The organism is Kitasatospora brasiliensis (genome assembly GCF_032654805.1).
In the GTDB taxonomy this organism is placed as follows: Bacteria; Actinomycetota; Actinomycetes; order Streptomycetales; family Streptomycetaceae; genus Kitasatospora; species Kitasatospora brasiliensis.
Genome location: NZ_JAUOOW010000007.1, coordinates 568,455 through 668,679, shown reverse-complemented (window position 1 = coordinate 668,679; position 100,225 = coordinate 568,455). Strand labels below are relative to the sequence as shown.

At 73.1% G+C, this 100,225-nt stretch carries 57 protein-coding genes (1 of these 57 running past the window's edge); 12 read left to right on the top strand and 45 right to left on the bottom strand.

The window, feature by feature from the left end:
- The 14 genes from QWJ13_RS28590 to QWJ13_RS28525 all read right to left on the bottom strand — a co-directional run.
- The coding region (locus QWJ13_RS28590) for a DUF7507 domain-containing protein (protein WP_432277618.1) at window positions 1–4,131 on the bottom strand (4,131 nt) is incomplete at its 3' end.
- 401 nt (window positions 4,132–4,532) lie between these two features.
- The gene (locus QWJ13_RS28585) at window positions 4,533–5,627 is read right to left on the bottom strand and encodes an MAB_1171c family putative transporter (protein WP_316528048.1); all 1,095 of its coding nucleotides are present in this window, start codon (window positions 5,625–5,627) and stop codon (window positions 4,533–4,535) included.
- Window positions 5,620–6,150: a ParH-like protein gene (locus QWJ13_RS28580; RefSeq protein WP_316528047.1), complete on the bottom strand. Its 531-nt coding sequence runs from the start codon at window positions 6,148–6,150 to the stop codon at window positions 5,620–5,622. Before QWJ13_RS28580 ends, QWJ13_RS28585 begins: the two co-directional genes overlap by 8 nt.
- 51 nt (window positions 6,151–6,201) lie before the next feature.
- Window positions 6,202–6,624 (bottom strand): helix-turn-helix domain-containing protein, encoded by a 423-nt coding sequence (locus QWJ13_RS28575; RefSeq protein WP_316528046.1) that lies wholly within the window; start codon window positions 6,622–6,624, stop codon window positions 6,202–6,204.
- A 184-nt stretch (window positions 6,625–6,808) separates the two neighbouring features.
- Window positions 6,809–7,003 carry a hypothetical protein gene (locus tag QWJ13_RS28570; protein WP_316528045.1) on the bottom strand — a complete coding sequence of 65 codons (195 nt, stop codon included), beginning with the start codon at window positions 7,001–7,003 and terminating at the stop codon, window positions 6,809–6,811.
- A 23-nt stretch (window positions 7,004–7,026) separates the two neighbouring features.
- Window positions 7,027–7,218: a hypothetical protein gene (locus QWJ13_RS28565; protein WP_316528044.1), complete on the bottom strand. Its 192-nt coding sequence runs from the start codon at window positions 7,216–7,218 to the stop codon at window positions 7,027–7,029.
- Window positions 7,219–7,241: 23 nt separating this feature from the next.
- Window positions 7,242–7,430 carry a hypothetical protein gene (locus QWJ13_RS28560; RefSeq protein WP_316528043.1) on the bottom strand — a complete coding sequence of 63 codons (189 nt, stop codon included), beginning with the start codon at window positions 7,428–7,430 and terminating at the stop codon, window positions 7,242–7,244.
- Window positions 7,431–7,452: 22 nt separating this feature from the next.
- A complete protein-coding gene (locus tag QWJ13_RS28555; protein ID WP_316528042.1) occupies window positions 7,453–7,644 on the bottom strand; it encodes a hypothetical protein in 192 nt (63 codons plus the stop codon).
- Between the two features lie 98 nt (window positions 7,645–7,742).
- Window positions 7,743–9,944 (bottom strand): peptidase domain-containing ABC transporter, encoded by a 2,202-nt coding sequence (locus QWJ13_RS28550; RefSeq protein WP_316528041.1) that lies wholly within the window; start codon window positions 9,942–9,944, stop codon window positions 7,743–7,745.
- The gene (locus QWJ13_RS28545; protein ID WP_316528040.1) at window positions 9,941–13,228 is read right to left on the bottom strand and encodes a type 2 lanthipeptide synthetase LanM family protein; all 3,288 of its coding nucleotides are present in this window, start codon (window positions 13,226–13,228) and stop codon (window positions 9,941–9,943) included. The genes QWJ13_RS28550 and QWJ13_RS28545 overlap by 4 nt, the downstream gene beginning before the upstream one ends.
- Before the next feature lie 302 nt (window positions 13,229–13,530).
- Window positions 13,531–13,914, bottom strand: coding sequence for a nuclear transport factor 2 family protein (locus QWJ13_RS28540; RefSeq protein WP_316528039.1), 384 nt, complete (start codon window positions 13,912–13,914; stop codon window positions 13,531–13,533).
- A 12-nt stretch (window positions 13,915–13,926) separates the two neighbouring features.
- Window positions 13,927–17,313 carry a carboxylic acid reductase gene (car, locus tag QWJ13_RS28535; RefSeq protein WP_316528038.1) on the bottom strand — a complete coding sequence of 1,129 codons (3,387 nt, stop codon included), beginning with the start codon at window positions 17,311–17,313 and terminating at the stop codon, window positions 13,927–13,929.
- Window positions 17,310–18,506 carry a cytochrome P450 gene (locus QWJ13_RS28530; RefSeq protein ID WP_316528037.1) on the bottom strand — a complete coding sequence of 399 codons (1,197 nt, stop codon included), beginning with the start codon at window positions 18,504–18,506 and terminating at the stop codon, window positions 17,310–17,312. Before QWJ13_RS28530 ends, car begins: the two co-directional genes overlap by 4 nt.
- A 32-nt stretch (window positions 18,507–18,538) precedes the next feature.
- Window positions 18,539–19,276 carry an SDR family oxidoreductase gene (locus QWJ13_RS28525; protein ID WP_316528036.1) on the bottom strand — a complete coding sequence of 246 codons (738 nt, stop codon included), beginning with the start codon at window positions 19,274–19,276 and terminating at the stop codon, window positions 18,539–18,541.
- Window positions 19,277–19,556: 280 nt separating this feature from the next.
- Between QWJ13_RS28525 and QWJ13_RS28520 the strand changes: the two genes are divergently transcribed.
- Entirely contained in the window at window positions 19,557–20,645 is a 1,089-nt protein-coding gene (locus QWJ13_RS28520) for an NADH:flavin oxidoreductase (RefSeq protein ID WP_316528035.1), read from the top strand.
- 60 nt (window positions 20,646–20,705) lie between these two features.
- On the opposite strand, the gene QWJ13_RS28515 is transcribed toward QWJ13_RS28520, so the two are convergent.
- From QWJ13_RS28515 to QWJ13_RS28495, 5 genes are read right to left on the bottom strand one after another with little or no spacing between them, the layout of a single operon-like run.
- On the bottom strand, window positions 20,706–39,815 hold the full coding sequence (locus QWJ13_RS28515; RefSeq protein ID WP_316528034.1) for an SDR family NAD(P)-dependent oxidoreductase: 19,110 nt from the start codon (window positions 39,813–39,815) through the stop codon (window positions 20,706–20,708).
- Window positions 39,812–41,812, bottom strand: coding sequence for an asparagine synthase (glutamine-hydrolyzing) (gene asnB, locus QWJ13_RS28510; RefSeq protein ID WP_316528033.1), 2,001 nt, complete (start codon window positions 41,810–41,812; stop codon window positions 39,812–39,814). Before asnB ends, QWJ13_RS28515 begins: the two co-directional genes overlap by 4 nt.
- An 11-nt stretch (window positions 41,813–41,823) precedes the next feature.
- Window positions 41,824–42,075 (bottom strand): phosphopantetheine-binding protein, encoded by a 252-nt coding sequence (locus QWJ13_RS28505; RefSeq protein ID WP_316528032.1) that lies wholly within the window; start codon window positions 42,073–42,075, stop codon window positions 41,824–41,826.
- A gap of 3 nt (window positions 42,076–42,078) precedes the next feature.
- The gene (locus tag QWJ13_RS28500) at window positions 42,079–42,915 is read right to left on the bottom strand and encodes an ACP S-malonyltransferase (RefSeq protein WP_316528067.1); all 837 of its coding nucleotides are present in this window, start codon (window positions 42,913–42,915) and stop codon (window positions 42,079–42,081) included.
- Between the two features lie 53 nt (window positions 42,916–42,968).
- Entirely contained in the window at window positions 42,969–43,886 is a 918-nt protein-coding gene (locus QWJ13_RS28495; protein ID WP_316528031.1) for a LysR family transcriptional regulator, read from the bottom strand.
- A 368-nt stretch (window positions 43,887–44,254) separates the two neighbouring features.
- On the opposite strand from QWJ13_RS28495, the gene QWJ13_RS28490 reads away from it, so the two are divergent.
- Window positions 44,255–44,830, top strand: coding sequence for a MarR family winged helix-turn-helix transcriptional regulator (locus QWJ13_RS28490; RefSeq protein ID WP_316528030.1), 576 nt, complete (start codon window positions 44,255–44,257; stop codon window positions 44,828–44,830).
- Between the two features lie 4 nt (window positions 44,831–44,834).
- On the opposite strand, the gene QWJ13_RS28485 is transcribed toward QWJ13_RS28490, so the two are convergent.
- The 10 genes from QWJ13_RS28485 to QWJ13_RS28440 all read right to left on the bottom strand — a co-directional run bounded on the left by QWJ13_RS28485 (window position 44,835) and on the right by QWJ13_RS28440 (window position 54,879).
- On the bottom strand, window positions 44,835–45,551 hold the full coding sequence (locus tag QWJ13_RS28485; RefSeq protein ID WP_316528028.1) for a gamma-glutamyl-gamma-aminobutyrate hydrolase family protein: 717 nt from the start codon (window positions 45,549–45,551) through the stop codon (window positions 44,835–44,837).
- Window positions 45,548–47,038, bottom strand: a complete 1,491-nt coding sequence (locus tag QWJ13_RS28480) for an aldehyde dehydrogenase (protein WP_316528027.1) — start codon at window positions 47,036–47,038, stop codon at window positions 45,548–45,550. Before QWJ13_RS28480 ends, QWJ13_RS28485 begins: the two co-directional genes overlap by 4 nt.
- Window positions 47,039–47,099: 61 nt before the next feature.
- Window positions 47,100–48,548, bottom strand: coding sequence for an APC family permease (locus QWJ13_RS28475; protein WP_316528026.1), 1,449 nt, complete (start codon window positions 48,546–48,548; stop codon window positions 47,100–47,102).
- Between the two features lie 121 nt (window positions 48,549–48,669).
- Window positions 48,670–49,329, bottom strand: a complete 660-nt coding sequence (locus tag QWJ13_RS28470) for a TetR/AcrR family transcriptional regulator (protein ID WP_316528025.1) — start codon at window positions 49,327–49,329, stop codon at window positions 48,670–48,672.
- Window positions 49,330–49,356: 27 nt separating this feature from the next.
- On the bottom strand, window positions 49,357–50,202 hold the full coding sequence (locus QWJ13_RS28465) for a fumarylacetoacetate hydrolase family protein (protein ID WP_316528024.1): 846 nt from the start codon (window positions 50,200–50,202) through the stop codon (window positions 49,357–49,359).
- Window positions 50,203–50,215: 13 nt separating this feature from the next.
- A complete protein-coding gene (locus tag QWJ13_RS28460) occupies window positions 50,216–51,154 on the bottom strand; it encodes a 3,4-dihydroxyphenylacetate 2,3-dioxygenase (protein WP_316528023.1) in 939 nt (312 codons plus the stop codon).
- The gene (locus tag QWJ13_RS28455; protein WP_316528022.1) at window positions 51,147–52,610 is read right to left on the bottom strand and encodes an aldehyde dehydrogenase; all 1,464 of its coding nucleotides are present in this window, start codon (window positions 52,608–52,610) and stop codon (window positions 51,147–51,149) included. Before QWJ13_RS28455 ends, QWJ13_RS28460 begins: the two co-directional genes overlap by 8 nt.
- A gap of 34 nt (window positions 52,611–52,644) precedes the next feature.
- A complete protein-coding gene (locus QWJ13_RS28450) occupies window positions 52,645–53,451 on the bottom strand; it encodes an acetoacetate decarboxylase family protein (RefSeq protein WP_316528021.1) in 807 nt (268 codons plus the stop codon).
- 10 nt (window positions 53,452–53,461) lie between these two features.
- Complete coding sequence (locus QWJ13_RS28445; RefSeq protein ID WP_316528020.1) at window positions 53,462–54,685, bottom strand: NAD(P)/FAD-dependent oxidoreductase; 1,224 nt, start codon at window positions 54,683–54,685, stop codon at window positions 53,462–53,464.
- 5 nt (window positions 54,686–54,690) lie between these two features.
- On the bottom strand, window positions 54,691–54,879 hold the full coding sequence (locus QWJ13_RS28440) for a ferredoxin (protein WP_316528019.1): 189 nt from the start codon (window positions 54,877–54,879) through the stop codon (window positions 54,691–54,693).
- A 349-nt stretch (window positions 54,880–55,228) separates the two neighbouring features.
- Between QWJ13_RS28440 and QWJ13_RS28435 the strand changes: the two genes are divergently transcribed.
- Together QWJ13_RS28435 and QWJ13_RS28430 are read left to right on the top strand one after the other, a co-directional pair.
- Complete coding sequence (locus QWJ13_RS28435) at window positions 55,229–56,584, top strand: glutamine synthetase family protein (RefSeq protein WP_316528018.1); 1,356 nt, start codon at window positions 55,229–55,231, stop codon at window positions 56,582–56,584.
- 16 nt (window positions 56,585–56,600) lie between these two features.
- Window positions 56,601–57,893: a cytochrome P450 gene (locus QWJ13_RS28430; protein WP_316528016.1), complete on the top strand. Its 1,293-nt coding sequence runs from the start codon at window positions 56,601–56,603 to the stop codon at window positions 57,891–57,893.
- 67 nt (window positions 57,894–57,960) lie between these two features.
- On the opposite strand, the gene QWJ13_RS28425 is transcribed toward QWJ13_RS28430, so the two are convergent.
- The 5 genes from QWJ13_RS28425 to QWJ13_RS28405 are packed head-to-tail and all read right to left on the bottom strand — an operon-like array spanning window position 57,961 to window position 69,496.
- Entirely contained in the window at window positions 57,961–58,656 is a 696-nt protein-coding gene (locus tag QWJ13_RS28425; protein ID WP_316528015.1) for a formyltransferase family protein, read from the bottom strand.
- Window positions 58,653–59,906 carry a cytochrome P450 gene (locus QWJ13_RS28420; RefSeq protein ID WP_316528014.1) on the bottom strand — a complete coding sequence of 418 codons (1,254 nt, stop codon included), beginning with the start codon at window positions 59,904–59,906 and terminating at the stop codon, window positions 58,653–58,655. The genes QWJ13_RS28425 and QWJ13_RS28420 overlap by 4 nt, the downstream gene beginning before the upstream one ends.
- Complete coding sequence (locus QWJ13_RS28415) at window positions 59,903–61,699, bottom strand: beta-ketoacyl synthase N-terminal-like domain-containing protein (protein WP_316528013.1); 1,797 nt, start codon at window positions 61,697–61,699, stop codon at window positions 59,903–59,905. Before QWJ13_RS28415 ends, QWJ13_RS28420 begins: the two co-directional genes overlap by 4 nt.
- A gap of 34 nt (window positions 61,700–61,733) precedes the next feature.
- The gene (locus tag QWJ13_RS28410; protein WP_316528012.1) at window positions 61,734–63,560 is read right to left on the bottom strand and encodes a non-ribosomal peptide synthetase; all 1,827 of its coding nucleotides are present in this window, start codon (window positions 63,558–63,560) and stop codon (window positions 61,734–61,736) included.
- The gene (locus QWJ13_RS28405) at window positions 63,557–69,496 is read right to left on the bottom strand and encodes a polyketide synthase (protein WP_316528011.1); all 5,940 of its coding nucleotides are present in this window, start codon (window positions 69,494–69,496) and stop codon (window positions 63,557–63,559) included. The genes QWJ13_RS28410 and QWJ13_RS28405 overlap by 4 nt, the downstream gene beginning before the upstream one ends.
- Window positions 69,497–69,883: 387 nt before the next feature.
- Here QWJ13_RS28405 and QWJ13_RS28400 point away from each other — a divergent pair, with 387 nt between their 5' ends.
- Window positions 69,884–71,272 carry an MFS transporter gene (locus QWJ13_RS28400; protein WP_316528010.1) on the top strand — a complete coding sequence of 463 codons (1,389 nt, stop codon included), beginning with the start codon at window positions 69,884–69,886 and terminating at the stop codon, window positions 71,270–71,272.
- Between the two features lie 81 nt (window positions 71,273–71,353).
- Here QWJ13_RS28400 and QWJ13_RS28395 read toward each other — a convergent pair whose 3' ends face one another.
- Window positions 71,354–71,947, bottom strand: coding sequence for a TetR/AcrR family transcriptional regulator (locus QWJ13_RS28395; RefSeq protein WP_316528009.1), 594 nt, complete (start codon window positions 71,945–71,947; stop codon window positions 71,354–71,356).
- Window positions 71,948–72,073: 126 nt separating this feature from the next.
- On the opposite strand from QWJ13_RS28395, the gene QWJ13_RS28390 reads away from it, so the two are divergent.
- Window positions 72,074–73,303 carry an MFS transporter gene (locus tag QWJ13_RS28390; RefSeq protein WP_316528008.1) on the top strand — a complete coding sequence of 410 codons (1,230 nt, stop codon included), beginning with the start codon at window positions 72,074–72,076 and terminating at the stop codon, window positions 73,301–73,303.
- 92 nt (window positions 73,304–73,395) lie between these two features.
- Window positions 73,396–73,773, top strand: a complete 378-nt coding sequence (locus QWJ13_RS28385; protein WP_316528007.1) for a nuclear transport factor 2 family protein — start codon at window positions 73,396–73,398, stop codon at window positions 73,771–73,773.
- A 48-nt stretch (window positions 73,774–73,821) separates the two neighbouring features.
- Here the strand turns inward: QWJ13_RS28385 and QWJ13_RS28380 are convergent, their stop codons facing one another.
- The 4 genes from QWJ13_RS28380 to QWJ13_RS28365 form a co-directional block, all read right to left on the bottom strand.
- Window positions 73,822–75,972, bottom strand: a complete 2,151-nt coding sequence (locus QWJ13_RS28380) for an SAM-dependent methyltransferase (protein WP_316528006.1) — start codon at window positions 75,970–75,972, stop codon at window positions 73,822–73,824.
- Window positions 75,973–76,040: 68 nt separating this feature from the next.
- Window positions 76,041–77,315 (bottom strand): sensor histidine kinase, encoded by a 1,275-nt coding sequence (locus QWJ13_RS28375; protein WP_316528005.1) that lies wholly within the window; start codon window positions 77,313–77,315, stop codon window positions 76,041–76,043.
- A 133-nt stretch (window positions 77,316–77,448) separates the two neighbouring features.
- Entirely contained in the window at window positions 77,449–78,474 is a 1,026-nt protein-coding gene (locus QWJ13_RS28370) for a sensor histidine kinase (RefSeq protein ID WP_316528004.1), read from the bottom strand.
- The gene (locus QWJ13_RS28365) at window positions 78,464–79,129 is read right to left on the bottom strand and encodes a response regulator transcription factor (protein WP_316528003.1); all 666 of its coding nucleotides are present in this window, start codon (window positions 79,127–79,129) and stop codon (window positions 78,464–78,466) included. Before QWJ13_RS28365 ends, QWJ13_RS28370 begins: the two co-directional genes overlap by 11 nt.
- Before the next feature lie 235 nt (window positions 79,130–79,364).
- Here QWJ13_RS28365 and QWJ13_RS28360 point away from each other — a divergent pair, with 235 nt between their 5' ends.
- The 4 genes from QWJ13_RS28360 to QWJ13_RS28345 all read left to right on the top strand — a co-directional run bounded on the left by QWJ13_RS28360 (window position 79,365) and on the right by QWJ13_RS28345 (window position 93,923).
- Window positions 79,365–84,053 (top strand): multicopper oxidase domain-containing protein, encoded by a 4,689-nt coding sequence (locus tag QWJ13_RS28360; RefSeq protein WP_316528002.1) that lies wholly within the window; start codon window positions 79,365–79,367, stop codon window positions 84,051–84,053.
- 117 nt (window positions 84,054–84,170) lie between these two features.
- Window positions 84,171–89,735, top strand: coding sequence for a beta-ketoacyl synthase N-terminal-like domain-containing protein (locus tag QWJ13_RS28355; RefSeq protein ID WP_316528001.1), 5,565 nt, complete (start codon window positions 84,171–84,173; stop codon window positions 89,733–89,735).
- A 42-nt stretch (window positions 89,736–89,777) separates the two neighbouring features.
- The gene (locus QWJ13_RS28350; RefSeq protein WP_316528000.1) at window positions 89,778–91,613 is read left to right on the top strand and encodes a glycoside hydrolase family 15 protein; all 1,836 of its coding nucleotides are present in this window, start codon (window positions 89,778–89,780) and stop codon (window positions 91,611–91,613) included.
- Window positions 91,614–92,078: 465 nt separating this feature from the next.
- Window positions 92,079–93,923, top strand: a complete 1,845-nt coding sequence (locus QWJ13_RS28345) for an FAD-dependent oxidoreductase (RefSeq protein ID WP_316527999.1) — start codon at window positions 92,079–92,081, stop codon at window positions 93,921–93,923.
- A 115-nt stretch (window positions 93,924–94,038) separates the two neighbouring features.
- Here the strand turns inward: QWJ13_RS28345 and QWJ13_RS28340 are convergent, their stop codons facing one another.
- Window positions 94,039–94,182, bottom strand: coding sequence for a hypothetical protein (locus QWJ13_RS28340; protein WP_316527998.1), 144 nt, complete (start codon window positions 94,180–94,182; stop codon window positions 94,039–94,041).
- 265 nt (window positions 94,183–94,447) lie between these two features.
- Between QWJ13_RS28340 and QWJ13_RS28335 the strand changes: the two genes are divergently transcribed.
- On the top strand, window positions 94,448–94,849 hold the full coding sequence (locus tag QWJ13_RS28335; protein WP_316527997.1) for an ACT domain-containing protein: 402 nt from the start codon (window positions 94,448–94,450) through the stop codon (window positions 94,847–94,849).
- Between the two features lie 63 nt (window positions 94,850–94,912).
- On the opposite strand, the gene QWJ13_RS28330 is transcribed toward QWJ13_RS28335, so the two are convergent.
- The 5 genes from QWJ13_RS28330 to QWJ13_RS28310 all read right to left on the bottom strand — a co-directional run.
- Window positions 94,913–95,971: a hypothetical protein gene (locus tag QWJ13_RS28330; protein ID WP_316527996.1), complete on the bottom strand. Its 1,059-nt coding sequence runs from the start codon at window positions 95,969–95,971 to the stop codon at window positions 94,913–94,915.
- 221 nt (window positions 95,972–96,192) lie between these two features.
- Window positions 96,193–97,353 carry an epoxide hydrolase family protein gene (locus QWJ13_RS28325; protein WP_316527995.1) on the bottom strand — a complete coding sequence of 387 codons (1,161 nt, stop codon included), beginning with the start codon at window positions 97,351–97,353 and terminating at the stop codon, window positions 96,193–96,195.
- An 85-nt stretch (window positions 97,354–97,438) separates the two neighbouring features.
- Window positions 97,439–98,200, bottom strand: a complete 762-nt coding sequence (locus QWJ13_RS28320; RefSeq protein WP_316527993.1) for a thioesterase II family protein — start codon at window positions 98,198–98,200, stop codon at window positions 97,439–97,441.
- A 34-nt stretch (window positions 98,201–98,234) separates the two neighbouring features.
- A complete protein-coding gene (locus tag QWJ13_RS28315; protein WP_316527992.1) occupies window positions 98,235–99,521 on the bottom strand; it encodes a cytochrome P450 in 1,287 nt (428 codons plus the stop codon).
- On the bottom strand, window positions 99,518–100,225 hold the final stretch of the coding sequence (locus QWJ13_RS28310) for an amino acid adenylation domain-containing protein (RefSeq protein ID WP_316527991.1). The gene runs 1,656 nt beyond the window's last position; the window shows 708 of its 2,364 coding nt (coding positions 1,657–2,364); its start codon lies beyond the right edge, outside the window; it ends in the stop codon at window positions 99,518–99,520. Before QWJ13_RS28310 ends, QWJ13_RS28315 begins: the two co-directional genes overlap by 4 nt.

Here is a 100,225-nt window from a genome sequence, read left to right as displayed (position 1 = left end):
CCCGGCCGTGACGTCAGCAGCGGTGATGACGTAGCTGCCGTGGCACGTCGTGCTCTGGCCGGGGGCCAGAGACGTGGCAGCGCAGGTCACCGAGGTGACGTGGTCGTCGGTCACGGTGATGTTGTTGACAGCGGCGGTACCGGTGTTGGTGACGGTGTAGGTGTAGGCGACGGTGTCACCGAGGTGGAACGGGCCCGCGCTGTCGGCGACCTTCTCGATCGCCAGCATGGCCTCGCCGACAACCGGGACGGTGACGTCGGCGGGCGGGCTCTGCACCGGCTGACCCTGCGGGTCAGTGCCGTTCGCGTGAGCCGTGTTGGTTACGTGACCAGCGGCGACGTCAGCCGCCGTGATGACGTATGTCCCGTGGCAGAGCGTGCTCTGACCGGGAGCCAGAGAGGTCGCGTCGCAGGTCACCGAGGTGACGTGGTCGTCCATCACCGACACATTCGTGACAGCGGCAGTGCCGGTGTTGGTGACGGTGTAGGTGTAAGCGACGGTGTCACCGAGGTGGAACGGACCCGCGCTGTCGGCAACCTTCTCGATCGCCAGCGCGGCCTCGCCGACGACCGGGATCGTCACCGAAGCCGGCGGGCTCTGCACCGGCTGGCCCTGCGGGTCGGTGCCATCCGCGTGAGCCGTGTTGGTCACCTGCCCGGCCGTGACGTCAGCCGCCGTGATCACGTACGTCCCGTGGCAGAGCGTGCTCGCGCCGGGGGCCAGAGTCGTGGCATCGCACGTCACCGACGCGACGTGGTCGTCCGTCACCGTCAGATTGCTCACAGCGGCGGTACCGGTGTTGGTGACCGCGTAGGTGTAGGTGACGGTCTGGCCGACGTGGACGGGGCCGGTGGTGTCGGCGGTCTTGGTGAGGCTGAGGGAGGCCACGCCGATGACCGGAACGGTCACCTGAGCCGGCGGGCTTTGGACCGGCTGACCCTGCGGGTCGGTGCCGTTCGCGACAGCCGTATTGGTCACCTGCCCGGCCGTGACATCAGCAGCCGTGATGACGTACGTCCCGTGGCACGTCGTGCTCGCGCCGGGGGCCAGGGACGTGGCGCCGCACGTGACCGAGGTGACGTGGTCGTCGGTCACGGTGATGTTGTTGACGGCGGCGGTGCCGGTGTTGGTGACGGTGTAGGTGTAAGCGACCGTGTCACCGACGTGGAACGGACCCGCGCTGTCGGCGGTCTTGGTGAGGCCGAGGGAGGCCACGCCGATGACCGGAACCGTCGCCTGAGCGGGCGGGCTCTGGACCGGCTGACCCGCCGGATCGGTGCCGTCGGCGACAGCCGTGTTGGTCACCTGCCCGGCCGTGACGTCAGCCGCCGTGATGACGTAGCTGCCGTGGCAGAGCGTGCTCGCGCCCGGGGCCAGAGTCGTGGCGTCACACGTCACCGGGGTGACGTGGTCGTCCGTGACGGTGATGTTGTTGACCTGGGTTCCGCCGGTGTTGGTGACGGTGTAGGTGTAGGGGACGGTGTCACCGACGTGGAACGGACCCGCGCTGTCGGCGGTCTTGGTGAGGCCGAGGCTGGCCGGCTCCACGGTGGGGATGACCTGGTCGACGACCCACGGGGCCTCGGTGGGAAGGAGCTCGGTGAGCACGCCCGACACGTCACTGGCCGCCTGTGCGGCGATCTTGTTCCAGGTCCGCTCGCCGCCGACGAACGCGGTGCCGTCAGCGGTGGTGGTGGGGACGTTCATGGTCCACGTGTAGGTGAAGCTCGTACCGGGCGCGACGACCGTGCTGCCGTAGTCGAAGCGGACCGCCCGCACCGCCGCCCAGTTGGTCACCCCGGCCGCCGTGGTCCAGTCGCCGTGGGCGTTGTACGCACCGCCGCAGTAGAACGGCTCGCTGGTGGTGGAGTCCATCTCCGGCCGGCAGGGGTCGGGGTTGGTGGAGTAGTAGACGGTCACCGGGTCGCTACCGGTGTTGATCGGCCCGGTCAGCGTCGGCACCCATTGGTTGATGTCGCTGCGGTCGTTGTACCGGGGCGCCGTCACACCGGTGTTGTTGGGGTACGGGAGCAGGTCGTAGGCGACGAAGTTGGTCATGGGCTCGTTGCCCTCGTCCGCGAGGGACACGCGGTAGGTGACCGTGCCGCCCACGGAGGAGGTTCCCACCTGGGTGGGGTCCTTTTCCGCGGAGCCGAGGAAGTTGGTGTCCTTGTCGCCCATGACCTCCTTGGTGACGCCCAGAGCCGCCGACCGCGCGACGGCGAAGTCAGCGGTGGTCGCCGAGACGCCTTCGGTGATGTTGCCGTTGCGGTTCACATCGGCGGCGTCCTGGGTCTTGCCGAAGTCGGCGGGAAGCAGGTAGCCGCGGGTGTCGAACAGGTAGGCGACGTTGCCCTGGTAGGTCGGCAGGACGGGGTAGGTGGGGTCTGTCGGCGGCGCGCCGCCGGCGTCGCCGCCGTAGGTGCCGGCCGGCGTCCCCGGATTGACGGTCGTGGTGAACACGTAGATGCAGGTGGCTTGCATCGGCACGGTGGCACCGGAGCCGGCAGTGGTCGCGATCAACGCGGTGCGGCCGTTGAGATAGTTCGGCACCAGCGACACGGCGAAGTCGGACGCGACCGGGCAGTCCGCCGGCTGGTTGGTGCCGAGGGCGAAGGAACCCTGCTGGTAGGTCAGCTGGGGCGGGATCAGATCGATGATCTCGGGCTGGAGCGGCGTGGTTGCCAGGCTCGGGTCGTAGTTGATGCTCAAGCCCCAGGTCAACTCGGCTTCCGGCGCGACCGGGCTGGGAGTGGCCAGGTACTTTCTGAGGAACGCGTCGCTGATGAACGCCCGGATGTCCATCGTCGCGCACGCGGTGGAGGTGTCGTCGGCGACGCCGGGTGCCGAGAGCGTCGTGACCTGGCAGTTCTGCAGGGTGGATCCGGGCGTCGCATCGGGGGCGATCGAGCCGTTGATGATGATGCCGTATCTGGTCGACGGCCCGACGTCGGGGATGGTGACGGTGATGTTGGTGATGCGCAGGCTGTCCTTGCCCAGGCCGAGCCGTACGCCCGTCCAGGTGAACGTCTGCTGTGATCCGTCGCTGTAGGTCACCAGGATCGTCGTGGGGCTGGGCGGCTGGGCGTTCGTGTCGGCGTTGGCGATCGAGGCGATGTCCGTCGCGACGTACCCCACGGGCATGTCGTCGCTCATGACGAGCGTCGCGTCGACGGTGCCGTCGTTGCCCGACGTGAGGTTCCAGACGGCCTGGCCGCCGACGGCCGCGATGCCGTAGCCGCCGTCCTTCCGGGTGGTGGCCGTGACCACCGGCGGGCCGGTCGGGATCGTCGTGGTTGCCTGGGCGGAGACCGTCATGGGCGTGGTCGAGCCCAGCGGCGTGCCCTCCATCGACACCGTGTCAGTGAAGCTGGTGCCCGGAGCCGCCCCGGCCGGCAGCGTGTACTCGATCCCGTGGACGGTGGGCTGCTGGCCTCCCATCGACGCGATGGTCGGCCAGGTCGCGGTGTTGGTGCCGGCATCGTACGAACAGCCGTCACAGCTCACGAACGTGACCCCGGTCGGCAGGTGGTCGGAGATGACCACGTTCTCCAGGGCGAGCCCGCCCTGCGCCGTCGTCGGGTTCGTCTGCACGTTCGAAGCCGTGATGAGGTAGGAGACCGTGCTACCGGCCGTCGCAGCGCTGGGCCCGTTCTTGTAGATCTGCGGGACGGGCACCGCGTTGAGGTCGACGGTGGCGCTCGCGGGCGCGGACGTGTCGCCGGCGGTGTCGCTGGCGTTCGCGGTGACCGTCTGCGGGCCGGGGGTCGTGAGGTAGTCGAGGGTCGGCCAGTTGACCTGGATCTGCTGGGAGTTACCGGCGGCCGCGTTGGGCCAGGTCAGCGTGAGTGTCCCGGTCGGCCCGGCGGTGGCGGAGATCCCTACCGCGGTCTGGGCGGGGCTGAGCGATGCCGTGGGCGTGCCGGCGGCACTGCTCCAGCCGGGCGGCGCGGGGATCGTGGCGGTGATGGTTCCGCACCCGGTCGGGTTCGAGCACTGCACGTTGAGCAGGTAGCTCACCACGTCGCCGGAGTTCACCGGAGTCGTCACCGGTGAGAGCGCCACCGTGAGCAGCGTGGCGGCGTGCACGACGGCGGCCGGCAGGCTGACGCACGCCACGACCGCGGCCACCACGGCGATCCACCAGCGGTGCAGCCAGGTCGGCGGTCTCGGCGGGCACCCGGCTGAGCTCCCGGGGTCGCGCCACCTCCGCCACTTCCACGACCGACCGCCCGGCGCCTTGCCGCCGGTGCGATCCACACCTGCCTTGCCCATGCTTTACCTCCGGAGCTTCCCATGATCGATGGGATGAAGAGTCCGCCTCGTTGTTCGAAAAACCCATGGCGGTTCGCACGAATGCTAAGAGGCTCCGGCTCATATGTTTGTCATTTAAATGACAGCATTCGAGTGATTTTCGATTTCTGTGATTCAGGCCGGAAGCCGGGCCTTGACAACCCGATAGGCGAAGTCCCGAAAGTCCGCAAGACGGCGGTCCACCTGGCCTATGCGTGTTCGCGGCCAGGGTGACGAATTCAGTTCTCCATCGTCCGCAGGGCTTGGGCGACCTGGGCCAGCCAGCGGGTTTCGGCCTCGATGTCGCCGGTGTGCGGGACGTGGGGCTCGGCTGAGGGCGGGTTGTTGTCGGGGGCCTGGGCGCGGGTGAGGGCGTCGGCGATGTGGGCGGCCTCGGTCCGCGCGGCGTCGGCGGACTCCGGGGGAGTTTCGGCGGCGACGCGATATCGGCGGAGGATCAGCAGGCCGTCCCGGATCTCGATCACCCGTCGGTACAGGGCGAATTCGGCGTCGGCGGGGGGCATCCGTCCAGCGGTGAGCGCAATCTGCGGGAAGGCCGTGTGCAGAGCACTCCACAGGGGGCGAAGCGCCCGGTAACTCCGGTAGGCCGAACGCCATTGCCGAACGGCCTGGCCGGCGCGGGCCCACAGCAGGGTCGTGGCGCCGGCGAGCAACAGCACCGCGCACAGGCGGCCGAGGGCCAGGGAGATGACGTCCTCGGCGGTTTGTTGGCGGCCGGAGTGCAACGTCCCGATCACATCGTCCAGTCCCCACACCACCCAGAGCAGGCCGAAGGCGGTCGTCAGGGAGATCAACCGCAACGCCGTCCGTAGCGCCACCGTGTCCGCCTGGCGCGTCCAGTGCAAGGTCTGCCGCAACAGGGTGACCAGGCAGTAGCCCGCGTAGCCCGTGATGACCAGGTCGAAGCCCGCCAGGGCCACCCGGCCGCCGACGCCGGTCGGCACCATCTGGGTGCCGTCGTCCTGGATTCCGGCGAGGAAGTACAGCCCCGCCGCCGCCACCATCGCCAGCGCCATCCCGATGCTTCGGCGGCGCAGCGTCCGAGGCGTGGCCTCGGGTCGCCGCATGGCGACGGCGGCCAGCGCCAGATATCCGGCCGAGCTCATCTTGAGGAGGTCGGCGAGCAGCCCGAACACTCCCTCCGACCCGGCCTGCCCCGAGGCCATCAGCGCCAGGAACGCCCCGAAGCACCAGCTGAAGCAGCAGGTGTACCGACGCGCGGGCGAGGCGTCGCGGCGCCGGTCGGCAAGAAACCGGTACGTGCTCAGCACCACCAACAGGCCTGCCGCGCAGGCGAGGACGGGGTCAGTCATGCGGGCCGTTGGCGCGGCGCGATCCCAACAGCGGGGACAGCCGGTGGGCCCACTCGTCGCCGCGCGTCCGGCCGCCCGGTAACAGGGCCCGCTTCAGGATCAGCGAGGCGAGCAACTCGGCTTCCTGCTCCTGGGGTTCGAGGTACACCGTCCGTCCGAGCACCTTCTTCACCAGATCCGGCGACAGGTTCGGCAACAGACCACCGGTGAGGCCGGGATCCGGCGAAGGCTCGGACGTGTGCCCCAGCAACAGATGGGCGTACTCGTGCACCAGGATGTGCTGGCGGTGCAGCGCGCTGGTGTCCTCGGCGTACACGATGTAGTCGGCCTGCCCGGTCGTGACCAACAGCCCGCACGGCGCTCCGGGCCGCGCCGCCACGGCGATCAGGTCGATCGGGCGGCCACGGCTGGTGGCGAGACGGGCGATGAGCTCGGCGGCGTCGAACGGTTCGGGCAGTTCGAGGGATTCGCTGATCGCGCGACATCGCCGCATCAGCCCGCCATGCCGTCGGATCCACCGCAATGCACGCCTCCCCGGTACGCCGGGGCCAGCGCTGCCGGTCCAACTGTGCGCTCAGCGGGAGGGCTTGTCCCTGGCAGCCTCCCGGCGAGCGATAGTCTCGATCACATCCGAGACCGTGTCCAGTGCCTCGGGCGACAGTTCCACCGCCCGCAGCGCCATGTTTCGGACACCGGCGTCCCGCAGGGCCTCCAGGAGGGCGAGTTCGGCGACGATCTCCTGTGAGCGGTCGTCGAAGAAGTACGCGGGCGAGACGTTGAAGAACTGCGCCAGCGCCTCCAGGTGCCGCTTGGTGGGGTTGTCGCGCTTGCCGGTGCGCAGCTGCCACAGGTACGTGGCCGAGAACGTCTCTCCCGTCGCCTCGCGACAGGCGCGCGCCACGTCCTCGTTGCTGTACTGCTCACGGTTGGGGCGCCGGACCGTGCGGAACAGCGCCTCGATCTTCTGAGCGAGCGTACTCGTCTCGACTCCCGCCATCTCCGCCTCCTGCGCCGCCACTGCCGGTTCCGGCGGCGCTGGGGGTACTCGGGTCGGCCGCCGGGGGACCATCGTAGCTTTCGGGCGTCGCGTCGGGTCCGGCGGTGGACGACCGAGGAACGAACGCGGGCCCGGCCCCGGGGGAGGGCCGGACCCGACGTCCGGTGCGGTGTCGTGCGGCGGGTCAGCAGCAGCCGTAGCTGAAGCTGCCGCAAGTACCGCACCAGCTCTGGTCGGTGGTGCTACAGATGTCGTTGTTGGTCCAGGCCTCCTCGCCGCCGCTGAGGGCGGTGAGGTCCAGCTCGCCGATCGGGTGGCCGGGGGCGGTGTGCGCCGCCTCGGGGTCCTTCCAGGACCGGACGGTCTCCTCGTTGCTCATGGCGTGCCTTCCGCTGGAGGGGATCAGCAGCAGCCGAAGCTGAAGCTGCCGCAGGTGCCGCACCCGGTGATGTTGGTGGTGCAGATGTCGTACACGGTGATCTGCTCCTCGCCGCCGCTGAGGGCGGTGAGGTCGACCTCGCCCAGCGGGTGGCCGGGCAGCGTGTGGGCCGTCTCGGGGTCCTTCCAGGACCGGGCGATCTGCTCGTTGCTCATGGTGTGCCTTTCCGGTGAGGGGTTCAGCAGCAGCCGAAGCTGAAGCCGCCGCAGGTGCCGCAGGCGGTCTGGCCGGTGCACATCTCGAAGATGGTCATCTCCTGCTCGCCGCCGCTGAGGGCGGTGAGGTCGACCTCGCCCAGCGGGTGGCCGGGCAGCGTGTGGGCCGTCTCGGGGTCCTTCCAGGACCGGACGGTCTCCTCGTTGCTCATGGTGCGCCTTTCCGGTGGGGGTTCAGCAGTGGGTGCCGGTGGCCCAGGTGGGGCAGCAGCCGGCCGAGCCGAGGGCCTCGCTGCCGTCCTCCTCGTCGGCCAGGCCGCCGACCAGGAAGCCGAGGTCGATCTCGCCGGCCGGGTGGACGGGGGCGGTGGCGCGGGCGGTGGACTCGGGGTCCTTCCAGGCGCGGGCGGTGCTGTCGTCGCTCATGGCGGTCCTGCCTTCCGATGGCGATGGTGCCGTGGCCGGGCGGCCGGGTGGCCGACCGGGGCTGGTGGGACGGGCGGCGGCGGGGCGGCCCGTCGGATTCAGTGGCTGGCGGCCGGGCGTACGGAGGTGTCGCCGAACAGCCGTCGGTAGACGCCGTCCTGCTCGATCAGCTCGTCGTGGCGGCCGCGTTGGACGATCCGGCCGTGCTCCAGGACGAGGATCAGGTCGGCGTTGCGCACGGCGTTGAGCCGGTGGGAGACGACGATCCGGGTGACGGCCAACTCGGCGAGTGCGCCGTCGACATGGCGCTCGGTCTGCGGATCGAGGTGGCTGGTCGCCTCGTCGAGCAGCAGCAGCCGGGGTCGGTGCACCAACGCCCGTGCCAGGGCTACCCGTTGGCGCTGCCCGGCCGACAGTGCGGAGCCGCTCTCGCCGACCGGGGTGTCGTACCCCATCGGCAGGGCCAGCACGTCCTCGTGGAGCCCGGCGATGCGCGCGGCCCGGATCACCTCGGCGTCCTCGGCGTCGGGTCGGCCGAGGGTGAGGTTGTCCCGGATGCTGCCGCCGAAGAGGCTCAACTCCTGGAGTACGGCGCCGCAGTGGGCTCGTAGGTCGGAGAGGTCGAGCTGGTCGATCGGCACGCCGTCGTGGTGCACCGCGCCCTCCTCGGGGCGGAGCAGCCCGAGCAGCAGCAGGGCGAGGGTGCTCTTGCCGGAGCCGGTCCGGCCGACGATGCCGAGCTTGCCTCCGGCGGCGACGGAGAGATCGATGCCGCTGAGGGCCGGCGGGCCGGACGGCTGGTAGCGGAAGGTGAGTTCGCGCACGTCCACGGCGGTGGCCCGGTCGGCGGCGAGCCGTAGCTGTCCGCCGGTCTCGGTCGGTGCGTCCAGGACGTCGAAGAGGCGTTCCACCTGGGCGTTGACGGTGAGGTAGAGCTGGCCGGTGGTGGAGAGGGTCTCCAGCGGTGCCAGCAGGGACAGCACGAGGCTGTTGGCGGCCAGCATGGTGCCCAGGGTCGAGCGGCCGGTCATCACCAGCCAGGCGCCGACGCCCAGCATCAGCAGCGGGCCGAGCGCCGTCATCGACCTTTGCAGGCCGGATAGTCGGGCGGTGGCCCGGCCGCGCCGCAGCATCGCCCGCTGGTAGCGGGTGAAGAGCCCCTGCCAGTGCTCCACCGCCCGGCTCTCCACGCCGTTCGCCTTGAGCGGCAGGATCGCCTCCAGCGCCTCCACCAGGTAGCTCTGCTCCTCCGCCCGTGCGACCAGCTCCAGTTGGGCGAGGTTGCGCAAACGGCGGTGGGCGCGGACCACCAGCAGCAGTTGCAGCAGGAACAGCGGGGCGACGGCGAACAGGTACAGCGGTTGCAGCACCACCACGGCGGCCAGGTAGCCGACCAGCAGGACGCCGTCCAGGGCGACGGTCATCAGCTGTTGGGTCAGCGTCTCCCGGGTGCTGGAGACGCTGGACATGCGCATCAGCAGGTCGCCGCGGCCCCGGTCGAGGAAGAACTGGAGTGGCAGCCGGAAGAGGTGCTCGACGAAGGAGCGGGTGAGCACCAGGTCGCCGCGTCGGCGCAGTCCGAGCAGGGCCAGGGCGCGCAGGGCCGTCAACAGGCCGGTGAGCAGGGCGATGGCGACGGCGGACAGGGCGAGCAGGGCGGCCAGGTCGGTGCGGTGCTGCGGCAGGAACGAGTCCACCACCGTACGGGTGAGCAACGGCAGGGCCAGGCCCAGGAGTTGGAGCGCTCCGGTGACCAGTGCCGTCATGGCGAGCAGTGAGCGGCCGCCTGGGGCGGCGAGGAAGCGCCGCAGGTAGCGGACCATCGGGCGGTCGCGCAGCCGGGTGTGCCGGGGCTCGAAGTGCTCGTTCGGCTCCAGGGCGACGGCCACGCCGCCGAAGAGCTGGTCGAAGTCCTGCCGGGAGATCTGGCGGCGTCCGGCGGTCGGGTCGACCAGTCGGACGGTCCGGCCGTCGAACCTTTCCAGGACCACGAAGTGATGGCTCGTCAGGTAGGCGATGACGGGGCCGTTCGACGGCTGTGCCAGCGCGTCCGGTCCGCGCAGGACGCGGGTGGTCAGGCCGGCCCGGTGCGCGGCGTCGATGAGGACGGCCACCGAGGCGCCGTCGCGGCCCGCGCCGAGCAGCGGGCGGCAGTCGGCCACCGTGGAGTCCCGCCCGTAGTGGCTGAGCACCATGGCCAGGCAGGCGGCGGCGCATTCGGTGCGGGTGAACTGGAGGCGCTGTGGCACCCGGTGGGAGCGGCGCCGACGGCGCTCGGGGGCGTCGGCGGGGGCGGTCACCGGGCCTCCTGCGGCGCGAGCAGCAGTACGGGGGCGATGAGCTCGGGCGCGGCGATCCGTAGCAGGCCGTGGCCGATGCCGGCCAGGCCGGTCATCAGGCCGGGCGTGGGGATGCCGCCCGGGGTGCCGCAGAGCGGCCCACGGCGCTCGATCGCGGCCAGCACGGCGTCCCGGGCCCGCGGGTAGTGCTCGCGGGCCTCGGCGACCCCGGCGCGGGCCGCCACCGCGAACAGCTCCAGATTGCCCAGGCGGCCGTGGCAGAGGCTGTCGCCGTCCGTCCGGGCGGCGGCAGTCGAGCGTACGGCGCGCAGCAGCGCCTGCTCGCTCGCCCGGGTGCGGGTGGTGGCGGGCAGATCGGCCCGGAGCAGGCCGACGCCGGGGGCGCCGTGGCACCAGGCGTGCACATGGGCGGTGGTGCCCGGCGGCGGTGCGGCCTGCCAGGGGCGGGGGGACAGCTCGCGGAAGTCCGGCCAGTTGTCGATGGCGGGGTCGAAGCCGGCGTCCTCGTGGGCCAGCGCGGCCTGCCCGGTGCGCAGCGCGGCCGCGTCCCCGGTGCGGGCGGCGTGGCGCAGCAGGGCCCAGCCGATCCCGCCGGTGCCGTGGGACATGCCCAGCAGCGGCCGTTCGGCGGTCATCGCGGTGCGCCAGACGGCGGTGCCGTCGGGCTGTGACTCGGCCTTGCCGATCAGCAGTCGCGCGCAGTGCCGGGCGCAGGCGTGGGCGACGGCGCCGTGCCGGTGCGCCAGCGCCTCGGCGACGGCGAGGCAGCCGGCGGAGCCGCCGATCAGGTCGAGCTGCCGGTCGTCCTCGTCCAGGTCGCGGGCCGCCGCTTCGAGCAGGTCCGGTACGGGCGCGGCCAGGGCGGGATCGTCCAGCAGGACGGCGGCGCAGTCCAGCGCGTACGCGGTGCCGGACAGGCCGCCGAACGCGCCCCAGGGGCGCTTCGCGGCGCGCAGCCGGTGGGCGGCCAGGTGCTCGGGGAAGGGGGCGAGGATGCGGCGGGCCCACTGGGCGTAGCGCTCCTCCCGGGTGATGGCGGCGAGTTGGGCGAAGAACAGGGCCAGCCCGGCGTAGCCGCCGTACAGGTCGTCGCGCAGGGCGGTGACCCGCCACTGGTCGCGGTTGAGGTCGAGCCCGAGCCAGCCGGCCCGTCCGTCGGTGCGGTGGGCGTCGGCCGTCAGCTGGTCGGCGACGGAGCGGGCGAGGGCCAGGGCGCGTTCGGCGGGGGAGCGGTCGGAGTCGGTGGAGGTCGGCTCGGCGGTCTGCGGGGTGCCGGACGGGGAGTTGGAGGCGCGCGCCGCGAAGGCCGCCCGGATGATCCAGTCCTGGGTGGCGAGGTCCTGCTCGCCCATCGCGGCGATGATCCGCCGGGAGCGGTCGAGCCCCGATTCGGGCAGCGCCTGCGGCAACAAACGGCCGCTGTGGGTGCGCAGTTCGCGGGATCCGACGACGGAGCGGAACAGCGGTACGTCGCCGCTCCACAGGCTCTCGGCCTCAAGCGTCAGCAGCGGCTGGATCGCGGGGTTCTCGGCGGACTGGGCGAAGATCAGCCCGAGCACCCGGTCGCGGTCGAGCGCGTCGCGGGTGACGTCGGGGTGGGTGCTCTCGCTCAGCAGGTGGGCGTAGACGCGGGTGGCGCGCACGATGGTGCGGCTGGTGTCCTCCCGGAAGCGCGACAGCGGACCGTCGGGCGCGAGCAGTTCCTCGCGGTGGGCGGCGATCGCCCGGTAGCCGGCCGCGAACCCGGCCCGCAGCGAGGCCAGATGGTCGGCCGGGTCGACGTCCCGGCCGTCCAGGCGCGGCCGGTTGGCGCTGCCCTCGAAGGCGAGCCGCACCCTGGTCAGGCGCATCTCGTCGGTGCCGTCGCCCTCCCAGGCGGGGGACTTGAACGGCATCGCGGCGCCCTTGTCCGCGCCCATCCCGCCGACGTCCAGCACGGCGCCGCCGTCGCCGACCAGCACCGAGGGCAGCAGGCCGACCCGCTGCACCGAGTGGGCGAGCAGGTGCTGGGCCGGGTCCTCGTCGACCAGCGGGCTGCCGGTCAGCAGGGGAACGCCGACGTGGAACAGGGACTCCAGGTCGACCGCGATCGGCTGCTCGCCCGCGGCGATGACGTTCTCGAAGTGGAAGTCGGTGGCGGCGAGCGCGTAGAGCAGGGCGAGCAGCGCCCCGAGGCGGTGGTAGAACCGCTCGGCCGCCGCGTGGTCGGCGCACGGCGCCGGCTCCACGAACTGTGTCCAGCCGTACTCGCCCCGGTCCCAGGCCGTCACGGTGCCCAGGTCGAGGCCCGGCAGCGCGGTGTCGTACCAGTCGACCACCGCGTTGAAGTGCTCGTGGACGGCCAGCGGGCGCGGCTTGTAGACCAGTCGGGCGCCGGAGGAGAAGGTCAGCAGCGCGACCGAGCGGCCCGCCTCGTGGCCGTCGCCGCCGCCCATCCGGACGGCGGTCAGCTCGCCCGGGTCACGTCCGCCGAAGATCCGCTCGACCAGTAACGGCCGGTCGGCGGTGAAGCGTCGGAGGAACTCGCGGTGGGCGTGGGCGGCGTTCTCGGTGGCGTACGCGACCAGCCGGGCCAGGACGGCGTACTCGTCCAGCAGGGCGGCCAGCTGCTCGGGCCGGCGTTGCCGGGCGATGAAGGCGTGGAAGCGCTCGCTCGGGGTGTCGCCGGCCAACTGGCCGGACAGTCTTGCCACATGGAGTTCCAGCACCAGGGCGCGGCCGAGCAGGGCGACCAGCTGTTCACGCAGGCTGCTGTCGAGTGAGCGCTGTACCGCCTCGTGGGTGTCGGTGCCCAGCAGGCGGCGGGCCTCGGCGAGGAAGGGCTCGACGATCACCGCGAAGTCGGTGAACCAGTGCCGGTGAGCCCCGGCCTGCGGCTCGCGCTCGGGTGCCGCCGGGGGCAGTTCGGGCGCCCGGGCCATGACGCCTTCGACGAACCGCGCCCAGGCCGGTTTGGCGCTGCGCGCGGCCAGCTGGTCGGGGTGCTCGGCGATCAGTCGGCGCAACCGCTCCGGATCGAGACCGAGCGCGTGGGCCTGGGCGGAGGCCGTGTCCGGGGTGTGGTCCGGGTACGCGGTGCGCCAGCGGGCCAACCGCCGGTCGGCGCGCCAGCCGAGGCTGCCCTCCGCCGGGCTGTCCGGCACCGGGCCGGGCTCGCCCCCGGCGGCCAGGCGCTCGGCCAGCCATAGGCCACGTGCCCACCAACTCCCCGTCAGCGGTGCGCGGTTGACGCACGACCAGGGGAGGACGGGGTCCGCGACTTCGGGTGGGGTCTTCGAGGGCATGCTGAACTCCTGAGACGCGGAGGGCGGGCGGTCCGCGGACCAGCCGGGCTGACGCTTGCGGGGAGGAGCGAGCAGGGCTGAAGAACTGCGGTGAACGCGATGATCTCAAGCGATTCACATCAGCTAACACTGTGAGGGCGAGTCTGCTCGGTCCGTGACGGTGCGTCAAGTGGCGTGAATGGAAGTGCCTGCGCCATTCATATCAGCTAATGCCCCTGGCCTGCGGGAACGCCGTCCGCCCGCGGCGCGAAGAGGCCGGCCGACCCTGGACGGGTCGGCCGGCCTCTGGCGCGGTAGGCGGGTCAGCTCAGCGGCGACTCGGGCACCTCGTAGAGGTACTCCTCGATGGCGGCGATCAGCTCACCCTCGAAGCGGAAGTGCGTGCTGCCGTGGACCCGGCTCAGGGAGCCGTCCCGTGCCACCCGGTGCAGGACGTTTTGCTGGAACACCTCGTCGGGCTTGTGGAACCGGCGCACCACCTCGAACCGCACCGATTCCGCGTCGGTGAAGAACTCGCCGATCCGCTTCAGCCGGTCCTCGATCGACTGGGTGCCCAGGCCGTCGTTCTGCCACACCGTCGCGCCGGGGGTGCACAGGGCGCGGAAGCCGGCGAGGTCGCCCGCCTCCAGGCGCCGCAGGCCGGCGGACACCAGCTCGTCGAGGTTCTGGTTCTGGTCCTGGTTCAAGGGAATCTCCATTCAGAGCAGGCCGAGGCCGCGCAGGTCGGCGACGTACTTGGCGACCAGGGCGGGGGCGAGCCGCGGCACGTCCCGGTCGGGTCCGAGGCCGGCCGCGCGGACGGCGGCCCGGAAGCGGGGGGCCGGGGCGGGGCGGCCCTCGGCGGGCCGCTCGAAGGCGTGCAGCAACGGCAGTACCGAGTGGGCGCGTTGGCGTTCCGGCAGGGCGCGGACGGCCGTCGTGAAGCGGCCGAACCAGTCCTGGTAGTCGTCGATCCGCCGGATCGGGTGGCCCGCCTCGATCAGCCAGTCCACGAAGGTGTCCAGCGAGGCGCCGTCCTCGTGCGGGTTGGACGCGTTGAAGGTGCGGTAGTCGCCCGGGGCCGCGGTGCCCAGCGCGGTGACCGCCTCGGCGAGGAAGTCGACCGGCAGGCCGTCGTAGTGGGCGGGCGCGCCGCCGCGGTGGAAGGAGCGCGGGGCGAGCCCGGTGGCCACCAGGCTGAGCAGCAGCCGGGTGAGCACATCGGGCACGTTCAGCTGCCCCGGGTACCGGCTGTGCGCGAGGATCATGCCCGAGCGGAAGGTGGTGACCGGCAGGCCGTACCGTTCGTGCGCCTCCCGCAGCAGCACCTCGCCGGCCCACTTGGCGGCCGCGTACCCGTCGGCGTAGCCGGTGCCCAGGCGCCGGCGCGGGAGCGTCTCGCGGATGTCGGCGTCCTCGTCCATGGCGGCCGGATCGGCCGCGCCGCGCACCGCCACGGTGGACAGATAGCTGACGGGCTTGAGCCGTTCGGCCAGCGCCAGCCGGACGAGTTCGGCGGTGCCCGCGACATTGGGGCCGAACAGCTCGCCGTACGGCAGCACATGGTTGACCAGGGCGGCCGGGTGGACGACGAGGTCCACCGACTCGGCCAGGCCGTGCCACACCGCCCGGTCCAAGCCCAGGCGCGGTTCGGCGAGGTCGCCGGCCAGGACGGTGAGCGTCCCGTCGGACAACTCCCGGTAGAACGAGGCGAGTTCGGTATCGGAGCCGAAGGATCGGGCGAGCCGCTCGGCCGCCTCCGCCGGGGTGGCGCCCCGGACCAGGCAGATCAGCCGGCCGCCGGACGGGCCCAGGCGGCGGAGCCACTCCAGGCAGAGGAAGCGGCCGAGGAAGCCGTTGGCGCCGGTGAGCAGCACCGTCCGCGGAGGCAGCGCGGGGCCCGCGGCCAGGGCCGGGGCGTCGATGAACCGATCCAAGGTGAGGTCGCGGGCCCGCAGTTCGGTCGCGCCGACGCCGTGCACGGAGGCGGCCGTGGGCCGGGTGGCCGTGGCGGCCCGCCGGGCCTCGATGTACGCCGCCACCCCGGCCAGGTCGGTGGCCGGAGCGATGACGACGCCGACCGGCACCTCGACGTCCAGGACCTCCTTGAGCAGGGAGGTGAAGGTCAGCGCGGAGAGCGAGTCGCCGCCCAGGTCGGTGAAGCGGGCGCCGCCGTCCGCGCCGGTGTCGACCCGGCCCAGGACGGCCCGTACCGCCCGGTCCACCGTCTCGCGGACCGGCCGGTCCGCGCCGGCGCTCCGCAACTCCCTCAGCTGGTCGGCCTGTTCCTCGGCCAGCTCGGCGTAGCGGCGCTCCAGGGCCGGGCCGTAGCGCTCCACCAGCTTGGGGCGCAGCGGCTTGTGGCTGTCGGAGAGCAGGCCGTTCGCCGGGCTGAACGGCTCGGTCTCGATCAGGACGTCGCGCGGCACCTCGTACGGGTGCAGCCCGTTCTCCCGTGCCGTGCGCCGCAGTTCGCCGTCGACCAGCCGCCGCAGCGCCTCCGGCTCGCCGTCGCAGCGGGCCAGCGCGTCCGGCGTCGGCACCACCACGGCGAGCAGATGGGAGCGTTCGCTGTTGCCGTACACGAAGACCTGCCGGACCAGCGGGCTGCCCAGGAAGACGCCCTCCAGCCGGGAGACGGTGACGAACTCGCCCTGGGAGAGCTTGAGTACGTCCTTGGTGCGGCCCACGTAGACCAGCCGGTCCGGGGCGACCTCGGCCATGATGTCGCCGGTGCGGTAGTAGCCGTCCTCGTCGAAGACGGACGCGGTGAGTTCCGGGCGGCGGTAGTAGCCGGGGATCGCGGCGCTGGTGCGCAGTAGCAACTCGCCGCGCGGGTAGGGCCGGTCGGTGCGGTAGCAGCCCGACTCCGGGACGTCGGCGAGCTTGTAGTCGAGCACCGGGGGGCGCTGCACCACGGTGTCGAGCAGCACCCCGCCGGCCTCGGTCGAGCCGTAGCCGGTGTACAGGTGCAGGCCCAGGCAGGACTCGACGAACTCCGCCACCTCGGCGGAGAGCGGGGCCGTGCCGCAGAAGGCCTTCGCCACCCGCCCGCCGAGGAAGGTCTCCCGCAGGTGCTTCTTCACCGCTGTGTCCGCGTCGCCGGGCTCGCCGCCCCAGCGGCCGAGTTCGATCCGGTACTGCTGGAAGAGCATGTCCGCCACCCGCGGGACCATGGTCAGCTCGGTGGGCCGGACCAGCCCGATGTCCTCGAACAGGCAGGACAGGTCGCTGCGGGCGGTGAAGCAGCCCAGGCCGCCCCGGGCCAGCGTGCCCAGCACCGACATCCGGCCGGCCTGGTGGCTCTGCGGCATGTAGTGGACGACGACCGAGGGGATGTCGGCGGGCCCGTAGACGAACCCCCACCAGGCGTTGCGGGCCAGGCGCTGCGGGTACATCGCGCCCTTCGGCGCCCCGGTGCTGCCGGAGGTGTAGAGGAGCAGGGCGAGCGGGTCCTCGCCCGGGGCGGGGACGTGCAGCGGGGGCGGCGGCAGCAGGGCACCGCGCCCGACCGCCTCGCCGAGGGGGTCGAGAACGGTGGAGGTTGCGGCCAGCTGTCGTTCGGCGGCCGCGAACGCCTCGCGGTGGTCCGGGAGTTCGGGGTGGTAGTCGAAGACCACGAGCCGGCGGACCGAGGGCTGCCCGAGCACCGCGGCGACGGCGGTGTCCAGCCGTTCGCAGCTGGTGGCGAGCACCAGCGGCTCGGTCTCGGCGACGATCGGCGCCAGCTGGGCGAGCGGCGCGCTGGCGTGCAGCGGCACCGAGACCAGGCCCAGGTGGACGCAGGCGAGTTCGAGGACGGCGTAGTCGGTGCTGCTGAAGCCGAGCGTGCAGACCCGGTCGCCGGCGGCCAGCCGGTACCCGGGCTCGTGCGCCCAGGCGCCGGCCAGCGCCCGCACCCGGGTCCACAACTCCCGGTAGCTGATGGTGTCGAAGCTCGGCAGCAGCCGCCCCGTCGCCCGGTCGCGGGCGCGTTCGCCCAGCGCCGGGCGGTCCCCGTACGCCGCCATGACGGTCGCCATGATCTCGGCCGGACCGGTCGCCGGATCGGCGAGCGCGGCGCGCACGGCCTCGGACTGGCCCGACCCGGCGGGGGCGGGCGTCACCAGGCGACCGGCAGGGCTTCGGCCCCGCGGATGAGGCGCTCCGTCCGCCAGTTGATCCGCTCGGGCTCGACGGCCAGGCGCAGGTTCGGCAGTCGGCGGACCAGGGAGTCGATCGCGGTGCGCAGCTCCATCCTGGCCAGTTGCGCCCCCAGGCAGTGGTGGATGCCGTGCCCGAAGGTGACGTGCGGGGCGGAGGGGCGGTGGAAGTCGATCAGGTCGGGCTCCTTGAACACCTCCGGATCCCGGTTGGCCAGCCCGAGTTCGGCGACCACCGCGTCGCCCGCGCGGATCGTCTGCCCGCTGAGCTCGACGTCCTCCAGGGCGATCCGGGTGAATCCGGCGGTGGCGCTGATCGGGATGAAGCGGGAGAGCTCCTCGACCGCGTCCGGGATCAGCCCGGGGTCGGCCACCAGCTCGCGCCACAGCTCCGGCTGGGACAGCAGGGTGTAGACGAAGTTGCCGATCTGGTTGGCGGTGGCCTCCTGGCCGGCGGACAGCAGGCTGACCCCGAGGCCGACCAGCTCCTCCTCGGTGAGCCGGCTCTCCTCGTCCTCGACGGCGGCGAGTTCGCCGAGCAGGTCGGGGGTGGGGTTCTCGCGGCGCTCGGCGACCAGGCCGGCCAGATAGTCGTTCAGGTGGCCGCGGTCGCGGGCGGACAGCTCGGGGTCGGAGAGCGTCAGCAGGCCGTCCACCCAGGAGTTGAACCGGTCGCGGTCGGCGACCGGGACACCGAGCAGCTCGCAGATCATGGTGACCGGGAGCGGCCAGGTCAGCGCCTTGGTGAGGTCGGCCGGCGAGCCCGTGTCGATCATCGCGTCCAGCAGGTCGTCGACGATCTCCTGGGCCCGCGGGCGCAGCGCCTCGACCCGGCGGACGGTGAACGGGTTGGCCACCCGGCGCCGCAGCCGGGTGTGCTCGGGCGGGTCCATGCTCAGCATCGAGGTGCGGGGCAGACCGGCCGAGACGGTGCGCGGCACGTGGTCGCCGACCGCCTCGGCCCGGCTGAACCGGGGGTCGGCCAGCACGGTGCGGACGTCGGCGTGGCGGGTGACCAGCCAGCCGTCCCCGCCGAAGGGCAGCCGGACCCTCAGTACGGGCTGCCGGCCGCAGACCGCGGCCAGCTCGGGGTCGATGTCCAGCCGGTGGGTCGGGCCGAACGGATAGGCCCGGGGCCCGTCGTTCGTGGCGGTCATGGTGTCAGTCCTTCCGTTCCCGGGGCGGGCGGTCACAGCGCCGCGATCCGCCCGCCGTCGATGACGAGGTTGCTGCCGGTGATCCAGGAGGCGCGCGGGGAGACCAGGAAGCCGACGGCCTCGGCGATGTCCTCGGTGCGTCCGATCCGGCCGAGCGGGATGCCCTCGGCCCAGTCCGCCGTCTCCGTCGTCCCGAGGTAGTCGGCGATCAGGTCCCTGGCCTCGTCCGCGCCCGGCGTCATGACGTTCCCGGGGGAGAGCGCGACGACCCGGATTCCGTCCGGTGCCAGTTCCGTCGCCAGCCCCTTCTGGTAGACCTCCAGAGCGGCCTTCGCGGCGGCGTAGTGGAGGATCATCGGATAGGACGAGACGGTGGCGATCGAGGACATGTGGACGATGACGCCGCCACCGCCGGAACGCATCGCGGGCACCAGTGCGGAATTGAGCCGGACGGCGGACAGGAAATTGATGTCCATGGTGTACTGCCAGTCCTTCTCGATGTCGAGCGCGCTCTGGAAGGACCGGCAGCCGCCGGCGTTGTTGACCACGATGTCCACGCCGCCGAGCAGCTCCAGCGCGGTGTCGGCGAATTCGCGGACGCCGGCCGGAGTGCTGAGGTCGGACGGCACGAAGGTGCTCTCCGGCGGGGTGTCCTCGGTCGGTTTGCGCGCCGTGGTGACGACGGTGGCGCCGGACGTCAGCAGCTTCCGGGCGATGGCGGCACCGATGCCGCGGCTTCCGCCGGTGACCACCGCGCGCTTTCCGGCCAATTCCTGATCCAATTCGCTTCCGCCGCCTTCCGTCGGGTCGGAGAATCTGTCCGCGACGCTCTCCGGCGCATTCTCGCGAAATCGAACGGGCGGCGCGGAGCCACTGCGGACCACTATCCTGGAGGGCCTTCCGCAGGGTCAAGACGATTGTGTCGATGCAGTGCATCGCCTCGGGCGGTCCATCGGTGGCGCCGGGGTGTGTGCTGGACGGCGGGAACGGCGGAACGGATAATCCTCGATATTCGACGGTCGGAATTGACGGACGAAATCGGGAGGAACAATGGCGGGTTTGGCGGAGCCGTTCACCGTGGGCGGCCTGACGGTCCCGAACCGGATCGTGATGGCGCCGATGACCAGGATGCAGTCCCCGGGCGGGGTGCCGGGCCCGGACGTCGCGGAGTACTACGCCCGGCGCGCGGCCCACCGAGTGGGGCTGATCGTCACCGAGGGGACCTACATCGACCGCGCCGCCGCCGTGGCTTACGACGGGGTGCCGCACTTCCACGGGGAGGTGGCCCTGGAGGGCTGGGCCCGGGTGGTGGCGCGGGTGCACGCGGCCGGCGGCCGGATCATCCCGCAGCTGTGGCACACCGGGGTCCAGCGCCCGGGCACCGAGCCGCCCGCCGAGGGGCCGTCCGGGATCGGACTGGACGGCGGCCCGGCGGGCCGGGCGATGAGCCGGCAGGACATCGACGACACCGTGGCGAGCTTCGCCCGCGGCGCCGCGGACGCCAAGCGGCTCGGCTTCGACGGCGTCGAACTGCACGGCGCCCACGGCTACTTGATCGACGACTTCCTGTGGAGCGGCACCAACCGGCGCGCCGACCGCTACGGCGGCGACCCGGCCTCCCGGGCCCGGTTCGCGGTGGAGGTCGTCCAGGCCGTCCGCGCGGCCGTCGGCCCCCGGTTCCCGGTCTTCTTCCGGTTCTCCCAGTGGAAGGTCAACCAGTACGAGGCCCGGATCGCCGAGAGCCCGGACGAGTTGGAGCAGCTGCTGACCCCGCTGGCGGACGCGGGCGTCGACGTCTTCCACGCCTCCACCCGGCGCTACTGGCAACCGGAGTTCGAGGGCAGTGCGCTCAACCTGGCCGGCTGGGCGCGCAAGCTCACCGGGAAGCCGACGGTGACGGTCGGCTCGGTCGGGCTGGACCGGCAGTACGGCGAGGGCGAGTTCGCCCAGGGCTTCACCCGGGCGTCCGGGGTGACCGGCATCGAGGACCTCGTCGAGCGCCTGGAGCGCGACGAGTTCGACCTGGTCGCGGTCGGCCGGCCGCTGCTGGCCAACCCCGACTGGGCGGCGCGGGCGCTCGGCGGCGAGCTGGCGGGGGCGGTGCCGTACGACCCCGCGGTGCTGGCCAAGCTCGACTGATCGACCATCGGAAACGGGGCCGGGCCCGCAGCGAGTCGCTGCGGGCCCGGCCCCTCTGTGTCAGTCGGCGTCCACGACCTCGCGGACGGCCGCCAGCCAGCCGTCCGCCAGCCGCCGGGCGGTGGCCTCCTCGAAGAGCCGGGTGTCGTACTTGAGGAAGGCCTTGAACCCGTCGCCGTCCTGGTAGACCTCCAGGGCGAGGGGGTACTCGCCCGGGTAGGGCAGGTCGTCGAAGGTGCGGAGGTCCAACTCGCCGGGCCCGGTGGGGGATCCGTCGGTCAGCAGCCGGGCACCGTCGAAGTTCTGGAACAGGAAGTTGGTCCGCACCAGGGTGGCGGGGTCGCCGCCCCGGGCCCGGGTGATCTCGGCCAGCGGGTAGGCGCCGTGCTCGATCCCGGCCACCACCCGGCGGTGCAGCGACCGGAGTTGCCCGGCGATGTCCGCCATGGCGGTGGAGCGGATCGGCAGGCAGTTGGCGAACTGGCCGACCACGTCCTGGAACCGCTCCTCGTAGCGGGCGGCCGTGGTGACGCCCGTGATCAGCTCCTCCTGACCGGTCGTCCGGTGGAGCAGCCGGGTGTAGGCGGCGAGCAGCACGGTCGAGACGCTGACCCGGTGCCGCTTCGCGGCCGAGGCGACCTCGGTGGCGAGCTCGGCCGGCAGCCGCAGCGCGATCGCCTCCGCCCGGGGCAGCCGCCCCGCGACCGGCGGACGGTCGTAGGGCAGGTCAAGCGTCCCGTCCGCGCCGTCCAGCTCCGCGAGCCAGTGGTCGCGGTGGCGTCGGCCGCGCGGGCCGGACAGCAACTCCTGCTCCCAGGCGACGAATTCGCCGAACTCGGCGCCGCGCAGTCGACCCCGGCCGAGGTAGCAGTCCCGCAGGGTGCGGACCAGCACCGCCGTGGAGGTGCCGTCCAGCAGGATGTGGTGCGCGGTGAGCAGCAGCAGAAGCCGGCCGTCGGGGAGGGCGACCAGGTGGGCCCGGACCAGCGGTCCGGCGGCCAGGTCGAAGGGCACGCCGACCAGCTCGCGCAGCGCGGCCAGCCGGCCCGCCCGGCTGGTGGCGGTGAGCTCGACCCGGGTGAAGGACGGGCCCCGGGCCGGATCCACCGCCAGGTACGGGACGCCCGCCCGCTCGGTGATCACCGCGCCCAGCAGCGGGTGGATCCGGGACTGCTCCCGGACCGCGCGCTCCAGCGCCGCCTCGTCGAGCTCGCCGTGCACCTCGAAGAGGATCGGGAGGTGGTAGGCGATGGACTCCGGGCAGCGCAACTGGTCGCGGTACATCGTCAGTTGCCCGCTGGACAGCGGCCACTGGCGGCCGGTGGCGGCGCCGGTGAGGCGGGCGCAGAGGGCGTCGACGCTCTCGGCCTCGAACAGCAGGGTGGGGGAGACCTCCTCGCCGAAGTCCTCGCGCAGGGCGTTGGTGAGCTGGAGGACCAGGATCGAGTCCAGGCCGTAGTCGGTGAGCGGCGCGGAGGCGTCGATCCGCTCGGCCGGGATGCCGAGGACGGTCGCGGCCTTGGCCAGGATCAGCGCGGCCGCATCGGCCTGCGGCGTGGCGACGGGCGTGGCCACGGGCGTGGCCACGGGCGTGGCGGCGGGCGGGGCGGCGGGCACAGCCGCGGGTGGCGTCGCAGCAGGGGCTGCGGGCAGGGCCGTCGGCGGTTCAGCCACCGGCTGCCGGGACACCCCGTCGCTCTCCGCCGCGATGACCTGCTGCCCGAGCGGCAGCGCCCGGGACACCGGGAAGACGACGCTGCGGAAGCCCTCGCCGGCCAGCACGTCCCGCCAGCTCTCCGGCGACAGCGCCGGCGAGCCGGGAATCCGCAGAGACCGGTCGTCGAACAGCCACCAGCCCTCCAGCAGGCCGAAGGTCACATGGCTGAACAGGTCGAACGCCGACAGCTCGTTCAGCAGCAGCCAACCCCCGGGCCGCAGCGCCGCCTTGGCGTTGCGCAGGGTGGTGCGGGTGTCCCTGGTCGCGTGCAGCACGTTCGCCGCGACGACCAGGTCGAAGGCGCCCTCGTCGATCTCCTGCCCGGCCAGCGGCCGCTCGATGTCGAGCAACCGGCAGTCCAGGTACGGGACGTCCGGACCATAGGAGGCCCGAGCGTGGTTCAGGAAGGCCTTGGACACGTCCGTGTAGACGTAGCGCTCGATGCTCCCCTCGTACGGCTGGAGGGCCTTGAACATCCCCACGCTGGTGCCGCCGGTGCCCGCGCCGATCTCCAGGACGCGCAGCCGGGCGTCCGGCTCCCGGCGCAGCCGGTCGGCGACCAGGGCGGCGGCCGTCCTGGCCATGGCGCGGTTGAACAGGTCGGCGACCTGGTTGTTCCGGTAGCAGCCCTCCACCAGCTCCATGGAGCCGCGCGGGAACATCACGTCGGTGGGCCGGGTACGGCCGGTCAGGATGTCCGGCAGGGCCCGGAGCATCGCCGAGGCCAGCCGCAGCTCCGCCGCCCGGTCGGCGTCCACCGACCAGCGCTCGCACTGCCGGTCCCAGCGGGCCAGCACGACATCCACCGGATCGGCCGGCACCAGGGCCGGCTCCGAGTGCTCCCACCACTGCGCGTACTGCGGCAGGACGGATGCGCGGTCGACACCGGCCAGTTGGGCGGCGAGGACCTTGGCGATCCACGGGTCCCGCTCGGCCCGGCGCCAGCGGACGACCTCGTCCAGGTCGGCGCCGGCGTCGTCGAAGCCGGTCGGCAGCGCGCCGGGAAGCGGCAACGCGGCCGGGCCGGGCGCGGCGACCCGGGTGGCGCGGTCGAAGTTGGGCAGGGTGTTGCGCCGGTCGGTGCGGATGTAGGCGAGCTGGCGCTGCGCGCCGCCGAGCAGGGCGTCCAGCGCGGCGAGCCCCTCGGGCGGCTCGATCGACACCAGCCCGACCCTGGTCATCCGCTCCCGGTAGAACTCGGAGGTGACGCTGCCGAGCCCGCCCCACCAGCCCCAGTTCATGGTGCGCACCGGGGTGTCCCAGTGCCGGCCCAGGGCGTGGGCGTAGGCGTCGCTGAAGGTGCAGCCGGCCGCGTAGTTGCCCTGGCCGGCGGCGGTGGTGAAGGACTGCATCGAGGACAGCAGGACGGCGAAGTCCAGTGGCTCGCCGTCGAAGGCCTCGGCCATCGCGGTCGTCACGTCGACCTTGGCGCAGAGGGCGGCGCGCAGGTCGGCCTCGTCCATCCGGGCGAAGGTGCGGTCCCGCAGCACCAGGGCCGCCTGGACGACGCCGTGCACCCGGGGGTGCTCGCGCCGCACCTCGGCCAGGGCCCGGCGCAGCGCGGCCGGGTCGGCCGCGTCGGCCTGGAGGTAGCGGACGTGCTCGGGCCCGCCGGCGGTACGGATCCGCTCGGTGATCTCGGCGTCCCGCGCCCGGCGGCCGATCCAGGTGACGTGGGCGCCGTGCTGGTCGACCACCTGCCTGGTCCACGCCGAGCCCAGGCCGCCGGCGCCGCCGATGACGACGTACACGCCGCCCTCCCGGTAGACCGTGCGCTGCGGGGCCTCGCAGGGGGCCCAGCGGCGGGCGAGCCACTGGCCGGCCCGGCGGACCCAGGAGTCGTCGGGGCCGTCGGCGGGCAGTTCGGTGAGGTCGGCGGGCCAGCCGGAGCCGTCCAGGTCGACCCGGCGCACGGTCCAGTGGCCGTACTCGCGGCCCAGCGAGCCGAACAGGCCGTGCAGTCCGGCGTGTGCGGGCTGGACGGCATCGTCCGGGTGGGTGGCGAGCGAGCGGGTCGTCACCAGGGTGATGCCGAGCGGTTTGGCGTCGTAGCCCGCCGCGATCAGCGCCTTCACCAGGCGGAACGCCGCGACCACGCCGTCCTGTTGGGCGGCGGTGTAGCCGGCGGCGTCGGTGGGCGCCAGCTTGCTCTCGGGCGCGGCCCACACCAGGTGGTCGATCGGGCCGAGGCCGCGCAGCGCCGCCGTCGCCTCCTCGATCGTCGCCGAGGCCGGCAGCGGCCAGCCGAGGGCGCCTTCGAGCGGGGTCGGGCCGCCGACGACCAGGACGCGGTCGGAGGGGGAGGGGACGCGGGGGCCGGTGGCGGGGAACGGGTCCCAGACCGGGGCGTAGAGGGCGGGGTCGGCGGGCTCCTCGGCGCGCGGTTCGGCCTGCGGTCGGGCCAGGGGTTCGGCCTTCTCGGCCTTCCGCTCGGCCTTCGGTTCGGTCCGGCGGGAGCTGTAGCCCGTCAGCCGCACTCGGACCTCGCCGTCCTCGTCCACCAGGTCGATGTCGAGCCGGCCGAGCGGCCCGGCCCCGATGCCCCGCACCACGGCCGTCATGGCCGGGACGCAGGGGGCGAACAGGTCGAGCCGTTCCAGCGCGAACGGCACCGCGGTGTCGCTCAGTCGCGTCAGGTGCGCCGCCACGGTGGCCTGGATCGCCGAGTCCAGCAGGGCGGGGGCCAGCGCCCCCGGCTCGGCGGAATCGGGCAGGGCCAGTTCGGCGAGGACCGTGTCGGAGCCCACGTGCGCCCGTCGGATCGCCCGCAGGCTCGGGCCGTGCTCGATGCCCTTCGAGCGCAGCGCCCGGTGGATCTGTTCGCCGGTCACCGTCTCCGGGCAGTTCGCGCGCAGCGCGGCGAGGTCCACCCGGGCCGGGCGCGGCGCGTCCGAGTGCGCCACCGTGCCCTCGCAGCGGACGGTCCCGCCGGTCGAGACTTCGAACCGGTGGCCGCCACGGGCCGTCGGGCGCAGGTCGACCAGCACCTCGACGGGCTCCTCGCCGACCTCCAGCGGCTGGACCCAGGTCACATTGGTCATCCGGAGCCGGGTGCCGCCCAGGGCGCGGCGGGCCAGCTCCAGGTGGGCGACGGCGGGCAGCAGGTGCCGGCCCTGGACGACGTGGTCGCGCAGCAGGCCGTCCGTACGGGCGAGGGTGAGCCGGTCGCGGCCGGCGGCCGGCCCGTGCCGGTCCCGGGCGAACGGGTACGTCGGCAGCGGGACGAGGCGGGCCGCGGGCGGAGCCGGGGTGTCGGCGGCCGGGCGGGCGGGGGCGGTGCCGTCGAGGACCGCGAGCAGCTCGGCGGTGTCGGAGACCAGGCAGGCGAAGCGGTGCTCGAAGCGCTTGCGGCCGACCCAGAGGGTGTGGGCGAGGTCGCCCAGGCCCACCGAGGGGTGGGCGCGCAGGTGGGCGGCGAGGCGGCGCCGCTGCTCGGCGAGCTGGTCCGCCGTGCGCGCCGACAGCACCACCGGGAGGTCGGTGCGCGGCGCCGGCGGCCGCTCGACGGGCGGCGCCTCCTCGATCACGACATGGGCGTTGGTGCCGCTGGCGCCGAACGAGCTCACCACGCCGCAGCGCGGACCGCCGACTTCGGGCGAAGTCCAGTCGCGGGCCTGGGTGTTGACGTAGAACGGGCTGCCGGACAGCGGCACCGCCTCGTTGGCCGCCTCGAAGTTCAGCGAGGCGGGGATCCGCCGGTGCCGCAGTGCCAGCAGGACCTTGAGGACGCCCGCGATGCCGGCGGCGAACTGGGCGTGCCCGATGTTGGTCTTCACCGAGCCCAGCGCGCAGTACTCGGTGCGGTCGGTGCGGGCGCGGAACACCCGGTCCAGCGCCCGGAATTCGATCGGATCGCCCAGCGGGGTGCCGGTGCCGTGCGCCTCGACCAGGCCGATCCGCTCCACGTCGACGCCACAGCGCTCGTACAGGTCGCCGATCAGGCTCTCCTGGGACACCGAACTGGGGGCGGTGATCCCGTTGGTGGCGCCATCCTGGTTGACCCCGACGGCCCTGATCACGCCGTGCACGTGGTCGCCGTCCGCCAGGGCGTCGGCGAGCCTCTTGAGCACCACCACCCCGACGCCCTCACCGGGGACGAAGCCGTCCGCCCGGTGGTCGAAGCTGTGGCAGCGGCCGCTCGGGGAGAGCATCCCGGCGCGCCCGGCGAGCCCGTACAGCCGGGGTGTGGACTGGACGAACACCCCGCCGGCCAGAGCGATCTCGGTCTCGCCGGACCAGAGGTCCTTGCAGGCCAGGTCGAGCGCCACCAGCGAGCTGGAGCAGGAGGTGTCGACGGCGATCGCCGGGCCCTTGAGATCGAGGGCGTAGCTGACCCGGCTGGGGATCACCGAGGCCATGTTGCCCCACAGGGCCTGCGCGGGGGCGTCCTGGTCGAGCAGCTCCAGGTAGTCCCCGGCCCAGGCGCCGACGTACACGCCGCAGCGGCGGTGCTCCATCCGGCCCGCGTAGCCGGCGTCCTCCAGGGCCTTCCAGGACTCCTCCAGCAGCAGCCGCTGCTGGGGGTCCATCGCGGCGGCCTCGGTGCCGGAGATGGTGAAGAACATCGCGTCGAACTCGTCGATCCGGTCGAGGAAGCCGCCCCGGGTGCAGGGGCTGACGCCGTCGAGCCCGAAGCGGGTGGCGCCGGTCACCAGGTCGTCGCCGTGCTCCAGGCGGGTCCAGAGGTCGTCCAGCGAGTCGGCGCCGGGGAAGCGGCCGCTCATGCCGACGATCGCGATCGGGCCGCGCCCGGGGGCTGGGTTGGCAGGTGCGGGTGCGGGTGCGGGTACGGGTGCGGGGGCGGGTTCGACGGTACGGACGGGTTCCTCGGCACGGGCGGGTGCGAGCGCCTCGCGGTGCTCGGCGAGCAGGTGCGCGGCCAGCCGGTCGACCGTGCTGTGGTCGAACACCACCGTGGTCGAAAGGTCCAGCGAGAGCGCGGTGTTGAGCTCGTGGACGACCCGGACGGCGAGGATGGAGTCCAGGCCGAGGTCGGCGAAGGCCAGCCCGTCGAGCACCTCCGAGGCGTCCATCGCCAGGGCGGCGGCGACCTTCTCCCGCACCAGGGCGGGCACCAGCTCGTCCAGGTCGACCGGCTGGGGCTCCCTGACCGCTACCGGTGGTTCCGGTACGGGCGCGGCAGCGGGTACGGATACGGCCACGGGTGCGGCAGCGGATACGGGTACGGATACGGCCGCGGCAGCGGATACGGGTACGGATACGGCCGCGGGCGCGGCAGCCGGTTCGGCCCCGGCCGGGGGCAGGTCGCCGATCCAGAACCGCTCCGCGGCGAACGGGTACGTGGGCAGCGAGACCGTCCGCCGGGCCCGCGGGTACAGCCGCCGCCAGTCGATGTCGACGCCGGACGCCCAGAGCGCCGCGACCTTGGACAACTCCCCGGCGGCGCTCCACCGCTGGATGAGCAGCTCCTGCAACTCGCCGTCCGAGGCGAGCTCCGCGAGCAGCCCGTCGGAGGCCCCGGCGCTGCCGCGGTGGCCCCGGCCGTCGCGCAGCGCGGTTCGCAGCTCGGCGGTCGACGAGACCGCGACCGCGTACCGCTCGGCCATCGCCTCCCGGCCGGTCTGGAGCGTGTAGGCGACGTCGGCCAGTGGCGTCCGCGGCTCCCGGTCCAGGAACGCGGCCAACCGGTCGACGGAGGCGGTGAGTTGCTCGGGTGTCCGGGCGGACAGGACGACGACCTGCTCGGCGCCGTCCTCGGTGCCGTCTGCGGGTTGCACGGGATACTCCTCGACGATCACGTGCGCGTTGGAGCCGCCGGCACCGAAGGAGGACACCGCGGCGATCCGCGGCCCGTCACTGTGCCAGGGCGCCAGTTCGCGCTGGAGCCGGAAGGGGGAGGACTCGAAGTCGATGTTCGGGTTGGGCTGTTCGGCGTGCAGGGTGGGCACCAGCTCCCGGTGTCCGAGTTGGAGCAGCACCTTGGTGAGGCCCGCCACGCCGGCCGCGGCCTCCAGGTGTCCGATGCCGGACTTCACCGAGCCGAGCGCGCAGTACTGCCGGTCCGCGGTGTCCTGTCGGAACGCGCCCGTCAGCCCGGCGACCTCGATCGGGTCGCCCAGCTCGGTGCCGGTGCCATGGGCCTCCACGTAGCCGATCTGCCGGGCCGAGACGCCGGCCCGGTCGAGCACCTCGCGGATGAGCGCCGACTGGGCGGTCGGGCTCGGCACGGTGTAACCGGTGCTGCGCCCACCGTGGTTGACGCCGGTGGCGCGGATCAGTCCGAGCACCCGGTCCCCGTCGGCCAGCGCCCGGGACAGCGGCTTGAGCAGCACGCAGCCGGCTCCCTCGCCCGGGACGAACCCGTGGCCGCCGGAGCCGAAGCTGCGGCAGTACCGGTCCTCCGAGAGCATGCCGGAGCGGCACAGCTCGACGTAGTCCAGCGGGTGGGAGTAGACGTTGGCGCCACCAGCGATCGCCACCTCACAGGCACCGCTGCGCAGTTGCTCGCAGGCCTCGTGGATCGCGGTGAGCGAGGCCGAGCACATGGTGTCGACGGTCAGGCTCGGTCCGCGCAGGTCGAGCAGGTACGAGACCCGGGCGCTCAGCGAGGCGAACGACAGCCCGGGGACGACGAGTTCGCCCGAGGGCAGTCGGCCCGCGCCGTGCCGGGCGTGCCCGACCTTGGTGACGCCGGCGAACACCCCGACCCGGTGGTCGTGTTGCCGGGCGAGGCGCGCCCGGGTGTACCCGGCGTCCTCCAGCACCTCCCAGGCGGCCTGGACGAACAGCCTCTCCTGCGGGTCCATCGCGTAGGCGTCGCGCGGGGCGATGCCGAAGAACCGCGGGTCGAAGTCGGCGAATCCGTCCAGGAATCCGCCCCACTTGCTGTAGCTGCGACCGCCGGCCACCGCCGTGTTGCGGTCGGCCTCGAAGAAGCCGTCCAGCGGCCACCGGTCCAGCTCCCGGACGCAGTCACGGCCGGAGCGGAGGTTCGCCCAGAACGCCGTCAGGTCGCTGGCGCCCGGGTAGCGGCCGCTCAGCCCGATGACGGCGATGGGCTCGTCGGGGGCGGTGGAGCGCTGCGCCGGTGCGGGCCGGGGGGCGGGCTCCGGCTGTCGGTCGCCGCCGAGCTTGGCGGCGACCGCCCGCAGGGTGGGCTGCTCGTAGAAGAGGGTCGAGGAGACGCCGGGGTAGAACGGGGCGAGCGCGCGGTTGAGCTGGATCACCATCACCGAGTCGAGGCCGATGTCGACGAACGACCGGTCCGGATCCACCGCCTCGGGGGCGAGCTTGCTGACCTCGGCGAAGACCTGGCGCAGGTGGTCCAGCACGGCCGGGGACGCCGGCACGGGCCCCGGTGCGGGAGCGGACACGGGCGCCGGTACGGGGACGGGCGCGCCGTGGTGGACCCAGACCTGGTCCGCCCCGGTGTGCCAGGCGTCGACCAGGGCGGCGAGCCCGGTCTCCGTCGGCATCGGCAGCAGCCCCCGGTCCTCCCACAGATAGGCCCGGGTGCGGTCGTCCACGGCCATGCCGCCGTCCCGCCACAGCGGCCAGGCGACGGAGAGCGTCCGGCCGCGCCGCTCGCCCCGGGCGACCGAGGCGTTCCGGGTGGTGGCGAACTCGTCCAGGAAGGCGTTGGCGGCCGCGTAGTCGCACTGCCCCGGGTTGCCGGTGATCCCGGCGCCGGAGGAGTAGGCGATCAGGAACTCCAGCGGGCAGTGCTCGGTGGCCCGGTCGAGATGGACGAGGGCGTCCGCCTTCGAACCGAGCACCTCCTGCCACTGGGCCTCGGTCTTGTCCGTGAGCAGGGCGTCGCGGACCACACCGGCGGCGTGCACCACCCCGGTGACCTCGCCCGCCTCGGCGACGAGGTGGCGGACCTCCTCCCAGCGCGAGAGGTCGGCCCGCACGTAGCGCGCCACCGCGCCGGCCCGGCGCAGCTCGTCCAGCAGCGCCGTCACGCTCTCGTCGGCCGGTGAGCGGCCCGCGAGGACGAGGGTGGGCCGCCGGACGTCGGCGGCGATCCGGCGGGCCGTCGCGGCGCCGATGCCGCCGGCCCCACCGGTGACCAGGTAGACGCCGCCGTCGCGCCACGGCGGGGCGGAGTCGGTGGCGGAGGGGGCGACAGGGCTCCAGGTGCGGGTCTGCCGGACGCCGTCGAGATAGCGGACCAGGTCGTCCGCGCCGTCGGCGTTCTCCTCGACCGCCGCCGCCATCGCCGCCGGGCGGGCGGCCGTGGCGCGGTCCAGGACGATCGCCTGGCCGAGGAATCCGGGGTGCTCCTTGGCCACCGAGCGCAGCAGCCCGGCCAGGGCGGCGGTGTCGGTGACCACCTGGACCAGCGCCGTGCCGCCCTCGGCCGCCAGGGGCCGGACGGTCTCCAGCAGCTTCCAGGACAGATCGCGGAACCGGCTCTCGGGCCGCCGCTTGGCCGTGTCCAGCCGGATCGCCCCGGGGATGTCCCCGTCGACGCCGCACAGTACGACGATGCGGCGCTCGTGGCGGTCGCGGCGGTCGTGGCGGGGGCTCGACGCAGTGGCGGGCGCGGGAGCCCAGCGCGGGGTGGAGAGGGTCGTGACGGCCTCCTGCGCTTCGGTCGACGTGGCGGTTTCCGGCGCGGCGGCCGTCGGTTCGGGCCGCGGGTACCAGAACCGGTCCCGGGCGAAGGGGTAGCCGGGCAGCCGCAGCCGGGCGGGCGACGGGCCGCCGTCGGACCACTGCGCCAGGCCGACGTCCTCACCCGCGAGCCAGCGGGCCAGCCGGCCGGCGGCCGGGCCGCGCTCGCCGGTGGCCACGAACGCCCGCAAGCAGTGCGCGAGTTGGTCGACCGAAGAGACCGTCCAGCCGACCCGTTCGGCCATCTCCTCCCGGCCGGCCCGCAGGGTCCAGGCCAGCGAGCGCAGGGACACCCCGTCCGAGGCCTCCAGGAAGGCCAGCAGATCACGGGCCCGGTCGGTCAACTGCCCTGCGGTGCGCGCCGACAGCGGCACCAGGACCTCCCCGGCGGGCTCCTCCCCGCCCGGGTGGGCCGGGACGTACTCCTCGACCACGACATGGGCGTTGACGCCGCCGAAGCCGAAGCTGCTCACCCCGGCCCGGCGCGGCGCGTCCCGGCCGTCCCGGTCGCGGGGGCGCGGCCAGGGCTCGTTCTCCTGCACCAAGTGGAAGGGCCCGTCGGCGAGTTCGACGAACGGGTTGACTCGCCGCAGGTGCCTGGTCGCGGGCCGCACCCCGTGCCGGAGCGCGAGCAGCACCTTCAGCAGCCCGGCGATGCCCGCGGCGGCCTCCAGATGCCCGATGTTGGTCTTGACCGAGCCCAGCCCGCAGGCGCCGTCGTCGCTCCGGCCGAGCCGGCGGAACGCGGTGCGCAGCGCGCGGACCTCGACCGGGTCGCCGAGGGCCGTGCCGGTGCCGTGGGCCTCGATGTAGCCGATGGTGTCCGGGTCGAGCTCGCCGACCGCCGCCGTCACCAACTCGGCCTGGGCGTCGGCGTTCGGCGCGGTGAGCGAGTTGGCCCGTCCGCCGTGGTTGTAGGCGCTGCCCCGGAGGACTCCGAGGATCGGGTCGCCGTCCCGCTCGGCCGCTGCCAGCGACTTGAGGACCACGGCCCCGACGCCCTCGCCGCGCACGTAGCCGTTGGCGTCGGTGTCGAAGGTGCGGCACACGCCGTCCGGGCTGAGCATCCCCGCGCGGTGGGCGCTGACGAAGGTGCCGGCGTCCAGCAGGACGTTCACCCCGCCCGCGATCGCCAGCTCGCAGGCGCCGGAGCGGATGGCCTCCATGGCGCGGTGCACCGCCACCAGCGAGCTGGAGCAGGCGGTGTCGATCGGCTCGCTGGGGCCGCGCACGTCGAGCAGGTAGGAGATCCGGTTGGCCAGGATCGCGTGGGTGTTGCCGGTCGCGGTGAAGGCGTCCGGCCGAACCCCGTCGGCGGTCAGCAGGGTGGCGTAGTCGTTGCCGGTGACACCGATGAACACCCCGGTGTCGGCGGGCAGTTGGCCGGGCCGGAGGGCGCTGTCCTCCAGCGCCTGCCAGACCGTCTCCAGTACCAGGCGCTGCTGCGGGTCCATCAGTTCGGCCTCGCGCGGCAGGATGCGGAAGAACGCCGCGTCGAAGGCGTCGACCTCGCCGAGGACGCCCATCCGCCGGGGGAAGTCCAGGGCGGTGATGGCCCGGCGCCGCGCCTCGTCGTACCGGTCCAGCGGGAAGTCGGTGACGGAGTCCGCCCCGGCCAGCAGGTTCGCCCAGAACTCGGCGAGGTCGCGGGCGCCGGGGAAGCGGCCGGCCGCGCCGATCACGGCGATCGGCGCGCGCGGGTCCATGTCGGGACGGACCGGACGCGGCTGCGGCCGCGGCTCGACGGCGGGCGGCGGCGGTACGGCCGTCGCCACCGCTACCGCGGGTGCGGCCGTCGCCACCGGTACGGCGGGTGCGGCCGAGACGCCGTACTCCTCGGCCAGGTGGGTGCCCAGCGCCTCCAGGGTGTGGAGGTCGAAGAAGACGGCCGGGCTCACCTTGGCGCCGAACCGCTCCTCGATCTGCCGGGCGAAGGAGACCAGCGAGATGGAGTCGAAGCCGAACTCGTCCAGGCCGCTGCGGGGATCGAGCTCCGAGGGCTCGAACTTCAGCAGCCCGGCGGCGATCTCGCGCAGCGCGTCCACCACCCCGGAGGCCTTGGGCGGCTCAGGCTGAACTTGCTTGACGGAAGCGGCAGTCGGGGCGCTCGCCTCGCTGCCGCACCGCACGCCGTCCAGCACCCCGAGGACCTCGCCGGAGCCATCGGCCAGCACGATCCGCCCGCCGTCGAAGGCATCGAGGGCATCGAGGACGAGGTGGGCCACCGGCCCGCCGGCCCGGACGCTGACCGCCCCGATCCGCTGGGGTGCGACGCGCGGCCAGTCGGTCTCCCCGGCCCGGCGCGCCGTCCACTGCACGCCGAGGGCGATCGCGGCGAGCACGGACGGTTCGATGCTCACGTTCCGTCGGACGTGGTCCTGCTGGAACTCGGGGCGGGAAAGGTGCAGCACGGTCCGCCCGTCCGGGGTGGTGGACACCCCGTCGACGGCGCAGGAGGCGGGTCGGGGCACGACCCCGCCCTCGGCCAGTTCGGCGAGGAAGCCCGCCCGGTCCAGCAGCGGCCTCAGCCCGCCGAGGTCGATCCGCCCGGTGGGCGCGGTGCCCGCCCGTACGGTGAACTCCACGGCGGGAGGCCCGTCCCCGGCCCGCACCAGGCCGCGGCCGTCGGCGAACTCGGTGACCAGGCGCTCGGTGGCCGCCCAGTCGATCGGCCGTAGCACCCGCAGGTCGTGGACGGCCGGTTCCTCGGCGTACCCGGTGACCTTCGCGGTGGCGAGCGCCAGGTCCAGCGCGAAGGTGGGCGCCACGACGGGCAGCCGGTCGTGCCGGTAGGTGTAGTCCTGGAGGTCGTCGAGCCGGATGTCGGCGGTGTAGCGCAGGCCCCGCACGTCGGACTCGTTGCGGCCCAGGAACGGGTGCAGCCGCTCCCGGAAGGCCAGCGGGGCGAGCACCGACGGTGCGTCCGGGTCCTGCTCGATCCAGCAGCGCACCTTGTCGAAGGGGTACGGGGGCAGCGAAACCCTTCGGGCGGAGGGCAGTTGGTCCCAGTCGACGCTGCGGCCCGCGAGCCAGGTCCGGGCCGGCTCGTGGTCCGGGACGTCTCGTCGCCCCGCCAGGTAGCCGTCCACGGCGGCCAGCGCGGCGGCCCGGTCGGCGGCCACGAAGGCCCAGCGGTGCGGTAGTTCGTTCTTGCCCACCCGCAGGGTGAAGGCGATGTCGGGCAGGTCGGCCTCGCGGGCGGTGGCCACGTAGTCGCGGAAGACGGCCAGATAGCGTCCGAGAGCGGCCTCGTTCATCGCGGAGAACACGAACAGCTGCTCGCCGAACGGTTCTTGGCGCACCGGCCGGGGCGGGTACTCCTCCAGGATGATGTGCGAGTTCATGCCGCCGGCGCCGATCGAGGTGATCCCGGCCCGGCGCGGGTGGGTGACCTGCCGGCCGTCGACCGTGGTGACCACCGGCTGCCAGTCGGCCAGGGTCTGCTGGACCCGGAACGGGGTGTCGGCGAAGTCGATGTCCGGGTTGAGCTCCGTGCTGTGCAGCGAGGGCACCAGCTTGCCGTGCCGCAGTTGGAGCAGCACCTTCGCCATGCCCACCATGCCGGCGGCGGCGAGCAGGTGGCCCAGGTTGGCCTTGACCGAGCCGAGCGCGCAGAACTGGCTGTCCGCGGTGGACTTCCGGTACGCCGAGGTGAGGGCGCGCACCTCGATCGGGTCGCCCAGGGCGGTGCCCGAGCCGTGGCCCTCGACGTAGCCGATCGTCCTCGGGTCGATCCCGGCGTCCTCGACGGCCTTCTCGACCGCGCGGGCCTGCATGGCCGGGCTCGGCACGGTGAAGCCGTTGCGCACACCGGCGTTGGACAGGGCGGTGCCCTTGATCACGGCGTACACCTGGTCGCCGTCCCGTTCGGCGTCGGCCAGCGGTTTGAGCACCACCGCGCCGACGCCCTCGCCGAGGATGGTGCCGTCCACGCCGACGCCGAAGCTGCGGATCACGTCGGAGGTGCCGGTGGTGAAGTGCTCCTCCGAGGAGGTGATCAGGTTGTACGGGTGCAGCAGCAGGTTGATGCCGCCCGCGACCACCATCTTGCACTCGCCGGCCCGCAGCATCTGCACGGCCTGGTGGACGCAGGTCGAGGAGGCCGAGCACATGGTGTCCAGGAAGATCGACGGGCCGGTCAGGCCGTAGAAGTAGGACAGCATGTTCGGGATCGTCCCGGTGTAGCTGCCGCTCTGCGGCGCGCCCCGGGTGAGGCTGTTCTGGAAGCCGTACAGGTTGTAGTGGTTGCTCATCGTGCCGACCAGCACGCCGACGTCGCCCTGGTAGCGCCGCCGGATGGTCTCCCGGGAGTAGCCCGCGTCCTCCAGCGCCTGCACCCCGGCCTGGAGGAACAGCCGTACCTCCGGGGACATCTGCTCGGCCTCGCGCTTGGAGATCCGGAAGTACCGGGGGTCGAAGGCGTCGATGTCGCGCAGGAAGGTGCCGGTGCGGATCACGCTCTTTCCGCGGACGGACCGGTCGCTGTCGTGGACGATCCGGTGGTCCCAGCGCTCGGCGGGGACCTCCTCGAAGCTGTGCCGGCCGTTCTCCAGCAGCTCCCACAGCTCGTCGAGGGTCTCGGCGCCGGGGTAGCGGCCGGATATCCCGATGATCGCGATGTCGTGCCGGTCGTCGCGGGGCCTGGCCGGCTCCACGGGCGCCGCGGACTCGGTGCTGTGCTGCTCGAAGGCGCGCGGCGGCTCGGCAGCCTCCAGCGGCTCGGCAGGCTCCCGAGGCTCGGGGGCCTCCAGGGGTTCGGGGGCCGCCGGCTCCGCCTCGCCGAGGACGGCCGCCAGCTGCTCCCGCCGGGTCGCCACGAAGTGGGCGGCGACGTCGGCGATGTTCAGATACTCGAAGAAGATCGTCTTGGAGAGCGGCCCGAACAGCTTCTCCAGCTCGGTGGTCACCCCCATGATGCTCAGCGAGTCGATGCCGTACTCGATCAGATCGGTGCCCGGATCGAGGTGCTCCGGCGGGTGGCGCAGGACTTCGGCGACGATCCGCCGCAGCAGGTCCTCCGTCCGCGCCGTCAGGTCCCCGCCGTCGGCGACCTCCCGCGTCGGCGCCGCAGCGGGCGGCGGAGGCGTGGCGGGACGGGCCGCGAGCGTGGCGCCCGCGCCGTAGCCGACCACCAGGTGGGCCGGGGCGTCGGCGCCGAGCGCCCGGCCGAGGGCGCGCAGGCCCGCCTCGGTGGGCAGCGGCTCCCAGCCCCGCTCGCGGCGCATCGCCTCCCGGCCGGCCTCGTCCATCGCCATGCCGCCCTCGGCCCACAGCGGCCAACTCACCGCGACGGTACGGCCGCTGCGCTCCCCGGCGTCCACCAGGGACTGCCGGTGCGCGGCGAAGGCGTCCAGGAACGCGTTGGCCGCGGCGTAGTCGGACTGGCCCGGGTTGCCGTACACCCCGGCGACCGAGGAGAAGAGGACGAAGTGGTCCAGACCGAGGTGGCGGGTGGCGGCGTCCAGGTTGAGCGTGCCGCGGACCTTCGGCGCCGTCACGGTACGGACGTCGGCCAGGTCCTTGCGCAGCAGGTACTGGTCACGCAGCAGCCCGGCCGCGTGGAAGACGCCGTGGAGCGAGCCGTGGTCCCGCAGGATCGTCTCGATTGCGGCGTGCACCTGCTCGGCGTCGGTGACGTCCACCGGCAGGTAGTGGGCGTCGACGCCGTCCGCCCGCAGCGCGTCGAGCGAGCCGGCCGGGGAGCGGCCGCTGAGCACCACGGTGGCCTGCGCCCGGCCGAAGTAGCGGGCGAGGTGCGGGCCGATGCCGCCGAGGCCACCGGTCACCCAGTACACCCCGCCGGTGCGCAGCTCCGGGACGGCCGGGCCGTCGCCGAGCGGCAGCTCTTCCGGTTCCAGGACCTGCCGGACGCCGTCGGCACGGCGGCGCACCTCGCTGTCGGCGCTCTCGTCGGCGCACTCCTCGGCGACGATCCGCTCGATCGCGGCCCGGTCCGCGGCCGCCAGGCCGTCGACCCGCACCACCCGGCCGGAGACCAGCGGGTTCTCCAGCGCGACGGTGCGGAACAGGCCCGCCAGCGGCCGGTGGAAGTGCGCCGGGACCCGCCCGTCCACCAGCACCACGAACCGGTGCTCGGTGGTGGGCCGGTCGGCCAGCACGGCCCGGACGGCCGCGAACACCGCGTCCGTCACGGCGTCGATGCCCTCGGCCGGGGCGGCGGGGGCGACCTGCGGCAGCTCGGGGGTGTGGACGGTGCGGACGGTGCCGCCGGGGGAGGCCGGGCGGTCGATCCACCGGGTGGTGGCGGTGACGACGCGCGAGCCGGAGGCGGTGGCCCCGCGCGGGCCGGACCCGGCGGTGGTTCGCTGGGTGAGCCCCCGGAGGGTCGCGTGGACCACGCCCTCCCGGTCGCACAGGTCGATGTCGAAGGTGGCCACGGCCCCCGAGCCGCCGCTGCGCCGGACGGACGCCCAGCTCTCGGCCGGGCACGGCCGGTGGACCAGGACCTCGTCCAGGGCCAGCGGCAGCGTCGGACCGTCCGAATCGCCCATCAGCGTGACGGAGACCTGGAAGGCCGCGTCCAGCAGGCTCGGCGGCAGCAGGTGCCCGCCGTTCTCGGGCTCGGTCGCCCGGATGCGGGCGAGCGCCCGGCCCGCGCCGGTGCGCAGCTCCCGCAGGGCGCGCATGGCCGGGCCGTACTCCAGGCCCTGGGCGCGCAGCCGCCGGTGGATCTCCGCCGGGTCGGCCCGGTCGGGGCAGGAGGCGCGCAGCGCGTCCAGGTCGAGCGGGGCCGGCGGCGCGGGCGGGACGAGTTCGGCGTGGCCGGTGGCGTGCAGCGTCCCGTCCAGACGGAACTCGACGGCGATCCCCTGCTTCCTGGGCGTCAGTTCGACCAGCACCTCGGCGGGTCCGTCGTCGACGGTGACCGGCCGCAGCCAGGCCACGTCGCGCAGCCGGACGGTGCCCTCGGCGGCGGCCGAGAACTCCACCGCGGCCCGGGCCATCTCGACGTAGGCGGCGGCGGGCAGCACCCGGCGGCCGCCGACCCGGTGGTCGTCCAGGAAGGGCTCGGCGCCGGTGAAGACCGAGGTGTAGCGCTGCTGCGCCAGGTCGGAGGTGTTGCGGTGGACGAGCGGGTGCAGCTGCCCCGGCACCGCGGCGCCGACGGGCTCCGGCACCCGGTACCAGTGCCGGTCCCGGGCGAACGGGTAGGTGGGCAGCCGCACCCGGTGGGCGCCGGGGTGGTGCGGCCAGCGCGCCTCGCCGCCGCCCAGCCAGTCCTCGACCGCGGCCGTCACCTCCGGCGCGGCACCGGCCGGGTCGGCGTGCCCGCCCGCCGGGAGTTCCCCGGTGGCGAGCGACTCCAGGGCGGCGACCAGCTGTTCCCGGTCCGCGACGACCAGCGCCGCCCGGACGGCCAGCGGCTCGCGGCCGACCCGCAGGGTGTGGGCGATGTCGGCCAGGCCCAGGCGGGGCCGCAGCGCCGACTCCGGGGCGAGCAGGTGCTCGCGCAGCTGCCCGGCGAGGGCGCGCAGCCGCTCGGGGCTGCGGGCGGACAGCGGGACGACGTACGGGCCCGGGCCGTCGGTGGGCGCGGGCCGGTCCTGCGGTTCCTCCAGCAGGACGTGGGCGTTGGTCCCGCCGAAGCCGAAGGAGCTGACGCCGGCCCGGCGGGGCGTGCCGTCGGGGGCGGGCCAGGGCCGGGTGCCGTCGACGATGTAGAAGGGGCTGCCGTCCAGGGAGATCAGCGGGTTCAGGGCCTGGAAGTTGACGGTCGTGGGCAGTTCGCCGGCCGCCATGGCGGCGACCACCTTGACGACGCCGGCCACTCCGGCGGCGGATTCCAGGTGCCCGATGTTGGTCTTGATCGAGCCGATGCCGGTGGTGCCCGGGGTCGGCCGCGTCCCGGCGGCCTCGTGCAGGCTGCGGAAGGCGCGCTTGAGGCCGACCACCTCGATCGGGTCGCCGACCGGGGTGCCGGGCCCGTGCGCCTCGATGTAGCCGACCGTGCCGGGGGCGACGCCGGCCCGGGTGTAGACGTCCTCGATCAGCGCGGCCTGGGCCGTCGGGCTGGTCACGGTCAGCGAGTTGGTCCGGCCGCCGTGGTTGGTGCCGACGCCCCGGATCACCCCGTGGATCGGGTCGCCGTCCGCGAGCGCCCGGGCGAGCGGCTTGAGCAGCAGCACCGCCCCGCCCTCGCCGCGGACGAAGCCGTCGGCGTCCTGGTCGAAGGCGTGCGCCCGGCCGGTGGGGGAGAGCATGCCGGCCTTGCTGAAGGCGATGAAGGTCTTCGGGGACCAGCACAGGTTCACGCCGCCGGCCAGCGCCAGCTCGCAGTCCCCGTTGTTCAGCGCGGTCACGGCCTCGTAGAGCGACACCAGGGAGCTGGAGCAGGCGGTGTCGTTGGCGATGCTCGGGCCGTGCAGGTCGAAGTAGTAGGACAGCCGGTTGGCGACGATCGAGTAGGCCGTCCCGGTCGGCAGGTAGGCGTCGGTCGGTACGTTGTCGCGTTCGATCAGCTCGGCGTAGTCGGCGTGGCACAGGCCCATGAAGACGCCGGTGCGGCTGCCGGCGAGGTCCTTGGCGCGGTAGCCGGCGTCCTCGATGGCCTTCCAGGCGAGTTCGAGGGCGATCCGCTGCTGCGGGTCCATCGTCTCGGCCTCGCGCGGGGAGATGTTGAAGAAGGCGGCGTCGAAGCGGTCGGCGTTCTCGATGAACCCGGCCCAGATGCTGTTGGTCCGTTCGCCGCCGCTGCGGGGGTCGCCGAAGTAGCGCTCCTTGGACCAGCGTTCGGCGGGGACCTCGGTGATCAGCGAGCGTCCGGCGGCGAGGTGGTCGAAGAGGTCGGGGAGGGTGTCGGCCCCGGGGAAGCGCAGGGCGAGCCCGATGATGGCCGTGCCGTCGGTGGTCACCGGGTCTGGGTCTCCTTCACGGTCTGGACGGAACGGCGCCGGTCCACGGTCACCTTGAGGTCGAGCGCCCCGGCCGGGGCGCCGCTGGTACGGCCCGCGCCGTCCAGCACGAACTGGCGGTGGAGCACGGCGGTGGTGAGCAGGTAGACGAAGGCCTGGTCCTCCTTGGTGCTCACCTCCTCGACGGGCGAGGTCATGATCCGGTCCGTCAGGCGGCGGGCGAACCGCTGGTCCAGGAAGTCGAGCTTGCCCAACTCGGCGTCGGACAGCAGTAGTTCGAGGTAGTCCGGGCGGTTCTCCTTGAACGCCTCGCTGCCCGGCGCGCGGTAGGGCTGCTTGGGGCGGGAGGTGGTCCACTGCGGCAGCTCGGCGCGGAACGCCTTCTTCAGCAGCGCCTTCTCGTTCCATCCGTCGTCGAAGCGGAGGTTGACCGAGGAGGCGGCCCGGACGACCGCCGGGTCCAGGAACGGGCAGCGGTTCTCCACGCTGTGCGCCAGCGCGACGCGCTCGCCCTGGGTGGAGAGGAGGAAGCCGGGCAGCAGGGTCTTGTACTCCAGCCACTGGGCCTTCTGCACCGCGGACATGGCCCGGTAGCCCGGCGCGTGGGCGACCAGGTCGAGCAGGCCGGCGAACGGGTCCTCGCGGGAGGCGAGCAGCCGGGCCGCGAACCTGCCGTTCTGGTAGCGCAGTTCGTGGGAGAACAGGCCGGGCATTCGCTCGGTGGCGAACTGCTGGTACAGGCCCAGCAGATGGCTCTGGTGGGCCGGGCCGAAGTGCGCCAGCTCGGGGTGCAGGGTGGCGAGCGCGGCGCGCCGTCCGCTGTCGTCGAGCCGGTGCCAGCGCTCGCGCAGCATGGTCTCCCGGAACAGCGAGTAGCCGAGGAAGGCCTCGTCGGAGCCCTCGCCGCTGAGCACGGTCTTGATGCCGGCGTCCCGGACGTGGCGGGAGAGCAGGAACATCGGGACGAAGGAGGTCCGGAAGGTGGGCATCTCGGCGTGGTACACCGCCGCCGGGAGGTTGTCGGCGATGTCCGCGCCGGTGACCGGGACGGCGCAGTGCTCGGTGCCCAGGTGCTCGGCGACCAGGAGCTGGCTGTCGGACTCGTCGAAGTTCTTGTCCTTGAACGCCACCGAGAAGGTGCGGACCTGGTGCCGGGACAGCTGGGTGGCCAGGCTCGTCACCACCGAGGAGTCCAGGCCGCCGCTCAGGTAGACGCCGACCTCGACGTCGGAGCGCAGCCGCAGCTCCACCGCGGTGCGCAGGCTCTCCCGGACGAACTCGACGGCCTGCGCCTCGGTGCCGTCGAACCCCGGGACGTCGAAGGAGAGTTCCTCGTACGGGTGCAGCGAGCGCCGGTCGCCGTCGACCTCCAGGTAGGAGCCCATCGGCAGCTGGCGGACACCGGCGAAGGGCGTACGGTCGGGCAGCGGCGTCCACACCGCGTAGATGGCGGCGAGGTCCTGCGGGGACAGCTCGAAGCGGAAGCCGGGGAAGGCGCCGAAGGACTTCATCTCGGAGGCGAACAGCAGGGCGCCGCCCTGCTCGGCGTAGTACAGCGGGCGCTTGCCGTAGCGGTCGCGGGCCAGCACGAGCCGGCCGGTCACGTTGTCCCTGATCGCGAGCGCGAAGGGGCCGTTGAAGCGGGCGAAGCAGGCCGGGCCCCACTGGATCCAGGCCTGGAGCGCCACTTCGGTGTCCGAGTGGTCGGTGCGGAACGGGCGGCCGAGGCCCTCCAGCTCCGCGCGCAGCTCGACATGGTTGTAGATCTCGCCGTTGAAGCAGATCCAGTGGCGCTCGTCGGGGTCCGCCATCGGCTGGGCGCCGTCGGCGGGATCGACGATCGCCAGCCGGACGGTGCCCATGGCGAGCCCGTCGTCCAGGTAGTAGCCGGCCTGGTCCGGTCCGCGGTGGCGGATGGTCGACAGCATCGAGGTGATCACCTCGGCGGCCGCTCCGGACGCCGGTGGGGTCGAGAGGAACCCAGCCAGTCCGCACATGAATGGTCCCCCTATATCTCGGCGAGCTTCTTCTGGATGAATACGTCGATCGCGGTGAGCGAGACCAGGACGTCCATCAGGATCTCGTCGCTGTCGATGGTGACGGCGAACTCGGATTCCAGGAACTTCATCATTCTGACGTAGCCGAAGGAGTCGATGACGCCGGCCTTGAAGAGGTCGGTGTCGGGGGTGATCTCCTCGTCGAACTCGAAGAGGAAGCGCTCTTCCAGATAGCTTCGGATGATTTCTGTCGTCGATTCCATCGGTCAGACTCCCTTGGTAATGGCATGGACCATGCGGGTGAGGGCGGTGCCCCCGATCTCGGTGAACTCCGGCGGGTCGCCGGGATCGAGCAGACTTCGGACACAGTCGGTCCAGCGCACCGGGGTGACGAGCTGTTCGGCGAGCAGCCGGGCGGTCTCCTCCGGCCGGTGGGGCCGGGCGGTGACGTTGGAGACGACCGGTGTCGCGGGCGCGGCGAAGGTGAAACCGGTGAGGAACTCCTCGAAGCGCACCCGGGCCGGCTCCATGTACCGGGAGTGGAACGGGGCGCTCACCCGGAGCCGGGCCACCCGGATGCCGGCCTCCTCCAGACAGCCGAGCGCGGCGGCCAGCACCGGCGGGGTGGCCGCGATGACCAGCTGGGAGGGGGTGTTCAGGCCGGCGATGTCGACACCGTCGATCCCATGGGCGGCCAGCACCTCCCACAGACGCTCCTCGGGGGTGTCCATGACGGCGGCCATGCCCCCGTCGGAGGCCGCGGCCATCAGCTCGCCGCGCTTGGCGACCAGCCGCAGCCCGGTCTCGAAGTCGAAGACCCCGGCGGCCAGCAGGGCGTTGTACTCGCCGAGGCTGTGCCCCAGGTAGCAGTCCGCGGGGCGGTCCTCCCGGTGGGCGCGCTCGAAGGAGTGCAGGGCGTTGACGACGAAGATGGCCGGCTGGGTGTACTCGGTGCGGGAGAGCAGGCCGTCCGGGTTCTCGGTGCACAGGGCGGCCAGGTCGTAGCCCAGCAGGTCGGAGGCGAAGGAGACCAGCCCCGGGTAGCGGGGGAAGACCTCGGCCCCCATTCCCTTGTGCTGGCTGCCCTGACCGGCGAAGAGCATGGCGAACACGCGTTCCTCCACTTCGTCGGGGGAAGGTCGGGGAGAGGGGTTGCTCAGGGACGGCCGGTCGAGACCACCGATCTGAGGACGTTCAGCACCGCCCGGCCGCGTCGGCCGAGGGCGAGGGAGGGCGCGGTGGCCACCCCGAGGGCGGCGGTCGGCGCCGGCCCGTCGAGCTGCACCGCGCGGATCCGGCCGCCGTCCAGGGTGGCGGGCCGATGGGTGCGCTGGTAGGACAGGGCGAACCCGCACCCGGCGGCCACCAGGCCGCGGACGGTCTCCGGGCCGGCCGCGGTGATCACCGGCGGCAGCGGGACTCCGGCATCGGCGAAGCACTTCTCGAAGTGGAGCAGCAGCGGCGGGTCGTCGAGGGCGACCAGCGGCCGGTCGGCGAGCCGGGCCAGCGGGACGGGACCATCGTCCCGACTGCTGCCCGGATCGTCCGGGAGGAGGGCCTGAAGGCGCAGTTCGGCCAGCGGGAGGAACCGGCAGCCGCCGCTGAGGAAGTCGTAGGTGACGGCCAGTTCGCACTGCCCCTCCAGGAGCAGGGCGAGCAGCGGGTCGGCCCGCTCCTCATGGGTGCTCAGCCGCAGCCCGGCGTGCCGCTGCGCCGTGATCCGGTGGGTCGGCGGCAGCAGGAACGGGGCGAGCGCGGTGAGGAACCCGATGCCGAGCCGGCCCTCGATGTTGCCGGCCAGGGCGTCCCCCTGCTCCTGGAGGTCCCTGGCCTGCCCGAGCAGCGCCCGGGCGCCGAGCAGCAGGTGCCGCCCGTTGGGGGTGAGGGAGACTCCTCGGGCGTGGTGGCGCAGGAGCAATTGGACGCCGAGTTGGCGTTCCAGCCGCATGATGGCCGAGGAGACGGTCGATTGCGAGGCTCTGAGTTTTTCGGCCGCTTCCGAGATGTTCCCGAGTTCGGCCGATTCGACGAAATAGCGTAGCTGGGTGAGGCTGAAGTCCAGGCGGTCGGTCATTCTTCACGTCCGGAGAAAGCTGTCGGGCGGTATCCGGGAATGCGTCACGCCATGCTTCATGTCATGGACGTGTCAAGCGTGTGAACAGCGCAGGCCAAAGGTGGTTCCCAACCCCTGGAATGCGAGAAGGTGGAACACGGAGCGAAGTGCTTCGTTCACCATAGGCGACAGGTTGACGATCAAACAAGGTCGCCTCGGAGGCCTGGATGTGAAGGACTCGCGGGCGCATCCGGCGGGCGGGATTCCGGCACCCGGCGTCGCGGACCCGGCAAGGATCCGACAGTCAGGCCCTAGGATGCCTGAGTCGCCGGAACGGGCCCGAAGCTCCGCACCGGCGACTCAGGTGACGGCGAGACGAGGGAGCACCGGTGCCCAGCCAGCGGTCCATCAACGAGGCGGAGAGGCTCGTCCAGGCGAAGCTCGGCGGCAGCCCGATCCGCCGGGAGCGGATGGCCGCGGTGGCCAACATCTACCGGGCCGCCTCCGCCGTGCGCCAGCACCTGGAGAACTCCGTGCTGCGCGGCTCGGACCTCACCTGGACGGCCTTCGTGGTGCTCTGGGTGGTCTGGGTCTGGGGCGAGTCCGAGACCCGGCACGTCGCCGAGGAGGCCGGGATCTCCAAGGGCACGCTGACCGGGGTCTCCCGCACCCTGGAGTCGCGCGGCCTGCTGCGGCGCGTCGACCACCCCACCGACGGACGGCTGGTGCTGCTCGCGCTCACCGAGGAGGGTGAGGAGTTCATGCGCGAGGTGTTCCCGGCGTTCAACGAGGAGGAGTCCTTCGTCACCTCGCGGCTGAGCGACGAGGAGTGCGTCAGCCTGGCCGACGGGCTGCGCCGGGTGGTGCTCCAGGTCGAGGAGCAGGGCGAGGAGCGGCGCCGCGCGCTGCTGAACGGCGAGGAGCCGGCCCCGCGCCGCAGCGGCCGGCGCCCCGCCCGCGGCTGATCCCTCAGCCGGCGGCCCGCACCAGGGCGTCGAAGATCCGCTGCTGGGCCGGGTCCTCGTCGGCGGTGTCCTCCGGGTGCCACTGCACGGCGGCGAACCAGCCGTCGTGCCGGGGGAGTTCGACGGCCTCGATGGTCCCGTCGGCGGCCCGGGCGGTGACGGCCAGGCCCTCCCCGAGCAGGTTCACGTGCTGGTGGTGGTAGCAGGACGCCTCGACCCGCTCGCCGCCGGCGATCCGGGCCAGTGCGGAGCCGGGGGTGAGCGCGACGGACTGCCGCACGTGCCGGTGCTCGCGCCCGGGGCCGCCCATGTCCTGGTGCAGGGTGCCGCCGAGCACCGTGTTGACCACCTGGAGCCCGCGGCAGATCGCCAGCAGCGGCATCGCGCTCGCCAGGGCCTGCCGGGCGAGCTCCAGATCGAACGCGTCCTGCTCCTCGTCCACGTCGTAGACCGCCTCATGGGCGTCGGCCGCGCCGTAGCGGTGGGGCGCGAGGTCGCCGCCGCCGGGCAGCAGCAGTCCGTCGAACCGGGCCAGCCGGGCGGCCACTTCGGCCGGATCGGCCGTCCCGCCGGGAGCGTACGGATGCAGGGTGACGGGCTCGCCGCCGGCCCGCCAGACGGCCTCGATCAGGGCCCGGGCGTTGACCTCGGCGGCGTAGCGCAGCGCGGAGGTGGACGCGGCGAAGCGCGCGGGAACGGCGATCAGCGGACGGTGGTTCACAGCTGGATCCAGGTGGTCTTGAGTTCGGTGTACTTCTCCAGGGCGTGGGCGGACTTGTCGCGTCCGTTGCCGGACTGCTTCATGCCGCCGAAGGGCACCGTGAGGTCGCCTTCCTCGTAGCAGTTGACCCAGACCGTACCGGCCTTGAGGGCGCGGGAGACCTTGTGGGCGGTGGAGAGGTCGGAGGTCCAGAGGCCGGCGGCGAGGCCGTACTCGGTGGCGTTGGCGAGGGCGACGGCCTCGTCCAGGTCGTCGAAGGTGAGGACGGACAGGACCGGGCCGAAGACCTCCTCGCGGGCCAGCCGGCTGTCCGGGGCGACCCGGTCGAAGACGGTCGGTCGGAGGTAGGCGCCGCCGGTGGCGGTCAGGGTGCGCTCGCCGCCGGTGCGCAGCCGGGCGCCGTCGTCCAGGGCGGTGCGCACGTGGCCGAGGACCCGGCCGAGGTGCTGCTCGCCGACCAGGGCGCCCATCTCGGTGGCCGGGTCGAGCGGGTCGCCGACCCGCAGGGCGCGGGCGCGCGCCACGACGGCCTCGGTGACCTCTTCGGCGACGGAGGAGTGGACGAGCAGCCGGGAGGGGGCGGTGCACATCTCGCCCTGGTTGAAGAAGATGCCCCAGGCGGCGGTGGCCGCGGCCTGGGCCAGGTCGGGGGCGTCGGGCAGGACGATGTTGGGGGACTTGCCGCCCAGTTCCAGCCAGACCCGCTTGAGGTTGGAGTCGGCGGAGTAGTGCAGGAAGTGGCGGCCGACGGCGGTGGAGCCGGTGAAGGCGAGGACGTCGACGTCGGGGTGCAGGCCGAGGGCCCGGCCGGCCACCGGTCCGTCGCCGGCCACGACGTTGAGGACGCCCGGCGGCAGCCCGGCCGACAGGCCGATCCGGCCGAGCAGCAGGGCGGACAGCGGGGAGTTCTCCGAGGGCTTGAGCACCACCGTGCAGCCGGCGGCCAGCGCCGGGGCGATCTTCCAGCCGGCCAGGGTGAGCGGGAAGTTCCAGGGGACGACGGCGCCGACGACCCCGGCGGGCTCCCGGGTGACGAGGGCGAGGGCGTCCGGGGCCGTCCGGGGGGCCTCGTCGGTGAGCTTGTCGGCGAGCCCGCCGTACCAGCGGAAGGTGGTGATCAGGGCCCGCAGCTCGATGTCGTGGGCGTCGGTGACCGGCTTGCCCATCTCCAGGCTGACGGTGAGCGCCAGCTCCGCCCGCAGTTCCTCCAGGAGTTCGGCGAAGCGCAGCAGGACCCGGCCGCGCTCGGCGGGGGCGAGCCGCGGCCAGGGGCCGTGGTCGAAGGCCCGGCGGGCGGCCGCGACGGCCGCGTCCACCTCGGCCTGGCCGGCGTCGGCGACCTCGGCCAGCACTCGGCCGTCCCGGGGGGAGACCACGGAGAACGTGCCGCCGCCACCGGCCTCGTCGGCGCCGTCGATCAGGTGCTCGACGGCGGGGCGGAAGGCCTCGGCCCGGCGGAGCCAGTCGTCGTGGGTGGCGAGGGTCATGCGGTCCTCCAGAGGGGCATGGGTGGCGCGCGCCCGCTGCTTCGGGCGCGCGCCTCGGGATTCAGGTACGGCGGCGCCGGATCCGGTGGTTGGCCACCCCGAGCGCCATGACCACGGGCACCGACAGGACGAGCCACAGGGCGGTGCTCACCTCGCCGCCGATCAGGGTGGTGAAGTTGGCCAGGATGAGCCAGATGGCGCCCGCGATGCCGAGCGCGCCCAGCACGGGGGCGATCAGGGTGTTCCACGCCCGGGTGTCGACGCGCCGGCGGCGGAAGAACACCACGACGGACAGCGAGGTCAGCAGGTAGAGCAGCATCATCGCGAGCACGGCGAGGCCGCTGAACCAGGAGAAGAGGGTGAGCACCGGGTCCGAGCCGGCCACCGCGAAGGGCACCACCAGCAGGACGGCGATCACGGTCTGCGCCCGGCCGGCGATCGCCGGGGCGTGCTTGCCGTTCAACCGGCAGAGCGGCGCGGGCAGTTGGCCGTCGCGGCCGAGGCAGAACAGGTAGCGGCTGGCGGAGTTGTGGAAGGTCAGCACGCCGGCGAACAGCGAGGTGGCCAGCAGCACCGGCAGGACGGCGCCGAGCCAGCCGCCGAACAGGTCGGTGACGGGGGCGAAGACGAATCCGGCGGAGTCGCCGGCCTCCAGCGCCTTGCCCGCCGCCTCCGGTGCCTTGGAGGCGCCGTAGGAGGAGATCAGCGTCCACGAGGTGAGGGCGAAGAAGCCGGTGACCACGATGACCGACAGGTAGGTCGCCCGTGGCACGGTCTTCTTGGGGTCCTTCGCCTCTTCGCCGTAGATGGCGGTGGCCTCGAAGCCGAACATCGACGCCAGGGCGAACATGACGGCGACGCCGGGCGCCCCCTGGAGGGCGGCCGAGGGGGAGAAGCTGTCGGCGAACCCGAGGCCCTCGGGCCCGCCGCCCTTGACGAGGGTGGCCAGGCCGAAGAGCGCCAGGATGCTGAACTCGGCGAGCACGAAGGCGGCCAGCACCTTCGCGCCCATCTCGATCCCCAGGGCGCCGAGGGCCTGCACCACGGCCATGGTGGCCAGGGTGTAGACCCACCAGGGCAGGTGGAGCGAGGTGTGGTCGGCGACCAGTCCGCTGACGATCGAGCCGTACAGGCCGTACATGCCCGCCTGGATGACGCAGTAGGAGAACAGGGCGACGGCCGCGCTGCCCGCGCCGGCCGCCCGGCCGAGTCCGGCCCCGATGTAGGTGTAGAAGGCGCCGGCGTCCACGACGTGGCGGCCCATCGCGATGAATCCGACCGAGAAGAGCAGGATCACCGCCCCGGCCAGCACGTAGGCGGCGGGGGTGCCGGAGCCGTTGCCGAGGGCGACGGAGAGCGGGGCGGCGCCCGCGATGCCGGTCAGTGGGGCTTGGCCGGACAGGACGAAGAAGAGGATGCCGAGGACGCCCAGGGCGTTGGGCTTGAGCGTGTTCGCGGTGGGGGCCGCGTCGCGCTCGGTCCGCTCTGCGGAAGTCGTCCGACTGTCCACAGGGATCACCTGCCAGAGGGGAGTGGGGGAGGGTGAGGATCGTTTCAGGTCAAACGAGTTGCCTCATCGTGGGGTGCAACTATCCGTTTGGCAAGGGGTTGGGCGGCGGGAACACCCGGCGTCAGCGCTCGCCGGACTCCGCCGCCAGCCGGGCCAGCAGACCGCGCAGTTCGGTCAGCGCCTCCTCGGTGGCCTCGCGCTCGCCGAACACCAGCTGGTGCAGCACCAGGCCCTCCAGCGCGGCGAAGACCAGCCGGGAGGTGCCACGGCTGACCGGGCCGGGCAGGATCCGGGACAGCTCGCTGCGGCTGGCCTCGAAGTACTCCTCGTAGACGCCGCGCAGATGGGTCAGCAGCTCCGGGCGGCGCCGGGCCTCCAGCAGCAACTCGTACTGGAAAACCTGGAGTTCGGGGCCGGCCTCGACCATCTCGATGAGGCCGACGGCGAAGTCGGCCACGCCGCCGGCGCCCGAGCCCAGCGCGCTGGTGCTCAGCGAGGACTGGACGGCGTGGGCGACGGCCTCCTCGATCAGCGCGTCCCGCGAACCGAAGTGGTGCACCACCAGCCCGTGGGTGACACCGGCCTCCTGGGCGACGGCCCGGTAGGTGAGCTGCCGCAGACCGCCCCGGGCCACCACGCGCACGGCGGCGTCCAGCAGGGCCGTCCGGCCCGTCCCGTAGTTCGTCACGCGCTTGCGCGCGCCGCGCCTACGGGCGGGCTCGGACGGCTCGGCGGGGCCGGCGGGCTGCGAGGGCTCCACGGGCTCGACGGAGTCGGTCATGGGGGCGACCCTACCGGGGAGCGCCGGTCAGCGCTTCGGGGGCCGGATGCCGCGGAACTCCCAGTCGCCGCCCAGGGCGGTGGAGAGCACCTCCTCGGACTCCGTCGGCTGGGCGCCCACGTCGGTGCGGATCGGCGTCGGTCCGGTGACGATGTGGTTGGTGAGTCGGCCGAGGCCCTCGACCTCCACCTCGACGACGTCCCCGGGCTGGACGGGCCGGGAGTTGGCCGGGGTGCCGGACAGCAGCACGTCGCCCGGGTACAGGGTGATGGTGCGGGCGATGTCGGCGACCAGGTAGTGCATGTCCCAGGTCATCTCGTCGGTGGAGCCGTCCTGGACGACCTCGCCGTTGACGTAGGTGCGCAGCTTCTTGCCGCGGAAGTCCCAGTCGGTGACCAGCCCGGGGCCCAGCGGGCACAGGGTGTCGGAGCCCTTGACACGCAGCATCGAGCCGGCGTCGGTGTCCCGGAAGTCGTGCAGGCCGTAGTCGTTGGCCACGGTGTAGCCGGCGATGTAGTCGCCCGCCTCCTCCGGGGAGATGTTGCGGGCGGTGCGGCCGATGACGATGGCGACCTCGCCCTCGTAGTTGAGCCACGTGCAGCCCTCGGGGCGGACGATCGCGCCCTTGTGGGAGTTGAGCGCCGAGGTCGGCTTGTGGAAGTAGGTCGGGGTGTCCGGCAGGTCGATTCGGAACTCGTCCACCCGGCTGCGGTGGTTGAGGTGGACGGCGATCACCTTGGAGGGGACGACGGGCGGCAGGTGCCGGGCGTCCTCGATCGCGACGCGGCGGCCGTCGCCGGCGACCAGTTCGTCGCCCTCGCGCACGGTCTCCACGGCGGCGCCGTCGAGCAGGATGCGGCGGTACTCGGGCATGGCGGGGGCCTTTCTAGATGAGGCTGTGGGGGTTGCGGGGGCCGGGCGCGGGGGCGGGCAGTCCGGTGCCCGTCCAGCCGTCGGCGGGGCGGTCGAACCAGAGGTGGACCTGGCCGGTGCCGATCGAGTTCTCGTACGCGCCGTACTGGCGGGCCTGCGCGGTGCAGGCCCGCTCGCCGAGGGCGCCGGCCATCATCAGGTAGTGGAAGAACCGGGCCTCGGGCTTGTACTGCCAGAACTCGTCCATGGTGTCGAGGACCTTGTCGTGGCGGCCCTCCTTGAACCAGGCGATCCGTTCCTCGTCGGCCGCGCGGGCCTGCGGGGTGAAGATGTGCGAGGGGTCGCTCGACTCGTGGCCGCGCAGCTCGCGCAGCGGCCAGAAGGTGTGCGACAGGGCGCCGGAGGCGATCAGCAGCACCCGTCGGCCCGGCGTGGCGGCGATGCCGTCGGCCAGGGCGCGGCCGAGCCGCAGGTGGTCCTCCATGTCGCCGGTCTGGCAGACGCCGATGGTGACCCAGCGCTTGTCCGGCAGGCCCTCGCCGAGGAACTTCCACAGGTTGATGGTGGCGTAGTAGACCGGCAGGTAGGCGTCGTCGATCGGGGTGATCCAGGTGCCGTGCTTGTCCGCGAACTTCGCGATGTTGCGGGCGAGTTCGGGGTCGCCGGGGTAGTCGAACGGCATCCGGCACATGCCGCGCGGCAGCTCCTCGGAGGTGAACAGCCCGGCCCGGCGGTCCTGCGCGGTGACGACGAACTCGACGGTGGTCGCCCAGTGGGAGTCCAGCACCACGACGGTGTCGTAGTCGTCCCGGGCGAAGACCTCCTCGCGCAGCTGCCGCAGGCCGGTGACGAGGGTGATCTCCTTGCCCTCGTTCAGTTCGAGCCGGATCTCCTCGGGCAGCACCACGGTGGGGACGTGGGCGAGCAGGCCCGCCCCGACGATCTCACCCATGGTCCGCCCAGCCCTTCGGGGCGGTGACGGTGTTCTTGACGTCGCAGTAGAAGTCGAAGCTCCAGGTGCCGCCCTCGCGCCCGACGCCCGAGTGGCGGGAGCCGCCGAACGGGGCCTGGAGGTCGCGGACGAAGAAGCAGTTGACCCAGACGGTGCCCGCCACCAGCTGCCCGGTGACCCGCCGGGCGCGGTCCTGGTCGCCAGTGGCCAGGGTGGCGGCCAGGCCGAAGCGGGTGTCGTTGGCCAGCCGGACGGCCTCCTCCTCGTCGCGGAAGGTCTGGAGGGTCAGGACGGGCCCGAAGACCTCCTCCTGGACGATCTCCGAGTCCTGGGCGACGCCGGTGAGCAGGGTCGGGGCGTAGAACTGGCCCTCCAGGCGCCTGCCGCCGATCACGGCGGTGGCACCGGCCTCCACGGCCCGCCGCACGAAGCCGTCGATCTTCTCCAGCTGGCGCGGGTGGATGTTCGGGCCGATGCCGGTGGCCTCGTCGCGCGGGTCGCCCTGCACGATGCGCGAGGCCTTCTCGACGAAGCGGCGGGTGAACTCCTCGGCGACGCTCTCCTCGACCAGCAGCCGGGTGGCGGCCAGGCAGACCTGGCCGGCGTTGTCGTACTGCTCCACCGCGAGGTCGACGGCGAGGTCCAGATCGGCGTCGGCGAAGACCAACAGCGGGGACTTGCCGCCCAGTTCGAGGCTGAGCGGGGTCAGGTTGGCGGCGGCCGAGGCGGCGATGTGCTTGGCGGTCGGCACCGAGCCGGTGAAGCTGATCCGGCGCACGTCCGGGTGCGAGGTGAGGGCGTCGCCGATCTCGGAGCCCAGGCCCTGCACCACGTTGAGGACGCCGGCCGGCAGCCCGGCCTCGGCGGCGATCTCGGCGAGCAGCGAGGCCGTCAGCGGCGACCACTCGGCCGGCTTGAGGACGACCGTGTCGCCGGCCGCCAGCGCCGGGGCGACCTTCCAGGTGGCCAGCATCAGCGGCGCGTTCCACGGGGTGATCAGCACGCAGGGGCCGGCCGGGTCCCAGCTGACGTGGTTGGTGTGGCCGCGGGTGTCGAAGTCCTCGTGGCCCAGGCTCAGCAGCCAGTCGGCGAAGAACCGGAAGTTGTGCGCGACCCGGGGCATCACGCCGCGGCGGTGCGAGCGCAGCAGGGCGCCGTTGTCGGCCGTCTCCACGACGGCCAGGTCCTCCAGCCGGCGCTCCACGCCGTCGGCGATGGCGTGCAGCAGGCGGGCCCGCTCCTCGCGCGGGGTGGCGGCCCAGCCGGGGAAGGCGGCCTTGGCGGCGGCGACGGCCGCCTCGGCCTCGGCCGCGGTGCCCCGGGCGATCTCGCCGAGGACGCTGCCGTCGATGGGCGAGACGTCGGTGAACGTCGCGGCGGAGGCGACGCGCTCGCCGCCGATCCAGTGCCGGGTGTCGACGGCGACGCCGGCGACGGTGGTGGTGTGGTCGCTCATGACCTGGGGCTCCTCGTACTGGTTCGGCAGGTTTTCACTCGGCGGCGGAGGCGTTGGACGCCAGCAGCTTGCCGCCGTCCCACACCACCCCGACCTGCCGGTAGTAGGCGGCGATCGGCTCGCGGACCTCCAGCCGGGCCAGCTCCTCGGTGGGCGACTCGAACAGCTCCAGGTCGGCGTCCCCGACCCACGGCGTCCCGGCCTCGAAGGAGGAGGCGCCGGAGGCGATCAGCTCGTCCAGGGCGAGGCCGCCGCCCTTCTCGATGGAGGGCAGCCAGCGGTGGTGGGCCATCGGGTGGCCGTTGACGAAGCCGTTGGTCTCGGACGGCTCGCGCAGGGTGACGACGGCCTGGGCCAGCCGGCGGTCGGCCGCGGCGAGGGTCGCGCCGAACCGGGCGCCGGCCTCGATCCGCGGTGCGGGCCCGTACGGGTGGGGGCGGGTCTGGTGGATCGAGCCGAGCTTCTTCGGGTAGCCCTGGTGCAGTCCGCGGGCGATGGCGAAGTCCTTGTCCACCCAGATGTACACGCAGCGGCTGTACGTCTGCCCCTGGAACTTGCAGCGGACGACGGCGAACGCCTCCTTGTACTGGGCGAGCACCGGGTCGAGCAGCTCCTGGCCGGAGGCGGAGCAGGACTGCCAGTCGGCCCAGATCAGCGCGACGGCGCCCGGGTCCTCGTCGGCGAGCTCCAGCGGCTCGGGCAGCAGTTCGCGCACCCGGTCCGGGTCGGTGCGGTACTCGATGGTGAGCAGGTCGCCGGAGTAGCGCCACGGCGGCGAGGGGATCAGCGAGGAGGCGCCGGTCGCCGTCTTGGGGTGGAAGTATCCACGGACACTGGCCACTTGGGATTCCTTACGCGGTGGGGGAGAGGTGCTGGGGGGCGGGCTGCCGGAGCAGTTCGGTGCGGTACCGGGCGGCGGCGGCCGCGGCGCTCCGGCCGCCCAGGGCGACGACGCCGACCAGGCGGTCGTCCCGGTGGTAGCCGACCAGGACGTCGCCGTCGAGCTCGCCGTCCAGGACGCGCACGTCGTCGCGGCCGACGGCCGGGGAGCCGAAGGACTGGAGCCGGAAGTCGTGCTGGTCGCTCCAGAAGGTCGGCAGCGGGGCGAACGGCTCCAGGCCGTGCTCGGTGCCGGTGAGGTGGGCGGTGAGCACCCGGGCGGCGTGCTTGGCCGTGTCGGTGGGGATGGACCAGTGCTCGACGCGGCGCGGGACGCCGTCGTAGCGGGCGTTGGGGAAGCGGGCGACGTCGCCGACGGCGATCACGTCGGGGCGTCCGCCGGCCCGCAGGTGCTCGTCGGTGAGCACGCCGTCGGACAGGTCCAGTCCGTTGCCCTCCAGCCACTCGGTGTTGGCGAGGGAGCCGACCGACTCCACCACCACGTCCGCGGGCAGGACCCGGCCGTCGGACAGGGCCACCCCGGTGACCTCGCCCTCGCCCTCGAAGCCGGTCACGCCGGTGCCGAGGGCGAAGCGCACGCCCCGCTGCTCGTGCCGGGTGAGCAGCGCGCCGGCGAGCAGTTCGCCGAGCGGGCCGACCATGGGCAGCGGCAGCGGGTCGACCACGGTGACCTCGGCGGCGCCGAGGGCCACCGCGGTGGCGGCCACCTCGCAGCCGATGAAGCCGCCGCCGACCACGACCACCCGCACGCCCGGGCGGGTCAGCGCCTCGCGCAGGCCGCGGGCGTCGGCGAGGGTGCGCACGGTGTGCCGGCCGGCGAGGGGGCCGGGGCAGCGCAGCCGCCGGGGCCGCATGCCGGTGGCGATCACCAGGCCGCGGTAGACGAGGGTCTCGCCGTCGTCGAGTTCGACGGTGCGGCGGTCGAGGTCGGCCTGGGCGACGGTGGTGCCCAGCCGCCACCGGACGTCGGCGACGCCGGCCCGGGGGCGGAAGGCGAGCGACTCGAAGGTCGCCTTGCCGGCCAGCACCTCCTTGGACAGCGGGGGCCGGTTGTACGGCATGTGGGGCTCGTCCCCGACGAGGGTGATCGGCCCGTCCCAGCCCGCGGCGCGCAGCTGCTCGGCGGCGCGCAGGCCGGCCATGGAGGCGCCGGCCACGACGATGGGTGCGGTCACGGGGCTCAGTCCTCGATCCGGATGGCCTGGAGCGGGCAGACATCGGCGGCCTCCTCGACGTCGGCGCGCAGCGCCTCGTCGGGGTCGGCGACGTAGGCGAGGCGCCCGTCGTCGTCGAAGCGGAAGACGTCGGGGGCGGCGAAGACGCACTGGCCGTGGTCCTGGCACTTGTTCATGTCGACGACGACCTGCATGGCCGGTCCTCCTGGTGCTGTGGGGGAACGTCGGGAAAGGGGAGGGAAGGGGGCGCGGGCCCGCTGGGGCCGGGTTCCGGCCGGGGGCGGCGTACGCCGATCGGCGGTGGCAGCCGCCAAAACGTTTGGTGCCAAATAACGTAGGAGCGGGCGGGCCCCCGGTCAATAGCTATCCAGATGGATAAATTTCTGCGTCAGACCCCTTGCGGGACGGTGACCCGCGTCCATACCGTTTGCCACCAGCAGCGAGCGGCATCCTGCGACCCCACGCAGTGCGAAGCCGCCGCGGTTTCCTTCCCCCCGCGCCGCGAGCGCTGGGAGGCGCCCCCACTTCCCCCAGGAGACACCGGTGAGCGCATCCACCACCCCACCCGTCCGCGACCACCAGGAGCGGCTGGCCGCCGAGGGCATCGACGTGGTCCGGGTGACCTATCCCGACCTCATCGGCACCGAACGGGCCCGGGACGTGCTGCTGGACCACCTGCCCTCGGCCTGCGACCACGGCCTCGCCTTCTGCCGCGCCGTCTACCACACCAGCCCCCAGGGCGACACCGTCCCCGTCCCCGGGGGCCTGGACGCCGGCCTGCCCGACATCAGCGTCCGCCCCGACCTCGACACCCTGATCGCCCTGCCCTGGGAGCCCGGCGTCGCCACCTGCCTCGGCGACGTCACCGACCCGGCCACCGGACGCCCCGCCCCCGAGTCGCCCCGCGACCTGCTGCGCTCCGTCGTCGAACGCTGCCGGGAGTACGGCCTGCACCCGGTCGTCGGCCCGGAGTTGGAGTACTTCCTGTGCGACGAGGCGCCCGGCACCGAGCGCGGCTGGCGCCGCTACAGCGAGGCCGCCGGCGTCGTCTACACCGCGGGCCTGCGCGCCGACGGCGACAACCACCTGCTGCGCACCCTGCGCCTGCTGCGCGGCCTGGACATCGGCGTCACCAGCGGCAACCACGAGTTCGACGGCTCCCAGTTCGAGATCAACCTGACCCACTCGGACGCCATGTCGGCCGCCGACCGCGCCTTCCGCTTCAAGTCCGCGGTCAAGGAACTGGCCCGCAAGGAAGGCCGCTTGGCCACCTTCATGGCCAAGCCCTTCCAGGGCGCCGGCGGCTCCGGCTTCCACCTCCACCTGTCCTGCGTGGACGACGAGGGCGGCAACGTCTTCGCCGACCCGGCCGCGCCGTACGGGCTGAGCGCCACCGCCCGCCACGCGCTGGCCGGCGTCCTCGCCCACGCCCCGGCCCTCGCCGCGCTGGCCAACCCGACCGTCAACTCCTACAAGCGGTTCGGCCCCGACACCCTCGCCCCCTGGCTGATCGACTGGGGGCTGGACAACCGCAGCGCCATGGTCCGCATCCCGCCGGAGCGCGGCTCCGGCAGCCGCTTCGAACTGCGGCTGGGGGACGCCAGCGCCAACCCCTACCTGCTGATCGCGGGCACCCTCGCCGCCGCGCTGCTGGGCGTCGTCGCCGGCGACGAGCCCGCCGCCCCGCTGGAGGGCTACGGCTATGACCCGGCCAAGTCCGCCGTCCTGCCGATGTCGCTGCCCGCCGCCCTGGACGCGCTGGAGGCGGACACCGCCCTGACCGAGGTGCTCGGCAAGGACTTCACCACCGCCTACCTCTCGTACAAGCGCGACGAGGTCGCCCGCTTCCATCGGCACATCACCGACTGGGAGTTCACCGAGTACGCCTACCACCTGTAAGCCGAGGAGCGAACCCATGACCACCGTGCCCACCGTGCCCGCCGGCGCCGTCCACGAGCCGATGCCCCTCGACCAGGTGAACCTGGCCGACCTCGACAACTTCACCGACGGCGTCACCCCGTGGCGGATGTTCCACACCCTGCGCCACGAGGACCCGGTCCACTGGCAGCCCGAGGAGGCGCCCAACTCCGGCTTCTGGTCGATCACCCGGCACGCCGACATCGCCCGGGTCGACCGCGACGCCGAGACCTTCACCTCCACCAAGTTCGTGAACCTGGAGGAGGTCGACGACGACCAGATCAAGAAGCGCGCCTCCATCCTGGAGCTGGACGGCGTGCGCCACCGGGCCATGCGCAGCCTGCTCCAGCGCCAGTTCGGCGCGAACGTGATCAACAGCTACGCCGACTTCCTGCGCGGACTGACCGCCAGCACGCTGGACGCCGCCCTGGCCAAGGGCACCTTCGACTTCGTCAAGGAGGTCTCCGCGGACTTCCCGATCAACGTCCTCGCCCGCCTCCTGGACGTGCCGCCGGAGGACAACCAGCAGCTCATCGACTGGGGCAACCGCATCATCGGCAACACCGACCCGGACTACGCCGACGTCCTGCTGCACAGCGAGGAGAGCGAGAAGTACCGCGACCTGCCGTTCCGCTCGCCCGCCTCGCTGGAAGTCTTCGAGTACGGCCGCGAGCTCGCCCGGCAGCGGCGCGGCGGCGACGGCACCGACCTGATCTCCCGCCTGGTCAACGAGACCCCGAAGGACGGGGTGCCGCTCTCGGCGCAGGACTTCGACAACTACTTCCTGCTCCTGGTGGTGGCCGGCAACGAGACCACCCGGCACACCATCAGCCACTCGATGCTCGCCCTGCTCCAGCACCCCGAGCAGCTCGCCCGCCTCCGGGAGGACCCGTCGCTGATCCCCGGCGCGGTGGAGGAGTTCCTGCGCTGGGCCTCGCCGGTCTACCACTTCCGCCGCACCGCCACCCGGGACGTCGAGCTCGGCGGCAAGCGGATCAAGGAGGGCGACAAGGTCGTCATGTGGTTCGCCTCCGGCAACCGGGACGAGGAGGTCTTCGGCAACCCCTACGACTTCGACGTCACCCGCAAGGACAACGACCACGTCACCTTCGGCAAGGGCAGCCCGCACCTGTGCCTGGGCAACCTGCTGGCCCGCACCGAGATCCGGATCATGTTCGAGGAGCTGATTCCGCGCCTGGCGAGCATCGAGCTGGCCGGTGACGTCCCGCGGGTGCGCTCCAACTTCGTGAACGGCATCAAGAAGCTGCCGGTCTCGGTCACCCTGGCCTGACCGGCGGCCGTGGCCTCGTGCGCATGTGGGGTGCGCGAGGCCACGGCCTTTCTCAACTCCGGTGTTCTCAACTCCGGTGCAGGGACTGCCGGTTGCCGTCGACCCTGGCGGTGCCGGGCAGTTCCACCAGCTCGGGCTTGAACAGCGGCGGCGCGCCCATGGCCGGCTCCCAGGTCGCCAGGCTCTCGTCCTGGGGCACCTCGATCCGCCGGTCCGCGGCGAGGTCGGCGACCACCCGCAGCAGCAAGCGCACCCCCAGCGGCGCCAGATGGTCGCGCCACAGGCTCTGCGCGGTCGAACCCGGCGGCACCAGCAGGTGCTCCTGGGCCGCGAGCGGGCCGGCGTCGGTGCGCTCGGTGAGGTGGTAGACGCTGCCGCCCGTCACCTTGTCGCCGTCGCGCACCGTCCAGCGGATCGCGTCCCGCCCGCGGTGCAGCGGCAGCAGGCTGGGGTGGTAGCCGATCGCCGCGACGGCGGCCCGGGCGCGGGTCTGCCGGCCGAGGAAGGCGTGCGAGTGGGCGGCGAGGATGACGTCCACCCCGTCCGGCACGTGCCGGGCGCGCAGCTCGACCGAGTCCGTCCACGGGATGTCCCGGGGGAACGCCCAGGCGCGCAGCCGGTCCCAGGACATCGCGTCGCCCTCGTCGGTCCGCCCCTTGCGCAGCCGGGGCGCGGCCACCCCGGCGATCTTGTGCCCCTCGTCCAGCAGGGCCTGGGCGACCTGCACCGCGAACGCCCCTTGGCCCGACAGGTAGATGTTCATCCGTCCTCCTTCAGCACGGAGAGCCTCAGCCCGGCGAGGTCGGGCTCGAAGCGCACCGGCAGGGTGGAGAACCCGGTCAGGAAGTTGGACCGGATCCGCCGCGCCTCCCCGGCCTGCTCGAACCCGGTGGTGAAGTCCCGCAGCGCGGTGAGGAGTTCGGCGATCTCCACCTTGGCCAGGTACGAGCCGACACAGAAGTGCGGGCCGTAGCCGAAGGCCAGGTGCCGGTTGGGGGTGCGGCCGAGGTCGAACACCCCGGGCCGGTCGAAGACCCGCTCGTCCCGGTTGCCGGAGGCGTGCCAGAGCGTGACGACCTCACCGGGGCGCAGCCGTACGCCGTGCAGTTCGGTCTCCCTGGTGACGCTGCGCCCGAAGTGCATCGTCGGCGAGGCCCAGCGCAGCACCTCGTCCACGGCGGTGCCGACCGCGACCTCGCCGTGCTTGAGCCGGCGCCACTGTTCGGGCCGGGCCGCGAGGGTGCGGACGCAGTCGATCATCGTCAGCCGGCTGGTCTCGTCGCCGCCGATGACCAGGCTGTAGCAGTTGAGCACCACGTCCTCGTCGGACAGCGGCACGCCGTCGATCGAACTGGCGATCAGCATGCTGACCACGTCCTCGCCGGGGGACTCGCGGCGCTCCTCGACGAGGTCCATGAAGTACATCAGGATCTCGTTGCGGGCCATCTCGGAATCGACCTCGTCGATGTCCTCGTCGTCCGCCGACAGCGCGGTCCTGGTCAGGCTCAGCAGGTACTCCCGGTCCCGCTCGGGCACGCCGAGCAGGCTGGAGATGGTCGTCATCGGGATGCGGGCGGCGATCCGCTCGGCGAAGTCGCAGCCGCCGGACTCGACCGCCTCCCGGATCCACCGCCGGGTGTTGAGCCGCACCGTCCGGGCGACCTCGTCCAACACCCTGGGGGAGAGCACCCGTTGGAGGATCTTGCGCAGCTCGTGGTGCCGGTGGCCGTCGGTGACGGCCAGCATCCGGCCGGCCCCGGCGTCGCCGCCCTCCAGCAGGGTGACGAGCACGTTGCCGCGCTCGGAGGTGAAGTGCTCGTCGTCCCGGTAGACGGTCAGGATGTCCTCGTGGCGGGAGAGCACCCAGAAGCCGGGGCGGCCGGCGACCGGGGGGTTGAAGTGCAGCGGGGCGGTGTCCCGCAGGGTGCGCCAGAACCCGTCCAGGTCGTGCTCCGCGAAGGTGGCCGGGTCGCCCAGGTCCACGGTGTCCAGTGCCGGTGCGCTCATGGTCACCAGTCCGTCCGCCAGAAGCGGCGCGGCCGGAACGGGTAGGTGGGCAGCGGCACGCGGTGGGCGGCCCCGTCGGAGTGCAGGGCGTCGAAGTCCACCTGGTGGCCCGCCACCCAGGCGGCGGCCAGGTCGTGCAGGGCCCGGGCGTCGTGGCCGGAGGGCACGATCCCGTGCTCGGTGCGGGTGAAGGAGCCGGGGGCGGCCGGCGGGGCGGTGGCGGTGGTGGCGGCCGGTCCGTCGGCGGCCTCGTCGGAGAGGGCGGCGATCAGCTCGGCGCGGCTGCGGACCACGGCCGCCCAGCGGCGGGGCATGACCTTGCGGCCGAGGTTGAGGGTGAAGCAGACGTCGTCCAGCCGGAGTCCGGGGTCGGCCTCCAGTCGCTCCCGGAGCCGGGTGCGCTGGTGGGCCAGGGCCTCGTCGTCCAGGGCGGACAGACAGGCAAGTCGCGGCTTGCCTGTCGACTCGGGGGCGCGTTCGGCAGCCGTCGGGGCCTCCTCCAGCAGCAGGTGGGCGTTGTAGCCGCCGCCCCCGATCGAGGTGATGCCCGCCCGGCGGATGCCGGCCTCCGGCTCCCAGGACGCCGCCTCCAGCTGCGGCACGAACGGGGTGCTGGGGAAGTCGAGGTCCGGGTTGACCTCGGTCAGGTTGATCGTCGCCGGGAGCGTCCGGTGGTACAGGGCCAGCGCGGCCTTCAGCGCGCCGAAGCCGCCCGACACCACGCCGCCGTGGCCCACGTTGCCCTTGACCCCGCCGATCGAGGCCGTACCGGTCCGCTTCCCGAACGCCATGCTCGCCGCGTGCACCTCCAGCTCGTCGGTCATCGGCAGGCCCAGGCCGTTGGCCTCGTACATCGACACGGTGTCCGGGGCGACCCCGCCCACCTCCATGGCGGCGGCGATGCAGGCGCTCAGCCGCTCGGGCTGGGCCAGGCCGTACGCCATCGCGCTGACCCCGTTGTTGTTGACGGCCGAACCCTTGACCACCGCGTAGACGTGGTCGCGGTCGGCGACGGCCTGGCCCAGCGGCTTCAGCAGCAGGGTGACGACACCGCTGGACAGCGCGGTGCCGGTGCCGTTGGCGTCGAACGGGCGGCAGTGGCCGTCCTTGGACAGGACGCGGTTCTCCTCCCACAGGTGGCCGCGCGGGTGCGGCAGCCGGACCATCGAGCCGCCGGCGATCGCCACGTCCGTCTGGCCGAGCAGCAGCGACTGGCAGGCCAGGTGCACCGCGTAGTGGAAGCCCGCGCAGACGGCGGCGACGGTGACGGCCTCGCCGGTCAGGCCCAGGTAGTACAGGGCGTTGGAGGTCATGGTGTCCGGCGACCAGGCCAGACTGGCCTCGATCGCCTCGGGGCCGACCGACACCCGGTCCGGCGGGGAGCTGTAGAGCGCGGCGGTCTGCGGGTTGTTGGCACCGTACACGCCGACCTCGGCGGTGAGCCGCTCCGGGTCGTAGCCGGCGTCCTCCAGCGACTCCCAGGCGCTCTCCAGGAACAGCCGGTTCTCCGGGGTCATCGCGGCCGCCATCCGGTCGCTGATGCCGAACACCGACGGGTCGAATGTGTCGTACGTGTCGAGCAGGCCGCAGGCCCGCACGTAGAACGGGTTGTGGATCAGGGTCTCGTCGACCTGGATGTCCTCCTTGGCCAGGAAGGAGACGGACTCCCGGCCGTGGACGAGGTTGTCCCAGAACTGCTCCTTGCTGCGGGCTCCGGGCGCCCGGAGGGACATGCCGATGACGGCCACGTCGCCCGGGTCGTAGTCCGGCTCGGGGAGGTCGGTCAGACGGTCGGTCATGAGGGCTCCTGCTTCGTCGGGGGGTGGGGGTGGCTCAGCGGTCGGTGGCGCCGGTGGCGCCGCTGCCGCCGCGTCCGCGCAGGGCGGCCCGGCGGGCGGTGGCGCGCGCCCGGGCGGAGCGCACCGCCTCGGGGGTGGCGCCGCTCTCGTCGTCGAGCCAGCGGGCGAGGGAGGAGATGTCGCGGAAGCTGAACAGGTCGGGCACCCGGACCCGGCGCTCGAAGCGACGGGTCATCAGCCGGGCGAGGCGCACCAGCAGCAGCGAGTCGCCGCCGAGGTCGTAGAAGGCGGAGCGCACATCGATGTCCGAGGGATCGAGGTCCAGCAGCTGGCCCCAGATCTCCGACAGGGCCACCTCGGTCGGCGTGCTCGCCGGCGTCCGGGGCCCGCCGGTGTCGGCGGCCGGCGGCTCGGGGAGCGCGGCACGGTCGAGCTTGCCGCCCGGCCCGAGCGGCAGGGCGGGCAGGAGGACGAGCGCCGCGGGCACCAGGTAGTCGGGCAGCGCGGCGGCGAGCCGGCCGGTGATGGCGCCCCGGAGCTCGGCGTCCGGCGTCGTGCCGTCGCCCGCGGGCACCACGTAGCCGACCAGCCGGTTGCCCCGCACGGCGGCGGCCGCCTCCCGGACCTCCGGGCAGCCGGTCAGCCGGGCCTCCACCTCCTCCAGCTCGATCCGGTGGCCGCGCAGCTTGACCTGGTGGTCGCCGCGCCCGAGGAAGCGGAGCTCGCCGCCCTCGGTGAAGACGGCGAGGTCCCCGGTGCGGTACATCCGCTCGCCGTGGCGGAACGGGTCCGGCACGAAGCGCTCCGCGGTGGTGGCCGGCCGGTTGAGGTAGCCGTGGGCGAGGCCGGCGCCGCCGAGGTAGAGCTCGCCGGGCGTGCCGGGCGGGAGTTCGTTCAGCCGCTCGTCCAGCACGCGGACCCGGCCGGTGAGGGTCGGCGGGCCGATGGTCGGCTCGTCGTCCCCGCCCTCGGGCACCGGACCGAAGGTGCAGAAGACGGTGCCCTCGGTGGGGCCGTACGCGTTGAACACCCGGACGGCGCCGGTCTCCCGGTAGGTGCGGTCCACCAGCTTGCGGCGCAGCGCCTCGCCGCCGAACACCACCGAGCGCACGTTGGGCGGCAGGGCTCCGGCGTCCAGCAGGCCGTTCATCACCGAGGGGACGACGGTCAGGTGGGTGATCCGCTCGGCGTACCGGCTCTCCGCCAGGTGCACGGCGCTCTCGACGAGCACGACGGTGCCGCCGCGGCACAGCGCGTTGAAGAGCTCCATCACGGACATGTCGAAGCAGACCGAACTCGCCGCCGAGACCCCGCTCAGGTCGCAGCCCTCCAGAACGCGGTCCATCTCGGCGAGCATCGCCACCGCGCCGGAGTGCCGGACGGCCACGCCCTTGGGCTGCCCGGTGGAGCCCGAGGTGTAGATGACGTACGCCGTGTCGGCGGGCACCACCGGTACGGGCCGCGCCCCGGGCTGGGTGGTCGTGTCCTCGCCCAGCACCACGAGCGTCGGTCCGGGCGGGCAACTGGCCCGGGAGGCGGGCGTGGTGAGCAGCAGCCTGGCGCCGCCGTCCTGGACCATGAAGGCCAGCCGGTCGGCGGGGTAGTTCGGGTCCAGCGGCAGGTAGCAGGAGCCGGAGCGCAGGGCCGCCAGGACGGCGACCAGCAGATCGGGGGTGCGCTCGACGCAGATGCCGACCGGGACGCCGGGGCCCGCGCCCTCGGCGGCCAACCGCTCGGCCAACTCCCTTGATCGCTCGTTCAGTTCGCCGTAGGTCAGGGTGCCGGCGTCGGAGAGGACGGCGATCGCGCCGGGGTTCTTGACGGCCTGCTCGACGAACTCGGAGTGCAGGGTCCTGGTCACTGGTTCGTCTCCTCCGGGAGGCCGGTCGGCGCGAGGTCGCCGAGGGGCAGGTCGGGTCGGGCGATCGAGTCGAAGAGCACCGTGCGGTAGTGCGCGAGCAGGGTGGCGACGGTCTCCCGGTCGACGAAGCCGGGCTTGAACTGGACGTGGCCGGCCACCCGCCCGTCGATCTCGGCCATCGAGATCTCCAGGTCGAACTTGGCGATGTGCCTGCGGACCTGCACCGGTTCGAGGGGCAGCGCACCGCCGGGTGTGAGGGTGTCGCCGACACCGTGGAAGAGCTTCACCGAGCGCGGGAAGGCCTCCGCGGAGAGCCAGTTGACCACCAGGTCGGACCAGGGCGAGCGGCCCTCGGCCCGCGGCGGCTTCAGCTGGGAGGCCAGCAGGTCGAGCGGGTAGTTCATGTGCTCCAGGAGGCCGAGCGAGAAGGCGTGGACCTCGCGCAGCAGGTCACGGAAGCTGCGCCCGCCCGCGGGCCTCGCCCGGACCAGCACGGTGTTGAGGTAGTAGCCGATGGCGGACTCCCAGCCGGGTTCCGCCCGTTGGGCGATGGCGGTGGCCAGGACGGCGTCCTCGGTGCCGACCGCGCGGTTGAGCGTGGCGAAGAACCCGGCCAGCACCACGGTGCTGGGCGACACCCCCTCGCGCACCGCGAACTCCCGCAGCAGGCGCGACTCTTCGGCGCTCCAGCGGAAGGCGAGGTCGCGGCCCTCGTAACTGACGCCCGGCGTCCGCTCCTTGGCGGAGAGATCGAGGTGGGCGGGCGGCTCGGCCAGCTGCTGCGACCACCAGCCGAGGGCCGCGTCCGCCGCCGGCGAGGCCAGCCACCGGCGCTCCCAGTCGACGAACTCGGTGTACGGGGACGGCCGTTCACCGGCTGAGGGGGCGGCGCCCTGGTAGTGCTCCTGGAGTTCGCGGACCATGACGTCGGCCGAGGCCGCGTCCGAGGCGATGTGGTGGACGAGCACCAGCAGGTAGTGCTCGGCCGGTGCGCGGGTCAGCAGGACGATCCGCACCAGTGGCCCGTGGTCCAGGTCCAGCGGCTGGTGCCCGTAGCGGGCCAGTTCCTCGCGGGCCTGCTCCTCGTCCAGGTCGGTACCGTCCACCACGAGGAACTCGTACAGCGGCTCGTCCAGGATGACCTGGTACGGGTTGCCGCCGGCCTCCGCGAAGAGGGTGCGCAGGGCGGGGTGCCGGGCCAGCACGGCCCGTACGGCGCCGTCCAGGGCCTCCTGGTCGACGGCGGTGGGGATGCGGGCGGTCAGCATGAAGTTGTAGGGGACGGCGTCGGGGTCGACCATCTGCATGAACCAGAGCGAGGCCTGGCCGTGCGAGACGGGGGCGAGGGTGAACCCGTGGCCTTCGGCGCGCAGTTGGTCCCGCGCCGGGGCGTCGGTGGCCTCCAGCAGCCCGCGGGCGTCCAGTTCGTCCAGCAGTTCCTCGGCGTCCAGGTCGGACAGCTCGTCCAGGAAGGTCCTGGGTGCGGGCGCGGGAGAGAGGGCGGCCGGGGAGGGCGCGACGGTCCCGGCGACGTGGGCGACGACCTCGGCGATGGACCGGCCGTCCAGGAACACCACCGGCGACACCCGGTGCCCGAACAGTGCCTGCATCCGGTTGACCAGCCGGATCGCCAGCATCGAGTCCAGGCCGAAGTCCCGCAGCTCGGCGTCGGCGTCGAACCTGCTCACCGGGACGCCCAGCGCGTCGGCGAGTTCGGCGAGGACGACCTCCTCCACCGGCCGGGTCTCCGCCGTCTTGGAGGTCTCCACGGTGTCCGCGACGACCGGCGCCGGTGCGGCCGAGGGCCGGGGCTCGGTGTCGAGCCAGTAGCGCTCCTTCTGCCACTGGACGAGCGGGGTCTCCACCAGCTCGACGTCATCGCCGAACAGCGTGTCGAAGGCCAGCGGCAGGCCCCGGACGAACAGCGAGGCGGCGGCGCCCAGCAGGCAGCGGACGTCGCTCTCCTCGCGCCGCAGCGAGTTGACGGCGTGCACCCGGGCGCCACGGCTCAGCGCGATCTCCTCGACAGCGCCGCGCAGCGTCTCGTGCGGGCCGATCTCCAGGAAGGTGCCGATGCCCTGGTCGACCAGCGCGCCGATGGTCTCGGCGAACCGGACCTGGTCGCGCAGGTTGTGCACCCAGTAGTCGACGTCGGCGACCGGGTTCACCGTGCCCGCCAGCGCCGTGGAGTGGAACGGGATGCCGGGCGTCAGCGGGGTGATGCCGTCGACGGCCTCGCGCAGCGGCTGGAGCAGCGGGTCCATGCCGGGGCTGTGCACCGGCCGTTCGACCCGGATCGTCCTGGTGGAGATCCCGTCCCGCCGGAGCTCCTCCGCCAGGGCGGCGACGGCTTCGGGCGTGCCGGAGACCGCCGCGCTGGTGGGGCTGTTGACCACGGCGACGGCCGCGTGCTCGGCGTACGGGGCGAGCCGTGGCAGCAGCTCCGCCTCCGGCAGGTCGACCGAGATCATCGCCCCGGCGGCGGCCTTGTGCTCCAACAGGTGCGACCGGGCGACCACCACCCTCGCGGCGTCCTCCAGCGACAGCGCGCCGGCCACGCAGGCGGCCGCCACCTCGCCCAGGCTGTGCCCGACCACGGCGGTCGGCTGGATGCCGAGGTCCAGCCAGACCTTGGCCAGCGAGACCTGGAGGGCGAACAGCACGGGCTGTTGGACGTCCATCTCCTGGTACCCGCACTCCTCGGCCGGGGCGGCGAGCCGGTCGAGCACCGAACAGCCGCCGGCCGCCCGCACCGCCGTGTCGCAGGCGGTCATCCAGGTGCGGAAACCGGCGTGGCTGCGCAGGAGTTCGCGGCCCATGCCGACCCACTGGGTGCCGCCGCCGGAGAACACCAGCGCCACCCGCCGGTCGGTGGCGCCGGAGACGGTGCCGGTGACGACGTCGGGGTGCGAGCGGCCGGCGGCGAGGTGGGCGAGGCCGTCCAGGACGTCCTGCCGGTCGCGGGCGAACAGCGCGACCCGGTGGTTGTGGTGGGTGCGCCGGGCGGCGAGGGTGTAGGCGAGGTCGCCGACCCGCAGGCCCGGGTCGCGTTCGACGTGGTTGGACAGCGCCCGGCAGGTGTCGGTCAGCGCCTCCGCCGTCCGGGCCGTGACGGGGACGAGGTGCACCCGGTCGCCGTCCTGGGCGTCGCCGTGGCTCGGTGGGGTGTGCCGACCCCGGTCGCCGGCCAGGAACGGGTGGGCGGCCGCGGGCAGTCCGGCGGTGTACAGGGCGCCGAGCGAGCCGAGCAGGGTCGCGGCCTCGTCGGCGCCGCGCCGCAGCGAGGGCAGGGTGGCCGCCGGCAGGATCTCGGAGACCGACTTGAGCAGCAGGGGGTGCGGGCTGAGTTCGACCACCGCGTCGATGGCGTACTCGCCCAGCGCGGTCAGGGCGTCGACCATCCGGATCTCCCGGCGCAGGTTGTCCGCCCAGTAGTCCGGCCCGAGTTCCGCGCCGTCGACGCGTTCGCCGGTGACGGTGGAGATCATCGGGATGCGGGTGCTCCGGGGCCGGATGCCGTCGAGCTCGACCCGCAGCGGGGCGAGGACGTGGTCGACCAGCGGGGAGTGCGGGGCGTGGCCCATCCGCACCCGGTGGCTGGTGACGCCGGCCTCGGTCAGCCGCCGGACGAGGTCGTCGATCTCCCGCGGGGTGCCCGTGACCAGGGTGGAGTTCAGGCCGTTGCGGCCGGAGAGGGTGAGCCCGCCGGTCAGATACGGCTCGACCTCGGCCGCGGCGGTCATCACCGCGATGCCCTCGCCGCGGCCCACGGCCAGCTGTTGGAGCAGCCGGCCGTGGTGGGCGGCCAACCGGGAGGCGTCCTCGAAGCCGAGCGCGCCGGCGACGTGGGCGGCGGCGAACTCGCCGACGCTCTGGCCCACCACGACGTCCGGCTCCACCCCGAGCGAGCGCCAGGCCTCGGCCAGCGCGACCTGGAGGGAGAACAGCAGCGGCTGGAAGACGTCCATGTCGTCGAGGCGGCCGTCGGGGGAGAGCAGCTGGTCGACGAGGGAGAAGCCCAGCAGCTCCCGCATCCGCCGGTCGGACCTCATCAGGGAGCGGCGGAACACCGGCAGGCCGGCCAGCAGTTGGCGGCCCATGCCGACCCACTGGGAGCCGTTGCCGGAGAACAGGAAGGCCACCCGTGGGGTGCGGTCGCCCGCCTCCCCGACGCTCAGCCCGGGGGCGCTCGCACCGCTGCCGAACGCGTCCAGGGCGGTGCGGAGTTCGGCCATGTCGCGGGCGGTGGCGGCGAGCCGGAAGGTGCCCTCGCCGGGCGTCCGACCGCACAGCGCGCGCAGGTCGGTCTCGTCCCGTACGGTCCGCGCCCGTTGCGCCAGTTCCTCGCGGGAGTCGGCGGCCAGCAGCAGCAACGAGGCTTCCGGGCGCGGCAGTTCCTCCACGGCGAGGTGGCAGATCGCGCCGCCGAAGCCGAAGGAGCTGACGCCGCCGCGGCGGGCGTCGGAGCGTCTGGGCCAGGGCGCCAGCCGGTCCTGGACGGTCAACTGGTAGTCGTCGAACATGATCTGCGGGTTCGGCGCGCTGAAGTGCAGGCTCGGCGGCAGCACGCCGTTGCGCAGCGACAGCGCGAGCTTGACCAGGCCGACGATGCCGGCGGCGGCCTCCAGGTGGCCCACGTTGGACTTGACCGAGCCGAGCCGCAGCGGCTCCGAGCGGCCGCCGCCCAGCACCGCGCCGATGGCGTTGGCCTCGATCGGGTCGCCGAGCGGGGTCGCTGAGCCGTGGCACTCGATGTAGTCCACCAGGTGGGGGGCGATGCCCGCCCGCCGGTAGGCGGTACGGAGCATCTTCTCCTGCGCCTGGGGGTTGGGCGCCGTCATGCCGTTGCTCAGGCCGTCGTTCTGCGAGGAGCTGCCCTTGATCAGGCAGTACACCGGCAGGTCGCGCTCCAGCGCCACGCTCAGCGGGGCGAGCACCACGACGCCGGCGCCCTCGCCGCGGACGTAGCCGTCGGCGCGGGCGTCGAAGGACTTGCAGCGGCCGTCCGGGGCGAGCGCGCCCATCCGCTCCATGGCGGTGTAGTAGTCGGAGACGAAGCTGAGGTTCACCCCGCCGGCCAACACCAGGTCGCTCTCACCGAGTTGGATCGACTGGCAGCCCACGTGCACCGAGACCAGCGATCCGGCGCAGGCGGCGTCGATGGCCATGCTGGGGCCCTGGAGGCCGAGGACGTAGGAGACCCGGTTGGCGATGATGCCGTCGTGCATGCCGGTCGCGGTGTGCGGGGTGATCTGCGCGTCCGGGCCGCGGTAGTGGGCCAGCGCGGCGTAGTCGCCCCAGCAGGAGGCCATGAACACACCGGTGTCGCTGCCGACCAGGCTGTGCGGCGCGATGCCCGCGTCCTCCAGCGCCTCCCAGCACAGCTCCAGGACCAGGCGCTGCTGGGGGTCCATCTGGACGGCCTCGCGCGGTGAGATGCCGAAGAACAGCGGATCGAAGCGGTCGATGCCCTCGATGAACCCGCCCCAGCGGACCCGGTCGTCGAGCAGCTCGCGCCGCGCGGCCGGGACGGGCCCGACGGCGTCGCCGCCCTCGACCAGCAGCCGCCAGAACGCGGACGGGTCCGGGCCGCCGGGGAAGCGGCAGCCGATGCCGACGACCGCGACGGGCTCCTGCGACGGCGCGCGGCGCCCGGTGCCCGGAGCGGGCTGCTCGGCGGCCGGGCCGTCGACCAGCGCACGGGCCAGCGCGTCGACGGTCGGGTACTGCCACATCCAGGTGGCCGGGACCTGCCGGCCGAGGAACTCGGAGAGCGAGGCCGCGAGGGCCACCGACTTCAGCGAGTCCAGCCCGTACCGGTGCAGTGGCGCCCAGCGGTCCACGGCGTTCGCGGACACGTCCAGGAGTTCGGTGACACGGGACAACAGGAAATCGGTGACGGCGGATAAGTCCCGCACCGCGCGTTCTCGGGGCATGGCGACTCCCTCAGCAGGGTGGACCGAATGGACAAGTGAAGCTTCACGGCCGCAGGGCCGGGGGGGGGATGGTCATACGTCCGGGCAGCCGGTCACCGGGGCGTCCCGGGCCGGAGCAGGGGGTGGACCAGGAGCTTCGAGGGCACTTGAGCGATCGCAATCCAGCGGCTCACTGTGGAATTCTCACCGGCGCGTGCGGCCGATTGCCGAGCGGCCCGTCGGGTAAATCGCAGCCGCGCATTCCGCAGCGCCGAGACCACAGGATGGCGTACTTCGATCGCCGGGTGAAGCAGTGGCGGAATTTGATCGTCAAAGTGTCCGATTCGACCGCGTCGGGTTTGGCGCCGGGGAGTGGACACGAACGAGCGTCCACTGCAAGCTGTGCGCATGGCAGTTGAGAATCTTGATGCGGCGTCGGACGGCGCCGCGGGCGTCTTAGCCCCGGACTCCCCGTCGCGCCGGCCGGGCCTGGCACTCGGTGTGCTGGCCGGGGCGCTGGCCCTGGACGTGAGCGGGCTCGGGGTGCTCAACGCCGCCCTGCCGTCCGTCGGGACGCGCTTCCACCTGGACGACTCCGCGTTGCAGTGGGTCATGACGGCCTACGCCGTCACCTTCGCCGGCTTCCTGCTGGTCGGGGGCCGGCTGGCCGATGTCCTCGGGCGGCGGCGGGTGTTCGAGGCCGGGGTCGCGCTGTTCACCGTCTCCGCGCTGATCGGCGCGCTGGCGCCGGACACCGCGGTGCTGCTGGGTGCCCGCGCGGCCCAGGGCATCGGCGCAGCCCTGTCGGGGCCGGCCGCGCTGGCCCTGCTCACCGAGACGTTCCCGGCCGGCCCGGCGCGCAACCGGGCGTTCAGCGTGTACGCGGCGGTCGGCGCCGCCAGCTTCAGCGGCGGGGTGCTGCTGGGCGGTGTGCTCACCGAGTTCCTCGGCTGGCGCTCGGTGCTCTGGTTCTCGGTGCTGCTGGGGCTCGCCGTCCTGGCCGCGACCCGGGCCGGACTGCCGGACGGCGTCGGGCACCGCGGCCGGCTGGACCTGCCCGGCGCGATCACCGGCACCCTCGGGCTGACCCTGCTCGTCGTCGGCGTGAGCACGGACGGCGCGCTCTCCTGGGCCGTGCTCGGCGCCGCGGTGCTCTGCCTGGCGCTGTTCGTGCTGCGCGAGCACCGCACCGCCGATCCGGTGCTGCCGCTCGGCCTGTTCCGGCTCGCCCCGGTGCGGGCCGCGAGCCTGGCGGCCTTCCTCCAGTACACCGGGTCGGTCGGGCAGCTGTTTTTCGCGCCGCTGTACCTCCAGGGGATGCTGCACTACTCGCCGTTCGAGTCCGGCCTGGCCCTGGTGCCCATGTCGCTGGCCGTGTTCCTGACCGCCAACTTCGCCACCGGGCGCCTGCTGGCCCGCTTCGCCCCGCGCACCCTGATGGCGGTCGGCCTGGTGCTGATCGGCGTCGGGACGGGGCTGTGGCTGGGCACCCCGCAGGACGGCAGCTACCTGCTGCACGTGATGCCCGGCCTGGTGGTCAGCGGCATCGGCCAGGGGCTGAACTTCCCGTCGATGACCTCCGCCGCGCTGAGCGGTGTCCCGGAGCAGCGGCACGCGGTGGCCGGAGCCGTGAACGTGATGACCCAGCAGATCGGCGCGAGCGCGGGCGTCGCGGTGCTGGTCCTGGTCGCGGCGGGCAGCGAGGACCGGTTGGCCGGCTACCACCTCGCCTACCTCGCCGCCGCCGTCGCGTGCGTCCTGGGCGCGGTGGTCATCGCCGTGCGACGGCGGGCCTGACGGTCTGACGGCTTGGGCCCGAGGGCCCGAGAGCGGGCGCCCCGCCCTGGGCGGGGCGCCCGGTGCTACTTCTGGCCGGTGCTACTTCTGCCCGGCGATGGTCACGCCGGCGGCGATGACGGCGGCCTTCACCCGGTCCATCGCGTCCTCCCCCTCGCCGACGATCATGCGTCGGACCTGCGGGACGCCCAGCGGCCAGCCCACCAGCCCGGTGAAGATCAGCAGCAGGGTCGGCGCGTCGATCGCGGCGATCTGCTCGGAGGCGGCGGTGCGCACGCCGTCCAGGGCGGCGGTCTTCCGCTGGTAGTGGGCCCGCCGTGACTCCTCGTCGGGCACCGGTCGGTCGCCGTACTCCAGTGCCTCCCAGAGCAGCAGCCGGGTCACCTCGGGGTGCTCCTGGTGGTAGGTGAACAGCCGGTCCAGGTACTCGGCGACGTCCACCGTCCCGTCGGCGGTCGGTGGCGGTACGGCGGCCGCCAGCTCGCCCAGGACCCGCTCCAGGACGGTGGAGAAGAGCGTCTCCTTGTCGCCGAAGTAGAGGTAGATGGCCTGCTTGTTGGCCTGGGCCTCCCGGGCGATCCGGTCCACGCGAGCGCCCGCGACGCCGTACCGGGCGAACTCGGCCAGCGCGGCCTGGTAGATCCGGTTTCGGGTCTGTTCGGAGCGTGAGGTCATGGGCCCATCCTCGGATCTCGGCGGCGGGGGACGGCTGTCGGACAGGGGTGACTGATCAGTTTATACCGGTCAGCGGGGTAAACCAACCAGTTGAATAAACTATCTGGTTGGTATAGAACATCGGCCGTGACAGACACTTCGCTTCTCCCCCGCGACGTCGACGCGCCGCCCCGCCCCGCACCCGTCCGCCCACTGCTCTTCCTGGTGATGGCGGTGTGCAGCGGGGCCGCCGTCGCCAACATCTACCTCGCGCAGCCCCTGCTGAAGCTGTTCAGCGACAGCCTCGGGGTCCCGCACTCCTCGGCCGGCATCGTGGTCACCTGCGCCCAGTTCGGCTACGCGGCCGGCATCCTGTTGCTCGTCCCGATGGGCGACGTCCGCCGCCGCCGGCCGCTGCTCGCCGTGCTGCTCACCGTCACCGTCGTCTTCCTGCTGCTCGCCGCCGCCTCCCCCGAACTCTGGGTGCTGGCCGCCGCCACCGCCGCGATCGGCGCCGCCACCGTGATCCCGCAGGTGCTGGTGCCGCTGGCCGCCGAACTCGCGCCCCCGGAGAAGCGTGGCGCGGTGGTGGCCAACGTCCAGATCGGCCTGATGACCGGCATCGTCGGCTCCCGGGTGATCGGCGGCGCCGTCGGGCAGCTGGCCGGCTGGCGGGCCGTCTACCTGCTGGCCGCCGTGCTGACCGCGGCCACCGGCGCCCTCGCCGTCCACCTGCTGCCCAAGGAGGGTGCGCGCCCGGCGATGAGCTACACCGGCCTGCTCGCCTCGCTGCCCCGGCTGGTGCGCGACGAGCCGTCCGTCCGGCACGCCTGCGTGCAGCACGGCGCGCTGTTCGGCGCCTACAGCGCCACCTGGACGACGCTGGTGCTGGTGCTGACCAGCGACCACTACGGCTACAGCAGCGCGGTGGCCGGTCTGTTCGGCCTGTTCGGCCTGGCCGGCGCGGTCGCGGCGCCCTGGGCCGGACGCTCCATCGACCGCCGGGGTGCCCACCTGATCATCGTCGCCTCCCTGCTGCTCACCCTGGTCTCGGCCGGTGCCTACGCGCTGGGCGGCACCAAGCCGATCGCCCTGATCGTGGCCATCGTGCTGGCCAACATCGGGGTGCAGTGGAGCCAGATCGCCAACCAGGCGAGGATCTTCGCCTACGTCCCGAACGCCCGCAGCCGCGCCAACACCGTCTACATGGTCGCGGTCTTCCTCAGCGGGGCGATCTCGGCGGCGGTGGCCAGCGCCTGCTTCGGCGCCTACGGCTGGGGCGGGGTCTGCGCCGTGCAAGCGGTCCTCGCGGTGATCGGCCTGCTGACCGTCCCCCTGATGCGCCGCCACGACCGCCTCAACCCGCCGGTCGGCTGATCCGGCTCCCACCCCCGCCACCAGGCCTGTCCGACGGACAGCCGTCAGGAAACACCCACACCGAAAGGCACGTTGTGATGACCCTTCCCGCGATGCCCAGGGCCGTCCTCCAGTTCTTCGAGGCCTCCCAGGCCGGCGACGCCGACCGCTGGGCGGACTCCTTCGCCGAGGACGCGCTCTTCCACGACCCGGTGGGCACCGAGCCGATCGAGGGCCGCGAGGCGATCCGGACCTTCATCAGGTCCGTCATCCCCGACTTCGACCCCTTCCTCGGCCTGACCCCGCTGGAGGCCCACAACGTCGGTGAGTTCACCGCCGTGTCCTGGCGCGGCGCGGCCGTCTCCACCGACGGCAAGCCGGTCAACTGGTCCGGGATCAACGTCTACCAGCTGAACGGCGACGGGCTCATCCAGGAGGCCAAGGCCTACTTCGACCACGCGATCTTCGCGGCACAGCTCGCCGGCAGCTGAGCGAACGCCCGGCGGAGGGCCCGTCCGAGCCCTCCGCCGGGGCTCCGCTCACGCCCGCGGCGCGGGTGCGACGTCCAGGGACGCGTGGACGAACCAGCCGTGCTCGGCCTCGGCGAGGACCCGTTCCGGCACCGGCCCCAGCCAGGGGCACGCTCCCGCGCGCAGGTCGTCCGTGCCGTACGCCCGGGCGTTCCAGCCGTACGATGCGAGCCACCTCGCCGGGTCGGCGCAGCCCGACAACCGCGGGGTGCCTCGTTCGGCGAGCTGTGCGAGCAACGGAGCGTCCTTCGGGTCGCGGTAGAGCTCCGGATGCACCCAGTTCAGGCTGAGGAGGCTGCCGGGCGCCGACAGTTCGGTCAACTCCTCGATCATCTCCCGAGCATGACCGATCGTCATGAAGGAGAGCTTGCCCTCGACGAGCCACACCGCGGGCTGCGCGGGGTCGAAGCCCGCCCCCCTCAACGCCTGCCCCCAGTCCTCCCCGGGGTTCCACTCGACCGCCCGTGGAACGAGGGGGCTCCTGATGCCCTCGCGGTCCATGACCTGTCGCTTGAACGCGTGGATGTCGGGGAGGTCGACCTCGTACCACCGGACCTCCGGCGGAAGCGGCAGTCGATAGGGCCTGGTGTCGAGTGAGGCCGTGAAGACCACGACCTGACGGATCCCGGCGGTCACCCCCCGCCGGACGGCGTGGTCGCCGAAGCGCAGGTAGAGCAGGACGTATCCCAGCTGTCGATGGCTGGCGGACAGGGCCCCCTCTTCGCCTGCCAGCAGGGAGGCGTAGGGGTCGTGGATGTACCGGTCGGCCCGGGCGTGTTCCGCGGCGAGCAGTGCGGTGACCGACCGGCGCAGCAGCACGGTGGGCAGGTCGGCCTGGCGCGCGGAGGCCAGGTAGGAGCCCAGCACCCGGTCGAGAGCCTGTCGGCACCGGTCGGCGGTCTCCTCCTCCCGCGCGTGCTCCCGGGCGAACATCCGCAGCAGGTCGTGGAGCCGGTAGTGCCCGGGGGCGGCGGTGTCCAGCAGTTGGACGTCGGTCAGCCGTTCCAGGATGCGCTCCGCCCTCGGTTCGGAGACGTCGAGCAGCGCGGCGGCGACCGCTGTGGTGATGTCCGTGGTCTCCAGCAGGCCGAGCAGCCGGAACATCCGGGCCGCCTCCGCTTCGACCGCGCCGCCGTGCCCCAGGGCGCGGTAGCTGATCTCGAAGCAGCTCCTCAACTCCAGCTCAGTGACGGACAGTTCGTCCAGCAGGCGGCGCGACCGGCGAAGCCGATCGGCCATCGCCGAGAGCGGCCAGCGCGGGTGCCGGGTCAGTCGCGCCGCGCAGATGCGCAGGGCGAGCGGCAGGCAGCCGCAGGCGACGGCGACCTCGTGCGCCGCGGCGGGTTCACGCGCGACCCGGTCGTCACCGAGCCTGCTGTCGAGGAACTCCTCGGCCTCGGCCGGGGTGAAGCTCTCCAGGTGGAGCCGGGTGCCGCCGTCCAGGCCCGCCAGCGGCACCCTGCTGGTGACCAGCGCGGAGCAGCCGCTTCCCGAGGGGAGCAGGGGCCGCACCTGGTCGGCGTCGACCGCGTTGTCCAGGACCAGCAGCACCCGCCGGTCCGCGGTGGCGCAGCGGTAGGCGCCGACGTAATCCGCCGCGTCTTCGCTCGCGGGCGGCACCTCGCCGAGCGCTCCGATGAGGGTGACCAGAACGGCGGTGCTGTCCCTCGGCGGCAGCCCGGGGGTGCTGCCCCGCAGGTCGATGTAGAGCTGGCCGTCGGGGAAGTCGTCGGCGACGAGGTGGGCGACGTGCACGGCCAGGACGGACTTTCCGACCCCGCCCATGCCGTCGACCAGTGCGAGCGGAGGGCCGGCGGCCCCCTGCCGCGCCGTGAGGCCGGCGACGAGCCGTTCCATGTGCGCCGACCGGCCGGTGAACTGCGCGACGTCCGGCGGAAGTTGGCGCGGCACCGAGCCCGCTGCCGTCGGTCGTGGCCGGCTCGCCGCGGCCAACCGCAGCAGCAGTCCTCCGGCGCGCACCGCTTCGTCGCACAGCCGGGCGAACTCCTCACTCGGGCGCTTGGTCCCGTTCTCCACCCGGCTGATGTGACCACGGCTGTAGTGGATCAGCCCGGCCAGGCCCGACAACGACAGGCCCGCCCGCTCGCGCAACCGCCGCAAGGCCGAACCGAAACTCTCCTCCGCCGACTCATCGCTCACTCCACGCCCCTCTGCGCACCGGCCGTCGGATGACGAACCACCCGATCAACGCCGCATCCGGGAACACGTCACCGCCGGACTTCACAGCGGGGGCCGGGGAGCAGGGGATCGTCCCCGGTGGGGGAGAGCGGCAGGGTGGCGGTGACCCGGAAGCCGGACCGGTAGGGCGTGGCGGTCAGCTCACCGCCGAACAGCGCGATGCGCTCGGTCAGGCCGAGCAGGCCGTGGCCGGTGGAGAGCTCCCGCCGGACCTCTGGGCGGCGGCCCGCGCCGTCGTCGACCACGTCGAGGGTCAGCACGTCGGACCAGCTGATCCGTACGGAGGCGTGACTGCCGGGGCCGGCGTGCTTGATGACATTGGTGACGGCCTCCTGGACCGTGCGGTAGGCGGTGAGGTCGACGCTGTCGTCGAGATGGGTGGGGGTGCCCGTCACGTCGAGCCCGATCAGGACACCGGCCCGCCGGGCGTCGTCCAGGAGCGGTGCGAGGTCGGCCAGTCCGCTCCGTCCCGCGGTCTTCGGGGCGGGCGCGTCGGGGCAGCGCAGCAGTCGGAGCAGACGGCGCAGTTCGGCCATGGCGCCGCGGCCGAGGTCCTCGATGCCGGCCAGCGCTTCGGTCAGCCGGGCCGGTTCGGTGGGGGCCGTGCTGCGGGCCGTGTCGGCCTGCATGACGATGACGGCCACCGTGTTGGCCACGATGTCGTGCAGCTCCCGGGCGATCCGCATCCGTTCGGTGGTGACGGCCTGGCGGGCCTCGGCGAGTTCGCGCTGGTCGCGTTCGGCCGCGGCCACGGTGGCCTTGGCCCAGCGGCCGGCGCTCCAGGCCGCGATGGTGATCGGCAGGTAGAAGGCCATGTCGCTGACGAGCAGCGCCGTCTCGTCGCCCGGGTAGCGGAGCGTCTCGGCGGTGAGCCAGAGGCTCGCGCCGACGGGGGCGAGGGTGAGCGCGAGGGCGGTGAGCGCGAGGGGCCGATCGGCCTGCCGGGCCACCGTGTAGAGGGCGAGCAGCAGCCCGAAGTACGGGGTGAACGTGAAGCCGGTGCAGACGGCGAGCACGCCCGCGCCGACGGTGACGGCCCAGACGGCCGCGAACACCGGCACCGGCCACCGTCGGCGCAGGACCAGGGCGAGGAACTCCGCGGCGGCGAAGGCGACCAGCAGCGCCTGGTCGCCCACCGGGGTGCGCGGGCCGAGCGGGGTGCCCCAGTGGAACGCCTCGAAGACGATGACCGCCAGTGCCAGCGCGACGTCCTGCCCGGTGGCGAGCCGCGGCCGGCCGCCGCTGCGTGGCCGGATCGGGCGGACCGGGCGGGCCGGGCCCAGATCGGCCGGAAACGCGTTCATGAAGTCGCCGTCCTGTTCGAGTGGTGCCGACCCCCGTCACATTCAGTCTCCGACCGATGACAGGACCGGTACAACCCGTTGCCTGTTGTCGGCCCGACGGGACAACGGACAACAGCCCCTGACCTGCGCGGACCTAGGGCCCCTGCGGCGGGTGCGGCGGCAGCGTCATCCGGAGCAGCGAACCGCTCGGCGGCTCGGAGACGACGCTGAGACCGCCGCCGTGGCCCTCGGCGACGGCGCGCGCGATGGCCAGGCCGAGCCCGGTGCCGGGGCGGCCCGAGGCGCGGGGGTGGCCGCTTCCGTCGTCGGCCCGGGAGCGGGCGAAGCCGATGCCGCCGTCCTCCACCTCCAGCACGGCGCCGTCGCGGGTCGCGCGGCAGCGCAGGGCGATGGTGTCCCCGTCCGTGGTGAACTTCAGGGCGTTCTCCACCAGGGCGTCCAGGGCGGCCTCCAGCCGGGACTCGTCGCCGTGGACCGGGACGGAGGGCGCGTCCAGGAGCCAGTCCCGGTCCGAGGCCGGCCGCCATCGCTGGGCCGTGCGCCGCAGCAGGGCGCCGAGGTCGACGGGGGCCCGGTCGAAGGTGGCGGGCTCGTAGGCGTCGGCCAGCACCAGCAGCCGCCCGGCGAGGCCGGCGAGCTTGTCGAGTTCGTCCACCACCACGTCGAGGTCGTCCCGGCTCTCCGGGGTCGCCAGCTCGCCCCGGACCAGCTCCGCGTAGCAGCGGGCCACCGTGATCGGGGTGCGCATCTCGTGGGAGCAGTTGCGCACGAACAGCTCCTTGACCTCCTGGGCGCGGCGCTCGCGCTCGACGAGGTCCTGGGTCTGCGCGAGGGCGGCGGCCCGTCGTCGGACGTGCCAGACCATGCTGAGGAAGACCAGGGCCATCAGCGGGACTTCCGCGAGTTCGTCCCACTCGGCGTGGCCCTGCGCGACGAACCGGCCCAGCGCGGCGCCGGTGACCAGGGTGACCGCGGCCAGGACGGCGGCGGTGCGGCGGGGGGACCAGTTCTGGAGGCCGTAGACGATGGACATGCTGATCCACACCAGGTGGAACACCAGGGTTTCGAGGGCGGGTTCGACGAGCAGCAGCAGCTGGCCGCACCCGGCGAACAGTGCCCATCCGGCGAACAGCAGCCGCCGCCCGCGCTCAGCCGGCACTGAAGGCGTACCCGACGTTGCGCACCGTTTCGATGACCGGCCGGGGCACCTTGCCGCGGATCCGGCGGACCGTCGCGTCGACCACGTTGCTGCCGAGGTCGTCGGTGTGGCCCCAGACGCCGGCCAGCAGCTCGCGCCGGCTGCACACCTCGCCCGCCCGCCGCATCAGATGGCCGAGCAGCATGAACTCGCGGTGCGACAGCGGCACTTCGCGCCCGCCGAGGCTGAGCGCCTGCCGGTCGAGATCGAGGGCGGCCGACCCGACGTGGAGCCACCGCTGGGCGGCACCGGCGGCGGGTGTGCGGAGCCTGGTGCGGACACGCTCCACCAACTCCACGGTGGCGAAGGGCTTGCCGAGGAAGTCGACGGCCCCGAGTCGCAGGCAGCGGACCCGGGTGGCGACGTCCATCACGGCGGACAGGACGAGGACCCGCTGGTCGGGCCGCCGCTCGAAGGCGCGCCGCATCACCTCGAAGCCGTCGAACCCCGGCAGCATCAGGTCGAGCACGACCAGGTCGTACTCGGCGTCCCACAGGCGCCGGACGGCCTCCGGGCCGGATCCCGCGCCGTCGACGAGGTGGCCGTCCGCCTCCAGCGTGCGATGGAGGTAGGTGCGCAGTCGTGCCTCGTCCTCGACGACCAACAGCCGGGCCATGGTGGGCTTCCGTCTCCTCCCCTGCCGCACTCGCCCCTCTCAGGGCGCGTCAGATCCTATAAGCGCTTCACCGCTCATGACAGCTTGATGAGAGGCCTGTCATCTTCGCCCCGCTCCCGATGGTTCGGCCACAAGCTTGTCGCGCGCGCGTCACCCGGGTGCGCAAGCGGGGGCAGACCACCAAGGGGAGAGGAAAGGTGTGTTCACCACACAGACCGTGTTCACCACACGGGCAATGAGAGCGCCGGCGCGCCGCAGACGGCGCACCATCGCCGTGGCCGGCGTCGGGACGATGGTGGCGGCCCTGCTGGGGCTGCCCCCGGCGCCGCTCCAGCAGACGCAGGAGGCAGCCGCCTCCGGCGGGCCGAGCAGCGCGACGGACGGGACGACGACACCGCACTACTTCGGACCGTGGGGCAACTGGGCCAACAGCCCGCTGACCCGGTCGAAGGCCGAGGTGTCCATCGCCTCCACCGCGATGCCGGTCGGAAACCCGCTGGTCGACCGGGCGTTCGCGACGGACTTCGCGACGCCGCCGGGCACGCTCGGGCCGGTCCTCGTCGTGCTGGGCGGCTCCCCGCTGCCCGCCGGCACCCTGAAGAGCTTCCAGACCTGGAACCAGGCCAAGCCGGCCGGCAGCCCCTCGGCCTCCGAGGGCGGGCTCTTCCACGCCTACGTGCTGCGGCCGACGGGCGCGCCGGACACCTTCACCGTGGTGGCGGACAGCGGGCCGAAGACGGTGCCCAAGCCGAGCACGGCCGCCGGAGAGGTCGCGACCTACGAGGTCCCCGACGTCGCCGTGCGGTCCGGCGACCTGATCGGCTTCTACGGCCAGGGCGTCCCGGTCGACACCGGCGTCGGCGCCGCCACCGACGCCTTCCTGTACCCGGCCGGCGTGGACAGCACCACGAACCCGCCGACCACCGTGCCACCGGCCGCGGGCGGCACGGTGACACTGGGGTCGAGCGCCTACCCGCGCCACCCGGCGCAGGACCGGACGTACTCCTTCGGGGCGCAGGTGCTCCCGGCGAGCGCCGGGACGGGCGCCACCGCGACGGCCACCGTGGACCCGCGCACCGGCGGCATCGCGAGCATCGAGGTGACCTCGCCCGGGCGGCACTACACCCCGGGCGCGACCTCCGTCACCATCGCGGGCGGCAGCACGGCGGCGACCGCGAAGGCCACCGTCAAGGCGACCGGGGCCGTGGTCGGCCTCACCGTCGACGCGGGCGGCAGCGGCTACGGCGGCTTCGCGGTCGGCATCTCCGGCGGTGGCGGCAGCGGCGCCACCGCGACGGCCTCCGGCGGGGTGGACGCCGTGGCGGTCACCGACGGCGGGTCCGGCTACACCATGCCGACGGTCGACTTCGACCTCCCCGACGACCCGAACGGCACGGCGGCCAAGGGCCACGTCGACCCGGCCGACCTCACCGCCGACGGCAAGGTCGCCAAGGTGACCGTCGACGAGCCCGGCAGCGGCTACAGCGCCGCACCCGGCGTGGTGATCCGCAACGGGACGCTCGCCGCCCCGATCAACGGCGCGACGAAGGCGACGGCCACCGCGAGCCTGAAGCTGGTCGCCGTCACCGTGGACAAGATCGGCTCCGACTACGGCGCGGCGCCCGCCGTCACCGTCACCGACCCGACCGGCAAGGGCGGCACCGGGGCGACGGCGACGGCCGTGATCGACCGCGGCGCGATCAGCGGCATCGAGGTCATCAGCCCGGGGGCCGGCTACCTCACGGTCGGGATGAAGAAGTTCCAGGACACCCTGCCGCTGACCTGCGACCCCGGGGCGGACGGCACCGGTTGCCCGGACGTCGCGCAGTCGCAGGCGCCGACCACGAAGCCCTCGGAGAAGTTCATCCCGGTGGCCGTGCCGGAGTCCGTCACCACGAGCGGCAAGCCGGCCGACGAGTACGTCATCGGCCTGGTGCAGTACCTCACCCGGTTCTCCTCCGACCTGCCACCGACCCTGGTGCGCGGCTACGTCCAGCTGTCGACGGACGCGGTGCCCGGCCGCAAGGTCCCGCTCTACAACGAGCTGATGGACGGCACCCGGCAGCCGCTGCCGTACACCGGCGTGACCTCCCCGCAGTGGATGGGCCCGCTGCTCGCCGCGACCAAGGACCGGCCGGTGCGGATCGTGTTCCGCAACCTGCTCCCGAAGGGCGCCGACGGCAACCTGTTCCTGCCGGTGGACAGCAGCGGCATGGGCGCCGGCATGGTCCCGATGACGATGCCGCCGCCGAAGAACGACGGCACCGTCACGGACGAGGTGCGCAACCCCTCGTGCACGAATGACAAGTCCGGCTGCTTCACCGACAACCGGGCCACGCTGCACCTGCACGGCGGCGTCACGCCGTGGATCAGCGACGGCACCCCGCACCAGTGGATCACCCCGGCCGGCGAGACCACCTCGTGGCCGCAGGGCGTCAGCGTGCAGAACGTGCCGGACATGGTGGACAGCGGCGGCGCGGTGCTCTGCGAGGCGAAGGACGACGGCTGCTCGACCTTCTACTACACCAACCAGCAGAGCGCGCGGCTGATGTTCTACCACGACCACAGCTACGGCATCACCCGGCTGAACGTGTACGCCGGCGAGGCCGCGGGCTACACCATCACCGACGACACCGAGAAGGCGCTGGTCGCCGGCGGCACCATCCCGGACGCGGCCGACACCATCCCGCTGCTCGTCCAGGACCGCACCTTCGTGCCGGACGACGCCCAGCTCAAGGACCGCGAGGACGCCGACGGCAAGACCGCCTCCTACGGCCAGGACCCGACCTGGGACACCAAGCGCTGGGGCGGCAAGGGCAGCTTCTGGTACCACCACGTCTACATGCCCGCGCAGAACCCGGGCGATCCGTCGGGCATGAGCTCGTACGGGCGCTGGATGTACGGGCCGTGGTTCTGGCCGCCGGCCGGGGACACGAAGTTCGGGCCGATCGCCAACCCGTACTACGACCCGACGTGCAAGCTGGACGATGCGGCGACCTGGCAGTACCAGAGCGCCCCGTACTGCGAGCCGGAGCAGATCCCCGGCACGCCGAACATCTCGATGGGCATGGAGCAGTTCAACGACACGCCCATCGTCAACGGCGTCGCCTACCCGAAGGTGACGCTCCAGCCGAAGACCTACCGGATGCGGCTGCTCAACGCCGCCAACGACCGGTTCTTCAACTTCCAGTGGTACAAGGCCGATCCGAAGCAGGGCGACGGCACCACCGAGGTGGCGCTGAACGCCGACGAGCTGGCCGCCGCGCAGACCGACCCGAACGTGTCACCCACCCCGGCGGACGCCAACAACGACGCCGCCGGGCCGGACTGGATCCAGATCGCCAACGAGGGCGGCTTCCTGCCCGCCCCGGCCGTCATCGACGGCCAGCAGCCGACCACCTGGATCACCGACCCGACCCGCTTCGACGTCGGCAACGTGGACAAGCACGCGCTGACCGTCGCCCCGGCCGAACGCGCCGACGTGCTGGTCGACTTCTCGAAGTTCGCGGGCAAGACGCTGATCCTCTACAACGACGCGCCCGCGGCCTTCCCGGCCCGCATCTCGTCGTACGACTACTACACGGGCGGCCCCGACCTCACCGGGAACGGCGGCGCGCCGAAGACCCTGCCGGGGTACGGTCCCAACACCCGCACCGTGATGCAGGTGACCATCGCGGACACGGCCCCGGCCCCGGCCTTCAACCTGGCCAAGCTGCAAGCCGCGTTCAAGCACCACGCGGACGGCTCGGGCGTCTTCGAGTCCGGGCAGAACCCGGTGATCGTCGGGCAGGCGGCCTACAACTCGGCGTACGGCACGAGCTTCGCGGCCAGCGGCAACTGCAACGTCAAGAACAGCACCGTCAAGAGCTGCGACGGCCTGGTCCGGGTGAACGACACATCGGCCTTCGGCTTCAACACGCTCAAGGCACCGACCGCCAAGACGTCGCTGCCGCTCCAGCCGAAGGCCATCCACGACGAGATGAACGCCTCGACCTTCGACGAGTACGGCCGGATGTCGGCCAACCTCGGCGTCGAGGCCTCGCCGCCGACGCCGGGGGCGCAGAACGTGACGCTGTACCCGTACGTCAACCCGCCGACCGAGCTGATCGACGGAACCGCCCTGCCCAGGGCGGACCTGAAGGTGACACCGATCAGCACCACCGAGGACGGGACGCAGATCTGGCGGTTCACCCACAACGGGGTGGACACCCACCCGATGCACTTCCACCTCTACGACGTCCAGGTCCTCAACCGGGTGACCTGGGACAACATCGTCATCAAACCGGACGCCAACGAGCTGGGCTGGAAGGACACGGTGCGGATGAGCCCACTGGAGGACACGATCGTCGCGCTGCGGCCGACCGTGCCGACGGTGCCGTTCGAAGTGCCGAACTCCGTCCGGCCGCTGGACCCGACCATGCCGCTCGGCAGCACGGCGATGTTCAACAACACCGATCCGCAGGGCAACCCGACGGCGGCCATCGTCAACCGGCTGGTCAACTTCGGCTGGGAGTACGTCATCCACTGCCACATCCTCAGCCACGAGGAGATGGACATGATGCGTCCCCAGCTTCTGGCGCTGCCTCCGGCCAAGGCGACCGGGCTCAGCTCGACCGTCATGGGCAGCGGCGACAACGCCCGGATCCGGCTGGACTGGCAGGACAACTCGATCAACGAGACCGGCTTCGTCATCCAACGATCGAGCGATGACGGCACCACCTGGGTTGACGCCGGCACCGTCGATTCGCCCCTGGACCAGCCGAACACCCACGGCACCCGCTCCTTCGTCGACCTGTCGGCGTCGGTGGCCACGCCGTACCTCTACCGGGTGGTCGCGCTCAACACGGTCGGCCACGGCGGCGAGTTCCCGGGCATGACGGTGAAGTCGGTGTCGGACCCGCTCCGGGTGACCCCGGCGCCCTGACCGGGTGATCGCGCACGACGGGAGGGCGGGCCGCCGCGGCCCGCCCTCCCGGCTCTTCGCGGAGCGTTGTCGGAGGCGTGTGTTATGACTTCGTCCACCAACCCCCAGAGGTGCGAAGTGCAAGAGCCGATCCACGAGCTGATCCTCCGTCACGCCGCTGACACCGAGGGCAAGACGGCCTTCGCCGATGCCCACGGCGCGGTGGGCTACGGCGAACTCGCCCGCCGCACCGCCCGGGTGGCCGGCAACCTCCGGGCCGACCGGGGCGGCCGGGTGGCGCTGTGCCTGTCCAACGGCGTGCCCGCGATCACGGCCACCCTCGGCGTCTGCCGCGCGGCCGCCGTCGGCGTCCCGCTCGATCCGCGCGGCACCGACGACGACCTCCGGTACCGGCTGGCGGACAGCGGCGCCGACGTGGTGGTCACCGACCGGGAACACCTGGCGCGGGTACGGCGGGTGGCCGGTGCCCGGGTCGTCACCGTGAACGACCTGCTCGCACCCTCCGCCGGCCGCCCTCGGGACGACCTCGGGCCCGAGGAGCCCGCCTGGATCCACTACACCTCGGGGACGAGCGGGGAGCCGAAGGGCGTGCCCTCGGCGCAGGAGGCGTGGCTCCGGTCGGCCGACCACTCCTACCGGGAACTGCTGGGCATGTCCGGCGAGGACCACCTGCTCTGGCCGCTGCCGCTGTTCCACGCGTACGGGCACTCGATGTGCCTGGTCGGCGTCCTGACCCTGGGGGCGAGCGCCCATGTGATGGAGCGCTTCACCGCCGACCGGGCCGCCGCCCTGCTGCGGCAGGCGCCGTTCACCGCGCTCGGCGGCGTGCCGACGGTCTTCAGCCGGCTCCTGGACGCCGAAGCCCCGCTGCCGCCGCTCTGCCTGTCCGCCGGGGCCCCGCTGTCGGAGGAGCTGCGGGCCCGCTTCCGCCGCACGACCGGCCGTGAGCTGCACGACGCCTACGGCAGCACCGAGGCGTCCGGGAACATCTCCGTCGACGGCGTCGTCCTGCCCGGGATCGACACCCGGTTCGTGGACGGCGAGATCCTGCTGAGGCTGCCCGGCGCCGACCGGTGGCAGGCCACCGGGGACCTGGGCCACCAGGAGAACGGCCGGCTGGTGGTGACGGGGCGCGCCGGTGACATGGTCATCCGGGGCGGGGAGAACATCCACCCGGCGGAGATCGAACGGGTGCTGGCCCACGCCCCGGGCGTCCGGGAGGTCGCCGTGGCGGGCGAGCCCGACGACCTGCTCGGCGAGGTGCCGGTCGCCTACGTCGTCGGCGACACGGATCCCGCGGCGCTGCTGGCCTTCTGCCGTCGCCGGCTGCCGGCGCACCGGGTGCCGGAGTCCGTCCGCCTGATCAGCCGGATTCCGCAGACCTCCTCGGGCAAGCCGGCCCGGCGGCGGCTGCGCTTCCAGTACCTGCTCGACCTCGTCCGACGGGCCGCCGAGGGGATCACCGGCCGGCCGCCCGAGGCCGACCAGCCGTTCGCCGAAGCCGGCCTGGACTCGCTCGGCGCCGTCCGGCTGGGCGACCGGCTGGGCGCGGAGCTGGGCGTCACCCTCTCGCCGTCCCTGGTGTACGACCACCCCACGCCCCAGCAGGTGGCCGACTACCTCGCCGGCGGGGTCACCGGCGCGCCGCCGCCCGCCCGCACCTCCACCGAGCCGATCGCGATCGTCGGCATGGCCTGCCGCTACCCCGGCGGGATCGGCAGCCCCGAGGACCTCTGGCGGGCGCTCGAAACCGGCCGGGACACCATCACGGAGTTCCCCACGGACCGGGGCTGGCCGCTGGACGAACTGTTCCACCCGGACCCGGACCACATCGGCACCAGCTACGTCACCCGGGGCGGCTTCCTCACCGACGCGGCCGACTTCGACGCGGCGTTCTTCCGGATGTCGCCGCGCGAGGCCCTGGCCACCGACCCCCAGCAGCGCCTGCTGCTGGAGACGGCCTGGGAGGCGGCCGAGCGGGCCGGCATCGCGCCCGAATCACTGCGCGGCAGCAACACCGGGGTGTTCGTCGGCGTCATGTACAACGACTACGGCGGTCGCTTCCAGGGCACCGGACACCCCCTGGAGGCCCAGCTCGCCCTGGGCTCGGCGGGCAGCGTCGCCTCCGGGCGGATCGCCCACAACCTGGGGCTGCACGGGCCCGCGCTCACCCTGGACACGGCCTGCTCCTCCTCGCTGGTCGCCCTGCACCTCGCGGCCGGCGCCCTGCGGGACGGCCAGTGCGACCTGGCCCTGGCCGGGGGAGCGACGGTGATGGCCACGCCGGACAGCTTCGTCGTGTTCAGCCGGCAGCGCGGCCTGGCCCCGGACGGACGGGTGAAGCCGTTCGCCGCGGCCGCCGACGGCACCGTCTGGTCGGAGGGGGTCGGGCTGCTGGTCCTGGAGCGGGTGTCCGACGCGCTGCGCAACGGGCACCCGGTCCTGGCCCTGCTGCGCGGCTCCGCGGTCAACCAGGACGGGGCGTCGAACGGCCTCACGGCGCCCAGCGGCCCCGCCCAGGTGGCCGTGATCCAGCGGGCGCTGGCCGACGCCGGGCTCACCGGCGCCGAGGTGGACATGATCGAGGCCCACGGCACCGGCACCGCCCTGGGGGATCCGATCGAGGCGGCCGCGCTGCTCGCCACGTACGGGCAGGACCGCTCGGATCCGGTCCTGGTCGGCACCGTCAAGTCCAACCTCGGGCACACCCAGGCGGCCGCCGGGGTCGCGGGCGTGATCAAGGCCGTGCTGGCGATGCGGCACCACACCGTGCCCGCCACGCTGCACCTCGACCGGCCCAGCCCGTACGTCGACTGGTCGGCCGGCGCGGTCCGCCTGGTCACCGAGCCGACGCCCTGGCCGGCCCGGGACCGTGCGCGGCGGGCCGGAGTGTCCGCCTTCGGGATCTCGGGGACCAACGCGCATGTGATCGTCGAGGAGTACGAGCAACCGGAAGCGGCGGCGCCCAGACCGCGGGGCACCCGGGCCTTCCGGCGCCGGCGCTACTGGCTCGACCGCCCCGCGGAGCACCCGCTGATCGAGTCGACCGTCGTCGTGCCCGGCTCCGGGGAGGTGCTGTGCACCGCCGACCTCACCCCCGCGTGGCTGCTCGACCACATCGTCGACGGCACGGCGGTCGTACCCGCCACGGCGATCCTGGAACTGGCCCTGGCCGCGGGGGAACGGGCCGGCTGCGACACCGTCGACGAACTGGTCCTGCACGCGCCGATGCCCCTGCCGCGGACCCGGCGCGCTGAGCTCGTGGTCCGCCAAGAGGCCGACGACACAAGGCCGTTCGAGGTCTACGCGAACGGAGCCCGGTGCGCCGAAGGCCGGCTGGCCGCCCGCCCGGCGCCACGCGTGGACACCGGCGCCTGGCCCCCGCCGGACGCCGAGGAGATCGAGGTCGACCACGGCGAGTACGGCCCCGCGTTCCGCGGGCTGACCAGGATGTGGCGCCGCGGCGGGGAACTCTTCGGCGAGGTGCGCGGCGACTTCCCGGACGCCGGGCGCTTCGGCCTCCACCCGGCCCTGTTCGACGCGGCGCTGCACCCGGCGCGACTGCTCGCCGACGGGGTGCCGTTCGCGCTGCGCGGGGTGCGCCTGCTGGCGCGGGGCGCCACGGCGCTGCGGGTGCGCATCCGTGCCGGGCGGATCGACGTCACCGACCAGGCGGGGCGGCCGGTGGCGGCCGTCGAGTCCCTCACGGTGCGCCCCACCGCGCATCCCGCGCCGGGCACCGGCCGGGGCGCGCTGTTCCGCCCCGAGTGGCACCGGACTCCGGGCCGGCCCCGGGGCCGGATCCATGAGGTGCCGCCGGGCGAGGACGCACCCGCCGCACTGGCGCTCGCCCTGCGGGAATTGCAGGCCGGCCACGAGCACCTCACCGTCCTGGTGCACCCGGGAGACCTGGCGGGAGCGGCGGTGTCCGGCCTGGTCCGGGTCGCGCGGAGCGAGCACCCCGGCCGGTTCACCCTGGCCGAACTCCACGACGGGCGGAGCGAGATCGTGGCCGAGCGCCCGGAGCTGGTCCCGGTGCCGAGCGGCGCCGGCAAGGCCTTCGACTGGCGCGGAACGGTCCTGATCACCGGCGGCGGCGCGCTGGGCCGGGCGGTCGCCGACCACCTGCGCGGCAAGGGCGTGCGCGTCGTGGTCGCGAGCCGCAGCGGTGAGACGCCCGTGGACGTCACCGACCGGGCGGCACTGGCCGCGCTGGTCGACTCGATCGAGGACCTGCGCGCCGTGGTGCACACCGCCGGGGTGCTGGACGACGGAATCCTGTCCTCGATGACCCCGGCGCGGCTGGCGACGGTGTGGCGCCCCAAGGCCGAAGCGGCCCGGCAGCTGCACGAGTCGACCGCGCACCGGGAGCTGGACGCCTTCGTGCTGTTCTCCTCGGCGGCCGGTGTGCTCGGCCACGCCGGACAGGCCAACTACGCGGCGGCCAACAGCTACCTGGACGAACTCGCCCGCCACCGGCGGCGATCGGGGCTGCCCGCGCACTCCCTGGCCTGGGGCCCGTGGACGGTCGGGATGGCGGCCGGCCGACCGGCCACCCCCGGCCTGACGCCCCTCACCCCCGCCGAAGGCGTGGCCCTGCTGGAGGCGGCGCTGCGCACCGACGAACCGGTGCTGGTGCCGATCGCCTTCGAGGGCCGCCCGCCCCTGCCGTCCCCGCCGGAATCACCGAGGACGCAGGAGACACCGCCCTCACCGACCGACACCCTGGAACTGGTCTGCGCCGAGGTCGCCGCCGTCCTGAGCTACCCGGACGTCCACCCGGACACCCCGCTCCTCGACCTCGGGTTCGACTCGCTGACCTCGCTCGAACTGCGCAACCGCCTGGAGGCGCGGCTCGGCCTGCGACTGCCCGCCACGGTGGTCTTCGACGTCCCCACGCCCAGGGCCCTCGCCGAGCAGCTGCGCCCGCCGCCGGCCCCGGGGACGCTCGGCTTCCTCTACCGCAAGCTGTGCGAGCTGGGCCGGTCCCGGGAGGCCATGCACCTGCTGGTCTCCGCCTCCTGGGCGCTGCCCTCGGCGGCCGCGCCGCCGTCCGTCGCCCCGCAGCGGCTCAGCGGCGAGGGGCTCAGCCGTGGAGGAGGTGGTCCCGCCATCGTCTGCTTCCCCGCCTTCGCCTCACCCCCGGGGGAGTACGGCCGCCTCGCCGAGCACCTGCCGGGCCTGTGGCTCCTCCCGCACCCGGGCTACGACGGCGGCCCCGTCCCGGACGGCGTGGAGGCCCTCGTCCGGGCCCACGCCGCCTCGATCCGGCGGCTCGACCGGCCGGTGGTGCTGCTGGGCCGCTCCACCGGCGGCCTGGTCGCCCAGGCCGTCGCCGAGCGCGTCGGCGCCGAGGCCGTGGTGCTGGTGGACACCCACCCCGTCCGGGACGAGGAGTGGCTCACCGAACTGGCGGCCCCCGGCGCGCTCGGGCTGGACGAGCCCGGCCTCGCGGCGATGGGCGCCTACGCCCGGATCTTCCTGGACTGGGAGGGGAAGACGACCGTCCCCACCCTGCGCCTGCGCGCCGGCGAGGTGCCGGGCGACCACCACTCGATCCTCGACGAGCACGTGGCCACCACGGCGGAAGCGATCCGCGGCTGGCTCGCCCGGACGCTGTCTCCCGGGCCCGCGTCCGGCCTGTCCGACACGGAGGGTGAGCCGGAACAAGGCCCGCGGTGACGGCGTTCCAGCAGGAACGGGCACGGCTGTAGGGAGGCCGGTATGGCATTCAACGATGCCGGATTCGGGCGCGCGGACGGCTCGCGCTACCTGCCGATCGCCGAGCACGGCCTGATCGGCGATCTGCGCTCCGCCGCCCTGGTGGGCACGGACGGCACGATCGACTGGTACTGCTGTCCGCGCTTCGACGCCCCCAGCGTCTTCGCGTCCATCCTCGACGCCGACCGGGGCGGCTCGTTCGAGCTGGCCGCCGACGTGCCGACGCGCACCCGGCAGTTCTACTTCCCCGACACCAACGTCCTGATCACCCGGTTCTTCGCCACCGACGGGGTGGCGGAGATCCAGGACTTCATGCCGGTGGTGGACGAGTCGCGCGAGGCCGGCCGGCACCGGCTGATCCGTCGGGTGGTCTGCGCCCGGGGAACGCTGCCGTTCCGGGCCCGGGTGGCCCCCCGCTTCGACTTCGGGTCCGAGCCGCACACCGTACGCCTCCAGCCCCACCAGGCCGTCTTCGAGTCCCCGTCGCTGGCGCTGGCGCTGACGGCCACCGTCCCGCTCGAACGCGACGGCGTGGACGTGTGGTCGCAGTTCAAGCTGCTCGAAGGCGAGTCGGCGGTGTTCGCCCTCGACCGGGTCGGCGGCGAGGTCACCCCGAGGGCCTGCCCCCGGGCCGAGGCGGAGGAGCAGTTCGCGGCGACGGTGCGGTTCTGGCGCCACTGGCTGTCCCGCTCCCGCTACCACGGGCGGTGGCGCGAGATGGTGCACCGCTCCGCGCTGGTGCTGAAACTGCTCAGCTACGCGCCGACCGGCGCTTTCGTGGCCGCCCCGACGACGAGCCTGCCCGAGCGGATCGGCGGCGGCCGCAACTGGGACTACCGCTACGTGTGGGTCCGCGACGCGGCCTTCTGCGTCTACGCCATGCTCCGGCTGGGCTTCACCGAGGAGGCCGAGGCCTTCATGGGCTTCCTCTCCGAGCGCGGGGTCCTGCGGGGCGACGGCGTCGAGGGGCCGCTCCAGATCATGTACGGCATCGACGGGCGCAGCGACCTGCCCGAGCGCGAACTGCCCCACCTGGAGGGGCACCTGGGCTCCGCGCCGGTGCGGGTGGGCAACGCCGCCACCGGCCAGCTCCAGCTGGACATCTACGGAGCGCTGATCGACTCCGTCTACCTGTACGACAAGTGGGGCCAGCCGATCAGCAGCGACCACTGGGACGAGGTCGGGGCCGTGGTGGACTGGCTCTGCGACCACTGGGACCAGCCCGACGAGGGCATCTGGGAGACCAGGGGCGGCCGCAAGGACTTCCTCTACTCGCGGCTGATGTGCTGGGTGGCGATCGAGCGGGCGATCCGGATGGCCAACCGGCGCGGGCTGCCGGCCGACCTCCCGCGCTGGCAGCGGAGCCGGGACACGATCTACCGGCAGATCATGAGCCGCGGCTGGTCGACGGACCGCCGGGCGTTCACCCAGAGCCTGGGCGACGACGTCCTCGACGCCTCGGTGCTGATGATGCCGCTGGCCAAGTTCATCTCGCCCAACGACCCCAAGTGGCTGGCCACCCTGGACGCGCTGGGCTCGGAGCTCGTCTCCGACTCGCTGGTCTACCGCTACGACCCGGAGGCCAGCCCGGACGGCCTGCGCGGAGCCGAGGGCACCTTCTCGATCTGCTCGTTCTGGTACGTCGAGGCCCTGGCCCGCGCCGGGCGCGTCGAGGAGGCCCGGCTGGCCTTCGAGAAGATGCTCACCTACGCCAACCACCTGGGCCTCTACGCCGAGGAGATCGGCCCGACCGGCGAACAACTCGGCAACTTCCCCCAGGCCTTCACCCACCTCTCCCTGATCAGCGCCGCCTTCAACCTCGACCGCACCCTCGGCTGACTCCCGCCGAAGCCGGCCACCCGACCGCCGGCGAGCCGCTCGGTGCGCATGGGCGCGTTCATGAACCGAAGGTCAACTTCCTTGAGTGGTTAGGCGCTTCGGCAGGTCCGACTTCGCGCTACCCGCCGTGGCTGTCGACCGGTCGATCCGCTCGCACCCGGGCGCGTGGTGATCCGCCGCGTCGGGCGGCTGGTCCGGGGCGGCGCTCGGGCCGTTCTCGCCGCGTACGGGCAGCGCGCCCGCCGGGCCCGGCGACGTGGTGCTCGTCGCCGACCTCGCCGCACGCGCCGGCCGACGCGATCGGCGGGCGCGAGTGAGCCGTCCCGTGGTCGGCTGACGCCGTCGGAACGTCAAATGCCCGTGCCTTCGCCACCCGGATAGGTGGACCTGTACGACGGGCTCGTGTCCTCGTCCGGCCGCGGGAGTTGCGCAGCTTGTTGTCCGGTTCCCCTATTCGGAGTATCCATGGAACAGCTCAGCAAGCAGCGGCCCGCCTCGGACGAGCCGCGGCCCCCAGTCTCCCGGCGCACCGTGGTCGGCTCGGTCACGGCGGCGACGGCGGCCACGCTGGTCGGCGCCACCCGGTTCGCCGACCGCGCCGTCGCCGCCGACGGCGGGCCGGCACTGCCGCCCTCCGCCGGAAGCGGCGGCCCCGACGAGGCCCTGGCCCGTGACCTGGCCCGCATGATGCTGCTGGTCGGCAAGGACGAGCGGGAGGACCTCAAGCTCTCCTACCTGCGGATCCTGATCGACGAGAAGCCGCTGCCCCGCGCGCGCCGCAAGAAGGTGCTGATCGTGGGCGCCGGAGTGGCCGGTCTGGCCGCCGCCCACCTGCTCAAGCGGGCCGGGCACGAGGTCGTCGTCATCGAGGCCAACGCCAGCCGGGTGGGCGGGCGGATCAAGACCTTCCGGGGCGTCTTCCACGACCGGAGCCTGCACGCCGAGGCCGGCGCCATGCGGCTGCCGGACTTCCACCCCCTGGTGCTGGCGCTCGCCGACAAGCTGGGGCTCAAGCGCCGCCCCTTCTACAACGCCGACGTGGCGCCCGGCGCGAAGCCCACCGGTGCGGTGCCGCCGGTGGTCTACCGGTCGTTCACCGGCGAGACCTGGAGCAACGGCGACCAGGCCGGCACCTTCACCGCGCCGGCCGCCGTCATGCGGACCAGGATCGCGGTCAACGGCACCCACACCTCCCGGGCCGCCTACGCGAAGTCCCCGCGCGCGGTCAACGACACCTTCGGCACCGACCTCGACACCACCGTCGCGGAGGCCGTCACCCGGGCGTTCGCGCGGACGACCGTGCCCGACGGGCCGATCGGCGACCAACTGGCCGCCTGGGCAAGGATCTTCCAGCGCTACGACGGCCACTCGACGCACCGCTTCCTGGTCGAGGAAGCGGGCTGGGACCTCGCCCGGATCCAGGCCGCCGGCACCCTGGAGAACATGTCCTCCCGGCTGCACTACTCGATCCTGCCCACCCTGATCGACCACGCCGTGATCAGCCCCACCAACCGCTACTGGGAGCTGGAGGGCGGCACCGACACCCTCACCGAGGCCCTGGCCCGCCCGCTCCGCAACGACCTGCGGCTCGGCCGCCGGATGACCAGGCTGGTGCAGTCCGACAGCGGCGTGCGGATCGAGACCGTCGGCGAGAGCGGCGGCGAGGAGTCCTGCGACGGCGCGCCGAACACCCCCGTGGAGACCTTCGAGGGCGACTACGCCCTCGTCACGATCCCGTTCAGCGCCCTGCGGTTCTGCTCCATCGAGCCCCTGATGTCGTACCCGAAGCGACGGGCCGTCACCGAGCTGCACTACGACTCGGCGACCAAGGTCCTGCTGGAGTTCAAGAGCCGCTTCTGGGAGAAGGGCCCGGACGGCTTCACCGGCGGCGGCTGCGTCTCCGACAGCCCGAGCCGGTTCACCTACTTCCCCTCCCACGCCCCCGACGGCTCGCCCGGCGGTGTCGTCCTGGCCTCCTACACGTGGTCCGACGACGCGATGCGCTGGGACTCGCTGACCGAGGGCGAGCGGTACGCCTTCGCGCTCAACGACATGGAGCGGCTCTTCGGCCCGGTCGTCCGCTCCGAGTTCACCGGAGCCGGGGCCACCCAGTCCTGGGCCCGGGCCCGCTACGCCCTGGGCGAGGCCGCGATCTTCACCCCGGGCCAGCTCCACGAGCACCACCCCGCCACCCGCACCGTCGAGGGCCGCGTCCACTTCGCCGGCGAGCACACCAGCCTCAAGCCGGCCTGGATCGAGGGCTCCCTCGAATCCGCCGTCCGCGCCGTCCTCGAACTCCACCCCCGCTGAGCCCCCCCGCCGTCCCGGGACCGGCCGACCGGTCCCGGGACGGCGGCCCCGGTCGAGCGCGGAGCGCGGTGGGCGGAACGTGCCCGCGCTGCCGGCAGCGGCCGATCCGACGACATCAACCGAGGGAGACGTCCAGCAGACCGGCCTGTGCCTCGACCTTCGGCAGGGTGATCTTCCCTCGGTGGCTGACCTCGACTTGGTAGAACTGAGGCCCCACCGGCACCGCGATGACTTCGACCGGAAAGACGCAGCCGTCCATGCCGGTCAGCCTTCCAGCCCCCGCATGGCGGCGTGGGCACCGGAACCGAATCGTGATCACCACACCTCTGCGGGCCGGGCGGCGCCCGGAGCCGCCGATGCTCCATGCCCAGGCGCTCGGCGCTCGGCCGCATCGACGTGCGCCGGCCATTCGGCATCGGCTCGCACGGGTACGCCTCGCCCTTGCCTCGCTGGTCCCGACGGGCCAAGCATCTCGGTGACGATCGCTTGGAGTACCCGGCAGAGCCCCACTAGGGTGGGCGACCGTGAATACCGCTGTTGCGCAAGGCCTGCGGATGCTGCCGGGCGAGTTCGTGATCGAGCACCTTCCCGGTGCCGGCGGGCCGGTGGATGATTCCTGGCTGGCCGTGGTCCGGGCACCGGAAGGGCTCACGGTGATCCGGGAGTTGACGACCGGTGCACAGGCGCCGGCCGAGGTGTGGGTCGCGCTGTACGGGGACAGCGCCCACGGCCTGGACCTGCCGGGGATGCTGGCGGCCGTGGTCGGGCCGCTCGGGGACGCCGCCGTGCCGGTCTTCGTCGCCTCCACCTTCCACGCGGATCTGGTGCTGGTGCCGCGCGAGCACATCGAGAGGGCCTTCGAGGCGCTGCGCGCGGCCGGTCATCGAGTGGCTGGGACCGATCAGCGGGGCGAGCGGGCCGGTTGACCGGGCCCGGAGCCCGTCCGGTGGCCGGCGTCGGATCGGTGCTCGGTGCCCCGGGCGCGGTCGTCAACCGCCCTGGGACGCCTCGGGCGGGGACTCGGGGGTCTCCCGGTTGAGCAGGCAGCTGCGGGCCGCGTTCACGCCCGCCTGGAAGCGGCTGGTGGCGCCGAGTTCCTCCATGAACTCGGCGATGTAGCGGCGGCAGTTGCGCACCGACATGCCGAGCCGGCGGGCCACGATCTCGTCCTTGTGGCCCTGGGCCATCAGCCGGATGATGGAGTGCTTCAGCCTGATTCCGGCATCGGCGTCACTTTCTCCGGCGCCCGGGCTGATCGGGGTCGCGGTATTCCAGAGGTAGTCGAAGACCTCGCAGAGATAGCCGACGACGGAGGCCTCGCGGACGATGGCCGCGCCCGGTTCCTGATCCGGAGCGCTCCGGTGGGGAATGAGGGCCACTTCGCGGTCGTAGGCGACGAGCCCGTTGATGAGTTGGTCGGACGTCCTGAACCGGGCGCCGCGCGCGATCATCGCGTGGGCGTGGGAGAGCGTCGCGAGGTCGTTGCGCGCGGTGTGCTGGTAGATCGTCCGGATCTGCACCCCGCGCTCCAGCATGGCGAGGTTGGACGGCAGGGCGGCGGCCAGCACACGGGTCGGCGGGGCGCCGCCCGGCTGCACGGTGAGCATCTCCGATCGGCAGCTCTCGGCGAGTTCCAGGAGGATCGCCTGTACCGAGGCCTGGTCGGTGACGATGTCGAAGGACTCGTCCCGGTTCCGCTTGCGGCGACCCTCGAAGTAGGCTGGACGCAGTACGTGCATCATCGACCGGATCTCCGAGACCTCGTGCTGGAGTTCGAGGATCTGCGCTTTCGCGTGGCCCACCAGGTCGACGGTGGCGACGTCCGGGCTCACCGGGATGAACTGTCCGGACTCGCCCGGCGCCGGGCGGAGCAACCGCAGTGAGGTCAACGACCGTTCCACCTGCTCGGCCTGCTGGTCGGTCAGGCCGAACCGCGTTGCCGCCTCGGCCCTCCGGTAGTAGCCGATCTCGACGATCCGGTGGTAGACGTTCGCAGTGAGCTCATCGAGTTGGGCGACGTTCGACAAACGATTCGCGCTGCTGGACACCTGGATCCCCCGTCCTCCGCTGTCACGTTCCCGTCAAGCAACCTAACTGCCTTGAGATCATCTTGTGACAGGAACGGGGGATACGAAACTCTGGACCTTCGGGTCGGTTCACGTGAGTGGGCGGCGGGGCCGGGTCGGGCGACCGCCGGGGTCCGCGGTGCGAAGCGCAAGAGGGCCCGGCCCCGTCCTCGTCGGAGCCGGGCCCTCACGGACCGCGGGTGTCACACGGCGGTCGCGCGCAGCGGGCCGAAGAAGGTGCGCAACTCCCTCGCCATCAGCCGCGGTTCCTCAAGCGGCAGGAAGTGCCCGCCGCGCTCGGCCTCGTGCCAGTGCCGGATGTCCGCACAGCACCGCTCGCTCAGCTCCCGGGGGAAGTCCCGCATCACCGGCTCCCTGCTGATCGTGAAGCCCGCGGGCACGGTGAGCGGGGGCCGGGGCTCGTTGTGCCCGTAGTCGTAGTAGGAGCGGAACGAGGTGTCGATGGAGGCGGTGGCCCAGTAGAGGGTGAGCACGGTGAGCAGGACGTCCCGGTCGATGCTCTTCTCAAGGTCCCCCGAACAGTCCGTCCAGTCGCGGTACTTGTCCAGGAGCCAGGCCGCGAGGCCGGCGGGCGAGTCGAGCAGCGCGGCGGCCAGCGTGTCGGGGCGGGTGGCCTGGATCGAGCTGTAGCCGTCGTCGCCCTCGTCGTACTCCTCCTCCCAGGCCAGGAAGGCCTGTTCGGCCTCCGAGAGGTCCGCTCCGTGCGCCCCGTGCGGCACCGGGGGGTGGATCAGGTGCGCCCCGACCACCTGCTCCGGGTGGCGGGCGGCCATCCAGTAGCCGACCGAGCCGCCGATGTCCCCGCCGAAGACGCCGTACCGCCGGTACCCCAGCTCCTCGGTCATCAGGCGGTGGAAGAGTTCCGCCATCGCTCCCCGGGTGAGCGGTCCGGCGGGAAGCTGGGACCAGAGGAAGCCCGGCAGCGAGGGGATCACCACGTCGAAGGCGTCGGCCGCGTCGCCGCCGTGTGCGGCCGGGTCGGTCAGCAGCGGCACCAGCGACAGCATCTCCACGAAGCTGCTCGGCCAACCGTGGTTGAGGATGAGCGGCAGTGGCGCGGGTGCGCCCTCGGCGCGCACGCCGCGTACGTGCAGGTAGTGCAGCACCGTACCGTCGACCTCGGTGAGGAAGTGCGGCAGCGCGTTCAGCTCGCGCTGCCGCTCGGCCCAGTCGAAGCCGTCCGCCCAGTGGGCGACGACCTCCGCCAGGTACGCCGGGTCGGTGCCGGCGGCCCAGGGCTGCTGCCCGCTGCGGCCCTTGGGCAGCCGGGCGCTGCGCAGTCGGTGGCGCAGGTCGTCCAGCACGGGCTCTGGGATGTCGATTCGGAACGGCGTGGATGCCAACAGAACGTCCTTCGAACGGAGCGGTCGGTACGGACGGCCCCGAGCGTACTGGAACGGCTACGGCGGCAGGCGGGGTGACGGGAAGTCAGGCCGGCGGCAGGCCGGTGAGGGCGGCGGGGCGGCCCATGTCCTGGAGGAAGGCGGAGAGGAGCTGCGGCGGAGCGGACATGAAGCCGTAGTGCGGCCCCGGCAGCACGCGGAAGACCGTCTCCGCGAGGTCCGGCCAGTCGGCCATCAGCTCGTGCGGCACCTCGACGTCCTGGTCCCAGCCGAGCGCGGTGACCGGGCACGGCAGCGGGGCAGGCCGGGCGGGCCGGTAGCGCCGGTGCGCCGCGACGTCGGAGAGCAGCACCTCCAGGCTGAGCTCCACCAGGTCCGGCCGCGGGGTGCCGCCGAGCCGGGTGATCAAGGTGCGGACCTCCTCCTCCAGCTCGGCCGTGGACATCTCCAGGAAGCGCCCGTGCGCACCCCGGTGCGGCGGCACCTGGGAGGAGACGAACACGCGGACCGGCAGCGGGTAGCCGTGCCGCGCGAGCTCCAGCGTGGTCTCGTAGGCCACCAGGGCGGAGCTGCAGTGGCCGAAGAAGGCGAACGGCACGTCCAGGTAGGGCAGCAGTTCCTCGGCGAGCTGACTCGCGAGGTCCTCGAAGGAGCCGAACGAGGGCTCGCGCAGCCGGTTCTCCCGGCCGGGCAGCTGGACCGGGCAGAGGTCGAGGTCGCCGACGGCGGTCGGCCACTGCCGGTACATGCTGGCGCCGCAGCCGGAGTACGGCAGGCAGAACAGCCGGGCCCCGGCATCCGGCGCCGGATCGCGGTGCAGCCAGCGGGAACGGCGTGGTGTGGTCATGGGGGCGGGTCTCCCTGGAGGCGTGGGGTCGGGCTCAGCGGACCGGTTCGGTCCGGGCGGCGGCGAACAGCGGTTCCGCCTCGGGCTTCAGAGCGGCGGTCACGGGCATGTGCTTGATGCCGGCGACGAAGTTCGAGGAGAGGTGCTCGACGGGCCCGGCGGACTCGACGGAGGAGAAGCCGGTGAGCAGTTCCTCGAACAGGATCCGCAGGCTCACCCGGGCGACCGTGTGGCCGACGCAGTAGTGGGCGCCGCTGCCGAAGGCGATGTGCCGGTTGGGCCGGCGCCGTAGGTCGAAGCGGAACGGATCCGGGAACGCCTCCTCGTCCCGGTTGGCCGAGCCGAGCCAGACCACCACCGCGTCGCCCGAGCGGATGGTCTTGCCCCGCAGCGTCACGTCCTTGACGGCGTACCGCATGAAGTGGTTCGCGGGTGAGGCCCAGCGCAGCGCCTCCTCGGTGCCGCTGCCGACCAGCTCCGGCGTGGTCAGCCACTCCTCCAGCAACGAGGTGCCCATCAGCTCGGCGAAGGCGGCCGTCGGAACGTACGGGGTGGTGACGTTGGCACCGAGCAGCAGGCTGTAGCAGTTGGAGAGGATCTCGCCGAGGCTCAGCTTGCGGCCGTCGACCTCCATGGTGAGCAGCAGGCTGATCAGGCCGTCGTCCAGTTCGGACTGGCGGTGGCGGACGATGTCGGAGAAGTACGCGAAGAGTTCGCGGTGGGCGAGCTGCAGGGTCGCCTCGGCGTCGCCGTTGACGGTGAACTCCGGGTCGTCCGGCGCGATCGACATCACGGTGAGCCGGGTGAGCAGCGGCCAGTCCTCCGGAGGCAGACCCATCAGCATGCCGGTCACGGCCATCGGCAGCTGGGTGACCGTCTCGGCGAAGTCGAAGGGCTTGCCGGTCAGGGCCGGGGAGAGCAGCCGCCGGACCTCCTGGCGGATCCGCTCCGCCGACTTCTCCACCGACTTGATGGTCAGCGCCCGCTGCAGCGGCTCGCGCATCCGGGTGTGCCGGGGCGGGTCGGTGGCGGCCATCTGGCGGCCGCCGGCCGGATCGTCCTTGCCGAGCAGGTTGAGCAGGGTGCCGCGCTGCGAGGTGAAGACGGTGTGGTCGCGCAGCACCCAGGAGGCGTCCTCGTACTTGGTGATCGACCAGAAGCCGAGGTCGTCGCCGACCGGGTGCCAGCAGACCGGATCGTGCCTGCGCATCGCGTCCCAGACCGCGTGCGGGTCGCCGTGGGTGTAGGTCGTGGGGTCGACCAGGTCGACGGCGGCGAAGTCGAAGGCGCCAGAGCCGCCCTCGGGGCGGGTGATGATCACGAGTGCTCCTCGGTGGTTGTCGTGGCGGCGAGCCGTTCGTCTGTTTCCTCGGCGAGTTCGGCGACCGTCGGCCTGAGGTACAGGGTCCGGGCGGAGATCTCGACGCCCAGGTCGAGCTGCAGACGGGTCAGCAGTTCGGCGGCGAGCAGCGAGTGTCCGCCGAGTTCGAAGAAGTCGTCCTCCATGCCGACCTGGTCCAGCTTCAGCACCTCGGCCCAGATCTCCGCGATCACCAGCTCGCGGCTGGTCCGGGCGGCGACGTACGGGTTGGAGACCGGGCGTGGCGCGCTGACCACCGGCGGCAGGGCCGCGCGGTCGACCTTGCCGTTGGGCGTGAGCGGCAGCTCGGGCAGCGGGATCAGCCAGGACGGAACCAGGTAGGAGGGGAGCCGTTCGCGCAGCACCCGGTGGGCCTCCTCGACCAGCCCGGTCGGGTCGGCGGCCGGGTCGGCGGGCACCAGGTAGCCGACCAGGCGGGTGCCGGAGGCGCCGGCGCTGCCCGGGGTGCCCGGGCGGGCGAGCACGGCGGCGGCGCCGATCGCCGGGTGGCCGAGCAGCACCTCCTCGATCTCGGCGGGCTCCACCCGGTAGCCGTTGACCTTGACCTGGCGGTCCATCCGGCCCAGGAAGACCAGGTCGCCGTCGGGCAGCCGACGGACCAGGTCGCCGGTGCGGTACAGCCGGGCGCCCGGCTCCCGGCCGCT

Coding starts and splice junctions, on each gene's coding strand:
- QWJ13_RS28585 (WP_316528048.1), bottom strand. CDS start 5,627: ATGACTGACCCCGTCCTCGCCTGCGCGGCAGGCCTGTTGGTGGTGCTG.
- QWJ13_RS28575 (WP_316528046.1), bottom strand. CDS start 6,624: ATGGCGGGAGTCGAGACGAGTACGCTCGCTCAGAAGATCGAGGCGCTG.
- QWJ13_RS28570 (WP_316528045.1), bottom strand. CDS start 7,003: ATGAGCAACGAGGAGACCGTCCGGTCCTGGAAGGACCCCGAGGCGGCG.
- QWJ13_RS28565 (WP_316528044.1), bottom strand. CDS start 7,218: ATGAGCAACGAGCAGATCGCCCGGTCCTGGAAGGACCCCGAGACGGCC.
- QWJ13_RS28560 (WP_316528043.1), bottom strand. CDS start 7,430: ATGAGCAACGAGGAGACCGTCCGGTCCTGGAAGGACCCCGAGACGGCC.
- QWJ13_RS28555 (WP_316528042.1), bottom strand. CDS start 7,644: ATGAGCGACGACAGCACCGCCCGCGCCTGGAAGGACCCCGAGTCCACC.
- QWJ13_RS28545 (WP_316528040.1), bottom strand. CDS start 13,228: ATGCCCTCGAAGACCCCACCCGAAGTCGCGGACCCCGTCCTCCCCTGG.
- QWJ13_RS28530 (WP_316528037.1), bottom strand. CDS start 18,506: ATGACCGCCACGAACGACGGGCCCCGGGCCTATCCGTTCGGCCCGACC.
- QWJ13_RS28520 (WP_316528035.1), top strand. CDS start 19,557: ATGGCGGGTTTGGCGGAGCCGTTCACCGTGGGCGGCCTGACGGTCCCG.
- asnB (WP_316528033.1), bottom strand. CDS start 41,812: ATGTGCGGACTGGCTGGGTTCCTCTCGACCCCACCGGCGTCCGGAGCG.
- QWJ13_RS28505 (WP_316528032.1), bottom strand. CDS start 42,075: ATGGAATCGACGACAGAAATCATCCGAAGCTATCTGGAAGAGCGCTTC.
- QWJ13_RS28500 (WP_316528067.1), bottom strand. CDS start 42,915: ATGCTCTTCGCCGGTCAGGGCAGCCAGCACAAGGGAATGGGGGCCGAG.
- QWJ13_RS28495 (WP_316528031.1), bottom strand. CDS start 43,886: ATGACCGACCGCCTGGACTTCAGCCTCACCCAGCTACGCTATTTCGTC.
- QWJ13_RS28480 (WP_316528027.1), bottom strand. CDS start 47,038: ATGACCCTCGCCACCCACGACGACTGGCTCCGCCGGGCCGAGGCCTTC.
- QWJ13_RS28470 (WP_316528025.1), bottom strand. CDS start 49,329: ATGACCGACTCCGTCGAGCCCGTGGAGCCCTCGCAGCCCGCCGGCCCC.
- QWJ13_RS28465 (WP_316528024.1), bottom strand. CDS start 50,202: ATGCCCGAGTACCGCCGCATCCTGCTCGACGGCGCCGCCGTGGAGACC.
- QWJ13_RS28460 (WP_316528023.1), bottom strand. CDS start 51,154: ATGGGTGAGATCGTCGGGGCGGGCCTGCTCGCCCACGTCCCCACCGTG.
- QWJ13_RS28455 (WP_316528022.1), bottom strand. CDS start 52,610: ATGAGCGACCACACCACCACCGTCGCCGGCGTCGCCGTCGACACCCGG.
- QWJ13_RS28440 (WP_316528019.1), bottom strand. CDS start 54,879: ATGCAGGTCGTCGTCGACATGAACAAGTGCCAGGACCACGGCCAGTGC.
- QWJ13_RS28430 (WP_316528016.1), top strand. CDS start 56,601: ATGACCACCGTGCCCACCGTGCCCGCCGGCGCCGTCCACGAGCCGATG.
- QWJ13_RS28425 (WP_316528015.1), bottom strand. CDS start 58,656: ATGAACATCTACCTGTCGGGCCAAGGGGCGTTCGCGGTGCAGGTCGCC.
- QWJ13_RS28415 (WP_316528013.1), bottom strand. CDS start 61,699: ATGACCGACCGTCTGACCGACCTCCCCGAGCCGGACTACGACCCGGGC.
- QWJ13_RS28405 (WP_316528011.1), bottom strand. CDS start 69,496: ATGCCCCGAGAACGCGCGGTGCGGGACTTATCCGCCGTCACCGATTTC.
- QWJ13_RS28400 (WP_316528010.1), top strand. CDS start 69,884: ATGGCAGTTGAGAATCTTGATGCGGCGTCGGACGGCGCCGCGGGCGTC.
- QWJ13_RS28395 (WP_316528009.1), bottom strand. CDS start 71,947: ATGACCTCACGCTCCGAACAGACCCGAAACCGGATCTACCAGGCCGCG.
- QWJ13_RS28385 (WP_316528007.1), top strand. CDS start 73,396: ATGCCCAGGGCCGTCCTCCAGTTCTTCGAGGCCTCCCAGGCCGGCGAC.
- QWJ13_RS28375 (WP_316528005.1), bottom strand. CDS start 77,315: ATGAACGCGTTTCCGGCCGATCTGGGCCCGGCCCGCCCGGTCCGCCCG.
- QWJ13_RS28365 (WP_316528003.1), bottom strand. CDS start 79,129: ATGGCCCGGCTGTTGGTCGTCGAGGACGAGGCACGACTGCGCACCTAC.
- QWJ13_RS28360 (WP_316528002.1), top strand. CDS start 79,365: ATGAGAGCGCCGGCGCGCCGCAGACGGCGCACCATCGCCGTGGCCGGC.
- QWJ13_RS28350 (WP_316528000.1), top strand. CDS start 89,778: ATGGCATTCAACGATGCCGGATTCGGGCGCGCGGACGGCTCGCGCTAC.
- QWJ13_RS28345 (WP_316527999.1), top strand. CDS start 92,079: ATGGAACAGCTCAGCAAGCAGCGGCCCGCCTCGGACGAGCCGCGGCCC.
- QWJ13_RS28340 (WP_316527998.1), bottom strand. CDS start 94,182: ATGGACGGCTGCGTCTTTCCGGTCGAAGTCATCGCGGTGCCGGTGGGG.
- QWJ13_RS28320 (WP_316527993.1), bottom strand. CDS start 98,200: ATGACCACACCACGCCGTTCCCGCTGGCTGCACCGCGATCCGGCGCCG.